The following is an 86,433-nucleotide window of genomic DNA, read 5'->3' as shown; positions in this document are numbered from 1 at the left end:
GAACGGACGCTTCCTTCGTACTCACCCGAGAGACTCTCTCGCGGCTTTCCTCCGGGCGCTTCCCTTCGGTCTTGCGTTTCCGACTCTATCAGACCCTTTCGGGCCGTGATTCCCAGTCGGTGGGATTTGCCTTTTGGCCTCGCGGCCTTTCGACATTCACTACGTTAGCCGATTCCCTCAGCAACTCATAATCGAGTTCCGCAAGCTTGAATTCAGGCATGCAGGCACGCCGAATTCGCCCTCGCTCAGAGGAAGTCGTAGGTAGTGGGTTGGCCGCTTCCGACTGCTGACTGAACGCCGTACCCGGTTCAGCGGCTCGGGCTACATTACGGACCCCCCAGGGGAGAGTCAAGTTCGGCGGCGGCGGGGGGTGTGGGCCCGATAAGGGCTCACCGTCGGGTCGTTGTCGGCCCAGAAGCGCCACGGGTGGACGCCTCCGTCGCCGGACACACCGGTGCGTGGACCGTTGCGTACCTGGTCGGAGGGCACCGGAGTGCCCGTGAGCAGGCTCAGGGGTGAACCCTCGGTGGCGCATGCGTCCGTACCGTCGAAAGCCCGGTCGATCCCGAGAGCCGTGGCCAGGCGGGCGGGGCCTTTGGCCAGTTCTCTGTCATATCGGGCCGAAAGTCGACGTTTGCGAGCCAGTTCAGCGCCTTCGGTGATCTCTCCGGCGCGGAGCAGGACCGCGCTCGCCCTGCCCTCCGGGCCGCACACCAGGTTCATGCAGTGCCACATGCCGTAGGTGAAGTAGACGTACACGTACCCGGGCGGACCGAACATCACGCCGTTGCGGGCCGTGCGGCCGCGATAGGCGTGGGAGCCCGGATCGTTCGGGCCGTCGTAGGCCTCGACCTCCGTGAGACGGAGTTCGATCGGGCCGTCCGGGGTGGTGCGCACGAGCACGCGCCCCAGGAGGTCCGGTGCGACCTCCAGTACGGGTCGGTCGAAGAACTCCCGGGTGAGGGGCGTACGGTCAGGGGCCGCGATCATGGCGTACGAGCGTAGTGCAGAGGTGTGACTGCGTGCGGGGTGGTCAGGGAGCGTGCGTCTTGCCAGGGTGAGTGCGCGGAACCGGACACGGCTGGATCGCGTTTGTATGGATCAAGGATCCGATCCGGACAGAACAACAACGGGGCGTTGCCCGAGGAGGAAAAGACATGGGGTTCAAGCGGCTGCTCGCGAGCCTGGGGGCCGGTGGGGCTTCGGTCGAGACGGTGCTGACCGAGGTCAACGTCGTTCCCGGCGGCGTCGTCCAGGGTGAGGTGCGGATCCAGGGCGGGTCCGTGAACCAGGCGATCGAGGGTCTGTCGGTCGGTCTCCAGGCCCGGGTCGAGGTCGAGGGCCATGACGACCAGGAGTACAAGCAGGACGTCGAGTTCACGAAGCTGCGGCTCGGCGGTGCCTTCGAGCTGCAGGCGGGCGGGGTGCACGCGGTGCCATTCGGGCTCGAGATCCCGTGGGAGACGCCGATCACCACCATCGCCGGGCAGCCGCTGCGCGGGATGAACGTCGGTGTGACCACGGAGCTGGAGATCGCGCGCGCGGTGGACTCCGGTGACCTGGACCCGATCAGCGTGCATCCGCTGCCGGCGCAGCAGGCGCTGCTGGACGCGTTCATCCAGCTGGGCTTCCGCTTCAAGAACGCGGACCTGGAGCGCGGCCACATCCGGGGTACGCGGCAGAAGCTGCCGTTCTACCAGGAGATCGAGTTCTTCCCGCCGCAGCAGTACCGCGGTCTCAACCAGGTCGAGCTCAGCTTCGTCGCGGACGACCGTGAGATGGACGTCGTACTGGAGATGGACAAGAAGCCGGGTCTCTTCAGTGAGGGCAGCGACACGTTCCGCTCCTTCAAGGTGGGGCTCAACGACTTCCAGGGGACCGACTGGACCGCGTATCTCAACCAGTGGCTGTCCGAGGTCGGTAGTAAGCGCAACTGGTTCTAGGCTCGGGGCGAGAGTTTCCAAGGATCAGGAACCGATCAGGAGGTGCCGAGGTGTCCGAGCCCAAGAGGCCGCCGCTTCCCCATGACTTCCATCCCGTCGTGCCGTCGTTCACGGTCACGAGTGAGGACGTCGAGCCGGGCGCGACGCTGAAGGACGCTCAGGTCTACGCGGCCGGGAACACCTCGCCGCAGCTGCGCTGGGAAGGCTTCCCGCCGGAGACCAAGAGTTTCGCCGTGACGTGCTTCGACCCGGACGCCCCTACGGGGAGCGGTTTCTGGCACTGGGTCGTGTTCGACATTCCGGCCTCGGTGGCGGAACTGCCGACGGGCGCCGGCACGGGGAAGTTCGAGGGCCTGCCCGAGGGCGCTGTGCAGGTGCGCAACGACTACGGGTCGAAGGACTTCGGCGGCGCCGCGCCGCCCGCCGGGGACCCGGCGCACCGGTACGTGTTCACGGTGTACGCGGTGGACCAGGAGAATCTCGGCCCCGACTCGGACGCCTCCCCGGCCGTCGTGGGCTTCAATCTCCGGTTCCACACGCTGGCAAGGGCGCAGATCGTCGCCGAGTACGCGGCTCCCGCGGACAGCTGAGCGTTCACTGAACGTTTGCCCGCCTCTGGTCTTGGAATTGATCAGGGGCGGGCAGTTTTTATTGCGTTGTCCATCTCGGCGTGCCCGGCCAGAGTTGATCCAAGCCCGCCAGGCGGTGGGCCGGTGCGCATGGGAGGTGGGCTTGATGCGGGACACGCTGGTGCTGAATGCGAGCTTTGAGCCGCTGTCGACGGTGACGTTGAATCGAGCCGTCGTTCTGGTGCTGCAGGACAAGGCCGTTGTCGAGCAGGCCCACCCCGAACTGCGTATGCGCGGAGCCGCGCTCGATATACCCGCGCCCCGCGTGATCAGGCTCTGCCGCTATGTACGGGTGCCGTTCCGAAGACAAGCGCCGTGGTCGAGGCGGGGTGTGCTGGTGCGCGACCGGCACAGGTGCGCGTACTGCGGTCGTCGGGCGACGACCGTGGACCACGTCGTGCCTCGGGCGCAGGGTGGTCAGGACTCCTGGCTGAACACGGTTGCCTCGTGCGCGGAGGACAACCACCGCAAGGCCGCGCGGACGCCGGAGCAGGCGGGGATGCCGCTGTTGCGGCAGCCGTTCGAGCCGACACCGGCCGATGCGATGTTGCTCGCGCTGGGGCGCGAGGATCTTGAGGCCTTGCCTGAGTGGCTTGCGCAGCCGGCGGCGTAGGCGCTTCGCTCTGGCCGAGGTGCGGGTGCGTTGTCGGGTGCGGGTGGGTCGTGGCTGGGCGCGCAGTTCCCCGCGCCCCTAAAAGCCAGAAGATTGCGCCGTTCCCCGCGCCCCCAAAAAGCAAGAAGCGGCTCCTCGTGTCCCTGATCAGGGACACGAGGAGCCGCTTTCCATAGTCGGGGTCAGTCGGTGACCGACGGCTTTTCTCGGCGTTCTGTGGGCGGGGTGGACTGGCCGCCTCCGCCGCCCATGCCGCCCATCGGGCCGAAGTTGCCCATGGCGCCGCTGAGGCCCTTGAGGGCGTCGCCGATCTCGCTGGGGACGATCCAGAGCTTGTTGGCGTCGCCTTCGGCGATCTTCGGGAGCATCTGGAGGTACTGGTAGGCGAGGAGCTTCTGGTCCGCGTCTCCGGCGTGGATGGACTCGAAGACCGTACGGATGGCCTGGGCCTCGCCCTCGGCGCGCAGTGCGGCGGCCCTGGCCTCACCCTCGGCGCGCAGGATCGCGGACTGCTTCTCGCCCTCGGCGGTGAGGATCTGCGACTGGCGGATACCTTCGGCGGTGAGGATCGCGGCGCGCTTGTCACGGTCGGCGCGCATCTGCTTCTCCATCGAGTCCTGGATGGAGGTGGGCGGCTCGATCGCCTTGAGCTCGACGCGGTTGACGCGGATGCCCCACTTGCCGGTGGCCTCGTCGAGGACTCCGCGCAGGGCCGCGTTGATCTCCTCGCGGGAGGTCAGGGTCCGCTCCAGGTCCATGCCACCGATGATGTTGCGGAGCGTGGTGACGGTGAGCTGCTCGATCGCCTGGATGTAGCTGGCGACCTCGTACGTGGCGGCCCGGGCGTCGGTCACCTGGTAGTAGATGACGGTGTCGATGTTCACGACCAGGTTGTCCTGGGTGATCACCGGCTGGGGCGGGAACGGAACGACCTGTTCACGGAGGTCGATGCGGTTGCGGATCGAGTCGATGAACGGGACGACGATGTTGAGGCCGGCGTTGAGCGTGCGCGTGTAGCGGCCGAACCGCTCGACGATGGCCGCGCTGGCCTGTGGGATCACCTGGATGGTCTTGATCAATGCGATGAAGACCAACACCACCAGAATGATCAGGACGATGATGATCGGTTCCATCGTGGTCCCCGTACCCTTCTCCGCCTAGGTGCTTCCGGAAGATCTTGTGATTGTCGAAGATCTTGCTCGACGAGTGTGTCAGACCACAACTCGCCACGTGCGACGTTCCGTTCACTGGACGTCGCGGGAGTCACATGACGATCGCTGTGGCCCCTTCGATCTCCACGACGTCCACTTCTTGGCCTACTTCGTAGGCGCGTCCGGTGTCGAGGGCGCGTGCGGACCAGACCTCTCCGGCGAGTTTGATCCGGCCACCCGAACCGTCGACTCTCTCCAGGACGACGGCCTGTTTGCCCTTCAAGGCGTCGATGCCTGTGGCGAGTTGGGGCCGTTGGGAACGATGTCGGGCGGCGACGGGGCGGACGACCGCGATGAGCGCCACCGAGACGGCGGCGAAGACCACCACCTGGAGGACCACACCGCCTCCGAGCCCTGCGGTCACGGCGCCCGCGACGGCGCCGACGGCGAGCATTCCGAACTCCGGCATCGCGGTCACGACGAGCGGGATTCCTAGCCCGACCGCGCCGATCAGCCACCACACCCATGCGTCGATGTCGTCCACGTGGTCATGGTAGGTCCGCGGGTCCTGTCCCCGACAGGGCGCCGATCAAGTTGGGGCAGGTGTTCCTGGTTGTCAGGACAGGGGCAGGCCCTGCGCGGTCCAGCGCTCACCGACCTGTTCGACGACGAGGGGGAGGCCGAAGCACAACGACAGGTTGCGCGAGGTGAGTTCGAGCTCCAGGGGGCCGGCGGCGAGCACCTTGCCCTGACGGATCATCAGGACGTGGGTGAAGCCCGGCGCGATCTCCTCGACGTGGTGCGTGACCATGAGCATGGAGGGGGCGATCGGGTCGCGGGCAAGGCGGCCGAGGCGGCGTACGAGGTCCTCGCGGCCACCGAGGTCGAGACCGGCGGCGGGCTCGTCGAGGAGGAGGAGCTCGGGGTCGGTCATCAGCGCGCGGGCGATGAGGGTGCGCTTGCGCTCGCCCTCGGAGAGCGTGCCGAACTTGCGGTCCACGAACTCGGTCATGCCGAGGCGGTCGAGGAAGGCACGGGCGCGCTGCTCGTCGACGTCCTCGTAGTCCTCGTGCCAGCCGGCCGTCATGCCGTAGGCGGCGGTGAGGACCGTCTGCAGGACGGTCTGGCGCTTGGGGAGCTTCTCCGCCATGGCGATGCCGGCCATGCCGATGCGCGGGCGCAGCTCGAAGACGTCGACCTTGCCGAGGGTCTCGCCGAGGATGGTGGCGGTGCCCTGGCTGGGGTAGAGGTAGCTGGAGGCGAGGTTCAGAAGGGTCGTTTTTCCGGCGCCGTTGGGACCGAGGATGACCCAGCGCTCGCCTTCCTTGACCGACCAGGAGACCTGGTCCACCAGAGCCCGGCCCTCTCGGACCACGGATACGTCCTCAAGCTCCAGAACATCGCTCATGAGCGCGCTGTCTCCCATTGCAGTCTCGGCCGTCGCTGACGTCTGTGGACGCAGCCCCCAGGGAAAACCTACGCCACCGGTCCACCCGTCCAATCCATCGGCCGGTCCTTAGGGTGGGAGCCATGCATTCGGAACCACGCTCAGGACGGCTGGCATCATGGGGAAATGCCCTGTTGGCCGGATTTGCCTCTCCGGACGACGCGGTCGTCGCCATCGTCGGCGAGGACGCGGTGCACCGGGTCGAGGGGCTGCCCGGTGAGACCGCGCCCGTCGGACTCACTCTCGCCCTGGGGCGGCTGCGCGCGCTCGGGGTGACCGGTCTGCGGGTCGCGCTGCCCGCGCCGGGGCATCCGCTCGGGCTGAGCGGGCCGCCCGACTTCAACGCCCGTGCCTTGGATGCCGAGGAGGCGGTGGTCTGTCACGGGGCCGCGCTGGGGCTCGTGCCGGAGGTGTACGAGGCCGGTCCCGACGGCGATGTCCACGTGGAGGTCGTCTGGCACTGCTTGCCCGTGCGGGAGGCGCCGCCGGCCGATGTGCCGTCCCTCGGCGAGGCGGAGCGGGAGCTCGCCGAGGCGCTGCGCGACGCCACGGAGATGCTGTCGCGGCTCGATGTCGCCGGGTCGGGTCCGGTCGCCGAGGCGGCGATCGACGCGTACCGGGCTCGGGCCGAGCGGGGTCGTGAGGTACTCGCCCCCGGTTATCCGCCGCGTGCGGTACGGGTGTTGGAGCTGGCCCAGCGTGTCGGGCTGCTCATCTCCGTCGCCTACGAGAACGGGCACGGCGGGGCCGTGAGCGCGTCCGAGATGGCCGCGCGCTCCGAAGCGCTGCGGCCGGTCGAGCGGACGGCTCGCCGGGCTCAGGTGGCGGCGTACAACGCGTTTGTGGAGGAGCGGGAGCGGGGGGCGCGCTGAGCTGCGCCCGCTGACTCGGCGGGAGTGTTGTCGAGCGGCTGCGGGTGGGTCGTGGCTGGTCGCGCCGTTCCCCGCGCCCCTTAAAAGATTGCGCAGTTCCCCGCGCCCCTGAAAAGAGCCGGCCCGGCTTTCTTGGGGGCGCGGGGAACTGCGCGATCGGCCCCCGCGTACCCGCAGTCGTGAGTCGGTCGGACGGCTCGATGCCGTTCGGGGCGATGTTCGGACGGGCCGAAAACCAGACCGGCCCCCCAGGCGTACCTGGAAGGCCGGTGGTCACTGGTGACCCGAGGCGCGAACGTCAGCCGTTGAAGCCGTCGTTGCCGAACGCCGGGTTCAGGATGCCGACAACGTTCACCGTGTTGCCGACCGCGTTCACCGGGATGGCGACGGGGACCTGGACGAGGTTGCCCGAGGCGACGCCCGGCGAGCCAACGGCCTTGCCGCCCGCGTGCGCACCATCGGTGGCGGAGGCGAAACCGGCACCGGCGGCAACCAGGCCACCGGCCACCATCGTGACGGCTGCGGCCTTCTTCAGGTTCTTCACTTCTTGAGCCCTCTCCTTGTGAACCACTGCGGCAAAGCGCCGCAGCACGCACTGGAGAACGGCGGAGATCCAGGAAGGATGCGCCATCCGGGGGACATTCCCACGACGGTATGAATCTCAGTCCGGAACGGAACCCTCCGTGTTGCCGTCCGTAGTGCTGTCCGGAAAGGCCGCCGCCGGGTGGATCAGCAGGTCATCAGCCGGTCACACCATGGCGTACGGCCCACAGCGCGGCCTGTGTTCGGTCGGCGAGGTCGAGTTTCATCAGGATGTTCGAGACGTGCGTCTTGACGGTCTTCTCGGAGAGGACGAGGGCGCGGGCGATCTCGCGGTTGGAGCGGCCGTCGGCGATCAGGCTGAGTACCTCACGCTCCCGCTCGGTGAGTGAGCTGCCCCTCCCCTGCCCGTAGTTGGTCTCCTCCTGGGACAGCAGCGCGCCCGCCACCTCGGGCTGGAGCAGGATGTGTCCGGCGTGGACCGAGCGGATGGCTCCGGCGAGGGCGTCGGGGTCCACGTCCTTGTAGACGTACCCGGCGGCGCCCGCGCGCAGGGCCGGGATCACCGTGCGCTGCTCGGTGAAGCTGGTGACGATGAGCACGCGCGCGGGGTTGTCGAGTTCGCGGAGCTTGCGCAGGGCCTCCACGCCGTCCATGCCCGGCATCTTGACGTCCATGAGGACGACGTCGGGTTTCAACTCCTCGGCGCGGGCGACTCCTTCGGCGCCGTCGGGCGCCTCTCCCACGACCTCGATGTCGTCCTGTACTTCGAGGAAGGTGCGCAGGCCCCGGCGGACCACTTGGTGGTCGTCGACGAGCAGCACCTTGATTGCGTCAGCCACCAGGGACCTCCATCTCGATGGTGGTGCCCTTTCCGGGCGCCGATTCCACGGTGAGCGTGCCCCCGACGCCGTTGGTCCGGTCGCGCATGGACACGAGGCCCAGGTGGCGGCCCGCGCGGCGCGTCGCCCTGGGTTCGAATCCGCCGCCGTCGTCGACGACGCGCAGGACGGCGCCCGGCCCGTGCCTCTCCAGGGTGACGTCGACGCGGGCGGCGCCGGAGTGCCGCAGCGCGTTGTGCAGCGCCTCCTGGGCGACGCGCAGCATGGCCTCCTCCTGGGACGCGGGCAGCGCGCGGACACCGCAGCTGTCGAAGGTCACGCGCGCGGAGTGGGCACGGTCGAGGACCTGTATCTGGGTGCGCAACGTGGCGACCAGTCCGTCCTCGTCGAGTGCGGCGGGGCGCAACTCGACGACGGCCGCGCGCAGTTCGTCGGCGGCCTCGGCGGCGAGGGCGGCCACCTGCTGGAGTTCACCCTTGGCGCGGGCCGGGTCGCGGTCGACCAGGGCAGCGGCGGCCTGGGCGGTGAGGCGCAGGGAGAACAGCTTCTGGCTGACGGCGTCGTGCAGTTCGTGGGCGAGGCGGGAGCGCTCCTCGGCGATGGTGAGTTCGCGGCTGCGCTCATACAGCCGGGCGTTCGTGAGGGCGATCGCGGCGTGCTGGGCGAGGATCGTCAGGAGTTCCTCGTCGTCTTCGGTGAAGCCGCAACCGCCTTCCGGTTTCGGGCAGTTCTTGTTCGCGAGGAACAGGGCGCCCATGACCTCGTCGCCGTCGCGGATGGGCAGGCCCAGGAAGTCGGACATGTCGGGGTGGGCGGAGGGCCAGCCCTCGAAGCGGGGGTCCTCGCGCACGTCGGCGAGGCGCTCGGGGCGGGCCTCGTGCAGCATCGCGGCGAGGATGCCGTGCTGGCGCGGGAGCGGGCCGATGGCCTTCCACTGGGCGTCGCTGACGCCGTCGACGACGAACTGGGCGAAGCCTCCGTGGTCGTCGGGGACCCCCAGTGCCGCGTACTGCGCGTCGAGCAGTTCGCGGGCCGAGGCGACGATCGTCTTGAGGACGTCGCGCACCTCGAGGTGTCGGCTCATGGCCAGCAGCGCGGTACTCACCGCGGACAGGCCCGACCGGGGTCCTTTGCTCATGACCCTCACGGTACCGGCGGGGTGTGACAGCGCGTATCCGACCAGTGGCTTGCCCTCCCTGGGCCGCTGGGCCTAGGCCGAAGGACCCCTCCGCTCTGCGGCCCGCGCACGAGGCGGCGAGGGCGGTCCAGTTCCTACGTTGGAGGCACTCGCCGGGAGCGGCGGCCATGGGACGAGGGGACGGAAGTCATGCCGGTAGCGATCATCACGGGGGCTTCGAAGGGGTTGGGGCGCGCACTCGCCGAGGCCCTGGCGGAGCGCGGCTGGGATCTGGTGCTCGACGCCAGAACGGCGGGAGTCCTCCAGGAGACGGCTGCCGCCCTCGCCAAGTACGGGACACGGGTGGAGGCACTGCCGGGGGATGTCACGGACGGTGCTCATCGCGCCGGCCTGGTGGCGGCGGCGCGGGGGCTCGGCGGCGTCGATCTCCTGGTGAACAACGCGAGCGCGCTGGGCGCCGAACCGCTCGTACGTCTCGACGCGCTGGCCCTGGACGGGCTGCGGCGGGCCCTGGAGGTGAACGTGGTCGCGGCGCTCGGGCTGATCCAGGAGGCGCTGCCGCTGCTGCGGGAGTCCCCCACGGGCGCGGTGATCGATGTCAGCTCGGACGCCGCTGCCGAGGCGTACGAGACCTGGGGCGGCTACGGGGCCTCGAAGGCTGCGCTGGACCATCTGTCGGCGGTGCTCGGGGAGGAGGAGCCCGGGCTGCGGGTCTGGGCGGTCGATCCCGGCGACATGGGCACCGATCTGTACGCGGCGGCCGTGCCGGACGACGAGGATCCGCGGCCCGAGCCGGCCCGTGTCGTGCCCTCCTTTCTGCGGCTGATCGACCAGCGTCCGGCGAGCGGGCGCTTCGGGGCGCCGGCGCTGCTGGAGCAGCGATGACGACGGCCCTTCGGGTGCCGGAGGAGTTGTCGGCCCGGGTGCCCGCCGAGCAGCGGGGCCGGGGGCTCGACCGCGACGCGGTGCGGCTGCTCGTCTCGCGCGGTACGGAAGTGTCGCATCACGGGTTCGCGGAGCTGCCGTGTCTGCTGAGAGCCGGGGACCTGCTCATCGTGAACACGTCGCCGACGCTGGCGGCCGCGGTGGACGGGAGGATCGGGCACGCGCGCGTGGTGGTGCATTTCTCCACGCGCGGGGACGACGGGCGCTGGGCCGTGGAGGTGCGGGATCCCGACGGAAGGGGCACCACGCGCGCGCGTGCGGGTGGGCCCGCGGGGACAGAGGTGCGTCTCCCCGGGGGCGTACGGCTCGTCCTTGAGGAGCCCCTCACGGGGCGGAGTCCGCGGTTGTGGTGGGGGCGGGCGTCGGAACCGGGCGGACAGGTGCCGGAGCCGGAGGGCCCGAGGCCGGAAGGCCCGATGCCGGAGGCCGACGTCCTGGGGTTGCTGGGCCGGCACGGGAGGCCCATTCGTTACTCCTATACGGAGCGGGACCAGCCGCTGTCCGCGTACCAGACGGTGTTCGCGCTGCCGGCCGCCGACGGATCAGGCAGTGCGGAGATGCCGAGCGCGGCTCGGCCCTTCACCGCGCGGCTGGTGGCGGCGCTGGTGAGCCGGGGTGTGCAGTTCGCGCCCGTCACGCTGCACACCGGGGTCGCCTCGGCCGAGGCGCACGAACCGCCGTACCCGGAGCGTTTCGCGGTGCCGGAGACCTCGGCGCGGCTGATCAACGCGGCCCGGGCGGGAGACGGCAGGGTCGTCGCCGTCGGTACGACGGCCGTACGGGCGGTGGAGTCGGCGACCGGTGCCGACGGGGTGGTGCGGGCCGCGGAGGGCTGGACCGACCTCGTGGTGACCCCGGAGCGCGGGGTGGGGGTCGTCGACGGGCTGCTGACCGGGCTGCACGAGCCCGAGGCCTCGCATCTGCTGATGCTGGAGGCGGTCGCGGGGCGGGCCGCGATCGACCGTGGGTACGAGGCGGCGCTGCGGGGGCGCTACCTGTGGCACGAGTTCGGCGACGTGCACCTCATCCTCTCGGAGGAGGCTCCTCACACAGAGCATTGCTCCAGCAACTACCGGTGAGACAGGACCGGGGCGGGTGTGAGCCCGCACATAGGACGCACATCACGTACGAAGGGACCTAGGAGACAAAGGGACTCCTGGTGAGCGGGGCAGACGTGTCAGTCTGCCCCGATTTGCCCTTCCCGGCTCCACTACCCGGGGTCGTACGTCACACCTTTGCCACAGAAAATTGCGACCGCTAAGAATGGCCACCGGTCGCTCGGCGCCGCGGGCCACTACCCACGGCGCTTGTCCCGGAAACACTTTGTCCCCATCGGGCCGAGAGCGACCTCCGCGCTATTCGAAGAGGTCCATCAGCCATGCCCAAGCAGAACATCACTCCTGGTCATAGCCCCGCGCTGACCAAGACCCACAAGCTCTCCATCGCCGGTGTCGCCACGCTCGGCGCCGCGGCCCTCGCGTTCTCGCTCGTGCCGGGGAACACCCAGCAGGCCAGCGCCGACTCGGTCTCCGCCGCTCCGGTCGCCTTCTCCGCCGAGCAGCTCAAGCCCGCCACGGCCGGTCTCAGCGGACAGCTGGCCGACGCCCAGGCCGCCGCCGCGAAGAAGAAGGCCGCCGACGCCGCGGCCGCCAAGAAGGCCGCGGAGGCCGCCGCGAAGAAGAAGGCCGAGGACGCCCGCAAGGCGAAGGAGGCCGCGAGCCGGTCCGCCAAGCGTGCCGCCGTCAAGCCGGCCGCCGCGAAGACCTACCCGAACAACCTGGACGGCTGGATCCGCGAGTCGCTGGACATCATGAAGAAGCGCGGCATCCCGGGTACGTACGACGGCCTGCACCGCAACATCATCCGGGAGTCCGCGGGCGACCCGAACGCCATCAACAACTGGGACATCAACGCGATCAACGGTGTCCCGTCCATCGGTCTGCTGCAGGTCATCAAGCCGACCTTCGACGCGTACCACGTCGCCGGCACGCCCAAGAGCCAGTACGACCCGGTCGCCAACATCACCGCCGCCGCCAACTACGCGGCCGACCGGTACGGCTCGATCGACAACGTCAACAGCGCGTACTGAGGTTTGCGCGGACCTCTGACGAGTACGCCGAAAAGGGCGGCACCCCCAACGGGGCGCCGCCCTTCGCGTGTGTCCACCTGAGCGGTCCGGCTTGAACGGTCCGGCTCCGGACGGTCCGGCTACTTGCGCATGACCTCGGGCTCGTGGCGGCGCAGGAAGCGCGCCACGAGGAAGGCACAGACGGCGGCGAGCGCGAACAGCGCGGCCATGTCCAGTGCCCAGGTCAGCGCCTCATGGTCCCAGAGCGGGTCCGAGTCGGTCGTGTTGTGCGGGTTGATCTTGTTGAAGTCGAGCGTGGTGCCGGCGGCGCCGACCGCCCAGCGCGACGGCATCAGATACGAGAACTCGTTGACGCCCAGGGCCCCTGCCAGGGGGAACAGACAGCCGGTGAAGACGACCTGGATGATCGCGAACATGACCAGCAGCGGCATGGTCTTCTCGGCGGTCTTCACCAGCGAGGAGATGACCAGGCCGAACATCATCGAGGTGAAGCCCAGCGCCATGATCGGCAGGGAGAGCTCGATCGCGACCGCGCCACCGAGGATCAGGCCCTCGTCGGGGATCGTCCGGCTCATGAAGCCGATCGCGCCGACCAGCGCACCCTGGAGCATGGTGATCACGCCCAGGACGATCACCTTGGACATCAGATACGCGGAGCGCGACAGGCCGGTCGCGCGCTCCCGCTCGTAGATGACCCGTTCCTTGATCAGCTCACGGACCGAGTTGGCGGCGCCCGCGAAGCAGGCGCCGACCGCGAGGATCAGCAGCACCGTGGCGGCCGTGCTGTTCGGGATGGGCAGGCCGTTCGGCCCCAGCTGCTTGTTCACCAGCAGCGTCTTGTCGGGCTCGATGAGCAGGCTCACCGCGCCGAGCACCGCCGGCAGGATCACCGTCAGCGCCAGGAAGCCCTTGTCGGACGCGATCACCGACGTGTAGCGGCGGATCAGGGTCATCAGCTGCGAGCCCCAGCCCTGTGGCTTGGGCGGGCGCATCGACTGGGCCGACGGCATGTCTACGGACTGCGGAGCCACCGCGTCGATGTCCGCGGCGTACATCTGGTAGTGCTGCGAGCCCTTCCAGCGGCCCGCCCAGTCGTAGTCGCGGTAGTTCTCGAAGGCGGAGAAGACATCGGCCCAGGTGTCGTAGCCGAAGAAGTTCAGGGCCTCCTCGGGCGGACCGAAATAGGCCACCGAGCCGCCGGGAGCCATGACCAGAAGCTTGTCGCAGATGGCCAGCTCGGCCACCGAGTGCGTGACGACGAGGACCGTACGGCCGTCGTCGGCGAGGCCGCGCAGCAGCTGCATGACGTCGCGGTCCATGCCCGGGTCGAGGCCGGAGGTCGGCTCGTCCAGGAAGATCAGCGACGGCTTGGTCAGCAGCTCCAGGGCCACCGAGACGCGCTTGCGCTGACCACCGGAGAGGGAGGTGACCTTCTTCTCCTTGTGGATGTCGAGCTTGAGCTCGCGCAGCACCTCGTCGATACGGGCGTCGCGCTCCTGCGTCGTGGTGTCCGCGGGGAAGCGCAGTTTGGCCGCGTACTTGAGGGCCTTCTTGACGGTCAGCTCCTTGTGCAGGATGTCGTCCTGCGGGACCAGACCGATGCGCTGACGCAGCTCGGCGAACTGCTTGTAGAGGTTCCGGTTGTCGTAGAGGACGTCACCCTGGTTGGCGGGGCGGTAGCCCGTGAGCGCCTTCAGGAGCGTCGACTTGCCGGACCCGGACGGGCCGATGACCGCGATGAGCGACTTCTCCGGTACGCCGAAGGAGACGTCCTTGAGGATCTGCTTGCCGCCGTCGACCGTGACCGTCAGATGGCGGGCCGAGAACGAGACCTCACCGGTGTCGACGAACTCCTCGAGCCGGTCGCCGACCAGGCGGAACGTCGAGTGGCCGACGCCGACGATGTCGTTCGGGCCGAGCAGCGCGGAGCCGCCCTTGGCGATCGGCATACCGTTGACGTACGTGCCGTTGTGCGAGCCGAGGTCGCGGATCTCCTGGCGGCCGTCCGGCGTCGCGTGGAACTCCGCGTGGTGACGCGAGACCTGCAGGTCGGAGACGACCAGCTCGTTCTCCAGGGCACGGCCGATGCGCATCACACGGCCGAGCGAGAACTGGTGGAACGTGGTGGGGCTGCGGTCGCCGTAGACCGGCGGCGCCCCCGCGCCCCCACCGGGTCCTTGCTGCGGCGGAATGTGCGCGCCCTGCTGCGGCTGCTGCCAGCCCTGCTCCGGCGCGTGCTGCTGCGGCTGCGGCGCCTGCTGTGCCCAGCCGGCCGCGGGCGCGCCCTGCGCGGCGTACGGCTGCTGCTGGGGCTGTGCCTGCGGTGCGGCGGCGGCCGCGTTGCCCCCCAGGCTCAGCCGCGGGCCGTCGGTAGCGTTGCCGAGGTGCACGGCCGAGCCGGGGCCGATCTCCATCTGATGGATCCGCTGCCCCTGCACGAATGTGCCGTTGGTGCTGCCGTGGTCCTCGATGACCCAACTGCGGCCGCTCCAGCTGATCGTGGCGTGACGCCAGGAAACCCTGGCGTCGTCGAGCACGATGTCCCCCTGCGGATCACGTCCGAGGGTGTATGGCCTGGACGCATCGAGCGTCCAGGTCCGTCCGTTCAATTCCAGTACGAGTTCCGGCACTCCATGCCCCACTGAGTTGTCCCCCGAAGTTCCCCCATCACAGGGAGTCTAGGGATGTCGAACATCGTGGGGAACTATTTCAGTAGGACCCCTCTGACCGAAAGTCGGGCCTTGTGAAGACCGCGTACGGGCGGCTTGTCCGTTTCCGTTGACTGGGTTGAAACCGGCCCGGAGAGTGGTAATCCCACGCGAGAGGGACACCGCGGTGGAACCATCGCGGCGCGGAGTCGGGGGGCTGACGATGAGCGACGGAACCGTGGGACGCGGCAGGCGTGTGCCGTGGGGTGATGTGCTGCTGACCTCGATCGCAGCCGTGAGCTGGGCCTTGATCGGCATGGCCGGCGTGGCGGCGCTGGGCTTGCATCTGCTCGGCGCGGACGCGGCGGGCTCGCTCGGGACGATGACCGCGGCGGTTGTGGCGCTCGGGGCGGGTGGGTCGGTGACACCGTCCGGCGACGTGTCCGCCTTCGGTCTTGAGGGCGCGCAGGCCGACACCGCCCTCCAGATCACGCCACTGGGCGTGAGCCTGGTGGGCGCGCTGCTGCTGTCCTGGTTCTTCTTACGGTCACTGCGCGGGGCCGGAGCGGTGATCGAACCGGCCGAACTGTTCGCGCGCGCGGGCGCCGTGGCGGCGCTCTTCGTGGCGATGCTCGGCGGTCTGGCCTGGGCGGGGCACGACGTCATCACCATCGACGGCGGCTCGCTCGGGCTCGATTCGCTGCCGGGCGGTGGGCTGCCCGACGAGGTGGACGTGCCCGGGCTCGGTGACATCGGCGGACTGCTGCCCGACCGGCTCGGGGATCTCGCGGACGCGAACGCCAAGGTGGGCTTCACCGTCGAGACCGTGCCGACGCTGCTGGGCGGCCTGGGCTGGGTGCTCGGCGTCCTGGCGATCGCACTGCTGGCTTCACGCCGGACACCGCTGCCGCGGGGCCTGACCGCGATGCACCGCCTGGTGCGTCCTGCCGCGTCCGCGCTGGTCACGGTGTTGCTGGTGGCGGTCCTCGCCGGGCTCGCGGCGGCTGCGTACGCGGCCATCGGCGACGACAATCCGAAGCGCATCGCGGGTGCCGCGCTGGTCGGGGCGCCCAACGGGGTGTGGCTGGGCATCCCGATCGGGCTCTTCGTGCCGTGGGACGGCAGCGCGTCGGGACCGCTCGTCCAGTTCCTGCCCGACCCCCTGGACAAGTTGCTGAGCGCTTCCGACGACCAGTCCGTCTCGCTGGGGCGGCTGGCCGAACTGGACAGCCGGGTCTGGCTGTTGGGGGTCGCGGCGGCGCTGATGATGCTCTACGCGGGCGTGCTGACCGCGGTGCGCACTCCGTTCGTACGGGAGCGGGGCGTCCCGGGTGACCGGGGTGTCGGTGTCCTCGGTTTCGCCGGGCGCTGCGCGCTGCGGCTGGGGATCGTGACCGCGCTCGCGATGCCCCTGCTCGTCTGGCTGACGGACGTGTCCGTGGACGCCTCGATGGCCGTGCTGGGCATCGACGCGTTCGACGCGGGGATAGAGCTGCACGGGCACCTCGGCATGGCGCTGCTGCTCGGGGCGCTGTGGGGTGCGGGCGCCGGGACGGTGGGGGCGCTGCTCGCGTGCGCCACCGGGGCCGCCGGGCGGCGCGCGGCACCGCCGGCACTGGGTGACGTGGGCGCCGACGAGGGGGCCCCCGCCTCCGCTCCGCCGTTCGCCGAGGTCGCCGGGGAGAGCGGGCCCTACAACCCCGGTATGCCGTACCGGCCGGCGAACCCCGACACGAACCCGTACCTGCGGCTGCCCGACGAGTTGCGGGAGCCCGGGTCCGGGCGACGGCCCGGTGTGCCGCCGCCCGGACCACAGTCCCCCGGCAACCGGAACCGGTCCTCGGGGCCGCCGCCTTCCGGGCCCCGGCCCCCTGGCTCGCAGCCCCCCGGCCGACGGTCGCCCGGGGCCCAACCCTCCGGCGGGCAACCTCCCGGGGGGCGGAATCCGGACGGACGGGATCAGGGCGGGCAGGATCCGGGCGGGTGGCCACCGGGTGCCCGACCGCCTGGCGCGCGGCCGCCGAACGACGTGTACGGCGCTCCCACGGTGGCCGGGCCGTTCACACCGCCGCCCGCACCGGGGCCGCGACGCCGGCCCCGGTCGTCGCAGGACGGGCCGCCGCCTCCCCCGCCGGACGAGCCGCCGCCTCCGTCCGGGAGGCCGCCAGGACGGCGCTGACCGGCGGCCCTGACGATGCAGACCCGGGCCGTGGCGTGTGGGCGCCACGGCTCGTGAAGACCGCGGACACCTCGGCGACACCCACTGTTCCCTGTCCGTCAGGCGGACCTCAGCAGCGTGCGGCACGGGGTGCCGGATACGGTGGAAACACCATGAGCGCATCACAAACCGCTGAAGTCCCCACTCTCCTTGTCAAGATCTTCGGCAAGGACCGGCCCGGAATCACGGCCGGGCTCTTCGACACCCTCGCCGCCTACTCGGTCGACGTGGTCGACATCGAGCAGGTCGTCACCCGTGGCCGGATTGTGCTGTGCGCGCTCGTGACGCATCCGCCGGCCGGCCTGGAGGGCGACCTGCGGGCCACGGTGCACAGCTGGGCGGACTCGATGAGGCTGCAGGCCGAGATCATCTCCGGCCTCGGCGACAACCGGCCGCGCGGGCACGGCCGGTCGTTGGTGACCGTGCTCGGACACCCGCTCACCGCTGAGTCGGCGGCCGCGATCGCCGCCCGGATCACCGGGACCGGCGGCAACATCGACCGAATCTTCCGGCTGGCCAAGTACCCGGTGACGGCCGTCGAGTTCGCCGTGTCCGGTACGGAGCCGGAGGAGCTGCGGACCGCCCTGGTGACCGAGGCGGCTGCCCTGGGCGTCGACATCGCGGTGGTCGCGGCGGGGCTGCACCGGCGGGCCCAGCGTCTGGTGGTCATGGACGTGGACTCCACGCTCATCCAGGACGAGGTCATCGAGCTCTTCGCCGCGCACGCCGGCTGTGAGGACGAGGTCGCCGAGGTGACGGCGGCCGCGATGCGCGGGGAACTGGACTTCGAGCAGTCACTGCACGCGCGCGTGGCCCTGCTCAAGGGACTCGACGCCTCCGTGGTGGACAAGGTGCGCAGCGAGGTACGGCTCACCCCGGGGGCGCGCACGCTGATCCGTACGCTGAAGCGGCTCGGCTTCCAGGTCGGTGTCGTCTCGGGCGGGTTCACGCAGGTCACGGACGACCTCAAGGAGCGTCTTGGGCTGGACTTCGCCCAGGCCAACACCCTGGAGATCGTCGACGGGAAGCTGACGGGCAGGGTCACCGGCGAGATCGTGGACCGGGCGGGCAAGGCGCGGCTGCTGCGCCGGTTCGCCGCGGAGGCGGGGGTGCCGCTCGCCCAGACCGTGGCGATCGGCGACGGCGCCAACGACCTGGACATGCTCAACGCGGCCGGCCTCGGGGTCGCCTTCAACGCCAAGCCGGTGGTGCGCCAGGCCGCGCACACCGCGGTGAACTTCCCCTTCCTGGACACGGTCCTGTACCTGCTGGGCGTGACACGGGAAGAGGTCGAGGCGGCGGACATGCACGTGGACTGAGTTCTCCCGCGCCCACGACGTGAACGGGGCCCGGCACCGTGATGGTGCCGGGCCCCGTCCGCGTGAGAAGTGAGGCGTGAGGTGTGAGGGGCGGGAACGACCGGGTCTACTCGGACGGCGCCCAGTAGTCGAGCAGCGTGGCCACACCCGGCTCCAGGGCCTTCCAGGAACCGGTGAAGGAGAGCACGGCGAAGGCGGCCGCGGGGAAGCCCAGGCGGCTCATCCGCTCCTGCGCGTCGCCCTCGGACCGGCCGGCCAGGATGTCGGCGAGGCCCTGCACGCCGGGGTTGTGGCCGATCAGGAGTGCGTTCTGCACATCGTCGGGGGTTTCGTTGAGGACGGCGATCAGCTCGCCGGGGGAGACCTCGTAGAGCCGCTCCTCATAGACCGTTTTCGGCCGGTGGGGGAGCTCGTGGACGGCGAGTTTCCATGTCTCGCGGGTCCGGGTCGCTGTGGAGCAGAGGGCCAGATCGAAGGGGATGCCGGTGTCGGCCAGCCTGCGTCCGGCGACGGCGGCGTCCTTGCGGCCCCGCTCAGCGAGCGGCCGCTCATGATCGGAGACCTCGGGCCAGTCGGCTTTCGCATGCCGGAAAAGGACAATCCTGCGGGGTTCTGCGACGCTCATGGTTCCCAGCTTCGCACGAAACACGCCATGGGGCGCAGGGAGTTGACTCGCTGCCCCGGCGTGGTGTGCGGGGAGCTCAGGAGCCCTGGTGCAGCACGATCTGCTGGACCTGCTCGAAGAGCCGGCCGACCGCCGGGTCGCCGCCTGCCGCCTGGGCGTCGGCGGGGTTCAGTATCACCAGGAGCAGCGCGACGAAGGCGAGCGCGGGGAGGACGAGGGCCCACCAGGGGAGCCGGGTCTCGACGCCACGCCTGGTCGCCGGGTGGGGCGGGATGTGCGTTGGGGCCGACATGCCGCCTCCGTGGGGCTTCGAGTGGTCCGTGGTCCGCGTCCTCGCGGTCACATCTCGAAGTTACGGACTCCGGAGCCCTCAACCCATCCGGAGATCCACCCACTTGACCCTGACACTCACCCCCTAGGGGATGGTGGGGCTACCCCCACCATCGCCTCGCGGAGGTGTCACGCCGGAGGGCCCGGGCGGGCTTCCGACGGGTCAGGGCGAGGCGATCGACGCGATGACGCCGATGATCACGAAGATGAGGAGAAACGCGCCGAAGACGAGCAGCATCTTCTTCTGGCCGTTCTGGGGGTTCGGATCGAGCACGGGCATGCGACCAGTTTCGCACCCCTCGGCCGACCGCTCACGGGTGGGGTCCGGTCAGGGGTGGGGTCCGGTCAGGGGTGGGGTCCGGTCACGGGCGTCCGCGCGCGGGTGGGGTGCGCACGCCGGTGGTGGCGCGCAGGTCGGATCCGTACGCGGATGGTGGCGCGGCGAGGTCACGGCCGACGCGCGGCCTCGTCCTCCACCGTGCGGTCGCGGCCGGCCAGGATGCCCACCACGATCTGCGGGATCATCAGGCCCGCCATGAGCGCGATCGGCAGCCCCCAGCCGCCGCTGTGCTGGTAGAGCACGCCCACCAGGAGCGGACCGGGGATCGAGATGAGGTACCCGGTGCTCTGTGCGAAGGCGGAGAGCTGCGCGACCCCCGCCCCGGTCCTGGCCCGCATGCCGACCATGGTGAGGGCCAGCGGGAACGCGCAGTTGGCGATGCCGAGCAGCAGCGCCCACGCCCAGGCACCGCCCGCAGGGGCGAGGTACAGGCCCGCGTAGCCGACGAGGCCGCAGACCCCGAGGGCGACCACGATCGGCCCCTGGTGGGGCAGGCGCGTGGCAAGCCGCGGGATGACGAAGGCCAGCGGCACGCCCATCACCATCGTGACGGCGAGCAGCAGTCCGGCCGTGCCCGCCGGGACACCCGCGTCCCGGAAGATCTGCGCCATCCAGCCCATCGTGATGTACGCGGCGGTGGCCTGGAGCCCGAAGAAGACGGCCAGCGCCCAGGCGGTACGGCTCCGGGTGATCCGCAGCGGGGAGGGTTCCTGACCGGCCGCGGAGGCTGAGGAAGCGTCACGAGCCGGAGCCGGAGCCAGAGCCGAAGCCGAAGCCGAGGCCGGGCCGGCGTCCGCGGACAGGGCCGTGCCCCGGGCCCGTACGAGTGGAATCCACGGCAGTACGGCGACGGCCGCGAGCCCCGCCCAGACGGCGAGCCCCGCATGCCAACTGCCGCCCAGGGCGCGGGTCATGGGCACGGTGACGGCGGCCGCGGCGGCGGTGCCGAGGGCGAGGGCCATGGAGTAGAGGCCTGTCATGGAGCCGACCCGGTCAGGGAACCAGCGCTTGACGATCACCGGCATCAGGACGTTGCTGACCGCGATGCCCATGAGCGCGAGGGCGCTGGCGACCAGGAAGCCGGCCGTGTTCCCGGCGAAGGGCCGGATCGCCAGTCCCGCGGCGATCGCGACCATGCCGGCGCAGACCACGGCGGCGGGTCCGAAGCGGCGGGCGAGACGCGGTGCCATGACGCCGAAGACGGCGAAGCACAGCGGCGGTACGGAGGTGAGGAGCCCGGCGAAGCTGCCGCTCATGCCGAGCCCGTCGCGCACCTCTTCGAGGAGGGCGCCGAGGCTGGTGATGGCGGGGCGCAGGTTGAGGGCGGTGAGGACGATGCCGATGATCACCACACGCGTCATCCACGCGCGCGTGGCGGGCGGTCGGAGTTCCGCGTCCTGTGCGGAGCTGCGTATCGGTGGGGACATCGCCGTCCGGGTTTCCTCGCCAGTCATGCCAGCCATCATAGAATCATGGGATGATTGGTTGTCCAATCCCTGGTGCACACCTGGGGCACAATCCCCTGACACGCATCCCGGTGCGTCCTCCCGGTGCACCCCTGGCGCGAAGGACCGTCATGCCGTTGAGCCACCCCCGCCGATCGGCACTGTCCGAACAGGTCATCGCCGAGCTGCGGAACCAGATCACATCGGGCGAGTGGCCGGTGGGCTCCCGCATCCCCACCGAGCCGGAGCTGGTCGAGCAGCTGGGGGTCGCCCGGAACACGGTCCGCGAGGCCGTCCGCGCGCTCGCGCACAACGGCCTGCTCGACATCCGCCAGGGCTCGGGCACGTACGTCGTGGCGACCAGTGAGCTGGCGGGCGTGATGCACCGCCGCTTCGCGGACGCCGATCCCCGGCACATCGCCGAGCTGCGCTCCACGCTGGAGTCGAGCGCCGCGAAGCTGGCCGCCGAGCGCCGCACGGAGCGCGATCTGAAGCAGCTGGACGCCCTCCTTGTACGCCGGGAGGAGGCCTGGGAGTCGGGCGACGCGGAGGCCTTCGTGACCGCCGACACGACCTTCCACCTGGCCGTGGTCGCCGCGTCCCACAACGACGTCATGACAGCGATGTACGCGGACCTGGGCGAGGTCGTGCGCGACTGGCTGCGCGAGGACGTGGGCGAGGAGCTGACGCCCGAGACGTACATGGACCACACGCGTCTGGTCGACGCCATCCGCGCCGGCGACGCGGAGACGGCTGCCGCCGAGGCGGCGGGCTATCCCTTCCTGTGCCGCCCGGGCCGCCCCGCCGTGGAACAACCGGACGCCGCCTCGGCCTGAGCAAATCTGCCGTCAGCGCCGCATGACGAGGCCCGTCGTCATCGCTGGTGGCTGACCCACGCCGAGCGGACTTCCTTCCAGCAGCGGCCGGTCAGCCGTACGGTCTGCGCGGGTCCGGCCTCGACCGAGGCGCCGTCGGAGTCGATGTCCCACCACGGGTCGCACTCGATGTGCAGACGGACGTGATCGGGCTCCGGGTACGGGTTGTGGCAGTACGCCGTCACATACGAACCGTCGACGGCGGTCCGGCACGCCGCCCCGAAGGGCCTCTCTTCCACGGGCACGCGCGCGTGGGGCGCTGTTTTCGTGGTGTGCGAGGCGGCGCCGCAGGGCAGCGCGAGCAGGAGGGTCAGGGCAGCGAGCAGCGGGGCGAAGCGCTGGGACAGGCGCACAAAGGGACCTCCTCGGCGGGGCTCGGGAGGGCATCTCGGGAGGGGGGAACTCCTACTCCAGGGTGCGCAGTTACCGGTCCGCACGCCCGGCCGGTAGGGCCGAACGGGTGACGCCCCGCTCCCCGCGCGATGCGGGAAACGGGGCGTCGAAGCCGTGCGAAGAGCCGTGCGAAGAGCCGTGCGAAGGCAGGTACGCAAACGCTCGCGTAAACGCTTACGCGCCGATCGCGTGCAGACCGCCGTCGACGTGGATGATCTCGCCGGTGGTCTTCGGGAACCAGTCGCTGAGCAGGGCGACGATGCCGCGGCCGGCCGGGTCGGGGTCCTTGAGGTCCCACTCCAGGGGCGAACGGCTGTCCCACACGGCGGCCAGGTCGCTGAAGCCCGGGATGGACTTGGCGGCCATGGAACCGATGGGGCCCGCGGAGATGAGGTTGCAGCGGATGTTCTGCTTGCCCAGGTCACGCGCCATGTAGCGGCTGGTGGCCTCCAGGGCGGCCTTGGCCGGGCCCATCCAGTCGTACTGCGGCCAGGCGTACTGCGCGTCGAAGGTGAGGCCGACGACCGAGCCGCCGTTCTGCATCAGCGGCAGACAGGCCATGGTCAGCGACTTCAGGGAGAACGCCGAGACGTGCATGGCGGTGGCCACGGACTCGAACGGCGTGTTGAGGAAGTTGCCGCCGAGGGCGTCCTGCGGGGCGAAGCCGATGGAGTGCACGACGCCGTCCAGGCCGCCCAGCTCCTCGGCGACCAGGTCGGCCAGCCGCGCCAGGTGCTCGTCGTTGCTGACGTCGAGCTCAATGACCTTGGTGGGCTTGGGAAGCTTCCTGGCGATGCGCTCGGTCAGCGTGGGCCGCGGGAACGCGGTCAGGATGATCTCGGCGCCCTGCTCCTGGGCCAGCTTCGCGGCGTGGAAGGCGATGGAGGACTCCATCAGCACACCGGTGATCAGGACGCGCTTGCCCTCGAGAATTCCACTCATGGTGATCAGTGACCCATTCCCAGTCCGCCGTCTACGGGGATGACGGCTCCAGTGATGTACGAGGCGTCGTCCGAGGCGAGGAACCGCACCGTTGCGGCGATCTCCTCGGGCTTCGCGTACCGGCCGAGCGGCACCTGCTTCACGATGCCCTCGCGCTGCTCGTCGGTGAGCACCTTGGTCATGTCGGTGTCGACGAAGCCGGGCGCGACGACGTTGAAGGTGATGTTGCGCGAGCCCAGCTCACGGGCGAGCGAGCGCGCGAAGCCGACGAGGCCGGCCTTGGAGGCGGCGTAGTTGGCCTGGCCCGGACCGCCGTACAGCCCGACGACCGACGAGATCAGGACGACACGGCCCTTCCTGGCGCGCAGCATGGCGCGGTTGGCGCGCTTCACGACCCGGAAGGCGCCCGTCAGGTTGGTGTCCAGGACGGAGGTGAAGTCGTCCTCGGACATCCGCATCAGCAGCTGGTCCTTGGTGACGCCGGCGTTGGCCACGAGCACCTCGACCGGGCCGTGCTCGGCCTCGATCTCCTTGTAGGCCTGATCCACCTGCTCGCTGTCGGTGATGTCGCACTTGACGGCGAGGAAACCCTCCGGGGGCTCGCCCGAGCGGTACGTGATCGCGACCTTGTCGCCCGCGTCGGCGAAAGCGCGGGCGATGGCGAGGCCGATGCCCCGGTTTCCTCCGGTGACGAGAACCGAGCGGCTCAACGGATCACCCTTTCGATAGCCGGTCTGGTACCTCGAAAACCTATCGGCACCGTCCCCCGTACGGAGAATCGGGCGCCGACAGTGACGTACCGGACTCGCTGTCGGATCCCTACAGAAAGTTGTGGCCCCCGGCGCGCCCGCGCGACATGATCGGACCGACAGGCGACGACAGCAGGGAGACCTCCGTGCCTCATTCCATCGACGAAGCCTTCACGGCACTGCCGCTGAGGGCCCTGGCCGACGCGGCGCTGGCGCGGGCCAGGGCGCTGGGCGCCGACCACGCGGACTTCCGGTTCGAGCGGGTGCGCAGCGCGGCCTGGCGGCTGCGGGACGCGAAGCCCGCCGGGTCCTCGGACACCACGGATCTGGGCTACGCGGTGCGTGTGGTGCACGGCGGGACCTGGGGGTTCGCGTCCGGTGTGGACCTGACGATGGACAGCGCCGCGAAGGTGGCGTCGCAGGCCGTGGCGATGGCGAAGCTGTCGGCCCAGGTGATCAAGGCGGCGGGTTCGGACGAGCGCGTGGAGCTCGCGGACGAGCCGGTGCACGCGGAGAAGACCTGGATCTCCTCGTACGAGATCGATCCCTTCTCCGTGCCGGACGAGGAGAAGTCCGGGCTGCTCGCCGAGTGGAGCGCGCGGCTGCTCGCGGCGGACGGCGTCAGTCATGTGGACGCCTCGCTGCTGACGGTGCACGAGAACAAGTTCTACGCGGACACGGCGGGGACGGTGACGACGCAGCAGCGGGTCCGGCTGCACCCCCAGCTGACCGCCGTCGCCGTCGACGAGTCGAGCGGCGAGTTCGACTCGATGCGCACGATCGCGCCGCCCGTCGGGCGCGGCTGGGAGTACCTCACGGGCACCGGCTGGGACTGGGAGTCGGAGCTCGCGCGGATCCCGGAGCTGCTCGCCGAGAAGATGCGGGCGCCGAGCGTCGAGGCGGGGGTGTACGACCTGGTCGTCGACCCGTCCAACCTGTGGCTGACCATCCACGAGTCCATCGGCCACGCCACCGAGCTGGACCGCGCGCTCGGTTACGAGGCGGCGTACGCCGGGACCTCCTTCGCCACCTTCGACCAGCTGGGCAAGCTGCGGTACGGCTCCGAGCTGATGAACGTCACCGGGGACCGCACCGCCGAGCACGGGCTCGCGACGATCGGGTACGACGACGAGGGCGTGGCCGGGCAGTCCTGGGACCTGGTGAAGGACGGGACGCTCGTCGGCTACCAACTGGACCGCAGGATCGCGAAGCTGACCGGCTTCGAGCGGTCCAACGGGTGCGCGTACGCCGACTCCCCGGGCCATGTGCCCGTACAGCGCATGGCGAACGTGTCGCTGCAGCCCGATCCCGCCGGGATGTCCACGGAGGATCTGATCGGGAGCGTCGACCGCGGGATCTACGTCGTCGGCGACCGGTCGTGGTCGATCGACATGCAGCGCTACAACTTCCAGTTCACCGGCCAGCGGTTCTTCAGGATCGAGAACGGGCGGATCACCGGTCAGCTGCGGGACGTGGCCTACCAGGCGACGACCACGGACTTCTGGGGCTCGATGGCGTCGGTCGGCGGCCCGCAAACCTACGTCCTGGGCGGTGCCTTCAACTGCGGCAAGGCCCAGCCGGGCCAGGTCGCGGCGGTCTCGCACGGCTGCCCGTCGGCCCTCTTCAAGGGCGTCAACATCCTCAACACGACCCAGGAGGCCGGTCGATGAGCGTCAGCACTGGAATCGGCTGGGGGTCCGGGGGTTACTCCCCGGGAAAGCACAGTCTCAACACCACGCAGGAGGCCGGTCGATGAGCCCTCGGACGAACAAGCCGCACGAGATCGTCGAGCGTGCACTCGAACTGTCCCGGGCCGACGGCTGTGTCGTCATCGCCGACGAGCACTCGACGGCGAACCTGCGCTGGGCGGGCAACGCGCTGACCACGAACGGCGTGACGCGCGGGCGCACGCTGACCGTCGTCGCGACCGTCGACGGCCGTGAGGGCACGGCATCCGGGGTCGTCTCGCGTGCGGCCGTGACCGCGGACGAGCTGGAGCCGCTGGTGCGGGCCGCCGAGGCGGCGGCGCGCGGTGCGGGTCCGGCGGAGGACGCGCAGCCGCTCGTCGAGGGCGTGCCCACGTCCCCCGACTTCACGGACGCGCCCGCCGAGACCTCGTCGGCGGTCTTCGCGGACTTCGCCCCGGCCCTCGGCGAATCGTTCGCACGCGCGCGTGCGGGCGGCCGCGAGCTGTACGGCTTCGCCAACCACGAGCTCGTCTCCAGCTATCTCGGTACGTCCACGGGTCTGCGCCTGCGGCACGACCAGCCCAACGGGACGCTGGAGTTGAACGCCAAGTCGCCGGACCGTACGCGCTCGGCGTGGGCCGGCCGCTCCACGCGGGACTTCAAGGACGTGGACCCGGCGGCGCTCGACGCGGAGCTGGCCACGCGGCTGGGCTGGGCCGAGCGGCGCGTCGAGCTGCCCGCCGGCCGGTACGAGACGCTGCTGCCGCCGACCGCGGTCGCGGACCTGCTGATCTACCAGATGTGGTCGGCGGCGGCCCGGGACGCGGCCGAGGGCCGGACGGTGTTCAGCAAGCCCGGCGGCGGAACGCGCGTCGGTGAGAAGCTCACCGACCTGCCGCTGACCCTGCGCAGCGACCCGAACGAGCCGGGCCTGGAGTCCGCGCCCTTCGTGCTCACGCACTCCTCCGGCGACGACGCCTCCGTCTTCGACAACGGGCTGCCGCTGCGGCCCACGGAGTGGGTCCACGAGGGCGAGCTGAGGCATCTGACGAGCACCCGGCACAGCGCCGGCCTGACCGGTCTCCCGGTGGCCCCCGGCATCGGCAACATCATCCTCGACGGCGGCGAGGACAAGTCCCTGGAGGACATGGTCGCCGCGACCGAGAGGGGCCTGCTGCTGACCTGCCTCTGGTACATCCGGGAGGTCGATCCGGCGACGCTGCTGCTGACCGGGCTGACCCGGGACGGCGTGTACCTCGTCGAGAACGGCCAGGTCGTCGGCGAGGTGAACAACTTCCGGTTCAACGAGTCGCCGGTGGACCTGCTGGGGCGGGCGACCGAGGCCGGGCGCACGGAGAAGACGCTGCCGCGCGAGTGGAGCGACTGGTTCACCAGGGCCGCGATGCCTGCCCTGCGGGTGCCCGACTTCAATATGAGCTCTGTCAGTCAGGGCGTATAACCTCGATAGCCTCGCAGTCGGCTGCCATCCCGGCTGCCCGAAGACCATCCCCGACTGCCTGAAGATCATCCAAGGAGACACGAGAACCGTGACGGACATCGTCGACGAGCTGAAGTGGCGCGGGCTGCTCGCCCTCTCCACTGACGAGGACGCATTGCGCAAGGCGTTCGCGGACGGTCCCGTCACGTTCTATTGCGGCTTCGACCCGACCGCGCCCAGCCTGCACCTCGGCAACCTCGTGCAGATCCTCACGATGCGCCGGATCCAGCAGGCGGGCAACCGCCCGCTGGGCCTGGTCGGGGGCGCCACGGGCCTGATCGGCGACCCGAAGCCGAACTCGGAGCGCACGCTGAACGCGCCGGACGTGGTGGCCCAGTGGGTCGAGCGGCTGCGCGCCCAGATCCAGCCGCTGCTGGACTTCGAGGGTCCGAACGCCGCGGTGATGGTCAACAACCTGGACTGGACCCAGGGCCTGTCGGCCATCGAGTTCCTGCGTGATGTGGGCAAGCACTTCCGGGTCAACAAGATGATCGCGAAGGAGGCCGTCTCCCGGCGGCTCAACTCCGACGCGGGCATCAGCTACACGGAGTTCAGCTACCAGATCCTGCAGGGCATGGACTTCCTGGAGCTCTACCGGAGGTACGGCTGCACGCTGCAGACCGGCGGCAGCGACCAGTGGGGCAACCTCACCTCGGGCACCGACCTGATCCACCGGGTGGATCCGCAGGCCGTGGTGCACGCGCTGGGCACGCCGCTGATCACCAAGGCGGACGGCACGAAGTTCGGCAAGACGGAGTCCGGCACCATCTGGCTGGACCCGGAGATGACGACGCCGTACGCGTTCTACCAGTTCTGGCTGAACGCGGACGACCGGGACGTCTCCAAGTTCCTGCGCATCTTCAGCTTCAGGTCCCACGAGGAGATCGAGGAGCTGGAGAAGCTCACCGAGGAGCGTCCTCAGGCCCGGGCCGCGCAGCGCGCCCTCGCCGAGGAGCTGACGACGCTGGTACACGGCGGCGAGCAGACGGCCGCCGTTGTCGCCGCGTCGCGGGCGCTGTTCGGCCAGGGTGAGCTGGGTGACCTCGACGCGGCGACGCTGAGTGCGGCGCTCTCCGAGGTGCCGCACATCCAGGTCGCCGAGCTCGGTCCGGTGGTGGACCTCTTCGCCGAGGTGGGCCTGGTGGCCAGCAAGTCCGCCGCGCGGCGGACGGTGAAGGAGGGGGGTGCCTACGTGAACAACGTGAAGGTGGCCTCCGAGGACGCCGTTCCCGGCAAGGAGGATCTGTTGCACGGGCGGTGGCTGGTACTGCGGCGGGGCAAGAAGAACCTCGCCGCCGTTGAGCTCCGCTAGGGACAAATGGAGGGGCGGGGACCCTGGTGGATCCCCGCCCTCCTCCCCGTACGTTCAGGCTCTCTGTTTGTTGCCTCGCATTGCTGTGTAGAGCATGTCGCCGAGGAAGACGATGACGATCGCGGCGCCGAGTTGGAGAGCGTGGCGGCCCCAGTCGATGCCGCGGGTCTCGTCGATGCCGAAGCCGCGGGCGATCGCGTTGCCGACGATCGCGCCGATGATCCCGAAGATCGTGGTGAGCCAGAGCGGGCTGTGCTGCTTGCCCGGAATGATCGCCTTGGCCAGCAGGCCAAGCACGAATCCCACGATGATCGCCCACAACCAGCCCATGGCTGCCTCCTATACGGCTCTACGTGAGCATTACGCCCAGTCTCGGCCTGTCCGCCATACGGCGCATGTCGGGCACCGCCATACGCGGTACGGCGCAGCGCTCCCCCGCCGAAACCGGACCTGCCCCGGTCTCGTGGGCGACGCAGCCGCGGCGTAACGTGGAGGCTGTACGGGCCAGGGGAGCGTCCGACACAGGCGGGTGGTGGAACGTGATGCGGAAGCAGAGCGAGGTCGAGGTCTTCCGGATCACCGGAGCCAGGCAGGGCCTCGCCGACGATGTGCGTGGCAGGCAGCGCCGCTACATCATCTCGATGTCCGTCCGCACGCTCTCGGTGATCCTCGCGGCCACCCTCTGGAACGTCGAACGGCACGTCGCCGTCGTTGCCCTGGCGCTCGGCATCCTGCTCCCCTACGTCGCCGTGGTGATCGCCAACGCGGGCCGGGAGAACGCGCCCTCGCTGCCGTCCACGTTCGTGACCGCGCCGACCCGTCCGATGCTCGCGGCGCCCCGTGCGGGCGACGCCGCGGAATCCGTCCCGGAAGACCTCGTGACCGATGCGGGCGCCCGCCTGCGGGACGAGCCGCACGAGCGGACCTGACCACGAGCGATCCTTCGGGGCCGTAGTTCAGGACCGTACCAAGCTCAAGAAAAGCTCAGATCAATCATGTTGTTCCGGTGCCGGGCAGCGGGTTACCCGTGACATACTTCGTACGCGCTCCGCATCCCCCGTCGGAGCGACAGACCGACGCCGGGCAGCTCCCCCCGTGGCTGCTCGGCGTCGCCTTTTGTGGAGCCGGGTTCGCGGCCCCCTCGACAGCACCCGGAGCGGTCGGCCGACACCTCTCACGTAGGGTCGAGGCGTGATTCTGAACGTTCCCGGCTCCGACCCGTCCTCGCCCTCCTCCCCCATCTGTTCGGCGAAGGGCTGCCGGGCCGACGCGGTCTGGGTCCTCGCCTGGAACAACCCCAAACTGCACACGCCGGAGCGCCGCAAGACCTGGCTCGCGTGCGAGGAACACCGGGAGCACCTGTCCCAGTTCCTGGGCGTACGGGGCTTCCTGAAGGACGTCGTGCTCCTGGAGGACTGGGAGTCCCCGGAGTCCCCTTAGAGGGCTGAGCGGTCAGCCCCCGATCGCCGACATCGGCCGGTCCGGCTGGACGAACGTCGGGTCGTCCAGGCCCGCCCCCGCCTTCTTGCCCCACATGGCGAGCCGCCAGATACGGGCTATCTCCTCGTCCGGCGCGTCCGAGCGCAGCGCGGCCCGCAGGTCGGTCTCCTCGCGCGCGAACAGGCAGGTGCGGACCTGGCCGTCGGCCGTCAGCCGCGTACGGTCGCAGGCCGAGCAGAACGGGCGCGTCACGGAGGCGATCACTCCGACGCGGTGCGGCCCCCCGTCCACGACCCACCGCTCGGCGGGTGCCGAACCCCGCTCCTCGGACCCCTCCTCGGTGAGCTCGAAGCGCGTACGCAGTGAGGCGAGGATGTCACCGGCGGTGACCATGCCGTCGCGCTTCCAGCCGTGCTGGGCGTCGAGGGGCATCTGCTCGATGAACCGCAGTTCGTAGTCGTGCTCCACGGCCCAGGCGAGCAGGTCGGGCGCCTCATTCTCGTTCAGTCCCGGCATCAGGACGGAATTGACCTTGACCGGGGTCAGCTCCGCGGCGCGGGCGGCTTCGAGGCCCTCGATGACGTCCTTGTGGCGGTCACGGCGGGTGAGGGTCTTGAAGACATCGGGGCGGAGGGTGTCCAGCGAGACGTTGACCCGATCCAGGCCGGCCGCCTTCAGCGCGGTCGCGGTGCGCTTGAGACCGATGCCGTTCGTCGTCAGGGACATCTGGGGGCGGGGATCGAGCGCCGCCACGCGCTCCACTATGCCGACGAGGCCGGGGCGCAGCAGGGGCTCGCCACCGGTGAAGCGGACCTCGGTGATGCCCAGCCGGGTGACGGCTATGTCGATGAGGCGGACTATCTCGTCGTCCGAGAGCAGGTCGGGCTTGGCCAGCCACTGCAGGCCCTCCTCGGGCATGCAGTACGTGCACCGGAGGTTGCACCGGTCGGTCAGCGAGACACGCAGATCGGTGGCCACTCGGCCGTAGGTGTCGATGAGCACGTGGGCCCCCTCCCTCTAGCTCTTTCCGTACGGACCTCGGCAGAGACATCCGGTCGATCAGTCGATCCGATACCAGCGAGCCTACGTGACGGGACCGACAACGAGTCGGGCCCTGATCCCACGAGACGCACCGCGGCCGCGTCGTAGGGATCTACGACGCGGCCGCCGGGCGGGACGGTCAGTGCGCTCCGGTACCGGTGAGGGAGCGGACCTCCAGTTCGGCGTACTTGCCGGTGTCCGGCTCCTCCTTGGACAGGACCGTGCCGAGCCAGCCGAGCAGGAAGCCGGCCGGGATGGAGATGATGCCCGGGTTCTCCAGCGGGAACCAGTGGAAGTCGACGTCCGGGAACATCGAGGTGGCCTTGCCCGAGACGACCGGCGAGAACAGCACCAGGCCGACCGCCGTGGTGAGGCCTCCGTAGATCGACCACAGCGCGCCCTGGGTGGTGAACCGCTTCCAGAAGAGGCTGTAGAGGATCGTCGGCAGGTTGGCGGAGGCCGCGACCGCGAAGGCGAGGGCGACCAGACCGGCGACGTTGAGGTCACGGGCCAGGGCGCCGAGGCCGATGGAGACGACACCGATACCGATGGTCGCGTACCGGGCGGCGTTGATCTCCTCCTTCTCGGTGGCCTTGCCCTTCCTGATGACGTTCGCGTAGATGTCGTGGGCGAACGACGAGGACGAGGCCAGGGTCAGACCGGCGACCACCGCGAGGATCGTGGCGAAGGCCACCGCGGAGATCGTGGCGAGCAGGATCGCGCCCCAGGCCGAGTCGACGCCGCCCAGATGCAGGGCCAGCAGCGGCGCGGCCGTGTTGCCCGCGGGGTTGGACGCGACGATCTCTTCCTTGGAGATGAGGGCCGCCGCGCCGAAGCCGAGCGCGATGGTCATCAGGTAGAAGCCGCCGATGATGCCGATCGCCCAGTTCACGGACTTACGCGCGGCCTTGGCGTTGGGCACCGTGTAGAAGCGGATCAGGATGTGCGGCAGGCCCGCGGTGCCCAGCACCAGGGCGATGCCCAGCGAGATGAAGTCGATGCTGGACGTGGTGGTGAGGCCGTACTTCAGGCCCGGCTCCAGGAAGGCCGCGCCGCCGCCGCTGTTCTCGGCCGCCTTGCCGAGCAGGTCGGAGATGTTGAAGTCGAACTTGAGCAGCACCAGGAAGGTGATGAGCAGGGTGCCGCTGATGAGCAGCACGGCCTTGACCATCTGGACCCAGGTGGTGCCCTTCATGCCGCCGATGGTGACGTACACGATCATCAGGACGCCGACCAGGGCGACGATGCCGACCTTCCCGGCGTCGCTGGTGATGCCGAGCAGCAGCGAGACCAGGACGCCCGCGCCCGCCATCTGGGCCAGCAGGTAGAAGATCGAGACGACGATCGTGGAGGTGCCGGCCGCCGTACGCACCGGGCGCTGGCGCATGCGGTACGCGAGGACGTCGCCCATCGTGTACCGGCCGGAGTTGCGCAGTGGCTCGGCGACCAGGAGCAGCGCCACCAGCCAGGCGACCAGGAAGCCGATGGAGTACAGGAAGCCGTCGTACCCGAAGAGGGCGATGGCGCCGGCGATGCCGAGGAACGAGGCGGCGGACATGTAGTCGCCGGAGACCGCGAGGCCGTTCTGGAAGGCGCTGAACTGACGGCCGCCCGCGTAGAAGTCGGCGGCGTCCTTGGTCTGCCGGCCCGCCCAGACGGTGATGACGAGGGTGGCGACGACGAAGACCGCGAACAGGGAGATGATCAGCGGCCGGTGCTCGCTGGCCTCCCCCGCCGCGAGCTGCGCCTGCGCGAGCTGGACCTGAGTGATCGCGGGGCTCATGCGCCGCCCTCCATCCGGGACTTGATCGCTTCGGCCTTGGGGTCGAGCTGGCGGGAGGAGTGCCGCTCGTACCACCAGGCGATGAGGAACGTGGTGAGGAACTGGGCGAGGCCCAGGACGAAGGCGACGTTGATGTTGCCGAAGAGCTTGGTGCCCATGAAGTCGTCCGCGTAGATCGACAGCAGGACGTACAGCAGGTACCAGCTGATGAAGCCGATGGTCAGCGGGAAGGCGAAGGAGCGGTGGGCGCGGCGCAGTTCACCGAACTCGGCGCTCTCCTGTACCTCTACGAACTCCTCGGTGGTGGGGAGATGAGGTTCGGCCTTCGAGGGGGGCGGTGCGTCGGTGGCCACGGAGTCTCCTCGCGTTGCGGGTGCGGTTGCGACGTTGGACGGGGGTCTTTGGGGATCGGGGGACGGGCTGGGTACGGACATGGCTGATTTCTGACCTCACGGTGATGTGGATCACGTGGGCCGGGTGGCGATGTTAGGTGCCCTGGGCGTGATCCGACAGGGGGCTCGATCGTGCTCGTGCTCCCTGCTCAACGTCACGGAGCCGCGTGAGGAGCGGTTCAACTCCGGTCACTTCTTTCGGAAGTCGTGGCCGACGTTTCGGAAGACATCCCCGTAAGTCATTGCTGGCCAGGGACGACGGGAGATAGCTTCGGGCCTGCACCACCCCGTCATGTACCTGCCCGGGCACCACCTGTGTTCGGGCCGGTTCCGTTTCCGGATGATGTGGAGATCCCATGGCTCATCTGCGTTCCAGACGCCGTCTCGCCCTCGCCGTGCCCGTTGTGCTGTCCCTCACCGCCTCGCTCGGCTTCATTCCGGGCGTTGCCACGGCGGCTGCCCCGCAGTCGGCTCCCGCCGCCACGGCGGCGGACGGCCCGAACCTCGCGTACGTGGTCAACACGAAGACCGACCGCCGCACGATCGAGTCGGTGAAGAAGGCAATAGCCAAGGCCGGCGGCACGGTCGTCACCACGTACGACAGGATCGGCGTCATAGTCGTCCACTCCGCCAACCCGGAGTTCGGCCCGCAGATACGCACCGCGCGCGGGGTGCAGTCCGCCGGTGCCACGCGCACGACGCCGCTGACCGCGGCGGGGACGACGGACGAGGGCGCCGCCGACTATCTGTCGGCCGCCGAGGCCACCAAGGTGAAGGCCGCGGCCACCCCGGAGAGCGAGCCCCTTGAGGCCGACCAGTGGGACCTGCGCGCGATAGGCGCCGACAAGGCCGCCAAGATCAACCCGGGCAGCAAGAAGGTCACCGTCGCCGTGATCGACACGGGTGTCGACGACACACACCCGGACCTGGCCCCGAACTTCTCCGCCAAGCAGTCCGCCAACTGCGTGGGCGGCGTGGCCGACACGAGTGAGGGCGCCTGGCGTCCGTACACCGCCGAGGACTACCACGGCACGCATGTCGCCGGTGAGATCGCGGCCGCCCGCAACGGCATCGGTGTGGCCGGTGTCGCGCCCGGCGTGAAGGTCTCCGGCATCAAGGTCAGCGACCCGGACAACGGACTCTTCTACCCGGAGAGCGTCGTCTGCGCCTTCGTGTTCGCCGCCGACCACGGCGTGGAGATCACGAACAACAGCTACTACGTGGACCCGTGGCTCTACAACTGCATGGACGACCCCGACCAGAAGGCGATCGTCGACGCGGTCAACCGGGCCCAGCAGTACGCCACGAAGAAGGGCACCCTGCACCTCGCGTCGGCCGGCAACTCCAACCACGACCTGGACTCGGACGCGATCGTCGACGACACGAGCCCCGACGACTCGACCCCGGTCACGCGCACGATCGACCCGCACGAGTGCTTCGACGTACCGACCCAGCTGCCGGGCATCGTGACGGTGAGCGCGACGGGCGTGCAGAACCTCAAGTCGTACTACTCGACGTACGGCAAGGGTGTCATCGACATCGCCGCGCCCGGTGGTGACCGGCTCTACCAGATCCCGGACACCCCGTCGAAGAACGGCCGCATCCTCTCCACGATGCCGAACAACCAGTACGGCTTCCTGCAGGGCACCTCGATGGCCTCGCCGCACGCCGCGGGTGTCGCCGCGCTGCTGAAGTCCGAGCACCCGTGGGCGAGCCCCGCCCAACTGCAGGCGCTGCTGAAGGCCCAGGCGGACAACCCGGGCTGCCCGGACTCGTACGACCAGGACGGCAACGGCACGCAGGACGCCAACTGTGAGGGCGGCAAGCGTGTCAACGGCTTCTACGGCTTCGGCATCGTGAACGCGCTGAAGGCGGTCAAGTAGCCCGCGTTTCCCGGGACTTCCCGCACGGCCCGCACGTACTCGCGAAACGAACTGGAGACAGCATGACAGCGCCTCAGACGCGCTCCCGCCGCGTCATAGCCATCCCGCTGGGAATGGCCCTGGCGACGGCTCTCGCCTTCCTGCCGAACGTCAGTGCCTCGGCTGCCCCGGCGCCCGACACGGCCGGTGTCGCCGACGCGGCGGCGAAGATCTCGGCGGAGGCCACCCCGCTGAGCTACGTCGTCAACGTCCGCGCCGGGCACGGTCCTTCCTCCCAGGTGAAGAAGGCCATCGCCCGGGCCGGCGGCACGATCGTGACGTCGTACGACAGGATCGGCGTGATCGTCGTCCACTCGTCGAACGCCGACTTCGCCAAGACCATCCGCAAGGTGCGCGGAGTGGAATCGGCGGGCTCGACGCGCACGGCGCCGCTGCCCGCGCAGTCCACGACCGACGTCGGCACCCCCAAGGTGCTCACCTCGGAGCAGGTCGCGGACGTCGAGGCGGCGGCCGGGCAGGACCCGCTGGAGCCGCTGCAGTGGGATCTGCCCGCCATCAAGGCGGACAAGGCGCACGAGAAGACGCTCGGCAGCAAGAAGGTCACCGTCGCCGTGATCGACACCGGCGTCGACGACACGCACCCCGACATCGCGCCGAACTTCGACCGCGACGCGTCGGTCAACTGCGTGTCGGGCAAGCCGGACACGACCGACGGGGCCTGGCGGCCGAGCGCCGCCGAGAGCCCGCACGGCACGCATGTCGCGGGCGAGATCGCGGCCGCCAAGAACGGCGTCGGTGTCACGGGTGTCGCGCCGGGCGTGAAGGTCTCCGGCATCAAGGTCTCCACGACCGCCGGCTTCTTCTACACGGAGGCCGTCGTCTGCGGCTTCATGTGGGCGGCCACGCACGGCGTGGACGTCACGAACAACAGCTATTACACCGACCCGTGGTACTTCAACTGCAAGAACGACCCGGACCAGAAGGCGCTCGTCGAGGCCATCAGCCGGGCGACGAAGTACGCGGAGAAGAAGGGCACGGTCAACGTCGCGGCGGCGGGTAACGAGAACTACGACCTCTCCGCGGACGAGATCACCGACCCGGTCTCGCCGAACGACTCGACTCCTTCGGAGCGCGTCATCGACCCGTCGGAATGCCTTGACATCCCGACCCAGTTGCCGGGTGTCGTCACGGTCGCGGCGACCGGTGCGAAGGGCATCAAGTCGTCCTTCTCCAACCACGGCCTGGGCGTCATCGACATCGCGGCCCCGGGCGGCGACTCGACACGCTTCCAGACCCCGGCCCCGCCTGCCACCAGCGGCCTGATCCTCGGCCCGCTCCCGGGCGGCTCGTGGGGTTACATGGCCGGTACGTCGATGGCGTCCCCGCACGTCGCGGGCGTCGCCGCACTCATCAAGTCGACGCACCCGCACGCCTCGGCGGCCAAGGTGAAGGCCCTGCTGTACGCGGAGGCCGACGCCACGCCGTGCACCAAGCCGTACGACATCGACGGCGACGGCAAGGTCGACGCGGTCTGCGAGGGGCCGAAGAACTACAACGGCTTCTACGGCTGGGGCACCGCCGACGCGCTGGACGCGGTGACGAAGTAGCACATCCCTGAGGGAAGTACCGCCTCCCTGAGGGGAGTTGAGCTTCCCTCAGGAAGTCGAGCCGGGTGGCCTGCGGGCCGCCCGGCTCTCGCGCGTCCGGGGGCACCGCGTCCCGTGCCGGACACCGCGTCCCATGTTGATCGCGTACACCCTGCATAGTGCCTGTATGACGCATTCCGATGCACCGGCCACGGAATTCGCGTGGACCGCGCTGGGCGGGGATCCCGCGCTGGTCCCACGGTTGTCGACCGTCGTACGGTCCGGCGCCCTGGAAGCACGGCTGCCCGTACGGGAGTTGGCGCGGGCCTGCGTGGGGGCGTGCGCGCTGGCCGCCGCCGAGCTGGGCGCGCGGCGGGCGGGGCTTGCCGACGTGCCGGAGGTGCGCGTCGACGACGGGGCCGTCGCCACGGCGTTCGTGAGCGAGCGGCATCTCCTCGTCGACGGGCGGGCGCCGGTCACCTTCGCGCCCCTGTCGCGGTTCTGGCGTACGGCGGACGGGTGGGTGCGCACGCATGCGAACTATCCGCACCACCGGGCGCGACTGCTGGGCGCCCTGGGGCTGCCGGACGACGCCTCGGTGGAGGCCGTGGCCGGGTGCCTGGCGGAGCGGTCGGCCGTGGAGGTGGAGAGCACGGTGTACGCGGCCGGTGGCCTCGCCGTCGCGCTGCGCACACCGGAGGAATGGGCACGGCACGAGCAGGGAGCGGCGGTCGCGGGGCAGCCGCTCGTCGAGCGCGGACGACTGGGCTCCGCCGGCTCGCGGAGCCTTCCGCCGCTCGCGGGCGACCCGTTGTTGCCCGCCGCGGGGCTGCGCGTGCTCGACCTCACCCGTGTCATCGCCGGGCCCGTCGCGACCCGGACCCTCGCGCTGCTCGGCGCGGACGTCCTGCGCGTCGACCCGCCGGGGCTTCCCGAACTCGCCGACCAGCACACGGACACCGGCTTCGGGAAGCGGTCCGCCACGCTGGACCTGACGGCGGGCCGCCACGACCGGCAGGCCTTCGAGGAACTGCTCGCCTCGGCGGACGTGGTCGTGACCGGTTACCGCCCGGGCGCCCTGGACCGGCTCGGGCTCTCCGCGGAGGCGCTGGCCGAGCGGCGGCCCGGGGTCGTGGTGGGGCAGTTGTCGGCGTGGGGAGCGTACGGGCCGTGGGGCGGGCGGCGGGGCTTCGACAGCCTGGTGCAGGTTGCCACCGGCATCGCGGCCCTTGAGGGATCCGGGGAGAAGCCCGGCGCGCTGCCCGCGCAGGCCCTCGACCACGGCACGGGGTATCTGCTGGCGGCCGGGGTGCTGCGCGCGGTCACGGAGGGGCTTGACGGGGGCGGGACACGGTTCATACGGCCGGCGTTGGCGCGGACGGCGGCCTGGCTGACGGCCGGGGCCGAGCGGGGTGGGGCGACGGCGGACGCCTCCGGCTCGCGTAAGGACTCGTACGGCGATTCCGGCTCGTCCGAGGGTTCGTCCGGCGATTCCGGCTCACCTGCATCCAGCGATTCCCGCTCGGCCGAGGCCTCGTACGGCGATCCGGCGCCCTGGCTCGCGGAGGCGGACAGCACTCTCGGGCGGCTGCGGTACGCCCTGCCGCCGGTCTCCTTCGTGGGCGGGCCGAGCGACTGGTCGCGGCCGCCGGGGCCCTGGGGTGCGGATTCGCCACGCTGGGTCTGAGTCGGGAGGGCGGTCGGGCACGTATGGATGGGCGGAATGTCGTGTGCGTGAGCGGAATCCCGTTCCGCCAGTTGTTTGCCAGGACTTGCCCGGACCTGGACGACTGGTGAAGATCTTGAGGTGAGTTCGATAAGACCGACTGCCGACGCGGGTGGCGAGGCGGGCGCGCCCCGGGTGAGCGCGGCCGTCGTGCGGCGTTCCGTCGCCGTCCTCGTCCTGGTGGCCCTGGCCGCGCTGATCCCGTTCCTCGGGCCGCCCGCCGCGCTGCGCGGCACAGGAGAGGCCTCCGCTCCCGGCATACGCGGGATAGCACTCCTGCGGACGGTCCTGTTCGCCGCGGTGTGCGTCTCGGCGGGTGAGCTGTTCGTCGCCCGGCTGGCCCGCAGAGTGCCGGGCGCGCCGCTGCAGGACGCGCCCCGCAGCTGGGCCCCGGCCGCGGCCGGGGCCGGTTTCGTCGCCGCGCTCGGTCTCGCCTCGGTGGTGGCCACCGGCAACCTGGTGCCGCGCAGTCTCTCCGACATGGACATCGGCGGTCTGTACCAGACCCGGGACGGCGCGCTCGCGCTGCTGGAGGTCAACGCGTTCGTCGTGATGGGCCTGTGCGCCCTGTCGCGCCGCCCGGGCAACCAGGTGTGGCCGCTGGCGGCGGTGGCCGTCGCGGAGGCGCTGCGCGCCCACCCCACCACGGAGCAGAGCCCGATGATCGGCTCGGGCCTGACACTCGTTCATGTGACGTGCGCGGCCCTGTGGGCGGGCGGGCTGCTGTACGTCCTGCGCACGCTCCACCGCTGGCGGAACACGGCCCCCGGGGAGGGCGTCGCGTTGTTGGGCCTCTACGCGCGCGTGGCGGCCGTTCTGCTCGCCGCGATCACCGCGACGGGCGTGTGCAGCACGCTGCGCCGGATGCCGCCCGGCACGGTCCTGGAGCAGCTGACGACGACGGCGTACGGGCGCACCCTGCTCGCCAAGGTGCTCCTCGTGGTCGCCGTCGCCGTCCTCGCCCTGTGGGCCCGCCACCGGCTGCACCGGGCGGCCGACCCGCTCACCGCCTACTCCCCCGCGCGCGCGGAGGTCGTGGTCCTGGGCGTGGTGGTCGCGGTCTCGGCGGTGCTCACGGCGGTGCCGGTGCCGATCCGCTGGTGACCTCCGCGGTCGGCCGGGTGGGTCGGTCGGCGGTCAGTTGGCGACCATGACCTTGAGCGCGGTGCGCTCGTCCATCGCCTTGTAGCCGTCCGGCACGCCTTCCAGACCGACGGTCAGGTCGAAGACGGGCGACGGGTCGATGGTCCCGTCGAGGACGTCGGGCAGCAGCTCCGGGATGTACGTGCGGACGGGCGCGACCCCGCCGCGCAGGGCGATGTTCCGGTCGAACATGACGCTCAGGTCGAGGCCGGTACCACTGCCGTGCGGAACGCCGACGAAACCGATCGCACCGCCGTCACGGGTGATGTTCACGGCCGTCCGCATGGACTGCTCCGTCCCGACGGCCTCGACGACGGCGTGCGCGCCGTGGCCGCGGGTGAGTTCGCGTACCGCCTCGACGGCCGCGTCCCCGCGCTCGGCGACGACGTCGGTGGCTCCGAAACGCCGTGCGATGTCCGTACGGGCCTCGTGGCGGCCCAGCGCGATGATCCGGTCGGCACCGAGCCGCTTGGCCGCCAGCACGGCGCACAGGCCGACGGCGCCGTCACCGACGACGGCGACCGTGGCTCCCGCGCGGGCGCCCGCGCCGAGGGCCGCGTGGTGGCCGGTCCCCATGACGTCGGAGAGCGTCAGGAGGGCGGCCAGCAGATGGTCGTCGGAGGCGGCCTCGGCGGGCAGTGCGACGAGCGTGCCGTCGGCGAACGGGACGCGCACGGCCTCGCCCTGCCCGCCGTCGGACCCGACGGATCCCCAGAACCCGCCGTGCTCGCAGGACGTGGTGAGCCCTTCGCGGCAGTGGTCGCACACCCCGTCGGACCACATGAAGGGCGCGACCACGAGGTCACCGCGCCTGACCCCGCTCACCTCCGCACCGGTCTCCTCGACGATCCCGAGGAACTCGTGCCCGATCCGCTGACCCGACTGCCGCGCCGACTCGCCCCGGTACGCCCACAGGTCGCTGCCGCAGATGCAGGAGCGCAGCACCCGCACCACGGCGTCGCCCGGATTCCGCACCACCGGGTCGGGCACGTCCTCCACACGCATGTCGAACGGGGCGTGGATGGTGGTGGCGCGCATGGCTGGATCCTGCTTCCTGCTCAGGTGGTGAGGGTGCGCCTCTCACGGTACGTCGCCGGGGGTGCCGGCTGCGCGCCGACAGCCCTCAGTACCCCTCTGGCCAGCAGATACTGTGCCGCGATGTACGTGATCATGATCCAGAGGTCGGGCCGCGGAAGCTGTGGCCAGTCGGCGACGCCGGTCGCGATGAGGGTGTCCGAAAGCATGAACAACGCACCGCCGACGCCCGCGAGAAGCCCGAGCCGTGCGGCCCCGTACGCCATCGCGGTCAGCAGCAGGCTGTAGCCGGCGACGGGGACGCGGAGGTCGGCGGGGAGACCGGGCCACAGGAGGGCGACGGTGGTGACGAGGGCGAGGGCGTACGCGGCTGCCGTCGGCCAGGTGCCACGCGCGCGTGCAGGCCGTTTCCCGGCGAGTGCGGTGGCCTGCCGGAAGAGCAGCAGGTAGCAGACATGGCCCGCCGCGAAGGACGCCATCCCGGCGAGGAAGGCCGACTCGGCGTCGAAGAGGAGCAGGACGTCTCCACCCCATCCGAAGAGCAGCGCGGCGACGAGGAGCCGGGGTCCGCCGCACACGCGCGCGTAGAGGGCGAGCAGGGGCATCAGGAGGGGCTTGGCCGCCGTGTGGCCGGTCTCGTACCCGGCGGCCAGGGAGACGAGATCCACGACCGTCACCAGGCCGAGGACGACGAGCAGCACGCGCGCGTGGCGCGCGTTCACGCGGCGGGCTCCGGCTCCGTGACGGGCTTCTCCTGGGACGTGAGGGGCTCCTCGTGAGACGTGAGGGGCTGCTGCTGGGACGTGACGGCCCTGTCCGAAGAGGTGGCCCGCTCCGAAGCGGCCGCGGGCGACGGCGCCGGCTGCCACCCCGGCCCACCGAACATCCGCCCGGCCCGCTCCCGCCAACTCGCCGCGGCCCGCAGGTCCCTGGCTATGGCGGCGTACTCGTGGGTGGCGACCCGGATCGGGTTGTACGTGTCGATGTTCTTGGTCAGCCCGTACACCGGCCGCTCGGTCTCCGGGACGAACGACCCGAAGAGCCGGTCCCAGACGATCAGGATCCCGCCGAAGTTACGGTCCAGGTAGCCGCCCTGGGAGGCGTGGTGGACGCGGTGGTGCGAGGGCGTGTTGAACACGAACTCGAAGGCCCGGGGCAGCTTGTCGATGCGCTCGGTGTGGATCCAGAACTGGTACACGAGGTTCACCGACGAGCAGAACGCGAGCGCGGCCGGATGGACGCCGAGCACGATGAGCGGCACGTAGAACGGCCACACGGTCCACGTCGTCCAGGGCTGGCGCAGCGCGGTGGTGAGGTTGAACTTCCGGCTGGAGTGGTGCACGACATGACAGGCCCAGAGGATCCGGATCACGTGGTGCCCGCGGTGCGACCAGTAGTAGAAGAAGTCCTGCGCCAGCAACATCAGTGGCACGGTCCACCACAGGACCGGCACCCGCAGTGGTGTCAGCTCATATATCGCCGTGTAGACGGCGACGATCGGGATCTTCCACAGAAGGTCGAAGGCCAGACTCCCCAGACCCATGCCGACACTCGTGGCGGCGTCCTTCGTCTCGTACCCCGCGGCATCGTCGTCCGGATGGATCCGGACACTCACCACCTCGATCACGGTGAGCAGCACAAACGCAGGTATCGACCACAGCACGACATCGGGCAGGTTCGGCATGCAAGCACCGTAGAACCGCTGGTGGACCGCGGCTAGACGTTGTTACCCACAAGTATTACCGGCGGTATGCGCTTGCTTCTTGGTGATCTCCGCCAAGGGGCCGAGTGGCTCGGCCCACCGCGCGAGCGCCTCGACGCCAGGTCGTGACCGTCACACCCCGGCCGCCCCCAGCAGCGCGCCCGCCCCATACGTGACCGCCATGGCCAACGCCCCGCCCGCCACGTTCCGCAGCACCGCCCGGCCCGGGTCCGCGGCGCCCAGGCGGGCGCTGGTCCAGCCGGTCAGGACGAGGGCGGCGAGCACCGAGACCACGGTGACCGCCAGGCGCCAGCCGGCGGGAGGCAGCACCATCGCCAGCAGCGGAAGCAGTGCCCCGGCGGTGAACGCCAGGAAGCTCGCCCAGGCCGCGTGCCACGGGTTCGCCAGTTCGTCCGGGTCGATGCCGAGCTCCACGCGCGCGTGGGCCCTCAGCGCGTCCCGTTCGGTGAGCTGCTGTGCCGCCTCCAGGGCCACGTCCCGCGAAAGACCCCGGTCCTCCAGCAGCTCGGTGAGTTCCTCCAGTTCCGCCTCCGGCTGGTCCCGCAGCTCCCGCCTCTCCTCGGCGATGGCGGCCTTCTCCGAGTCCCGCTGGGTGGAGACGGACACGTACTCCCCCGCGGCCATCGACATGGAGCCGGCGAGGAGACCCGCGAGTCCGGCCGTCAGCAGGGCCGAGCGGGCGTCCGTCGCGCCGGCCACGCCGACGACGAGGCCCGCGGTGGACACGATGCCGTCGTTGGCACCGAGAACGGCCGCCCGCAGCCAGTTCAGCCGCTCGCCCAGCGCCCCGCCGTGGGCCTCGTCATGCGTCTGTTCCGTCACATGCGGGAGCATCGCACCCGGGACGTCACCAGACCCGTACCGACCCTCCCCGCGCGAAGACCGGACTCGTCGCGTCGGCCGGAGGCTCCCCCAGTGGTTCGGCGATCTCCTGTGCCGTCGGGCCGGCCTTCGCCGCGATGGGGTCGAGGAGGTCGAGGTCAAAGCCGTACACACGGGCCGCGTTGCCTCCGACCATCGCCGCGATCTCCTCGCGCGAGAGGCCCGCGTACGCGATCCGCAGTCCCTCGCGGGAGTACGGGTACGTGCCCTCGTCGTGCGGGTAGTCGCTGCCCCACATGATCTTGTCGAGGCCGATGCGGTCGCGGAGCGGCACCTCGTGCGGGCGCATGAAGCTGGCGCCGACGAAGCAGTTGTCCCGCCAGACCTCCGAGGGGCCCTTGCCCATCGAGGCGGCGAGCCCGGCGCCGAACTTGGACTCGGCCGTGGACGCCTTCGTCGCCGCCGCGACCAGCCGCCCGTGGTAGTAGTCCAGCATGTCGAGCACCCCGGGTATCCAGCCAGAACCCTGCTCGGTCAGCACGAGTTTCAGGCCGGGATGGCGGCGGAAGGCGCCTCCGAAGATCAGGTGCCAGAGCGCGCGGTGCGAGAACCACGTCGTCTCCACCATGAAGACGGCCCGGGCGGCGGGCTCGTCGCCGAGCGGCGGGGAGGCCGAGCCCGCGTGGTGGTTCACGGGCACGCCCAGTTCCTCGCAGACCGTCCAGATCGGGTCGTACGCCGACGAGTAGAGCTCGGGCAGCCCGCTGCCCGGTGGCGTACCGGGCAGCAGCAGGCCGCCCCGCAGTCCCGCGCCGACCGCCCACCTGATCTCCTTCACCGCCTCCTCGACGTCGTTCAGGAGGATCTGGAAGACACCCGCCCGCCGGCCCGGGGCGGCCGCGCAGAAGTCAGCCAGCCAGCGGTTGTGGGCCCGCAGCCCCGCCCAGCGCCGCTCGAACTCCTCGGCCGTCGGCGCGGGCGCCATCAGCGAACCCGAGGGGAAGAACGGCGGGATGGTGTTCGGGAAGACGACCTCGGCGACGATCCCGTCCTGCTCCAGCTCCGCGAGCCGCCGCTCCGAGTTCCAGTTCTTGTCGGCGGTGTCGGCCATCAGGTCCTCGTACGGATTGACGTACGTGGCCGCCCAGGCGTCGAACTCCTCGTGGAACCGAGCCGCCAAGTACGGCCTGTAGTCGAGGAGATCGGCTCCCGCGTGACAGTCGGCCGAGATGACGGTGTAGCGGTCGTCACTTACGAGGTTCCCGCCCACGGCGTTCGCGTTCACGGGGCTCGCGTTCACGGAGCCACCCCCAGGACCGGGAAGTCGTGGTCCGTCAGCCAGTGCCGGCCCACCTCGCGGGAGCGCGCCCAGGACGCCTCGACGGCCGACTGGTCCTCGGACTGGCCGAGTTCGGCCGGGGTCGGGCCGATGCGCCGCGCGAGCGGGGCCAGTTTCCCGGTGTCGAAGCCGAAGACCTCGGCCGCCGCCAGGCCCAGCATGCGGCGCGTCTCCGCCACCGGGATGTCGTGGAACGTGCGCGACAGCCACGCGCGCGTGTCGGGCCAAGTGCCCTCGGGGTGCGGGAAGTCGCTGCCCCAGAGGATGTTGTCGACGCCGATCTCGTAGCGCTGGGCGAGTTCGCGCCGCTTGGTGTTGGTCGCGCAGATGAAGACCTGGCGGTCCAGGTACTCGTGCGGCGGACGCGTCAGCTCCGCGAAGGGGGACAGCTTCTTGCCGCCGTGCGCGCCCAGGTACAGGCGGTCCATGAACCACAGGAGGTTCGGCAGCCACCAGCAACCGGACTCCGCCACACCGAACCTGAGCCCCGGGTGGCGCTCGAAGACACCGGACCAGAGCAGGAACCACAGCGGCCTGGCCGGCCACCAGGTCACCTCGCTCACGTAGATCCCGAGGTGGTCGCCGTACTCGTGGCGGGGTGCCGCCCCCGAGTGCGTCAGCACCGGCATGGCGCACTCCGCCGCCGCGGCCCACACGGGGTCGTAACGGCGGTCGTGGTACGGCTCCTTGTCGACCCACATGGAGGGGATCATCAGGGCGCCGAGGCCCGACTCCTTGGCCCGGTACACCTCGGCGACGACCCGCTCGGTGGGGGCCGTGACGGGCAACAGGGCGACTCCGCAGTGCCGTTCGGGGTTCTCGCCCACGAAGTCGGCCAGCCAGCGGTTGTGCGCCTGCGCGCCCGCCATGCCCAGCTCCGGGTCCTGGTCGCCGGAGAGGCCGAGGCCCACCCCGAAGGGCGCGGCCGTCTGGCTGTCGACCGCGTCGGCGTCGGGGAAGACGACCTCCGCCGCCACGCCGTCGCCGTCCAGCTCCTTGAGCCGCTGCGCGGAGTCCCAACCGCCGCGCAGACCCTCCTCGTTGTCCTGGAACCACTTACTCGCGAACGCCTCGTTGCGGATGCCGAGCCGCGTCATCTCCTCGCGGCGGCGGTCGCGGCCCGCGAGGAACTCGTCGAAGTCCCGGTGGAAACGGGCGTCCAGATAGGGCCGGTACTCCTCGGTGGGCAGCCCGGCGTGGCAGTCGGAGGAGATGATCAGGTAGGGCTCTGTCGTAGAGGCCATGTTGCGGCTCCTCGGTCCGGTCCTCAGTGGTCCGTCCAGTCCTCAGTCGAGAATGAAGTTCTCCAGGTACGCCGGATCGGCGCGGTCGAGCATCGACCGCGAGCGCGCCCGGATCTGCGCGTCGCTGTGCTCGCTGTCGGGCAGCAGCCAGAAGCGGCCCGCCCGGATGCCGTCCGCCACGAAGTCGGCGACCACCTCGACCGGCGTGAACCGCACGTCCTTCCCCGCCTCCTTCATCGCGGCCTCCCACTGGCCGAGGCTGCGGTACGGGGTCCTGCGGGGCTTCTGCTTCGCATACCGGACCGGCCTGTTGCGGTGCGACTCCCACAGGCCCGTACGGAGCATGTGGGGCCCCGGGAAGAGCACGGAGGCCCCCACGCGCGCGTGCTCGGCCCTCAGGTGCGCGTACAGGGACTCGGTCATCGTCACGACGGCCGCCTTGGTGACGGCGTACACGGAGGCGGTGGGCAGGGGCGCGATGCCGCCGTCGCCGGACGAGGTGTTGACGACATGGCCCGGCTCGCCGCCGGCCAGCATCCGCGGCACGAAGGCCTGGACACCGTGGAAGACGCCCCAGACGTTGACCGCGAACGCCCACTTCCAGTCGTTCGGGTCGTGCTCCCACATGCGGCCCTCGGCGCCCGAGCCGACTCCGGCGTTGTTGCACAGGACGTGCACGGCACCGAACCTCTCGTACGTCTCCTCCGCGAGCGCGAAGACCTCCTCTCGCTCCCCGACGTCGACCACGCGCGCGTGCACCACGGCCCCGTCCTCGCGCAGCCCCGCGGCGGCCTTCTCCAGAGCGCCCTCCTCGACGTCGGCGAGGACGACCTTCAGCCCCTCGGCCGCGAACCGCCGTGCCATGGCCAGCCCGATGCCGCTCGCGGCTCCGGTGACGACGGCGACCTGTCCCGCCCCGAGCTCCATTCAGGTGCTCCCCTCGGGCGGCCCGTCGAGAATCTGCTGCGGGTCGTCGTAGCGCTGGTGGATGTACGGCAACAGGGCCTGCCCGCTGACCCGTTCGACGACCCTGCCCTTCTGGTCAGTCGTCTTCTCGCCGAGGGTGATCTCGACGAGTTCCCGCACGGGGAGGTCGGCGACCGGGTCGTACATGGACTCCCGGAGGACGACGTCACCGGTGATCCGCTCCAGCTTGCGCACCTTCTCGTTGCGCACGCAGTGCACGAGCACGGGGTCGGCGTCGAAGCCCGAACCGTCCACCGCCGGAAGGAACTTGAAGTAGAAGTCGGTCTTCCGCGCCGGCTCCGGCAGGGGCAGTGCCCCGCTGACCGCGCCGCGCACCTCCACGAACTCGATGCCGTGCCGGGCTAGGGCGGCACGTACGACGAGACCGTCGCGCTCGACCGTCACCTCGCCGAGCTTCTTGGGCTCCCCGAAGACCTCGCGGCCACCGATGAGGGCCCGCTCGTGGGTCATCGGCATGACGAGCGGATACCAGCCCTCGACCCCCTCGTGCGCCGCGGCGACCGCGAACGAGCCCGCGCCCAGGGGGTATCCGGGCAGGTCGACCTTGCTGATGTTCACCCGGACCAGGGGCCGCCCGGTGGGTTTGAGCGGCGGCGGCAGGACCGCCGCGACCGCGTCCGGATCGCTCTCCCAGACTGCCACCACACCGGTGGACCAGATGTCGGGGAGCCGGGAGCTCGCGGTGCGCGCGGCGCCGATCTCCGCCTCGGTCCGCGCGCCGTACCGTACGCGTGCCATGTCGTACCGCCCTTCTCTGATGGGCCGTCACCTGTAACACAGTTACAGCAGACCTCGCGAAGGGTAAATACTCGTGCGCCACAGGGACTTGGGGGCGTCATGGCAAGACCGGCACTGACCCGCGAGGAGGTCCTGGCCGCCGCCGCGGACCTGGTGAGGCAGCACGGTCCGGAGACACTGACGATGCGGAAGCTCGCCGCCGAGCTGGGCACGGCGGTGACCTCGATCTACTGGCACGTCGGCAACCGCGAGTCGCTGCTCGACGCGCTCGTCGAGCGCACCGTCGCCGAGCTCGGCGAGATCCGGCCCGTCGGGCGCACCCCGGCGGGGCGCATCGTGTCCGTGGCGCGCGCCCTGCGCCGACGGCTGCGCGACCATCCGCACCTCGTCGCGATGGTGCACGAACGCGGCCTGACGGAACGGATGTTCCTGCCCGCGCAGCAGGCCCTGGTGCACGAGGTGCACGCGGCGGGACTGCGCGGGGCCCGTGCCGCCGATGTAGTCCGGGCCGTGCAGTTCCAGGTCGTCGGGCACGTGCTGGTCGAGCGCAACCGTGAGCGCGCCCCGGCGCAGCACCCCGGCGAGGAGGAGCTGTGGGGGGCGCGTACGGCGGAGGAGGACCCGGCGCTCGCCCGCACCCTCGCGCGGACCATCGACACGGAGAAGTTGTTCGTCCTCTCCGTGAAGGCGCTGGTGGCCGGGCTGTTGGCAGAGGCTCGTGACGGGGCGTCGGACTCCGGATCCGGCCCGGGCCCGGAGTCCGGGGACAGGACTGTCAGTCGCGCCCCTTATCCTCAGTGACCATGCTCGAAGACCATCAGACCGCACCGTCCACCACCCCGTGGCCGGCCGCGTATCCGCAGGGGTACGCGGTCGTCGACGTGGAGACCACAGGACTGGCCCGCGACGACCGCATAGTGTCGGCCGCGGTCTACCGGCTGGACGCGCGCGGCGAGGTCGAGGACCACTGGTACACGATGGTCAACCCGGAGCGGGACCCGGGTCCTGTGTGGATCCACGGTCTGACGAGTGACGTCCTCGAAGGGGCGCCCCTGTTCCCGGAGATCGCCGAGGAGTTCGCGTCCCGGCTCGACGGCCGCGTCCTCGTCGCGCACAACGCGGTGTTCGACTGGTCGATGATCGCGCGGGAGTACGCGCGCGCGGAGCGCGAGGCGCCGGTCCGTCAGCGGCTGTGCACCATCGCGCTGTCCAAGGAGCTGGGCCTGCCGCTGGCCAACCACAAGCTGGAGTCGCTCGCGGCGCACTTCGGCGTCGTACAGCAGCGCGCGCACCACGCGCTGGACGACGCGCGCGTGCTGGCCGAGGCGTTCCGGCCGAGCCTGCGGGCCGCCGCGCGCGGAGGCGTACGGCTGCCGCTGCTCGAATGCCGGCCGCTGACGGAGTGGACGGACCGGGCGGCCCCGCGGATCGGCAGGCAGTCCGGGGGCTACTCGTCCGGCGGCTACTCGTCGGGGGGCTACCCGTCCGGGAGTTGGCGCCCCTCGCGCAAGCGGCCCGCCTGCCCGTATCCCAACCCGGGGCGGTACGAACCGGGCAAGCAGCTCAAGCAGGGCATGCGCATCGCGTTCTCCGGGGACACCTCGGTCGAACGCGACCTGCTGGAGGACCGTGCCGTCGAGGCCGGACTGCATGTCGCGACGAGCCTGTCCCGGCTCACCAGCCTCCTCGTGACGAACGACCCGGACTCCGGTACGTCCAAGGTGGTCAAGGCCCGCCAGTTCGGCACCCCGGTCGTCGACGAGGCGGCGTTCGGCCAGCTGCTGCGGGACGTGGAGCCGGCGTCGAAGGCGTGACCGAGCGTCTGCCGTGTATCTGCCGTGCGGGGCGCACGCCGGGGGCGCGGGCATCCGGTCGTACGGGTGATTGGGGAGCGACTCGCCCGGCGACCGCTCGCCCGTACCGCCTCGGCGGCCCACCCTGTGGCGCATGGCACGTTGTGAGGTCTGCGGAAACGACTACGGCATGACGTTCGAGGTGCACGCGCAGGGCGCGGTGCACGTCTTCGACTGCTTCTCCTGCGCCATCCACCGCATGGCGCCCATCTGCGAGCACTGTCGCGTCCAGATCATCGGCCAAGGTGTCGAGGTCGAGGGCCACTGGTACTGCGGGGCCCACTGCGCCCGCGCGGAGGGGAGGGTGGGGATCATCGACAAGGTCTGAACCGCCCTCCCCGAACCACACGCCTCCAAGCCACCCCCTCCCGCTCGACACCCCATGACCGAGTTGTACGGTCGTGGGGTGTACCGCTTCCTGTTGTCCCGGCAGTGGGTGATCCTCACCCTCATCATGCTCGCGCTCATCCCGACGATGATCGAGCTGGGCTTCTGGCAGCTGCACCGCCACGAGCACAAGGTCGCGCTGAACAAGGTGATCTCCGACTCGCTGTCCGCGAAGCCGGTCCCCGCCGAGTCGCTCACCGCGCCGGGCAGGGCGATCGAGCGCGACGACCTGTACCGGCGGGTGACCGCGAAGGGCACCTTCGACACCGCGGACGAGGTCGTCGTCCGCCGCCGTACCAACTCCGACGAGGAGGTCGGCTTCCACGTACTGACCCCGTTCGTCCTGGACGACGGCAAGGTCCTCATGGTCAACCGCGGCTGGATCCCCGCGGACGGCGCGCAGACCGAGTTCCCGAAGGTGCCCGCGCCCGCGAAGGGCGAGACCACCGTCACGGGCCGGCTGATGGCCGACGAGACGACCGCCGACAGCGGAATCAAGGACGTCCGCGGCCTCCCCGACCGCATGGTCATGCTGATCAACAGCGAGCAGCAGGCGAAGTCGCTCGGCAAGCAGGTCCTCGGCGGCTACGTCGAGCTGACCGCGCCGGAGCCGAAGGGCGACACCCCCGAACTGATCCCGGAGCCCGACCACAGCGGCATCGGCCCCCACATGGCGTACGCGATCCAGTGGTGGCTCTTCGCCGCGGGCGTCCCCGTCGGCTGGGTGGTCCTGGTCCGCCGAGAACGCCGCGACCTGGCAGAGGCGGCCGCTACGCGGACCGAGCCGGAAGCAGAACCGGCCACCGTCTGATCGCCGCGGGCCGCGGGGAACTGCGCGCCCGGCCACAACGGACCCGCACTCCTCAAACGGCCCACCCGCGGAGCGAACCGCCGGGATTGATCGTCGTACCCGCCGGGAACCCGGCAAAGGTGCACCCATCCATCGAGGACTACGCCCTCATCGGCGACCACCAGACCGCCGCCCTGGTCGGACGGGACGGGTCGATCGACTGGCTCTGCCTGCCGCGGTTCGACTCGGCGGCCTGTTTCGCGAAACTGCTCGGGGACGAGGAGAACGGCCACTGGCGGATCGCACCGAAGGGTGCGGACGTCTGCACCCGGCGCGCGTACCGCACCGACTCCCTCGTACTCGACACCGAGTGGGAGACGGAGGACGGCACGGTACGCGTCACCGACCTGATGCCACAGCGCGACCGCGCCCCCGACGTCGTACGGATCGTCGAAGGCATCAAGGGCCGGGTCACCGTGCGCAGCACGCTGCGGCTGCGCTTCGACTACGGCTCGATCGTGCCGTGGATGCGCAGGTCCGACGGCCACCGGGTGGCGGTCGCGGGCCCGGACTCGGTGTGGCTGCGCAGCGAGCCCGAGGTGCGGACCTGGGGCAGGGACTTCGGTACGCACTCGGAGTTCGAGGTCGCCGAGGGCGAGCAGGTCGCCTTCGTACTGACCTGGCACCCCTCGCACGAACCGCGCCCCGCACGCGTCGACCCGTACGAGGCGCTGGCCGAGAGCGTCTCGGACTGGCAGGCGTGGGTGGCCCGCTGCCGCTACGACGGACCGCACCGGGACGCCGTCGTCCGCTCCCTGATCACCCTCAAGGCCCTCACCTACGCGCCGAGCGGCGGCATCGTCGCCGCGCCCACGACGTCGCTGCCCGAGGAGATCGGCGGCGTACGCAACTGGGACTACCGGTACTGCTGGCTGCGCGACTCCACGCTCACCCTGGGCGCGCTGCTCGCGTGCGGCTACCAGGACGAGGCGGCGGCGTGGCACGACTGGCTGCTGCGCGCGGTCGCGGGCGACCCCGCGGAGCTGCAGATCATGTACGGCCTGGCGGGTGAGCGGCGGATCCCCGAGTTCGAGCTGGCGTGGCTGCCCGGTTTCCGCGGCTCGGCGCCGGTCCGGCTCGGCAACCACGCCGTACGGCAGTCGCAGCTCGACGTGTACGGCGAAGTGATCGACTCGCTCACCCTCGCGCAGCACGCGGGGCTGCCCGCCAAGCCGCACGTGTGGCGGCTGCGCCAGGCGCTGATGGACTTCCTGTGGTCGGCGTGGCGCGAGCCGGACGAGGGGCTGTGGGAGGTCCGGGGTCCGCGCCGCCACTTCGTGCACTCGAAGGTGATGGCGTGGGTGGCCGCCGACCGCACGGTCCGCACCCTGGAGGAGAACCCGGGCCTGAGCGGCGACGTGGACCGCTGGCGCGCGATGCGCGACGAGGTGCACCGCGAGGTGTGCGAGCGCGGCTACGACCCGGAGCGCAACACGTTCACGCAGTCGTACGGCTCCCGCGAACTGGACGCCGCCCTGCTGCTGATCCCCCGCCTCGGCTTCCTGCCGCCGGACGATCCGCGGGTGGTCGGCACGGTGGACGCGGTCCGGGCGGAGCTCACGCGCGACGGCCTGGTGCGCCGGTACGACTCCGACCCGACTGCCATCGACGGGCTGCCGGGCAACGAGGGCTCCTTCGTCGTCTGCTCGTTCTGGCTCGCGGACGCGCTGTACCTGACGGGCCGTACGAAGGAGGCCCTCGACCTGTTCGAGCGGCTCGTCGCGCTCCGCAACGACGTGGGGCTGCTGGCCGAGGAGTACGACCCCGTGGCCGGCCACCAGCTCGGCAACTTCCCGCAGGCGTTCAGCCACATCGGCCTGGTGGGCACCGCCCTCGCGCTGTTCGACGGGGAAGGGCACCAGGGCGGCTATGGAGGGGCGGACGAGGAGGGGGCAGGATAGGGCCATGGATCTTGGACTGAAGGACCGCGTCTACGTCGTCACCGGAGCAACGCGCGGCCTGGGCCACGCCTCCGCGCGTGAGCTCGTGGGCGACGGCGCGAAGGTGATCATCACGGGGCGCGACGAGAAGACGGTGGCCGAGGCCGCGACGGCCCTCGGCCCGAACGCGCACGGCGTGGCCGTGGACAACTCCGACCCGAGTGCCCCGCAGAGCCTGATCGCGGCCGCGCGCGAGCGCTTCGGCGGTTTCGACGGCATCCTGATCAGCGTCGGGGGCCCGCCGCCCGGGTTCGTCGCCGACAACACCGACGAGCAGTGGCAGTCGGCGTTCGAATCCGTCTTCCTGGGCGCGGTCCGGCTGGCGCGTGCGGCGGCCGCGGAGCTCGGCGAGGGCGGGGTCATCGGCTTCGTGCTCTCCGGTTCGGTGCACGAGCCGTTCCCGGGTCTGACCATCTCCAACGGCCTGCGTCCCGGTCTCGCGGGCTTCGCCAAGTCGCTCTCCGACGAACTCGGGCCGCGTGGGATCCGGGTGGTCGGGGTGTTGCCGGCCCGGATCGACACGGATCGCGTGCGCGAGCTGGACGGGTACGCGCCGGATCCGGAGGCCGCGCGGGCCGCCAATGAGGCGCGGATTCCGTTGCGGCGGTACGGGACGCCGGAGGAGTTCGGCCGGACGGCCGCGTTCCTGTTGTCTCCGGCCGCGTCCTATCTGACGGGGATCATGGTTCCTGTCGATGGTGGGGCTCGGCACGGGTTCTGACGATGCGGGTCCGTTTGGGGGTGCGGGTCGGCAGGGGCTTGTCGCGCAGTTCCCCGCGGCCCGGAAAGACAAGGGGCACGCCCCTCTGAAAAGGTGTGCCCCAGCGCCCTAGTTGACCCTCTCCGCGGCGTGCTTGACCCCCCGCAGGCGTACCTCCGCCGGGAGTGAGGCCAGGCCTGCCGAGTCCCTCGCGTGGGCCAGGGCCTCTGTGGTCAGGCGGTGGAGGGCGTCGCCGGGGTCGGCGTGGGGTTCCAGGAGGAGCTGGACGCGTGCCTCGGGGACTGTGCGGCGCCCGGTGAGTGACACCTGGGCTCGCTCGACCCCGTCCAACGCGCCCGCCTCACCGGCCAGTACGCCCTCCAGGGCCCGGCCCCTCAGCAGTGCGCCCTCGCCGTCGCCGGTGTCGACGAGCACCTCGGCGAGCCGGCGCCGCCGCAGTACGGCCGTGAGCCACCACAGGGCGAGCAGCACGGTCACGGCGAGTACGGCGATGACGGTGGGCCACCACCAGCCGTCGTCCCGCCACCGCGCCCGGTCCGCGTCGCTCAGCAGCACGTCGTGACGTCCGTCGTGGATCCACCACGAGGGCGGGTCGGCGCCGAGGCCGACGGCCAGCGCGGAGCCGCCGAACACGACGAGGAGCAGGCCCGCGAGGCCCAGCAGCACTCGGTTCACGATCCTCAGCATCGAGCTCATCCCTTCCGGCCCGGCCGCGCGACATGCACCGACAGCGCGGGACGCCGGGCGAGCCCGAGTCCCCTGATGCCGTCGGCGAGCGTGGCGTCCAGATCGGCGCGTACGTCGTCGAGTTCACGGAAGTGCGACACCGCGCGGACGTCGACCTTCCTGCGCCGCACCCGGACACGCACCGACCGTACGCCGGACACCTCCATGGCCCGGTCGCGCAGCACCATGGCGGCGGCGCCCCGGTGGAGGCCGGCCCGAACCTCGGTGTGGGCGCGACGCATCGGCAGGACGTCCCGCAGGCCCGGTGTCGCGGCGAGCACGAGCAGCCAGACGCCGAGGGCCGTCGCGACCCCCGCGCCGACGAGGACCCAGACGTCGTCGAGAGGCCGCTCGGCGAGCTCGTGGGCCAGGGACCTGCGCCAGTGCATGGCGGGCCGGTCGGCGCGGACCGCGGCGACGTCGTACAGCAGGAGGCCCGCGCCGGCCACGATCAGCAGCGCCAGGATGCCCGCGGGGACACGGCGGGCCGACCAGAAGCGGCCTTCCGCGTCGTCGGCCTCTTCGAGGACGGGCAGGGGTTTGTAGTCCGCCGCGGAGGCGGACTGGCCGAGTTCGCTCTCGGCCGCCTTCTCGATGACGGGCAGGTGCTGGGTGCTCTCGGAGCCGTGGGACTCGCTCATTGCGTCCTCCCCTGTGCCGCGCCGCGCGTCTGCGCCGAGTGCAGCCGCTCCACCTGGACGGCGACCTCGGGCACTTCCATCCCCGCCAACGCCTCTACCCGCTGAACGACTCGGTGACGCACGGCAGCGCACTGGCCACCGATGTCGGAGGGGTAGTCGAGTTCGAGGCTGACCCGGACACGGGCGACCTCGTGGTGGACGATCACGGTTGCGTGCGGGGGCGCGGCGTCGGGCGGCGGCCCGCCGACGCCGAGGGCCTCGCGCGCCGCGTGTGCGGCGATCTTCGCGACGACCCGGTCGGCGATCCGGAGCGCGCCTCGGTCGGCCGCCACGACGGTCCGGCCGGGGCCGCCGGGCCGGACGACCGCACGGGACCCGGCGGGCTCACCGGCCTCCCCGGCCACGGTGGACTCACCGGACACGCGCGTCACCGCCGCCGGTCGTCGCGGGTACCGCGGGTGCGGAAGAAGTCACCGGGGTCCAGGTCCCCTTCGAGGAACCGGCCCACGACGAAGCCGATGGCGCCCAGCGCCGCCACCAGGAGGAAGGCACCGAACCCGCCGAAGTACCCGGCGAAGCCCAGCGCCATTCCGGCGATCATGCCGATCACGGCCAAGCTCATGGTGCACTCCTCAGCAGGTCGCTGGCGGACAGGGGCGGGTCACCGGCGAGCACCGGCGGATCACCGGTAGCGCGTCACTGGAGCCCGGTCTCCGGTACCGCATCACTGGAGCCGGGTCTCCGGTTCCTCGTCCTCTTCCTCCGGCAGTTTGACGTCGCTGACCGCGATGTTGACCTCGACGACCTCAAGGCCCGTCATGCGCTCGACGGCCGCGATGACGTTCTCCCGTACGTCACGGGCGACGTCGGCGATGGACACGCCGTAGTCGACGACGATCTCCAGGTCGAGCGCGGTCTGCACCTCGCCGACCTCGGCCTTCACACCGCGTGTGGCGGACTTCGAACTGCCGCCGGGGACCCGGTCGCGCACCGCGCCGAAGGTCCGCGAGATGCCGCTGCCCATCGCGTGCACGCCGAGGACGTCGCGGGCGGCGAGCCCGGCGATCTTCTCGACCACGCCGTCGGCGATGGTGGTACGCCCGCGGGTGGCAGGGTCCCCACCGCCACGCTTGGTCACACTGGTCTTCCGGAGCTGCGGGTCCGGCTGCTCGACCTCGGGGGTCTCGGGCCGGCTCCGCTGAGTCGTGTCGCTCATTGCCGTACGTCCCTTTCGGTTGCCCTCTTCCCACACTAAGTGGGGTTGCCCGGTCGCGCGCCGGGGATGCGGCAGGCTGGAGCAATGACGGCGGACCGATGGACCCAGGCGGTCAGAAATCAGCTCGGCCTCGGCAGACTGCTGCCCCTCGGGGGCCCGCACGACGGCGCATGGATCACCGAGGCGGCGGCCACCGCGGTACTGCGCCGCGCGGCCCGTAGCGTGCCGGGCGTACGCCTCGCCGCCGTACGCCTCTCCCTCACCGACCCGGACGGCGCACCCGAGCCGGCCGTCCCTCCACCGCCGAGCGCGCTGCCTCCGGGCCCCCTGCGCATCACGGCGGATTTCGCGGCCACACCGGCAGAGCCTCTCCCGGCGACCGCGTCCCGCCTGCGGACGGCTCTCGCCACGACGGCGACGGGCGTACTCGGCCTGAAGGTCACTGAGGTGGACCTGCAGGTGACGGGGTTGCTGGGGCCGGAGGAGGACACGGGCGCGCCTGATCAGGACGACGAGCCCGCTGTACGCCCCGCCGAACCGACGCCCGCGCCGGACACGGACGAGTCCCGTGTGGTCTCCGCCGTACTCTCCGTCCTGGGCGTCATCGCGCTGGCGGGCACGGGACACATCGAAGAGCGTCATGGCGACGCCACGCTTCCGCGCCGCCACGTCCGCGTGGAAATCAAGGTCCAATCGCCGAAGCGCACACTGGACGTGGCAAGAGAGGTCCGCAGGGCGATCACCGAGGCACTCCCGGACCACCCATCGGCGGCGGTACTGGTAACAGCGGTGGCCCCAGGCTCCTAGGGGCGCGGGGCTGTGACATTGTGCGGCTCCGCCGCGGGGCGCACCCAGCCCCCGCTCACCCGCACGCTCGGAACGACCTCAGTCACCCACCCCGGCGAGGTCCCTCAGCCGCCGCCCCTGAGCCGCCCGCTCGGCAACCCGCTGGTCCTCGTACGTACGCCCCACCGCCCCCTGCAACAGCGCCTTGGTCTCGATCAGCGCGTCCCGGGGCGCGGCAAGCAGCGCCCCGGCGAGATCACGCGCGGCGTCGTCGAGTTGATCGGCAGGCACGGCGATACTCGCGAGCCCGGTCCGCTGTGCCTCCTCGGCCGTCACGAACCGCCCGGTCGCACAGATCTCCAGCGCCCGCGCGTATCCGACGAGCCCCACCAGCGGATGCGTACCCGTCAGGTCGGGCACGAGCCCGAGGCTGGTCTCGCGCATGGCGAACTGCACGTCGTCCGCGACGACGCGCAGGTCACAGGCGAGTGCGAGCTGGAAGCCCGCCCCGATGGCATGCCCCTGTACGGCGGCGATGGACACGATGTCGCTCCGTCGCCACCAGGTGAAACCCTCCTGGTATTCGGCGATGGCAGCGTCGAGCTCGGCGTCGGAGCGACGCGCGAGATCGATGAAGGACGGCTCGCCGTCGAACCCCTCGGGCGTGAACGCCTGCCGGTCGAGCCCAGCGGAGAAGGACTTGCCTTCGGCGCGCAGCAGGACGACACGGACGGTGCCCGGCAGCAACTGCCCCGCCTCGGCCAGTGCCCGCCACAGAGCGGGGCTCTGCGCGTTGCGCTTGGCCGGGTTGGTCAGCGTCACCGTGGCGATCGCGTCGTCGACGGTGAGCCGTACGCCGTCCTTGTCGAGCAGCGGGTCGAACGAAGCCATGGGGGGGCCTCCGATGTGTGCGGTCAGAGCGGGTGCCGTAGGAGCACACCCTTAAGTGACTGCACAGTAACCACCCGGGCGGTCAATCGACCGACCGGGTGGCCACCATCGGAGAACGAGGAGCCGCCCGGCGTCAGGCCGACGCGGCCTTCTTGCCCCGCGTCGCTCCGCCACGCCCACGGAGCGTGACGCCCGACTCACTGAGCATCCGGTGTACGAAGCCATACGAGCGGCCGGTCTCCTCGGCCAGCGCCCGGATGCTCGCACCGGAGTCGTACTTCTTCTTCAGGTCTGCCGCGAGCTTGTCGCGCGCGGCGCCGGTTACCCGGCTGCCCTTCTTCAGAGTCTCGGCCACCCGTGCCTCCTCATGGGAAGTGCGCTCTGGACTTCTCATGATCACCCCTCAAGAGCTTCCTGGCCACCCATTCGGCAAGGTCCGTGCGACAAGCTTTGGGTCATGGAAGCCCGTCACCACGAGCGGAACAAGGAATTCCGCGCACGCTTGTCCGTACGGCCGAACGGGTTCATCCGCGAAGTGCCAGGTCAGAGACGTGCGACGGCCGGACCCTTGGGAATGCAGGGCCCGGCCGGAAAATCGATGTAGGACACACCTCGGTACGAGGAGATCTCACACAGATGATGGATCACGGATAAGCCGAATGATCCATACGCAGTGGATCAGTGGTTCGATCAAGCACCGATGACCGCTTCCGCGGGCCGTGCCGGGCTCCGTGCCGGGCTCAGGCGAGGGCCACCAGATCCGCGTAGTCGGAGCCCCACAGGTCCTCGACGCCGTCGGGCAGCAGGATGATCCGCTCCGGCTGGAGCGCCTCAACGGCGCCCTCGTCGTGGGTGACGAGGACGACCGCACCCTTGTAGGTGCGCAGGGCGCCGAGAATCTCCTCGCGGCTGGCCGGGTCGAGGTTGTTCGTCGGCTCGTCGAGGAGGAGGACGTTCGCCGACGACACCACGAGGGTGGCGAGCGCGAGGCGCGTCTTCTCACCGCCGGACAGGACCCCGGCCGGCTTGTCCACGTCGTCCCCGGAGAACAGGAACGAGCCGAGCGTCTTGCGGACCTCGACGAGATCCAGGTCGGGGGCCGCGGAGCGCATGTTCTCCAGGACCGTGCGCTCGGGGTCGAGGGTCTCGTGCTCCTGCGCGTAGTAGCCGAGCTTGAGGCCGTGACCCTCTATGACCTGCCCGGTGTCGGGCTTCTCGGCGCCGCCGAGGAGCCGGAGCAGGGTCGTCTTGCCGGCGCCGTTCAGACCGAGGATGACGACGCGGGAGCCCTTGTCGATGGCCAGGTCGACGTCGGTGAAGATCTCCAGCGAGCCGTACGACTTCGACAGGCCCTCGGCCATCAGCGGGGTCTTGCCGCAGGGGGACGGCTCGGGGAAGCGCAGCTTGGCGACCTTGTCGGACTTCCGCTCGGCCTCAAGGCCCGCGAGGAGCTTGTCCGCGCGCTTGGCCATGTTCTGGGCGGCGACGGTCTTGGTGGCCTTGGCGCGCATCTTGTCGGCCTGCGAGTGGAGCGCGGAGGCCTTCTTCTCGGCGTTCTGCCGCTCGCGCTTGCGGCGCTTCTCGTCGGCCTCGCGCTGCTGCTGGTAGAGCTTCCAGCCCATGTTGTAGACGTCGATCTGGGCGCGGTTGGCGTCCAGATAGAACACCTTGTTGACGACCGTCTCGACCAGGTCGACATCGTGGGAGATCACGATGAAGCCGCCGCGGTAGGTCTTCAGGTAGTCGCGAAGCCAGACGATCGAGTCGGCGTCGAGGTGGTTCGTGGGCTCGTCGAGGAGCAGGGTGTCCGCGTCCGAGAAGAGGATGCGGGCCAGCTCGATACGGCGGCGCTGACCACCGGAGAGCGTATGGAGGGGCTGGCCGAGCACCCGGTCGGGCAGGTTGAGCGCGGCGGCGATGGTGGCGGCCTCGGCCTCGGCGGAGTATCCACCCTTGGTGAGGAACTCCGTCTCCTGGCGCTCGTACTGGCGCATCGCCTTCTCGCGGGTGGCGCCCGAGCCGTTCGCGATGCGCTGTTCGTTCTCGCGCATCTTGCGGATCAGCGTGTCCAGGCCACGTGCGGACAGGACGCGGTCGCTGGCCAGCATGTCGAGATCGCCGGTGCGCGGGTCCTGCGGCAGATAGCCGACCTCGCCTGAGCGGGTGACGGTGCCGCCGGCGGGGACGCCCTCGCCTGCGAGGACCTTGGTGAGGGTCGTCTTGCCGGCGCCGTTGCGGCCGACCAGACCGATGCGGTCGCCCTTGGTGATGCGGAAGGTCGCGGACTCGATGAGAACGCGGGCGCCGGCACGGAGCTCGACACCGGAGGCGGAAATCACGGACAGACTCCTGGGCAGGGTTGATGACGGGGTGGGCGGCTGGGATCGTTCACGCCGTCTAGTGCGCGAGGAGAATGGCCATGGGCCAAGTCTAACGGGGCGGTGCAACCACTTTTTCTGCGTGCGGGTGTTCGGAAGTGTGACGCTCATTGCCCCGGCCATTGCCCCGGCGGGGTGCGCTGCGGGGTTCTCCGGCCGAGACTGTCCACCGCGATCAGCTGGGCGGTCCAGGCCCTTCCCGGGCAGGGCTGCGCGACCAGCAGCACCGCTTCGCGTCTTACCGCCCGCGCGGGCGGTAAGACGCAGCCCCTGCGCGCGGGCAGCACCCAGCGCAGGTCACCGTCCCCGACGCGGTACGCGGTACGCGGTGACGCGCCGCGGCGTGACGACGGCGAGCATCCCCCGGTCGAGGTTCCCCAGCACTCCGGCACCCCCGTGCGCCGCGAGCCAGCCGGCTGGCACCGGGCAGGGCCCTGGGCCGGCGGACGGCTCCGTGGGAGGTGGCGGTGACCAGTCCGTCGTCCCAGAGCGTGATCGCGTCCCCGCGCGCGGGGAGCACGGCCAGCGGCCTGCGGCCCTCGCGCCCGAAGGTCCAGCGCAGCTCACCGGTCCGTTCGTCGTACGCCTCGACCGTGGTCCCGGGTGTAGCCAGCCGGGGTGGTGTCGGGTGCTGCTACGAGGGCTACCGCACGGGCGACATGGCGCGCTGCAACACCTTCCGCTGAGCGGGCGAAGCCTGTCGGGGCCGCCCGGATCCGGCTCGGCAGGGCGTTGTCAGTGCCGGGTGCAAGACTGTGGAGCAGGTCACATTCAGGCGATGTTCCGGCACCGGGACCAGAGGGAGTGATCGGCATGGCAGGCACGGACGGCGGGCGCCCGAGCATCTACCCGACACTGCTGTACACGGATGCGAAGGCGGCGATCAAACAGCTCACGGAGGCCTTCGGCTTCAGCGAGGCCTCGGTGTACGAGGGCGAGGACGGCAAGGTCCTGCACGCCGAGTTGGTGCAGGGCAACGGCGCGGTGATGCTCGGTTCCCGAGGCACCGGCGGCCGTTTCGACGAGGCGATGAAGGGCTCGACGCACACCGGGGTGTACGTCGTCGTGGACGACATCGACGCACACCACCAGCAGGCCGTCGCCCACGGCGCGGAGATCCTGATGCCCCCGACGGACCAGGACTACGGCTCCCGGGACTACATGGCCCGCGACATCGAGGGCAACATCTGGAGCTTCGGCACGTACGCCCCGGAGATAACGGCCTGAGACCACTGGTCCCGCCCGCGCCCCGACTGCCCAGGGGCGCGGGGAACCGCGCAACCGGTCATGGCGGACCCGCAGCCAGATCACGCACCTCCGCGGAGCGGCTAGCTGCCCCCGGTGTGCACCTGGAACGCGGCCCGCCGCACGGCCTTGGCGAGGGCCGGATCGGGATGGGCGGCGGCAAGCGCGACCAGCACCTGCACGGTCCGCGGATGCCCGACCGCCCGCACCTCGTCGAGCAGCGCCGGCACGGTCGGCTGCACGGCGGACTCCAAGTGCCGTACGAGAAGCGGAGCTTCGCCGTGGTCGGCGACGGCCGCGGCGGTGTCGACCCACAGCCAGGTCGCCTCCTCGCGGGTCAGTACCTCGTGGGCGTCCTCGGGGTCGTGCCCGTCGTGCTCGGCGAGCCACAGCAGGGCGTAGGGCCGCAGATGGGTCTCGTCGGACACGGAGCGGACATCGGGCTCGGCGGGGGCTCCGACGACGCGCAGGGCCTCGAAGGCGAGTCCGCGCAGGAGGGCGTCCTCGCCGCGGGCGGCGTCGAGGAGTTCGGTGACGGCGCTGCCGACGGTTCGGGCGGCGAGCCAGGCTCGGTACTCGGCGCGGGCCGCGTTCGGCCGCAGCTGGGCGCAGCCGCGGAGCATGTCCTCGGCGCCCTGCTCGATGTTCCCGGCGGGGCTCTGCGCGGCGACGCAGATCTGCTCCAGCTTGACCCAGACCGCCCAGCTGCCGAGCGGGGTGAGCGTGGCCTGGCCGTCGGCGCAGGTGAGGGCGCCCACGTCGGCGATCGCGTGCAGCGCCCAGTCGAGGAGAGGGGCCAGCGGGGTGTCCTCGGCGGGGCTCTCCACGGGCTCGGGCTGCGGGCCGTAGGGGATCTCGCAGCGCTCGGTGCGCAGTTCCGTGACGCGCTGTTCGAGCAGGTCGAGAAGTTGCGGTACGGGGACGGGACCCGCGGAAAGCTGGAGGAAGGAGAGGACCTGAGGCATCGCGGAGACGACCTCGGCGACGGCGGCGGGCTCGCGTCCGTCGGGGCCGGGGTGGGCGATCGACCAGGCGTCGAAGAGGGCGACCCAGCCGCGCAGCACGGCGCTGTCGTCGCGGTTCCAGGCGCGCAGCCGCCAGCCGGGGCGCGCGATGCCGCCGTGCACCTCGACGAGCCCCGCGAGACGTGCGGTGTCCCAGTCCGCGCGGACCTGAGCCGGGGTCAGGGCCAGATCGTCGGCGGCACGTTGGGCGGTCGCCTCGGAGAGTGTGCCGGTGCCCTCGGGGGTGCCGCGGGAAGCGGTGCCCTCGCGGTCCTTGGCCGGGCTCAGGACGGCGTCGGCCCAGCGAGCGACACGGGCCGCGCCGGCGAGTACGGAGCGCGCCATGCGGGCGAGTTCCGCGGGTGCCGGTGTGCCCTCCGGCGGGCGGGGTGCGGGTCGGCGCGCGGGCCTCTGGGTCATCGCTCGGGGGGCGGCGGCCAGGGTTCGCGGGCGGACGAGTCGGAGCCTGGAGTCGCGCGGGATACGGGACGTCACGGGGGCAGTCTTCCGGTTGACGGTCCGAAAACCCAAACGGAATGCCACAAGGGGCCACAGGGATGGCCTGCGCACCGGTCCCCGCGGGCGCTCCCGGGGCGTGAACGGGTAGGTGGTACGGAGTTAAACGGAACGTCCGGGACCGGGTGGAACGGGCACCCCGGCAGCGGACGGGAGAGGTCCGAGTCAGGAGATGAGGTCGCTGGACGAAGGCTCTGAGTGAAGGCTCCGGGTGAAGGCTCTGGGTGAAGTCGCTACATCAGGGGGGTGAGGAAGCGGCGGAGCGCCTCTTCGTAGCCGGCCGGGTCGGCGTTCCACATGGCGCCGTGCGGGGCGCCCTGGACCGTGTGCAGGGTGACGAGGTCGGGGCGGCGCTCGGCGAGGCGGCGTGAAGGGCCCCAGGGGGCGACCGTGTCGTCCGGGCCGTGCAGGACGAGGATCGGCACCTTGAGCCGCTGGGGGTCGGCTGCGCCCTCAATGCGGTCGCCGTGCAGCCCTGTGCGGCCCTGGGCCGCGCGGACGGCCAGCGGCAGCAGGGCGCCGGGGGTGCGGCGGGCCCTGGCGAGGGCGCGCAGCGTGGTCTCCCAGCTGAGGACGGGCGAGTCCAGAACGAGGCCGGAGATCCTCTCGCGCATGGCCGAGTGGGCCGCGGCGCGCAGGGCCATGGTGGCGCCGGTCGACCAGCCGTGCAGGACGACCCGTTCGGCGCCGTAGCGCACGGCGTAGCGGATGGCCGCGTCCAGGTCGCGCCACTCGGTCTCGCCCAGGTGGTTCAGGCCGTCGGGAGGGCGGGGCGCGCCGAGGTCCCCGCGGTAGGCGAGAGCGAGGACGGGGAACTGGTGGCGGTGCAGGAACTCCATGACGTTCATGGGGTGTTCGCGGGTGGCGCCGAGGCCGTGCACGGTGATCACCCAGGTGTCGCGGGCGGCGGGCACGAACCAGGCGGGCAGGGCTCCCAGTTCGCCTGGGACGTCCACGTCGGCGTGGTCGAGGCCGAGGGCGGAGCTCGGGTTGCCGATGTGCACGCCCGGGGTGAACCACACCTTGTCCCCGGCTTCCAGGGTGCCGTGCGTGACCCGTTCCAGACGGCGTACGACCGTGTCGGCGGAGTGCGGGGCGGCGTTCAGGAGCGGGCCGACGACCGCGTGGCTGCCGTCGCCGCCGAGGCCGTACAGGCCCGGGCGCTGCGAGGCCAGGGCGCGGGTCAGGGTGATCTGTCCCGCTGCCGTGGAGTGCACGGTGAGGCGGGGTTCGGTGGGCAGCGGTTTGCCCGGCGGCGCCTTGAGCGCGGCGTCGCTGGCGAAGCGGCCTGCCGCCACCGTGGCGGCGACGGTGGCTGCGCCGGCTATGGCGACGGTGACGGCTGCTGCCGTCGGATTCACGGTGCGCACGGGTCCAGTCTCCTGACGGAACCCGTTGTCGGCCAGTCAAATGGGGCGAATGCGGGTTCGGCACCGCCGGAACGGTGCGTATCGGCTGAGCGCCGTGGCTGTGGGGATCAGGCACGGCGGCGGTACCGGTCGGGTCGGCGGCCGCACCCGACCCCCACCGCCGGCCAGGCCCAGTCACCGTTGCGGACCCCCGCCAGTACGGCTGCAGGCCTCCGATCACGGTTGCCGCCCTCCCCCGACAATCCCGGTCGCCGGCCTCTCCCCGTCACGGCCGCTGGCCATACCCCCTCAGCCGTTCCCCCACCTCGTCCACCTGTTCCCGGGTGAGCAGCGTGGGCGTGTGCCCTGGGAGGGACGAGGCGGTCAGCCAGAGGTGGCACATCCACTCCAGTTGGGCCGTGCGGTCGTAGGCCTGGGGGAGAGAGGCTCCGTATGTGAGGGTGCCGTGGTTCTGAAGGAGACAGGCGGTGCGGTCCCGGAGTGCCTGGAGCATGTTCTCGGCCAACTTTTCCGTGCCGTAGGTGGCGTAGGGGGCCACACGGACGGGACCGCCGAGCGCGGCGGCCATGTAGTGGATGAGCGGCAGCTCCTCGACGAGGGTCGAGACGGCCGTGGCGTGCACCGCGTGGGTGTGGACGACGGCGCGCGCGTCGGTGGCACGGTAGACCGCCAGATGCATGGGCAGTTCGCTTGTCGGAACGAGCGAACCGAGCACCTGCCGGCCGTCGAGGGAGACCCCGCAGAGGTCCTCGGGGGCCAGCCGGTCGTACGGGACTCCGCTCGGCGTGACCAGGACGGTGTCGCCCACGCGCACCGAGACGTTGCCCGATGTGCCGACGACCAGACCCTCGTCCGCCGTCCGGCGGGCCGTCGCCACGAGGTCGTCCCACGCCCGCTCCAGCGCCTCCCGCGCCGGGGGCGCGTCCCGCTCCCCCGAGTCCCGTCCGTCTCCTGTGTCCCGCCGCTGCTCAGCCATGCCGCGATCCTGCCAGCCGCGCGGCTCAACCCCGGCGCGGGCAGGGCACTTTAGGGCGCGACCGACGCATCCGAAAGGTCGCACAAGGGCATGAATCGCCTGCCGGGAGCGAATGACCGGCATGCGACGGGCTTTCAAGGATCTTCCAGTAACCTCTGGGAGATTTTTCGTGCACGTCGCCATTCCGGGGGGGAAACATGGCTCGTGATCGCAAACTGTCCCTTCAGCGCGCCCGATTCGTCGCCGCCTCCGTCGCGACGCTGGCGCTCGGCGGCACCGCTCTCGCCGAGGTGCCGGCCTCGGCGGCCGCCAAGCCCAAGGGCCACGACGTGTCCTCGCACCAGAAGAACGTCAACTGGTCGAGCGCGAAGAGCAAAGGCGCCAAGTTCGTCTATGTGAAGGCCACCGAGTCGCACACGTACCGCAATCCGTACTACAACCAGCAGTACAACGGGGCACGCGGCGCGGGCATCATCCGCGGGGCGTACCACTTCGCACTGCCGCACAAGTCCTCGGGGACGACACAGGCCGCGTACTTCGTACGCAACGGCGGCGGCTGGCGCGCGGACGGCTGGACGCTGCCGCCCGCGCTGGACATCGAGTACAACCCGTACGGCAAGAAGAAGTGCTACGGCCTGAGCAAGAGCAAGATGGTCAGCTGGATCAAGGCCTTCAGCAACGAGGTGAAGCGGCAGACCGGCCGTCGGCCGGTGATCTACACCAACTACAACTGGTGGAAGATGTGCACGGGCAACAGCGCCGCGTTCGCCGCGAACCATCCGCTCTGGCTGGCCCGCTACAGCTCGACTGCGGGGTCGCTGCCGTCAGGCTGGAACTTCTGGACCTTCTGGCAGTACGACAACGGCGGCAGCCTGCCGGGTGACCAGAATCTCTTCAACGGATCCCTGAACCAGCTCAGGGCGTTCGCGAGGGAACGATAGGGGTAGCGGACCCCTGAATTCCGCCTCTGTTCGAGACCTCTTGCCGCCACTCCGACACAAGCGGAGTGGCGGCACCTCTATTGGGCCACCCTGTCGCCCACCTCAGTTCATCTTCCGTTCATCCAGGTTGCCTACGGTCCCTGTGCCACTGACGTCCAAGAGAAGCCTGGGTAAATGGAACACATCACGCTCCTCCTCGGAATCGTGATCGTTACCGCTCTCGTGTTCGATTTCACGAACGGTTTCCACGACACAGCCAACGCGATGGCGACGACCATCTCGACCGGTGCCCTGAAGCCCAAGACGGCGGTGGCCATGTCCGCCGTGCTGAACCTCGTCGGTGCGTTCCTCTCCGTGGAGGTCGCCAAGACGATCTCCGGCGGCATCATCAACGAAGAGGGCATCCGCACCGAAGTGATCTTCGCGGCGCTCGTCGGCGCCATTCTGTGGAATCTGCTGACCTGGCTCCTGGGTCTGCCCTCCAGCTCCTCGCACGCACTGTTCGGCGGCCTGATCGGCGCCGCGGTCATGTCGGCCGGCTGGTCGTCGGTGAACGGTTCGACCGTCGTCACCAAGGTCCTGCTCCCCGCGATCGCCGCGCCGCTGGTGGCCGGCCTCGCCGCGATGCTCGCCACCCGGCTGACGTACCGCATCAGCAACAAGGCCGGTGAACAGGCGACCTCCAAGGGCTACCGCGCGGGCCAGATCACCTCCGCGGGCCTGGTCTCGCTGGCCCACGGCACGAACGACGCGCAGAAGACCATGGGCATCATCACGCTCGCCCTGGTCACCGGCGGTGTGCTCGCGCCCGGGTCGAACCCTCCCCTGTGGGTCATCGTCTCGGCCGGTATCGCCATCGCGCTCGGCACCTACCTGGGCGGCTGGCGCATCATCCGCACCATGGGCAAGGGCCTCACCGACCTCGCGCCGCCGCAGGGTTTCGCCGCCCAGACCAGTGCCGCGACGGTCATCCTGGCCTCCTCGCACCTCGGCTTCTCGCTCTCCACCACCCAGTCCTGCTCCGGCGCCGTGATGGGCTCGGGCCTCGGCCGCAAGGGGGGCGTCGTCCGCTGGTCGACCGCGACCCGGATGTTCGTCGCCTGGGGCCTCACGCTTCCCGCCGCCGGTCTGGTCGGCGCGGGCGCCGAGTTCCTCACCAAGCAGGGCACCTGGGGCATCGTCCTCACCGGCGCGCTGCTGATCGCGGGCTCGGCGGTCATCTGGACGCTCTCCCGCCGCCAGCCCGTCACCGTCGACAACGTGAACGACGTCAACGGCGAGCCCGCCGGCGTCGTGACCACCGCCATCGCCGCCGTCACCCCGCCGCCGGCGGGCACGGTCGCCGCGGCCGACGACCTCAAAACCACCATCCCGGGCCCGGACGCCACCGAGCCCGCCCGTACGGCCACGGTGTAAGGAACCCACAGCATGAAGATCGACTGGGCAGCCCTCGGCTCCGTCTTCGGAGTCAGCCTCATCGTCACCGTCGCCCTCGTGGGCCTCTTCACCCTCGGCATCGTCGGCCTCTCCAAGCGCGAGTCGGCCTCCGCCCAGGGCGACACCGCGACCCTCGCGGTCACGGGCGCGTACGCCTGCTTCGCCGCCTGCGCGGCGGCGGTGGCGTACGGGATCTATCTGATCGTCGCCTGACGCGTCCGGCACCTCCGTCCCGCGCGGCTCCGCCCCGCCGACCCCCCGGTCGGCGGGGCGGAGTCGTGTCCGTGTGTGGGCCTCAGCACACTCTCCCGTCGCAGGTCAACAGCAAGTTGACGGGTGTTCGTGGGCGTGGTGGACTGCCGGAGCCATGTACGGCGGCAGGAGAGGAAGCCGGTGCGAATCCGGCGCGGTCCCGCCACTGTTACCGGGGAATCGACACCCCGGGAGCCAGGAACTCTCGCCGTCGGTCTCGTCGAACCAGGGCGCGGACACCCTGAGTGAGGACAAATCGCCATGCGCGGCTGCCCAATTGCCTTTCCAGCGACGGTTGTGCCCGACCTGACGGTCGGCTGAACCGATGCGTGCCGACCGCGTCTTCGCGTACGGCGCCGCCGCCGGCCTCCTCGGTGACCTGCTGCTCGGCGATCCCCGCCGGGGGCATCCGGTCGCCGCGTTCGGACGGGCCGCGGGTGCCGTGGAGCGGGTGCTGTGGCGGGACCACCGGGGGTGGGGCGCTCTGCACACCGCCGTGTGTGTCGGCGGGGCCGCCTCGATCGCCGCGCTCGCCGGGCGTTCCGTGCGTCCCTCTCCTGCCGCCTCCGTCGCCCTGACCGCCGCCGCCACCTGGTCCGTCGTCGGCGGGACTTCGCTCGGGCGGGAGGCCCGGGCCATCGGCGGGGCGCTCGCCGCCGGGGACATCGAGGTGGCCCGGGAGCGGCTGCCCCACCTCTGCGGGCGCGATCCGCAGTCGCTGGACGCCGACGGGATCGCCCGGGCCGTCGTCGAGTCCGTCGCCGAGAACACCTCGGACGCCGTCGTGGGCGCCCTCGTGTGGGGTGCCGCGGCCGGTGTGCCGGGACTCGTCGGCTTCCGTGCCGTGAACACGCTCGACGCCATGGTCGGGCACAGGTCCGCCAAGTACCGGCGGTACGGCTGGGCTTCCGCGCGGCTCGACGATGTCGCGGGGTGGCCCGGGGCGCGGCTCACCGCCGTCCTCGCGGCCGTCACGGGAAGCGATCCGCGCGGAGCCGTACGCGCCTGGCGTGCCGACGCCGTCAAGCACCCGAGTCCCAACGCCGGGCCCGTCGAGGCCTCGTTCGCCGGGGCGCTCGGCGTGCGGCTGGGCGGGACGCTCTCGTACGCGGGAAGGGTCGAGCACCGGCCCGTACTCAACGGTGAAGGGCGGGCCGTGGAGGTCGGGGACATCGAGCGGGCCGTGCGGCTCTCGCGGCGCGTGGGCCTGCTCGCGCTCGGCGTGAGTGTCGCCGGACGGCTCCTCGTCAACAGCCTTCGCACGAAGGGGCGTACGTCATGAGTCGGGGAACGAGCGGGGGAACGGGTGGCGGGCTGCTCGTCGCCGGTACCACCTCCGACGCGGGCAAGAGCGTCGTGACGGCCGGGATCTGCCGGTGGCTGGTGCGGCAGGGTGTCAAGGTGGCGCCCTTCAAGGCGCAGAACATGTCGCTCAATTCGTTCGTCACGCGGGAGGGCGCCGAGATCGGGCGGGCGCAGGCCATGCAGGCACAGGCCGCGCGCGTGGAGCCCACCGCGCTCATGAATCCCGTACTGCTCAAGCCGGGCAGCGACCGGAGCAGTCAGGTCGTCCTCATGGGCAGGCCCGTCGGGGAGATGAGCGCCCGCGGCTATCACGGCGGGCGTCAGGAACAGCTCCTCGGGACCGTGCTGGAGTGCCTCGCCGAGTTGCGGGGCACGTATGACGCGGTGATCTGTGAGGGGGCGGGCAGTCCCGCCGAGATCAATCTGCGGCGGACGGACATCGTGAACATGGGGATCGCGCGGGGCGCGCGGCTGCCCGTGCTCGTCGTCGGCGACATCGACCGCGGGGGTGTCTTCGCCTCCTTCTTCGGAACCGTGGCGCTGCTCTCGCCCGAGGACCAGGAGTTCGTCGCCGGGTTCCTCGTCAACAAGTTCCGCGGGGACGTGTCCCTGCTGGAGCCCGGCCTCGACATGCTCGAGAACCTCACCGGACGTCGTACGTACGGGGTCCTGCCCTTCCAGCACGGTCTCGGCATCGACGAGGAGGACGGGATGGCGGTCTCGCTGAGGGGCTCGGTCCGGGAGTCGGCGGTCTCCTCCCCCGTCGGCGAGGACATCCTGCGGGTGGCCGTCTGCGCGATCCCGCTGATGTCCAACTTCACGGACGTGGACGCGCTGGCCGCCGAACCGGGCGTCGTCGTGCGGTTCGTGGACCGGGCCGAAGAACTCGTCGACGCCGACCTGGTCGTCGTGCCCGGCACCCGTGGCACGGTCAGGGCCCTGGAGTGGCTGCGGGAGCGCGGCCTCGCGGACGCCCTCGCCAGAAGGGCCGCGGAGGGGCGTCCCGTCCTCGGTATCTGCGGTGGCTTCCAGATCCTCGGCGAGCACATCGAGGACGAGGTCGAGTCGCGCGCAGGCCAGGTGGACGGGCTCGGACTCCTCCCCGTGCGCGTGCGGTTCGCGCGGGAGAAGACCCTGACCCGGCCCGTCGGCGCGGCGCTCGGCGAGCCCGTCGAGGGGTACGAGATCCACCACGGGGTCGCCCATGTCACGGGCGGGGAACCCTTCTTGGACGGCTGCCGGGTCGGCGAGGTCTGGGGCACGCACTGGCACGGCTCGCTGGAGTCGGACGGCTTCCGCCGGGCCTTCCTTCGCGAGGTGGCGGCCGCCGCGGGGCGCCGCTTCGTACCGGCCGCCGGCACGTCGTTCGGGTCGCTGCGCGAGGAGCAGCTGGACCGGCTCGGCGATCTGATCGAGGAACACGCGGACACGGACGCGCTGTGGCGGCTCATCGAGTCCGGCGCGCCGACAGGACTGCCCTTCATTCCACCGGGAGCACCCGCATGAGCACAGTGTTGTTGTTGTCGACCGCCGACACGGATCTGCTGGCGGCGCGTGCCGCCGGCGCCGCGTACCGGATCGGCAATCCCACCCGCGTGGATGTCGCGGAGGAGCTTCCCGCGCTGGTCCGCGGCGCGGACGTCGCCGTCGTACGGCTGCTCGGCGGCAAGCGTGCCTGGGAGGACGGGCTCGCCGCGCTCAAGGCGTCCGGGATCCCGACCGTGCTGCTGGGCGGGGAGTCCGTCCCCGACGCGGAGCTGATGGCCGAGTCGTCCGTGCCCGCCGGTGTCGTCGCGGAGGCGCTGCGCTATCTGGTCGAGGGCGGCCCGGAGAACCTGACCGAGCTGGCCCGCTTCCTGTCCGACACCGTGCTGCTGACGGGCGAGGGCTTCGAAGAGCCCCGGAAGATGCCCGAGTTCGGGGTCCACGGCGAGCGCGCGTACGTCGAGGGCCGTCCGACCGTGGGCGTGCTCTTCTACCGGGCGCACCAGCTGAGCGGCAACACCGCCTTCGTGGACACCCTGTGCGACGCGATCGAGGCCCGGGGCGCGAACGCCCTTGCCGTGTACTGCGGTTCGCTGCGCGACGCCGACGCGGGCCTGTACGAGATCCTCGGCAAGGCCGACGCGCTGGTCGCGACGGTTCTCGCCGCCGGCGGCACGCACGCCTCGCAGGCGTCCGCGGGCGGTGACGAGGAGGCCTGGGACATCGGCGCGCTCGCCGACCTCAACATCCCTGTCCTGCAAGGGCTCTGCCTCACCTCGTCACGGTCCGCCTGGGCCGGGTCCGACGCCGCCCTCTCCCCCATGGACGCGGCGATGCAGGTCGCGATCCCCGAGTTCGACGGACGCCTCATCACGGTCCCGTTCTCCTTCAAGGAACAGGGTCCCGACGACGTTCCGGTGTACGTCGCCGACCCCGAGCGCGCCGCCCGGGTCGCCGGAATCGCCGTGCGCCACGCCCGGTTGAAGCACAAGCCCAACGCGGAGAAGAAGCTCGCGCTCGTCTTCACCGCCTATCCAACCAAGCACTCCCGGGTAGGCAACGCGGTCGGCCTCGACACCCCCGCCTCGGCGGTACGGGTTCTCGACGCGCTGCGGGACGCCGGGTACTCCCTGACCGAATACCCGGACAACGGCGACGAGTTGATCCACCGGCTCATCGCGGCCGGCGGCCACGACGTCGAGTGGCTGACCGAGGAGCAGCTCGCCTCGGCCCCGGCACGTGTGCCGCTCGCGGACTACCGGGCCTGGTTCGACAAGCTCGACCCGGATCTGCGCAGCGGGATGCTGGAGGCGTGGGGCGAGCCGCCGGGCAACCTGTACGTGGACGGCGACGACATCGTGCTGGCCTCCCTCCAGTTCGGGAACGTCGTCGTGATGATCCAGCCGCCGCGCGGTTTCGGCGAGAACCCGATCGCGATCTACCACGACCCGGACATGCCGCCGTCGCACCACTACATGGCGTCGTACCGCTGGCTGGACAACAGCTTCGGCGCCGACGCCGTCGTGCACATGGGCAAGCACGGCACGATGGAATGGCTGCCGGGCAAGGGACTCGGGCTCAGCGGCGGCTGCGCGCCCGACGCGGTCCTCGGTGAACTCCCCCTCGTCTACCCCTTCATCGTCAACGACCCCGGCGAGGGCACCCAGGCCAAGCGCCGCGGTCACGCCACCGTCGTCGACCACCTCGTACCGCCGATGGCGCGCGCGGACACGTACGGCGATCTGGCGAAGCTGGAGCAGCTCCTCGACGAGTACGCGCTCGTGTCCGACCTGGACCCGACGAAGGCCCCGGCCGTGCGGGCCCAGATCTGGACGCTGGTCAAGGCGGCCGAGCTGCACCACGACCTGCATGTGGACGACCAGCCGGACGACGACGCCTTCGACTCGTTCGTCATGCACATCGACGGCTATCTGTGCGAGATCAAGGACGTGCAGATCCGCGACGGCCTGCACATTCTCGGCGGCGGCCCGGAGGCCGAGCCGCGCGTGAACCTCGTACTGGCCGTGCTGCGGGCCTCTCAGGTGTGGGGCGGGACAGCGAACGCGCTGCCGGGCCTTCGGGCCTGTCTCGCCGAGCACTTCGGCCTGGTCGAGAAGGAGTTGCTGGGCGAGCCCGGTGCGCCGCTGAAGGTGCCGGTCGAGCTGAGCGACCTGGTCCCGGGACCCTCGCGGTCGGCGGCCGACGCGATCGATCTCCTTGAGCAGCTGTGCCGCCGGTTCGCGGAGGGCATGGAGGAGCGCGCCTGGGAAGTCGCTGCCGTGCCCGCTCTCGTGCGCGAGGTGCTGGGCGGCACCGAACTCCCCGACGCCGTCGCGGTGTTGGAGTTCGCGTGCCGTGAGGTGGTGCCGCGTCTCGCCCGTACGACGGACGAGATCGACCACATCCTCCTTGCCCTGAACGGCGGTTACGTCCCGGCGGGCCCCTCGGGTTCACCGACCCGCGGACTCGTGAACGTCCTGCCGACCGGCCGGAACTTCTACTCCGTCGACCCCAAGGCGATCCCGTCCAGGCTGAGTTGGGAGGTCGGGCAGTCGCTCGCCGACTCGCTCGTGCAGCGGTACCTCCAGGACACGGGCGACTACCCGAAGTCCGTCGGCCTGACGGTCTGGGGCACCTCCGCGATGCGCACCCAGGGCGACGACATCGCGGAGATCCTGGCGCTGCTGGGCTGCCGGCCGGTGTGGGACGACGCCTCGCGGCGCGTCACCGGCTTCGAGGTCGTGGGCCTGGAGGAACTCGGCCGGCCGCGCATCGACGTCACGGTCCGTATCTCCGGTTTCTTCCGGGACGCGTTCCCGCATGTGGTCGGGCTGATCGACGACGCGGTACGGGCGGTGGCCGACCTGGACGAGCCCGCCGACCGCAACTACGTGCGCGCGCACGCCGACGAGGACACCGCCGAGCACGGCGACCGACGGCGCGCGACGTCCCGTATCTTCGGCTCGAAGCCCGGCGCGTACGGGGCCGGTCTGCTCCCCCTCATCGACGCGCGCAACTGGCGCTCCGACGCCGACCTCGCCGAGGTGTACGCGGTGTGGGGCGGCTACGCGTACGGGCGCGGGCTCGACGGGCGGGCGGCGCGCGGGGACATGGAGACGGCGTTCAAGCGCATCGCCGTGGCCGCCAAGAACGTCGACACCCGAGAGCACGACCTCGTCGACGCGGACGACTACTTCCAGTACCACGGCGGCATGGTCGCCATGGTCAGGCATCTGACGGGCGCGAGCCCCGAGGCGTACGTCGGTGACTCCGCCACTCCCGACCAGGTGAAGACCCGCACCCTCGGTGAGGAGACCCACCGGGTCTTCCGCGCCCGCGTGGTCAACCCGCGCTGGATGGCGGCGATGCGGCGCCACGGCTACAAGGGTGCCTTCGAGATGGCGGCGACCGTCGACTACCTCTTCGGGTACGACGCCACGGCCGGGGTCGTGGACGACTGGATGTACGAGAAGCTCAGCGCGGAGTACGTCTTCGACGCGGAGAACCGGGACTTCATGAAGAAGTCCAACCCCTGGGCCCTGCGCGGCATCACGGAACGGCTCCTCGAAGCGGCGGACCGCGGACTGTGGGCCGAGCCGGACGCCGAGACGCTGGAACGGCTGCGCGCCACGTACCTGGAGCTCGAAGGCGACTTGGAGGGCGACGACCAGTGAGTACCCCCTTTCCGTTCACGGCTGTCGTCGGACAGGACGACCTGCGGCTCGCGCTGCTCCTGAACGCCGTGTCGCCCGCGGTCGGCGGTGTGCTCGTACGCGGCGAGAAGGGCACCGCCAAGTCGACCGCCGTGCGCGCCCTTTCGGCGCTCATGCCCGAGGTGGACGTCGTCGCCGGCTGCCGCTTCTCGTGCGCGCCAGCCGCTCCCGACCCGGCGTGCCCGGACGGGCCGCACGAGGTGGGAGCAGGGGTCCAACGGCCCGCACGCATGGTCGAGTTGCCCGTCGGCGCCTCCGAGGACCGGCTCGTGGGCGCTCTGGACATCGAGCGTGCGCTGGCCGAGGGCGTGAAGGCCTTCGAACCGGGCCTGCTGGCCGACGCGCATCGCGGGATCCTGTACGTGGACGAGGTCAACCTCCTCCACGACCACCTGGTCGACCTGCTGTTGGACGCGGCCGCGATGGGTGCCTCGTACGTGGAGCGCGAAGGTGTCTCCGTACGGCATGCCGCGCGGTTCCTGCTGGTGGGGACCATGAACCCCGAAGAGGGCGAACTGCGGCCGCAGTTGCTCGACCGGTTCGGGCTGACGGTCGAGGTGGCCGCCTCGCGCGAGCCGGATCAGCGGGTCGAGGTCGTGCGGCGGCGGCTCGCCTACGACGACGATCCGGACGGCTTCGCGGCGCGCTGGGCCGACGAGGAGACGGCGGTGCGGGCGCGGATCGTGGCCGCGCGGAAGCTGCTGCCGTCGGTCGTGCTCGGCGACGGGGCGCTGCGGCAGATCGCGGCGACCTGCGCGGCCTTCGAGGTGGACGGGATGCGGGCCGACATCGTGATGGCCCGGACCGCCACCACGCTGGCCGCGTGGGCCGGGCGCACGGAGGTACTGGCCGAGGACGTACGGCAGGCGGCGCAGCTCGCACTGCCGCACCGGCGACGGCGAAACCCCTTTGATGCGCCGGGACTTGACGAGGACAAGCTCGACGAGACGCTGGAGGAGTTCGGGAGCGGGGAGAACTCCGGGGGTTCCGACAGTTCCGATGGTTCGGACGACTCCGGCGACTCCGGCGACGAGGATCCGGATCCCGACGGCCCGGACGGGGGCGGCGGGCAGCCGCCTCAGGAAGGGCCCGACGACGGCAACGACGATGGCAGCGGCGAGAGCTCCGGTGAGGTGCCCGCGCAGGGCGAGCCCTCCGAGACCGGACAGGCACCGTCGCCGGGCGCGGGCGAGCAGGCTCCCGTACGGGCCGCCGAGCCGTTCCGTACGAAGGTGCTGAGCGTGCCGGGTCTCGGCGAGGGCGCCGCCGGGCGGCGGTCGCGGGCACGGACCGAGCACGGGCGGACCACCGGTGCACGTCGGCCCCAAGGAGCCCTCACCAAGCTGCACTTGGCGGCCACCGTGCAGGCCGCGGCCCCGCATCAGCGGGCGCGTGGCCGGTCGGGTCCGGGTCTCGTGGTCCGGCGCGACGATCTGCGGCAGGCCACGCGGGAGGGGCGCGAGGGGAACCTCGTGCTGTTCGTCGTGGACGCCTCCGGTTCGATGGCGGCGCGGCAGCGGATGAGCGCGGTCAAGGGGGCCGTGCTGTCGCTGCTCCTCGACGCCTACCAGCGGCGGGACAAGGTGGGGCTCGTGACCTTCCGCGGTTCGACGGGCGAGGTCGCGCTGCCGCCCACCTCCTCGGTGGACGCGGCCGCGGTACGGCTGGAGTCGCTGCCCACCGGCGGGCGTACGCCGCTCGCCGCCGGGTTGCTGCGGGCGCATGACGTGCTGCGGGTGGAGCGGTTGCGGGATCCGGCTCGGCGGGCGCTGATGGTCGTGGTGACGGATGGCAGGGCGACGGGCGGGCCCGAGCCGGTGGCGCTGGCGGGACGGGCGGCTCGGCTGTTCGCCGCCGACGGGGTCGCGTCCGTGGTCGTCGACTGCGAGTCCGGGCCCGTACGGCTCGGGCTCGCGGGGCAGCTCGCTGGTGAACTCGGCGGTACGGCCGTGACGTTGGACGAGCTGCGGGCCGACTCGATCGCCGGGCTCGTCAGGGATGTTCAGGGCAACAGCAGGAGGGCCGCGTAATGCCGCAGGGACAGCCGAGTGTGGTGCCCGACGACGGGCTGACGACTCGTCAGCGGCGGAACCGGCCGCTCGTGGTCGTGCACACCGGGATCGGGAAGGGCAAGTCCACCGCCGCCTTCGGGCTCGCGCTGCGGGCCTGGAATCAGGGCTGGCCCATCGGGGTCTTCCAGTTCGTCAAGTCCGCGAAGTGGAAGGTCGGCGAGGAGAACGCGCTTCGGGTGCTGGGGGCTTCCGACGAGGGCGGGGCCGTCGACTGGCACAAGATGGGCGAGGGGTGGTCGTGGGTGCAGCGCGACTCCCAGATGGACAACGAGGAGAAGGCCCGCGAGGGCTGGGAGCAGGTCAAGCGCGACCTCGCCGCCGAGACGTACAAGCTGTACGTGCTCGACGAGTTCGCCTATCCCATGCACTGGGGGTGGGTCGACGTCGACGAGGTCGTCTCCGTGCTGCGGGACCGGCCCGGGACCCAGCATGTCGTGATCACCGGGCGCAACGCTCCCGAGAAGCTCCTCGAACTCGCCGACCTCGTGACCGACATGTCCAAGGTCAAGCACCCCATGGACGCCGGTCAGAAGGGGCAGAGGGGTATCGAGTGGTGAGTTCGTCCGTCCCTCGGCTGGTCATTGCCGCGCCCTCCTCGGGCAGCGGCAAGACCACCGTCGCCACGGGGTTGATGGCCGCGTTCGCCTCGCGGGGGCTTGCCGTGTCCCCGCACAAGGTGGGGCCCGACTACATCGATCCCGGGTATCACGCGCTGGCCACCGGGCGGGTGGGGCGGAATCTCGACGCCTATCTGTGCGGGGCGGAGTTGGTCGCGCCGCTGTTCGCCCATGGGGCGCGGGGGTGTGATCTCGCCGTCGTCGAAGGCGTGATGGGGCTGTTCGACGGGGCCGTGGGGGAAGGGGAGCTGGCCTCCACCGCTCATGTGGCGAAGTTGCTTCGGGCGCCTGTGGTGTTGGTGGTGGATGCCTCTTCGCAGTCGCGGTCCGTGGCCGCGCTGGTGCATGGGTTCGCCTCCTGGGATCCGGAGGTGCGGATCGGTGGGGTGATCCTCAACAAGGTGGGGTCCGAGCGGCATGAGGGGATGCTGCGGGAGGCGTTGGACGCGTCGGGGGTGCCTGTGCTGGGTGTTCTGCGGCGGGTTGAGCAGGTGGGGACTCCCTCTCGGCACCTTGGGCTGGTGCCTGTTGCCGAGCGGCGGGCGGAGGCGGTTGCTGCTGTCGCGGCCATGGCCTCGCAGGTGCGGGAGGGGTGCGATCTGGACGCACTGTTCGCGCTGGCGCGTGGAGCTGGGTCGTTGCCTGGTGGCGCGTGGGATGCGGCTGAGGTCTTGGCTTCCTCGCCCCCGCCACCCCTTCCCGTTCCCGTCCCTGGGGGTTCTGCCCCCAGACCCCCGTATCGGCCTGAACGGCCTCGTCCTCAAACGCCGGACGGGCTGAAAGAGCCCGGGACGGCCTCGAAGGAGCCCCGAGCAAGGCCTCCAGGCGCACCACGCATCGCCATCGCCGGTGGGGCCGCCTTCAGCTTCTCCTACGCCGAGCATGCCGAGTTGCTTGCCGCCGCCGGCGCGGAGGTTGTCACCTTTGATCCGCTTCGGGACGAGGAACTGCCCGAAGGGACGCGGGGGTTGGTCATCGGGGGCGGGTTTCCCGAGGTGTACGGCCCTGAGCTGTCCGCCAACGAACCCCTCCGTGAGGCCGTTGCCTCGCTCGCCGAGAGTGGGGCGCCGGTCGCGGCCGAGTGTGCGGGGCTGCTGTATCTCTCGCGTGAGCTCGACGGCCTGCCGATGTGCGGGGTGATCGACGCGAAGGCGCGGATGGATGAGCGGCTGACGCTGGGGTATCGGGATGCGGTCGCCGTGTCCGACAGTGTGCTGGCCGAGGCCGGCAGCCGGATGCGCGGGCATGAGTTTCACCGGACCGTCGTGGAGCCCGGGGCGGGGGTCGCTCCGGCCTGGGGCGTGCGCGTTCCGGTGCGGCGGGTCGAAGGTTTCGTACAGCAGGGCGTGCATGCGAGTTATCTGCATACGCACTGGGCGTCGGCGCCCGGTGTCGCCCGTCGGTTTGTGGAGAGGTGTGTCGGGTCATGGGCAACAGCAGGCTGATCGGGGTCGGGGTCGGGCCCGGGGATCCCGAGCTCGTGACCGTCAAGGGGGTCAACTGCCTTCGGGCGGCCGACGTTGTCGTCGTGCCCGTCATGGCTGCGTCTGACGGAAGAGACGGCGGCGAGCCGGGGCGCGCCGAAGCGACCGTGCTGCACTACGTGCCCGAGGACAAGGTCGTACGCGTGGTCTTCGCGCTCAACGAGCGGTCCGACCGGGGTCGCCGCGAGGCCGCCTGGGATGCCGCCGGGGAGCGGGTGGCCGGGCTGCTGCGTACGCACGGGACCGTGGCGTTCGCGACCATCGGCGACCCGAACGTGTACTCCACGTTCACCTATCTCGCGCAGACCATCGCGCACGCCGTACCGGGGACCGTCGTCGAGACCGTGCCCGGTATCACCGCCATGCAGGATCTCGCCGCCCGGTCCGGGGCCGTGCTGACGGAGGGCACCGAGCCGCTGACGCTCGTGCCCGTCACCGCGGGGGCCGGTGCGCTCAAGGACGCGCTCAACGGGCCCGGGACCGTCGTCGCGTACAAGTTCGGGCGGCTGGCGCAGGAGGTCGCCGCGGCACTGCGGGAGACCGGGCGGCTCGACGATGCCGTGTGGGGGTCGGCGTTGGGGCTGCCGGACGAGTCCATTCGGCCTGCGGGCGAGCTGGACGGCACCACGCTGCCCTATCTCTCGACGCTCATCGCGCCCGCGCGGCGCGACGGTGGACGCGGCGGCAAGCTGTGACTCCCGTCGGAGCAGTGGCTTTCGTCCGAGGGCTGCATCCGCGCGCCTCACTCCGCGATGCCCACCACCAGCCAGATGAAGGACGCCCCCGCGATCGTGCACAGCAGCGTGGAGCGGGCCGGGTGTTCGTGGTGGGCCTCGGGGAGGATCTCGGCGGCGGCGAGATAGAGCAGCGCGCCGCCGAAGAAGCCGAGATAGCCGCCGAGCAGATGCTCGGGGATGGAGAAGAAGAGCGTCGAGGCAGCTCCCACGACCGGGGCCGCCGCGTCCGCGAACAGCATCGCGACCGCCTTGCGGCGGGCGTTCCCGTACAGGGTCGTGATCGTGTACGTGTTGAAGCCGTCCGCGAAGTCGTGGGCGATCACGGCCACAGCCACGGCCGCTCCCATACCGCCGCCGACCTGGAAGGCCGCGCCGATCGCCACGCCGTCCATCGCGCTGTGGCCGACCATCGCGGCGGCGGCCGTCAGGCCCACCTGGGGGGCGCGGCCGTTGTGTTCCTCCCCGCCGTGCGCCGCCTGACGTACGGCCAGCAGGCGTTCCACCAGGTGCGCCAGCAGGAAGCCCGCCACGAACAGCAGCAGCGCGGCCGGTACGCCGAAGATCTCGTCGCCCGCCGCGTCGAGCGCCTCCGGCAGCAGGTCCAGACCGACGACGCCCAGCATCAGACCGCCTGCCAGACCGAGTACGAGGTGGCGGCGGTCGGTGACGCGTTGCGCCGTCCAGCCGCCGGCCAGCGTCATGAGGAACGCGCCGAGCGCGACGAACACCGCCATACGCCCTTGCTATCCGATCGACCCGTGTTCACGCACGTCCGCCGCACGTTCGCGACCGGACTGCTCCCGGAACCCGCGTGCGCCGATGCCCGATAGCGCCCGGCACGCCCGTACGACCGGCACCAGCCGCACGACCCGCACGACCACCCGAAGTACTCGCAGTACCCGCACTGCTCGTAGGAGAGGACCCCATCCCATGGCCGATGCCCCCACCGGCAAGGTGACCTTCGTCGGGGCCGGGCCCGGTGCCGCCGACCTGTTGACGTTCCGTGCCGCGCGCGCCATCGCCGAGGCCGACGTCGTGATCTGGGCGGCCAGCCTGGTGCAGGCCGAGGTCCTCGAACACGCGCGTGAGGGAGCCGAGATCCTGGACTCGGCGACGATGTCGTTGGAGGACGTCGTCGCCGTGTACGAGCGCGCCGCCGAGGCCGGGCTGAAGGTCGCCCGGATCCACTCCGGCGACCCCGCGCTCTGGGGCGGCACCCAGGAGCAGGTCGACCGGTGCGCGGAGATCGGCATCGAGACCGAGATCGTGCCCGGTGTCTCGTCCTTCTCCGCCGTCGCCGCGCTCGCCCAGCGGGAGCTGACCATCCCCGAGGTCGCCCAGTCCGTGATCCTCACCCGGCTCGGCGGCGGCAAGACGCCGATGCCGCCCGGGGAGGAAGTACGCGAGTTCGCGCGGCACGGGACGACGATGGCGCTGTTCCTGTCGGCCGCCCGCAGCGGACAGCTCGTACGGGAGCTGCTGGAGGGCGGTTATCCGACGTCGACGCCGGTCGTGGTCGCGTACCAGGCGACCTGGCCGGAGGAGCTGATCGTGAAGTGCACGATCGGCACGCTGGAGGAGACCGTCAAGGAGCACAAGCTCTGGAAGCACACGCTGTTCCTGGTCGGGCCGGCCCTCGACGCGCACGGCACCCGCTCGCACCTCTACCACCCCGGCCACTTCCACGGCTTCCGCAAGGCCGACCCCGAGGCCCGCAGGGCGCTGCGGACGCAGGGTGCACAGGGCGGCGCGCGGGGTGCGCAGGGCGCGCAGGGTGTCACTCCGTGATCACCGTCGTCGGTACGGGTACGGGGGCGCCCCTTTCGCCGGACGCCCAGGCCGCGTTGGCCGGGGCGGGGCTCGTCGTGGGCGGACGGCGGCATCTGGCGGCCGCGACGGAGATGCCGGACACGGCCGAGCGCGTCGTCCTCGGTCCGCTCGCGCCCGCCCTCGACGCGATCGAGCAGTTTCTGGAGAAGCCGGAGGACCAGGGGCGGGTCGTCGTGCTGGCCTCCGGGGACCCGGGGTTCTTCGGGATCGTCCGGGCCCTCGCCGAGCGTTTCGGGGCCGAGCGGCTGGAGGTCCACCCGGGGGTGTCGTCCGTCGCGACCGCCTTCGCGCGGGTTGGGCTGACCTGGGACGACGCGGTGGTCGTGAGCGCGCACGGGCGTGACCTGCGGACCGCCGTGAACGTCTGCCGGGCCCATCCCAAGGTGGCGGTACTGACCGGTCCGGGGTCCGGACCCGCGGAACTCGGGGCCGCGCTGCGGTCCAGCGGGCGGGTGTTGGTGGTGGCGTCGGCGCTGGGGGCGAGCGCTGTTTCGGGCTCGGGCTCGGGTTCGGGTTCTGCCTCGGCTTCGGTTTCGGCTACTGCCTCGGGTTCGGCTTCTGTCCCGGGCTCGGGGGCTGCCTCGGGCTCGCGCGCTGACGCGGACTCGGCCTCTGCCGCGGGCTCGGGCTCGGGCCCTGGCTCGGGCTCGGACTCGGGCTCGGACTTGGGCCACGCTCCGGACCCAGGTTCGGACTCCGCCCCGTACACCGGTGAGCGTGTCGAGCGGGTCACGCCCGCCGAGGCCGCTGCCCGTGACTGGGGGCCGGCCGTGAGTGTCGTGCTGTGTCTCGACGAGTCTCGTGTCCTCTCCCCCGTGCGCACGATCGCGGGGCCGCCGCCGGGGCCCGCCCAATGGGCCCTGGAAGAGGGCGAGTTCACCCACCGGGACTCGATGATCACCAAGTTCGAGGTACGGGCGCTGGCGCTGGCCCGGCTCGGACCGCGGCTCGGTGACCACGTGTGGGACATCGGCGCGGGCTCGGGCTCGGTCGCCGTGGAGTGCGCACGGCTCGGAGCCGCCGTGACCGCCGTGGAGAAGACCCTGGACGGTGTGGAGCGGGTCCGCGCCAACGCCGCCACGCACGGGGTCGACGTGACCGCCGTGCACGGCGCCGCGCCGACCGTGCTGTCCGACCTGCCCGACCCCGACGCCGTGTTCATCGGCGGGGGCGGGCGGGAACTGCCCGCCATCGTGACCGCCTGTGCCCGGCGGGCGCGGCGGTCCGTCGTCGTGGCGATGGCCGCCCTCGACCGGGTTCCGGCGGTCCGGGACGCGCTCGTCGCGGCCGGGCTCGACTGTGACGGCGTACTGCTGCAGTCGTCCCGGCTGGCGCCGCTGCCGGGGGACGTCACCCGGCTCGCGGCGACCAACCCCGTTTTCCTGCTGTGGGGCGTCCGGCCTCCGGTACGTAGTGAAGGAGCTGCTCAGTGATCGGCCTGATTTCCGCGACGGCCGCCGGTTCGGCGGGCTGTCGGCGGGTGGCCTCGGCCTGGCCGGGCCGTACCCGCGTGTACGAGGGCCCCGTGGGGGACGCCGTGCGGCGGGCCTTCGCGGAGTGTGAGCAGCTCGTGTGCTTCCTCGCCACCGGGGCCGTGGTGCGGCTCGTCGCGCCGCTGCTCATCGACAAGGCCTCCGATCCCGGCATCGTGTGTGTTGACGAGGGCGGGCGGTTCGCGGTGTCCCTGGTCGGGGGCCACGGCGGTGGTGCCAATGAACTCGCCCGCGAGGTGGGAGAGTTGCTCGGTGCCGAGCCTGTGGTGACGACGGCGACCGACTCCGTGGGGGTGCCGGGGCTCGACACGCTCGCCCTGCCGGTCGAAGGTGATGTGGCCGGGGTGTCCCGGGCCATGCTGGACGGCGAACCGGTCGCGCTGTACGCCGAGTTGGCCTGGCCGCTGCCGCCGCTGCGGGTCGCCGAGGCCGGGGCGTACTCGATTCGCGTCACTGACAGGGCTGTTGAGCCCGCCGAGCGTGAGGTCGTGCTCCGGCCGCTCTCCCTCGTCGTGGGCGTCGGCGCCTCCAAGGGTGCCCCCGTCGACGAGGTGCTCGGGCTCGTCCAGGACGCGCTCCGGGACGCGGGTCTTTCGGTGAAGTCCGTCGCCGAGCTCGCCACCGTCGACGCCAAGGCCGAGGAGCCCGGCATTGTCGGGGCGGCCGAGCGGCTCGGGGTGCCCGTGGTGACGTACGGCGCCGAGGAGTTGGCGGCGGTCGACGTGCCGAACCCCTCGGACGCACCCCTCGCCGCCGTCGGCACTCCGTCGGTGGCGGAGGCCGCCGCCCTCCTGCGCGGCGGTGAACTCCTCGTCCCCAAGCGCAAGTCGGCCGCGCGGCCCGCGATGGCGACCTGCGCGGTCGTACGCCTGCCGGGGCGCGGGCGGCTTGCGGTGGTCGGACTCGGGCCTGGCGCCCGGGACCTGCTGACGCCCCGCGCGAAGGACGAGCTGCGCCGCGCCTCGGTGCTCGTCGGGCTCGACCAGTACGTCGACCAGATCCGCGACCTGCTCCTGCCGGGCACCCGGATCCTGGAGTCGGGGCTCGGGGCCGAGGAGGAGCGGGCCAGGACGGCCGTGGCCGAGGCCCGGCTCGGGCAGGCGGTCGCGCTGATCGGCAGTGGTGACGCGGGCGTGTACGCGATGGCGTCGCCCGCGCTCGCGGAGGCGTCCGACGACATCGACGTCGTCGGGGTGCCCGGGGTGACCGCCGCACTCGCGGCCGGGGCGATCCTGGGCGCGCCGCTCGGCCACGACCATGTGTCGATCAGCCTCTCCGACCTGCACACACCGTGGGAGATCATCGAGCGCCGGGTGCGCGCGGCGGCCGAGGCCGACCTCGTCGTCACCTTCTACAACCCGCGCAGCCGGGGCCGTGACTGGCAGCTCCCCAAGGCGCTCACGATCCTTGCCGGGCACCGGAAGCCGACGACGCCCGTGGGAGTCGTACGCAACGCCTCACGGCCGGACGAATCCAGCCGTGTCACCACCCTCGCGGGACTCGACCCCGCGACGGTGGACATGATGACGGTGGTGACCGTGGGCAACACGGCGACCCGGCAGATCGCGGGGCGCATGGTGACGCCCCGCGGTTACCGCTGGCAGGAGGAGCCCAAGTGAGCGCAGTCGGCCGGGTGTTCCCGGCGAGCCGGATCACGGACCCCGGGACCCGGACCGTGAATCCCGGGACCCGGACCGTAGACCCTGGGACACGGATCGTGCACCCCATCGAGCAGGAGTCCTTCCGGCGGCTGCGGGCCCGCCTGGACACCTCGCACTTCCCGCCGCTGACCCGTGCCGTCGTGGAGCGGGTGATCCACTCCGCGGCCGATCTCGACTACGCGAGCGATCTGGTGACCGACGAGGTCGCCCTTGAGAAGGCCCACCGGGCGCTGCACGACGGGGCGCCCGTCGTCGTGGACGTGGAGATGGTCGCGGCCGGCATCACCCGGCGCGACACCGTCTGCCGTCTCAAGGACGCCGTGTCCGGCCCGGGGCTGACCCGCTCGGCCCATGCGGTCCGGCTCGCGTACGAGCAGGTCGGGCCCGGCGCGCTCTGGGTGATCGGCTGCGCCCCGACCGCGCTGGAGGAGCTGCTCACCCTGGACGTCTCCCCCGCGCTCGTCATCGGTCTGCCCGTCGGCTTCGTCGGCGCGGCGGAGTCCAAGGCCGCGCTGCGCGAGAGCGGGCTGCCCGCCGTGAGCAACGTGTCCGAGAAGGGCGGCTCTGCGGTCGCCGCGGCCGCGCTCAACGCCCTGCTGTACCACCCCGTTTCCCACCCGGTGCCCGACGCCGTGTCCCACCCTGTGCCCGAGGCCGAGTCCCGGGCCGGTTCCCCGTCCGAGTCCAAGGAGAAATCGTGACCACCCCCGCCCCCGCCCTGCTCATCGCCGGACACGGCACCCGGGACGACGCGGGTGCCGAGGCCTTCCGCGACTTCGTGCGGGAACTGGGCCGCCGCAACCCCGGACTGCCCGTCGCGGGCGGTTTCATCGAGCTCTCCCCGCCGCCGCTGGGCGACGCGGTGACCGAACTGGTCGAGCAGGGCATACGCCGGTTCGCGGCCGTCCCGCTGATGCTGGTGTCCGCCGGGCACGCCAAGGGCGACATCCCGGCCGCGCTGAGCCGCGAGAAGGAGCGGCACCCCGGGATCTCGTACACGTACGGGCGTCCGCTGGGCCCGCACCCGGCGCTGCTCGCGGTGCTGGAGCGGCGACTCGACGAGGCGCTCGGCGGTTCGGCGCGGACCCCCGCGGACCGTGCCGAGGTGACCGTCCTTCTTGTCGGGCGCGGCTCGACCGACCCGGACGCCAACGCCGAAGTGCACAAGGCGGCGCGGCTGTTGTGGGAGGGGCGGGGTTACGCGGGCGTGGAGACGGCGTTCGTGTCGCTGGCCGCGCCGGACGTGCCGTCGGGCCTGGACCGCTGTGTGAAGCTGGGCGCGCGCCGGATCGTGGTGCTCCCCTACTTCCTGTTCACGGGTATCCTCCCGGACCGGGTGCGGCAGCAGACCGAGGGGTGGGCGGCCGCGCATCCGGAGGTCGACGTGGTCTCCGCCGATGTCATCGGGCCGGAGCCGGAGCTGCTCGACCTGGTCATGGAGCGCTACCGGGAGGCGGTCGAGGGTGATCTGCGGATGAACTGCGACTCCTGCGTCTACCGCATCGCGCTGCCCGGGTTCGAGGACAAGGTGGGGCTCCCCCAGCAGCCGCACTTCCACCCGGACGACGACGGGCACCACCACGACGGGCACCACCATCACGGACATCACCACCACGACGGCCACACACCCTCCCATGCACACTGACGGGGACGGCAGAGACGGCCGGGACGGGCACCGCCGCCCCGGAGGCGGACAGGGCGTCGGGGCGCGGGCCACCGGCGGACTCGGTGACGCGCACGATCTCCGGCACCACGGCGACGCCGAGGTGCGCGACGACGGATCGGCGCTCGTCGACCTCGCGGTGAACGTCCGGGCGGACACCCCGCCCGCCTGGCTGTGTGCGCGCATCGCCGAGTCGCTGACGGGGCTCGCGGCCTACCCGGACGGACGGGCGGCGCGGGCCGCGGTGGCGGCGCGGCACGGGCTGCCCGTGGAGCGGGTGCTGCTCACGGCGGGCGCGGCCGAGGCCTTCGTGCTGCTGGCGCGCGCTCTGAAGGCCCGTCAACCCGTGGTCGTGCACCCGCAGTTCACGGAGCCGGAGGCGGCGCTGCGGGACGCGGGGCACACCGTGGACCGGGTGCTCCTGCGGGCCGGGGACGGTTTCCGGCTCGACCCGTCGGCCGTCCCCGAGGACGCGGACCTGGTCGTGATCGGCAACCCGACCAACCCGACGTCCGTCCTCCACCCGGCCGCGCTGATCGCCGAACTCGCCCGTCCCGGGCGGACGTTGGTGGTCGACGAGGCGTTCATGGACGCGGTTCCGGACGAGCGGGAGACCCTCGCGGGGCGTACGGACGTGCCGGGTCTCGTGGTGCTGCGCAGCCTCACCAAGACATGGGGCCTCGCGGGACTGCGCATCGGGTACGTCCTGGCCCCGCCCGAGACGATCACCGAGCTCGAACGGGCTCAGCCGCTCTGGCCGGTGTCCACGC

At 71.1% G+C, this 86,433-nt stretch carries 83 protein-coding genes and 1 riboswitch (1 of these 84 running past the window's edge); of the genes, 44 read left to right on the top strand and 39 right to left on the bottom strand.

Annotated features, from left to right (window positions below; genetic code table 11):
* Positions 1 to 348: 348 nt before the first annotated feature.
* On the bottom strand, positions 349 to 990 hold the full coding sequence (locus tag ACZ5VQ_RS15970; RefSeq protein ID WP_469105371.1) for a DNA-3-methyladenine glycosylase: 642 nt from the start codon (positions 988 to 990) through the stop codon (positions 349 to 351).
* Between the two features lie 167 nt (positions 991 to 1,157).
* Between ACZ5VQ_RS15970 and ACZ5VQ_RS15965 the strand changes: the two genes are divergently transcribed.
* From ACZ5VQ_RS15965 to ACZ5VQ_RS15955, 3 genes are all read left to right on the top strand, one after another.
* The gene (locus tag ACZ5VQ_RS15965; RefSeq protein ID WP_269651918.1) at positions 1,158 to 1,943 is read left to right on the top strand and encodes a sporulation protein; all 786 of its coding nucleotides are present in this window, start codon (positions 1,158 to 1,160) and stop codon (positions 1,941 to 1,943) included.
* 50 nt (positions 1,944 to 1,993) lie between these two features.
* Entirely contained in the window at positions 1,994 to 2,533 is a 540-nt protein-coding gene (locus ACZ5VQ_RS15960; protein ID WP_469105370.1) for a YbhB/YbcL family Raf kinase inhibitor-like protein, read from the top strand.
* A 145-nt stretch (positions 2,534 to 2,678) separates the two neighbouring features.
* Entirely contained in the window at positions 2,679 to 3,185 is a 507-nt protein-coding gene (locus ACZ5VQ_RS15955; protein ID WP_469105369.1) for an HNH endonuclease, read from the top strand.
* Between the two features lie 182 nt (positions 3,186 to 3,367).
* Here the strand turns inward: ACZ5VQ_RS15955 and ACZ5VQ_RS15950 are convergent, their stop codons facing one another.
* The 3 genes from ACZ5VQ_RS15950 to ACZ5VQ_RS15940 all read right to left on the bottom strand — a co-directional run bounded on the left by ACZ5VQ_RS15950 (position 3,368) and on the right by ACZ5VQ_RS15940 (position 5,744).
* Positions 3,368 to 4,318 carry an SPFH domain-containing protein gene (locus ACZ5VQ_RS15950; protein ID WP_469105368.1) on the bottom strand — a complete coding sequence of 317 codons (951 nt, stop codon included), beginning with the start codon at positions 4,316 to 4,318 and terminating at the stop codon, positions 3,368 to 3,370.
* 130 nt (positions 4,319 to 4,448) lie between these two features.
* On the bottom strand, positions 4,449 to 4,880 hold the full coding sequence (locus tag ACZ5VQ_RS15945) for an NfeD family protein (RefSeq protein WP_362082113.1): 432 nt from the start codon (positions 4,878 to 4,880) through the stop codon (positions 4,449 to 4,451).
* A 72-nt stretch (positions 4,881 to 4,952) separates the two neighbouring features.
* Positions 4,953 to 5,744 (bottom strand): ABC transporter ATP-binding protein, encoded by a 792-nt coding sequence (locus ACZ5VQ_RS15940; RefSeq protein ID WP_143636951.1) that lies wholly within the window; start codon positions 5,742 to 5,744, stop codon positions 4,953 to 4,955.
* A gap of 122 nt (positions 5,745 to 5,866) precedes the next feature.
* Here ACZ5VQ_RS15940 and ACZ5VQ_RS15935 point away from each other — a divergent pair, with 122 nt between their 5' ends.
* The gene (locus ACZ5VQ_RS15935; RefSeq protein WP_469105367.1) at positions 5,867 to 6,655 is read left to right on the top strand and encodes a hypothetical protein; all 789 of its coding nucleotides are present in this window, start codon (positions 5,867 to 5,869) and stop codon (positions 6,653 to 6,655) included.
* Between the two features lie 298 nt (positions 6,656 to 6,953).
* On the opposite strand, the gene chpE is transcribed toward ACZ5VQ_RS15935, so the two are convergent.
* The 3 genes from chpE to ACZ5VQ_RS15920 form a co-directional block, all read right to left on the bottom strand.
* Entirely contained in the window at positions 6,954 to 7,199 is a 246-nt protein-coding gene (gene chpE, locus ACZ5VQ_RS15930) for a chaplin ChpE (RefSeq protein ID WP_055615420.1), read from the bottom strand.
* Between the two features lie 196 nt (positions 7,200 to 7,395).
* Positions 7,396 to 8,037 carry a response regulator gene (locus tag ACZ5VQ_RS15925; RefSeq protein WP_469105366.1) on the bottom strand — a complete coding sequence of 214 codons (642 nt, stop codon included), beginning with the start codon at positions 8,035 to 8,037 and terminating at the stop codon, positions 7,396 to 7,398.
* Complete coding sequence (locus ACZ5VQ_RS15920; RefSeq protein ID WP_469105365.1) at positions 8,030 to 9,175, bottom strand: GAF domain-containing sensor histidine kinase; 1,146 nt, start codon at positions 9,173 to 9,175, stop codon at positions 8,030 to 8,032. The genes ACZ5VQ_RS15925 and ACZ5VQ_RS15920 overlap by 8 nt, the downstream gene beginning before the upstream one ends.
* Positions 9,176 to 9,364: 189 nt before the next feature.
* Between ACZ5VQ_RS15920 and ACZ5VQ_RS15915 the strand changes: the two genes are divergently transcribed.
* The 3 genes from ACZ5VQ_RS15915 to ACZ5VQ_RS15905 all read left to right on the top strand — a co-directional run bounded on the left by ACZ5VQ_RS15915 (position 9,365) and on the right by ACZ5VQ_RS15905 (position 12,209).
* Positions 9,365 to 10,060: an SDR family NAD(P)-dependent oxidoreductase gene (locus ACZ5VQ_RS15915; RefSeq protein ID WP_469105364.1), complete on the top strand. Its 696-nt coding sequence runs from the start codon at positions 9,365 to 9,367 to the stop codon at positions 10,058 to 10,060.
* Positions 10,057 to 11,199, top strand: a complete 1,143-nt coding sequence (locus ACZ5VQ_RS15910; RefSeq protein WP_469105363.1) for an S-adenosylmethionine:tRNA ribosyltransferase-isomerase — start codon at positions 10,057 to 10,059, stop codon at positions 11,197 to 11,199. Before ACZ5VQ_RS15915 ends, ACZ5VQ_RS15910 begins: the two co-directional genes overlap by 4 nt.
* A 299-nt stretch (positions 11,200 to 11,498) precedes the next feature.
* Positions 11,499 to 12,209 (top strand): transglycosylase SLT domain-containing protein, encoded by a 711-nt coding sequence (locus tag ACZ5VQ_RS15905; protein ID WP_469105362.1) that lies wholly within the window; start codon positions 11,499 to 11,501, stop codon positions 12,207 to 12,209.
* Between the two features lie 119 nt (positions 12,210 to 12,328).
* Here ACZ5VQ_RS15905 and ACZ5VQ_RS15900 read toward each other — a convergent pair whose 3' ends face one another.
* Positions 12,329 to 14,839, bottom strand: a complete 2,511-nt coding sequence (locus ACZ5VQ_RS15900; protein ID WP_469105385.1) for an ABC transporter ATP-binding protein/permease — start codon at positions 14,837 to 14,839, stop codon at positions 12,329 to 12,331.
* A gap of 241 nt (positions 14,840 to 15,080) precedes the next feature.
* Between ACZ5VQ_RS15900 and ACZ5VQ_RS15895 the strand changes: the two genes are divergently transcribed.
* Complete coding sequence (locus ACZ5VQ_RS15895; protein ID WP_469105361.1) at positions 15,081 to 17,036, top strand: streptophobe family protein; 1,956 nt, start codon at positions 15,081 to 15,083, stop codon at positions 17,034 to 17,036.
* A 152-nt stretch (positions 17,037 to 17,188) separates the two neighbouring features.
* Positions 17,189 to 18,394, top strand: a complete 1,206-nt coding sequence (gene serB, locus ACZ5VQ_RS15890; protein ID WP_362082134.1) for a phosphoserine phosphatase SerB — start codon at positions 17,189 to 17,191, stop codon at positions 18,392 to 18,394.
* A 106-nt stretch (positions 18,395 to 18,500) separates the two neighbouring features.
* Here the strand turns inward: serB and ACZ5VQ_RS15885 are convergent, their stop codons facing one another.
* The 4 genes from ACZ5VQ_RS15885 to ACZ5VQ_RS15870 all read right to left on the bottom strand — a co-directional run bounded on the left by ACZ5VQ_RS15885 (position 18,501) and on the right by ACZ5VQ_RS15870 (position 21,155).
* Positions 18,501 to 19,019 carry a SixA phosphatase family protein gene (locus ACZ5VQ_RS15885; protein ID WP_469105360.1) on the bottom strand — a complete coding sequence of 173 codons (519 nt, stop codon included), beginning with the start codon at positions 19,017 to 19,019 and terminating at the stop codon, positions 18,501 to 18,503.
* Positions 19,020 to 19,095: 76 nt separating this feature from the next.
* On the bottom strand, positions 19,096 to 19,311 hold the full coding sequence (locus ACZ5VQ_RS15880) for a hypothetical protein (protein WP_362082140.1): 216 nt from the start codon (positions 19,309 to 19,311) through the stop codon (positions 19,096 to 19,098).
* Between the two features lie 201 nt (positions 19,312 to 19,512).
* Positions 19,513 to 19,629: an SGM_5486 family transporter-associated protein gene (locus ACZ5VQ_RS15875; RefSeq protein WP_107102519.1), complete on the bottom strand. Its 117-nt coding sequence runs from the start codon at positions 19,627 to 19,629 to the stop codon at positions 19,513 to 19,515.
* Between the two features lie 167 nt (positions 19,630 to 19,796).
* Complete coding sequence (locus ACZ5VQ_RS15870) at positions 19,797 to 21,155, bottom strand: CynX/NimT family MFS transporter (protein WP_469105359.1); 1,359 nt, start codon at positions 21,153 to 21,155, stop codon at positions 19,797 to 19,799.
* A gap of 110 nt (positions 21,156 to 21,265) precedes the next feature.
* On the opposite strand from ACZ5VQ_RS15870, the gene ACZ5VQ_RS15865 reads away from it, so the two are divergent.
* The gene (locus tag ACZ5VQ_RS15865) at positions 21,266 to 21,970 is read left to right on the top strand and encodes a FadR/GntR family transcriptional regulator (RefSeq protein ID WP_362082146.1); all 705 of its coding nucleotides are present in this window, start codon (positions 21,266 to 21,268) and stop codon (positions 21,968 to 21,970) included.
* A gap of 38 nt (positions 21,971 to 22,008) precedes the next feature.
* On the opposite strand, the gene ACZ5VQ_RS15860 is transcribed toward ACZ5VQ_RS15865, so the two are convergent.
* The 3 genes from ACZ5VQ_RS15860 to fabG all read right to left on the bottom strand — a co-directional run bounded on the left by ACZ5VQ_RS15860 (position 22,009) and on the right by fabG (position 24,054).
* Entirely contained in the window at positions 22,009 to 22,362 is a 354-nt protein-coding gene (locus ACZ5VQ_RS15860; protein ID WP_362082148.1) for a hypothetical protein, read from the bottom strand.
* A 214-nt stretch (positions 22,363 to 22,576) separates the two neighbouring features.
* Entirely contained in the window at positions 22,577 to 23,344 is a 768-nt protein-coding gene (fabI, locus tag ACZ5VQ_RS15855; RefSeq protein WP_143636993.1) for an enoyl-ACP reductase FabI, read from the bottom strand.
* A gap of 5 nt (positions 23,345 to 23,349) precedes the next feature.
* The gene (gene fabG, locus ACZ5VQ_RS15850) at positions 23,350 to 24,054 is read right to left on the bottom strand and encodes a 3-oxoacyl-[acyl-carrier-protein] reductase (protein WP_469105358.1); all 705 of its coding nucleotides are present in this window, start codon (positions 24,052 to 24,054) and stop codon (positions 23,350 to 23,352) included.
* Positions 24,055 to 24,239: 185 nt separating this feature from the next.
* Between fabG and ACZ5VQ_RS15845 the strand changes: the two genes are divergently transcribed.
* From ACZ5VQ_RS15845 to tyrS, 3 genes are all read left to right on the top strand, one after another.
* The gene (locus ACZ5VQ_RS15845) at positions 24,240 to 25,763 is read left to right on the top strand and encodes a TldD/PmbA family protein (protein WP_469105357.1); all 1,524 of its coding nucleotides are present in this window, start codon (positions 24,240 to 24,242) and stop codon (positions 25,761 to 25,763) included.
* Positions 25,764 to 25,845: 82 nt separating this feature from the next.
* Complete coding sequence (locus ACZ5VQ_RS15840; RefSeq protein WP_469105356.1) at positions 25,846 to 27,240, top strand: metallopeptidase TldD-related protein; 1,395 nt, start codon at positions 25,846 to 25,848, stop codon at positions 27,238 to 27,240.
* A gap of 88 nt (positions 27,241 to 27,328) precedes the next feature.
* Positions 27,329 to 28,591, top strand: coding sequence for a tyrosine--tRNA ligase (gene tyrS / locus ACZ5VQ_RS15835; protein WP_362082158.1), 1,263 nt, complete (start codon positions 27,329 to 27,331; stop codon positions 28,589 to 28,591).
* 54 nt (positions 28,592 to 28,645) lie between these two features.
* On the opposite strand, the gene ACZ5VQ_RS15830 is transcribed toward tyrS, so the two are convergent.
* Positions 28,646 to 28,921 carry a GlsB/YeaQ/YmgE family stress response membrane protein gene (locus ACZ5VQ_RS15830; RefSeq protein WP_362082161.1) on the bottom strand — a complete coding sequence of 92 codons (276 nt, stop codon included), beginning with the start codon at positions 28,919 to 28,921 and terminating at the stop codon, positions 28,646 to 28,648.
* Between the two features lie 212 nt (positions 28,922 to 29,133).
* Between ACZ5VQ_RS15830 and ACZ5VQ_RS15825 the strand changes: the two genes are divergently transcribed.
* Together ACZ5VQ_RS15825 and ACZ5VQ_RS15820 are read left to right on the top strand one after the other, a co-directional pair.
* Positions 29,134 to 29,520: a DUF3099 domain-containing protein gene (locus tag ACZ5VQ_RS15825; RefSeq protein ID WP_469105355.1), complete on the top strand. Its 387-nt coding sequence runs from the start codon at positions 29,134 to 29,136 to the stop codon at positions 29,518 to 29,520.
* Positions 29,521 to 29,782: 262 nt separating this feature from the next.
* Positions 29,783 to 30,031, top strand: coding sequence for a hypothetical protein (locus ACZ5VQ_RS15820; protein ID WP_469105354.1), 249 nt, complete (start codon positions 29,783 to 29,785; stop codon positions 30,029 to 30,031).
* Between the two features lie 12 nt (positions 30,032 to 30,043).
* Here the strand turns inward: ACZ5VQ_RS15820 and moaA are convergent, their stop codons facing one another.
* The 3 genes from moaA to ACZ5VQ_RS15805 all read right to left on the bottom strand — a co-directional run bounded on the left by moaA (position 30,044) and on the right by ACZ5VQ_RS15805 (position 33,208).
* Positions 30,044 to 31,033 carry a GTP 3',8-cyclase MoaA gene (gene moaA, locus ACZ5VQ_RS15815; RefSeq protein WP_469105353.1) on the bottom strand — a complete coding sequence of 330 codons (990 nt, stop codon included), beginning with the start codon at positions 31,031 to 31,033 and terminating at the stop codon, positions 30,044 to 30,046.
* A gap of 178 nt (positions 31,034 to 31,211) precedes the next feature.
* Positions 31,212 to 32,855, bottom strand: a complete 1,644-nt coding sequence (locus ACZ5VQ_RS15810) for a solute symporter family protein (RefSeq protein ID WP_469105352.1) — start codon at positions 32,853 to 32,855, stop codon at positions 31,212 to 31,214.
* Positions 32,852 to 33,208, bottom strand: coding sequence for a DUF485 domain-containing protein (locus ACZ5VQ_RS15805; protein ID WP_189840609.1), 357 nt, complete (start codon positions 33,206 to 33,208; stop codon positions 32,852 to 32,854). Before ACZ5VQ_RS15805 ends, ACZ5VQ_RS15810 begins: the two co-directional genes overlap by 4 nt.
* A 395-nt stretch (positions 33,209 to 33,603) precedes the next feature.
* Between ACZ5VQ_RS15805 and ACZ5VQ_RS15800 the strand changes: the two genes are divergently transcribed.
* The 4 genes from ACZ5VQ_RS15800 to ACZ5VQ_RS15785 all read left to right on the top strand — a co-directional run bounded on the left by ACZ5VQ_RS15800 (position 33,604) and on the right by ACZ5VQ_RS15785 (position 39,546).
* The gene (locus ACZ5VQ_RS15800; protein WP_469105351.1) at positions 33,604 to 35,130 is read left to right on the top strand and encodes a S8 family peptidase; all 1,527 of its coding nucleotides are present in this window, start codon (positions 33,604 to 33,606) and stop codon (positions 35,128 to 35,130) included.
* Positions 35,131 to 35,192: 62 nt separating this feature from the next.
* On the top strand, positions 35,193 to 36,737 hold the full coding sequence (locus ACZ5VQ_RS15795; protein WP_469105350.1) for a S8 family peptidase: 1,545 nt from the start codon (positions 35,193 to 35,195) through the stop codon (positions 36,735 to 36,737).
* Positions 36,738 to 36,903: 166 nt separating this feature from the next.
* Positions 36,904 to 38,403, top strand: a complete 1,500-nt coding sequence (locus ACZ5VQ_RS15790) for a CoA transferase (protein ID WP_469105349.1) — start codon at positions 36,904 to 36,906, stop codon at positions 38,401 to 38,403.
* A gap of 120 nt (positions 38,404 to 38,523) precedes the next feature.
* Positions 38,524 to 39,546, top strand: coding sequence for a CopD family protein (locus ACZ5VQ_RS15785; RefSeq protein ID WP_469105348.1), 1,023 nt, complete (start codon positions 38,524 to 38,526; stop codon positions 39,544 to 39,546).
* A gap of 33 nt (positions 39,547 to 39,579) precedes the next feature.
* On the opposite strand, the gene ACZ5VQ_RS15780 is transcribed toward ACZ5VQ_RS15785, so the two are convergent.
* From ACZ5VQ_RS15780 to ACZ5VQ_RS15745, 8 genes are all read right to left on the bottom strand, one after another.
* The gene (locus ACZ5VQ_RS15780) at positions 39,580 to 40,623 is read right to left on the bottom strand and encodes a zinc-dependent alcohol dehydrogenase family protein (protein WP_469105347.1); all 1,044 of its coding nucleotides are present in this window, start codon (positions 40,621 to 40,623) and stop codon (positions 39,580 to 39,582) included.
* A 20-nt stretch (positions 40,624 to 40,643) separates the two neighbouring features.
* A complete protein-coding gene (locus ACZ5VQ_RS15775) occupies positions 40,644 to 41,342 on the bottom strand; it encodes a lysoplasmalogenase (protein WP_469105346.1) in 699 nt (232 codons plus the stop codon).
* Entirely contained in the window at positions 41,339 to 42,304 is a 966-nt protein-coding gene (locus tag ACZ5VQ_RS15770) for a sterol desaturase family protein (protein ID WP_469105345.1), read from the bottom strand. The genes ACZ5VQ_RS15775 and ACZ5VQ_RS15770 overlap by 4 nt, the downstream gene beginning before the upstream one ends.
* A 150-nt stretch (positions 42,305 to 42,454) precedes the next feature.
* Complete coding sequence (locus ACZ5VQ_RS15765) at positions 42,455 to 43,165, bottom strand: VIT1/CCC1 transporter family protein (RefSeq protein WP_469105344.1); 711 nt, start codon at positions 43,163 to 43,165, stop codon at positions 42,455 to 42,457.
* Between the two features lie 25 nt (positions 43,166 to 43,190).
* Positions 43,191 to 44,465: an amidohydrolase family protein gene (locus ACZ5VQ_RS15760; RefSeq protein ID WP_469105343.1), complete on the bottom strand. Its 1,275-nt coding sequence runs from the start codon at positions 44,463 to 44,465 to the stop codon at positions 43,191 to 43,193.
* On the bottom strand, positions 44,462 to 45,748 hold the full coding sequence (locus ACZ5VQ_RS15755; RefSeq protein ID WP_469105342.1) for an amidohydrolase family protein: 1,287 nt from the start codon (positions 45,746 to 45,748) through the stop codon (positions 44,462 to 44,464). Before ACZ5VQ_RS15755 ends, ACZ5VQ_RS15760 begins: the two co-directional genes overlap by 4 nt.
* Before the next feature lie 42 nt (positions 45,749 to 45,790).
* On the bottom strand, positions 45,791 to 46,675 hold the full coding sequence (locus ACZ5VQ_RS15750) for an SDR family NAD(P)-dependent oxidoreductase (RefSeq protein ID WP_469105341.1): 885 nt from the start codon (positions 46,673 to 46,675) through the stop codon (positions 45,791 to 45,793).
* Positions 46,676 to 47,473, bottom strand: coding sequence for an acetoacetate decarboxylase family protein (locus ACZ5VQ_RS15745; protein ID WP_469105340.1), 798 nt, complete (start codon positions 47,471 to 47,473; stop codon positions 46,676 to 46,678).
* Between the two features lie 99 nt (positions 47,474 to 47,572).
* On the opposite strand from ACZ5VQ_RS15745, the gene ACZ5VQ_RS15740 reads away from it, so the two are divergent.
* The 6 genes from ACZ5VQ_RS15740 to ACZ5VQ_RS15715 all read left to right on the top strand — a co-directional run bounded on the left by ACZ5VQ_RS15740 (position 47,573) and on the right by ACZ5VQ_RS15715 (position 53,224).
* Positions 47,573 to 48,274 (top strand): TetR/AcrR family transcriptional regulator, encoded by a 702-nt coding sequence (locus ACZ5VQ_RS15740; RefSeq protein WP_469105339.1) that lies wholly within the window; start codon positions 47,573 to 47,575, stop codon positions 48,272 to 48,274.
* Positions 48,275 to 48,276: 2 nt separating this feature from the next.
* Positions 48,277 to 49,287, top strand: coding sequence for a DEDDh family exonuclease (locus tag ACZ5VQ_RS15735; RefSeq protein WP_469105338.1), 1,011 nt, complete (start codon positions 48,277 to 48,279; stop codon positions 49,285 to 49,287).
* A 133-nt stretch (positions 49,288 to 49,420) separates the two neighbouring features.
* Positions 49,421 to 49,654: a hypothetical protein gene (locus ACZ5VQ_RS15730; RefSeq protein ID WP_143637050.1), complete on the top strand. Its 234-nt coding sequence runs from the start codon at positions 49,421 to 49,423 to the stop codon at positions 49,652 to 49,654.
* A 78-nt stretch (positions 49,655 to 49,732) separates the two neighbouring features.
* Positions 49,733 to 50,524, top strand: coding sequence for an SURF1 family cytochrome oxidase biogenesis protein (locus ACZ5VQ_RS15725; protein ID WP_469105337.1), 792 nt, complete (start codon positions 49,733 to 49,735; stop codon positions 50,522 to 50,524).
* A gap of 119 nt (positions 50,525 to 50,643) precedes the next feature.
* Positions 50,644 to 52,464: a glycoside hydrolase family 15 protein gene (locus ACZ5VQ_RS15720; protein ID WP_469105336.1), complete on the top strand. Its 1,821-nt coding sequence runs from the start codon at positions 50,644 to 50,646 to the stop codon at positions 52,462 to 52,464.
* Between the two features lie 4 nt (positions 52,465 to 52,468).
* Positions 52,469 to 53,224 (top strand): SDR family oxidoreductase, encoded by a 756-nt coding sequence (locus ACZ5VQ_RS15715; RefSeq protein WP_469105335.1) that lies wholly within the window; start codon positions 52,469 to 52,471, stop codon positions 53,222 to 53,224.
* Between the two features lie 108 nt (positions 53,225 to 53,332).
* Here ACZ5VQ_RS15715 and amaP read toward each other — a convergent pair whose 3' ends face one another.
* The 5 genes from amaP to ACZ5VQ_RS15690 form a co-directional block, all read right to left on the bottom strand.
* On the bottom strand, positions 53,333 to 53,920 hold the full coding sequence (gene amaP / locus ACZ5VQ_RS15710; protein ID WP_362082211.1) for an alkaline shock response membrane anchor protein AmaP: 588 nt from the start codon (positions 53,918 to 53,920) through the stop codon (positions 53,333 to 53,335).
* The gene (locus ACZ5VQ_RS15705; RefSeq protein WP_469105334.1) at positions 53,917 to 54,591 is read right to left on the bottom strand and encodes a DUF6286 domain-containing protein; all 675 of its coding nucleotides are present in this window, start codon (positions 54,589 to 54,591) and stop codon (positions 53,917 to 53,919) included. Before ACZ5VQ_RS15705 ends, amaP begins: the two co-directional genes overlap by 4 nt.
* On the bottom strand, positions 54,588 to 55,022 hold the full coding sequence (locus tag ACZ5VQ_RS15700) for an Asp23/Gls24 family envelope stress response protein (RefSeq protein WP_469105333.1): 435 nt from the start codon (positions 55,020 to 55,022) through the stop codon (positions 54,588 to 54,590). Before ACZ5VQ_RS15700 ends, ACZ5VQ_RS15705 begins: the two co-directional genes overlap by 4 nt.
* Positions 55,019 to 55,213: a hypothetical protein gene (locus tag ACZ5VQ_RS15695; RefSeq protein WP_055616254.1), complete on the bottom strand. Its 195-nt coding sequence runs from the start codon at positions 55,211 to 55,213 to the stop codon at positions 55,019 to 55,021. Before ACZ5VQ_RS15695 ends, ACZ5VQ_RS15700 begins: the two co-directional genes overlap by 4 nt.
* 102 nt (positions 55,214 to 55,315) lie before the next feature.
* On the bottom strand, positions 55,316 to 55,807 hold the full coding sequence (locus tag ACZ5VQ_RS15690; protein WP_469105332.1) for an Asp23/Gls24 family envelope stress response protein: 492 nt from the start codon (positions 55,805 to 55,807) through the stop codon (positions 55,316 to 55,318).
* 84 nt (positions 55,808 to 55,891) lie between these two features.
* Here ACZ5VQ_RS15690 and ACZ5VQ_RS15685 point away from each other — a divergent pair, with 84 nt between their 5' ends.
* Complete coding sequence (locus ACZ5VQ_RS15685) at positions 55,892 to 56,614, top strand: nucleopolyhedrovirus P10 family protein (RefSeq protein ID WP_469105331.1); 723 nt, start codon at positions 55,892 to 55,894, stop codon at positions 56,612 to 56,614.
* Positions 56,615 to 56,692: 78 nt separating this feature from the next.
* Here the strand turns inward: ACZ5VQ_RS15685 and ACZ5VQ_RS15680 are convergent, their stop codons facing one another.
* From ACZ5VQ_RS15680 to ACZ5VQ_RS15670, 3 genes are all read right to left on the bottom strand, one after another.
* Positions 56,693 to 57,484 carry an enoyl-CoA hydratase/isomerase family protein gene (locus ACZ5VQ_RS15680; RefSeq protein ID WP_469105330.1) on the bottom strand — a complete coding sequence of 264 codons (792 nt, stop codon included), beginning with the start codon at positions 57,482 to 57,484 and terminating at the stop codon, positions 56,693 to 56,695.
* Positions 57,485 to 57,617: 133 nt separating this feature from the next.
* Positions 57,618 to 57,839 carry a helix-turn-helix domain-containing protein gene (locus ACZ5VQ_RS15675; RefSeq protein WP_006123601.1) on the bottom strand — a complete coding sequence of 74 codons (222 nt, stop codon included), beginning with the start codon at positions 57,837 to 57,839 and terminating at the stop codon, positions 57,618 to 57,620.
* 385 nt (positions 57,840 to 58,224) lie between these two features.
* Entirely contained in the window at positions 58,225 to 59,823 is a 1,599-nt protein-coding gene (locus ACZ5VQ_RS15670; RefSeq protein ID WP_362082226.1) for an ABC-F family ATP-binding cassette domain-containing protein, read from the bottom strand.
* Between the two features lie 506 nt (positions 59,824 to 60,329).
* Here ACZ5VQ_RS15670 and ACZ5VQ_RS15665 point away from each other — a divergent pair.
* Together ACZ5VQ_RS15665 and ACZ5VQ_RS15660 are read left to right on the top strand one after the other, a co-directional pair.
* Entirely contained in the window at positions 60,330 to 60,548 is a 219-nt protein-coding gene (locus ACZ5VQ_RS15665; protein ID WP_469105329.1) for a hypothetical protein, read from the top strand.
* 127 nt (positions 60,549 to 60,675) lie between these two features.
* On the top strand, positions 60,676 to 61,089 hold the full coding sequence (locus tag ACZ5VQ_RS15660) for a VOC family protein (RefSeq protein ID WP_055616248.1): 414 nt from the start codon (positions 60,676 to 60,678) through the stop codon (positions 61,087 to 61,089).
* A gap of 101 nt (positions 61,090 to 61,190) precedes the next feature.
* On the opposite strand, the gene ACZ5VQ_RS15655 is transcribed toward ACZ5VQ_RS15660, so the two are convergent.
* The 3 genes from ACZ5VQ_RS15655 to ACZ5VQ_RS15645 form a co-directional block, all read right to left on the bottom strand.
* Positions 61,191 to 62,606, bottom strand: a complete 1,416-nt coding sequence (locus ACZ5VQ_RS15655; RefSeq protein ID WP_469105328.1) for a hypothetical protein — start codon at positions 62,604 to 62,606, stop codon at positions 61,191 to 61,193.
* A gap of 254 nt (positions 62,607 to 62,860) precedes the next feature.
* Positions 62,861 to 63,997, bottom strand: coding sequence for an alpha/beta hydrolase (locus ACZ5VQ_RS15650; protein ID WP_469105327.1), 1,137 nt, complete (start codon positions 63,995 to 63,997; stop codon positions 62,861 to 62,863).
* 265 nt (positions 63,998 to 64,262) lie between these two features.
* The gene (locus ACZ5VQ_RS15645) at positions 64,263 to 64,973 is read right to left on the bottom strand and encodes a class II aldolase/adducin family protein (RefSeq protein WP_469105326.1); all 711 of its coding nucleotides are present in this window, start codon (positions 64,971 to 64,973) and stop codon (positions 64,263 to 64,265) included.
* A 197-nt stretch (positions 64,974 to 65,170) separates the two neighbouring features.
* Between ACZ5VQ_RS15645 and ACZ5VQ_RS15640 the strand changes: the two genes are divergently transcribed.
* From ACZ5VQ_RS15640 to cobI, 10 genes are all read left to right on the top strand, one after another.
* The gene (locus tag ACZ5VQ_RS15640; protein WP_469105325.1) at positions 65,171 to 65,914 is read left to right on the top strand and encodes a lysozyme; all 744 of its coding nucleotides are present in this window, start codon (positions 65,171 to 65,173) and stop codon (positions 65,912 to 65,914) included.
* Between the two features lie 174 nt (positions 65,915 to 66,088).
* The gene (locus ACZ5VQ_RS15635) at positions 66,089 to 67,330 is read left to right on the top strand and encodes an inorganic phosphate transporter (protein WP_469105324.1); all 1,242 of its coding nucleotides are present in this window, start codon (positions 66,089 to 66,091) and stop codon (positions 67,328 to 67,330) included.
* A 12-nt stretch (positions 67,331 to 67,342) separates the two neighbouring features.
* Positions 67,343 to 67,564 carry a hypothetical protein gene (locus ACZ5VQ_RS15630; protein WP_055616206.1) on the top strand — a complete coding sequence of 74 codons (222 nt, stop codon included), beginning with the start codon at positions 67,343 to 67,345 and terminating at the stop codon, positions 67,562 to 67,564.
* A 122-nt stretch (positions 67,565 to 67,686) separates the two neighbouring features.
* Positions 67,687 to 67,830, top strand: a riboswitch (cobalamin riboswitch).
* Positions 67,831 to 67,928: 98 nt separating this feature from the next.
* Positions 67,929 to 68,885 (top strand): cobalamin biosynthesis protein, encoded by a 957-nt coding sequence (locus ACZ5VQ_RS15625; RefSeq protein ID WP_469105323.1) that lies wholly within the window; start codon positions 67,929 to 67,931, stop codon positions 68,883 to 68,885.
* Positions 68,882 to 70,414, top strand: a complete 1,533-nt coding sequence (locus ACZ5VQ_RS15620; protein ID WP_469105322.1) for a cobyric acid synthase — start codon at positions 68,882 to 68,884, stop codon at positions 70,412 to 70,414. The genes ACZ5VQ_RS15625 and ACZ5VQ_RS15620 overlap by 4 nt, the downstream gene beginning before the upstream one ends.
* Positions 70,411 to 74,067: a cobaltochelatase subunit CobN gene (cobN, locus tag ACZ5VQ_RS15615; RefSeq protein ID WP_469105321.1), complete on the top strand. Its 3,657-nt coding sequence runs from the start codon at positions 70,411 to 70,413 to the stop codon at positions 74,065 to 74,067. Before ACZ5VQ_RS15620 ends, cobN begins: the two co-directional genes overlap by 4 nt.
* Complete coding sequence (locus tag ACZ5VQ_RS15610) at positions 74,064 to 76,136, top strand: putative cobaltochelatase (protein ID WP_469105320.1); 2,073 nt, start codon at positions 74,064 to 74,066, stop codon at positions 76,134 to 76,136. The genes cobN and ACZ5VQ_RS15610 overlap by 4 nt, the downstream gene beginning before the upstream one ends.
* Positions 76,136 to 76,735 (top strand): cob(I)yrinic acid a,c-diamide adenosyltransferase, encoded by a 600-nt coding sequence (cobO, locus tag ACZ5VQ_RS15605; RefSeq protein WP_362082257.1) that lies wholly within the window; start codon positions 76,136 to 76,138, stop codon positions 76,733 to 76,735. Before ACZ5VQ_RS15610 ends, cobO begins: the two co-directional genes overlap by 1 nt.
* Entirely contained in the window at positions 76,732 to 78,240 is a 1,509-nt protein-coding gene (locus tag ACZ5VQ_RS15600; RefSeq protein WP_469105319.1) for a cobyrinate a,c-diamide synthase, read from the top strand. The genes cobO and ACZ5VQ_RS15600 overlap by 4 nt, the downstream gene beginning before the upstream one ends.
* Complete coding sequence (gene cobI, locus ACZ5VQ_RS15595) at positions 78,222 to 78,974, top strand: precorrin-2 C(20)-methyltransferase (RefSeq protein ID WP_469105318.1); 753 nt, start codon at positions 78,222 to 78,224, stop codon at positions 78,972 to 78,974. The genes ACZ5VQ_RS15600 and cobI overlap by 19 nt, the downstream gene beginning before the upstream one ends.
* A gap of 47 nt (positions 78,975 to 79,021) precedes the next feature.
* Here the strand turns inward: cobI and ACZ5VQ_RS15590 are convergent, their stop codons facing one another.
* Complete coding sequence (locus ACZ5VQ_RS15590; RefSeq protein ID WP_469105317.1) at positions 79,022 to 79,750, bottom strand: ZIP family metal transporter; 729 nt, start codon at positions 79,748 to 79,750, stop codon at positions 79,022 to 79,024.
* A gap of 196 nt (positions 79,751 to 79,946) precedes the next feature.
* On the opposite strand from ACZ5VQ_RS15590, the gene cobM reads away from it, so the two are divergent.
* The 6 genes in view from cobM to cobC are tightly spaced (at most 56 nt apart) and all read left to right on the top strand, a layout consistent with a single transcriptional unit that may run on beyond the window.
* Positions 79,947 to 80,804, top strand: a complete 858-nt coding sequence (gene cobM / locus ACZ5VQ_RS15585; protein WP_469105316.1) for a precorrin-4 C(11)-methyltransferase — start codon at positions 79,947 to 79,949, stop codon at positions 80,802 to 80,804.
* On the top strand, positions 80,801 to 82,279 hold the full coding sequence (gene cbiE, locus ACZ5VQ_RS15580) for a precorrin-6y C5,15-methyltransferase (decarboxylating) subunit CbiE (RefSeq protein ID WP_469105315.1): 1,479 nt from the start codon (positions 80,801 to 80,803) through the stop codon (positions 82,277 to 82,279). The genes cobM and cbiE overlap by 4 nt, the downstream gene beginning before the upstream one ends.
* Positions 82,276 to 83,958: a precorrin-3B C(17)-methyltransferase gene (gene cobJ / locus ACZ5VQ_RS15575; protein WP_469105314.1), complete on the top strand. Its 1,683-nt coding sequence runs from the start codon at positions 82,276 to 82,278 to the stop codon at positions 83,956 to 83,958. Before cbiE ends, cobJ begins: the two co-directional genes overlap by 4 nt.
* Positions 83,959 to 84,014: 56 nt before the next feature.
* Positions 84,015 to 84,701, top strand: coding sequence for a precorrin-8X methylmutase (locus ACZ5VQ_RS15570; RefSeq protein WP_469105384.1), 687 nt, complete (start codon positions 84,015 to 84,017; stop codon positions 84,699 to 84,701).
* Positions 84,698 to 85,645, top strand: a complete 948-nt coding sequence (locus ACZ5VQ_RS15565; RefSeq protein ID WP_469105313.1) for a sirohydrochlorin chelatase — start codon at positions 84,698 to 84,700, stop codon at positions 85,643 to 85,645. Before ACZ5VQ_RS15570 ends, ACZ5VQ_RS15565 begins: the two co-directional genes overlap by 4 nt.
* Positions 85,635 to 86,433 carry the 5' portion of an Rv2231c family pyridoxal phosphate-dependent protein CobC gene (gene cobC / locus ACZ5VQ_RS15560; protein WP_469105312.1) on the top strand. The gene runs 350 nt beyond the window's last position, so 799 of the gene's 1,149 nt are visible here — the first part of the coding sequence; it begins with the start codon at positions 85,635 to 85,637; the stop codon falls past the right edge of the window. Before ACZ5VQ_RS15565 ends, cobC begins: the two co-directional genes overlap by 11 nt.

This window comes from Streptomyces sp. NPDC033178, from assembly GCF_055577685.1.
Note: the sequence above shows the minus strand (reverse complement) of the source record. Positions and strands in the feature narration are given on the sequence as shown.

Excerpts from the sequence above, each read along its gene's own strand:
- ACZ5VQ_RS15735 (WP_469105338.1), top strand. The coding sequence starts at position 48,277 with ATGCTCGAAGACCATCAGACCGCACCGTCCACCACCCCGTGGCCGGCC.
- ACZ5VQ_RS15915 (WP_469105364.1), top strand. The coding sequence starts at position 9,365 with ATGCCGGTAGCGATCATCACGGGGGCTTCGAAGGGGTTGGGGCGCGCA.
- ACZ5VQ_RS15825 (WP_469105355.1), top strand. The coding sequence starts at position 29,134 with ATGCGGAAGCAGAGCGAGGTCGAGGTCTTCCGGATCACCGGAGCCAGG.
- ACZ5VQ_RS15840 (WP_469105356.1), top strand. The coding sequence starts at position 25,846 with ATGAGCCCTCGGACGAACAAGCCGCACGAGATCGTCGAGCGTGCACTC.
- ACZ5VQ_RS15690 (WP_469105332.1), bottom strand. The coding sequence starts at position 55,807 with ATGAGCGACACGACTCAGCGGAGCCGGCCCGAGACCCCCGAGGTCGAG.
- ACZ5VQ_RS15715 (WP_469105335.1), top strand. The coding sequence starts at position 52,469 with ATGGATCTTGGACTGAAGGACCGCGTCTACGTCGTCACCGGAGCAACG.
- ACZ5VQ_RS15625 (WP_469105323.1), top strand. The coding sequence starts at position 67,929 with ATGCGTGCCGACCGCGTCTTCGCGTACGGCGCCGCCGCCGGCCTCCTC.
- ACZ5VQ_RS15635 (WP_469105324.1), top strand. The coding sequence starts at position 66,089 with ATGGAACACATCACGCTCCTCCTCGGAATCGTGATCGTTACCGCTCTC.
- ACZ5VQ_RS15705 (WP_469105334.1), bottom strand. The coding sequence starts at position 54,591 with ATGAGCGAGTCCCACGGCTCCGAGAGCACCCAGCACCTGCCCGTCATC.
- ACZ5VQ_RS15640 (WP_469105325.1), top strand. The coding sequence starts at position 65,171 with ATGGCTCGTGATCGCAAACTGTCCCTTCAGCGCGCCCGATTCGTCGCC.
- ACZ5VQ_RS15880 (WP_362082140.1), bottom strand. The coding sequence starts at position 19,311 with ATGTCGGCCCCAACGCACATCCCGCCCCACCCGGCGACCAGGCGTGGC.
- ACZ5VQ_RS15745 (WP_469105340.1), bottom strand. The coding sequence starts at position 47,473 with ATGGCACGCGTACGGTACGGCGCGCGGACCGAGGCGGAGATCGGCGCC.
- serB (WP_362082134.1), top strand. The coding sequence starts at position 17,189 with ATGAGCGCATCACAAACCGCTGAAGTCCCCACTCTCCTTGTCAAGATC.
- ACZ5VQ_RS15920 (WP_469105365.1), bottom strand. The coding sequence starts at position 9,175 with ATGAGCAAAGGACCCCGGTCGGGCCTGTCCGCGGTGAGTACCGCGCTG.
- ACZ5VQ_RS15905 (WP_469105362.1), top strand. The coding sequence starts at position 11,499 with ATGCCCAAGCAGAACATCACTCCTGGTCATAGCCCCGCGCTGACCAAG.
- ACZ5VQ_RS15790 (WP_469105349.1), top strand. The coding sequence starts at position 36,904 with ATGACGCATTCCGATGCACCGGCCACGGAATTCGCGTGGACCGCGCTG.
- ACZ5VQ_RS15895 (WP_469105361.1), top strand. The coding sequence starts at position 15,081 with ATGAGCGACGGAACCGTGGGACGCGGCAGGCGTGTGCCGTGGGGTGAT.
- ACZ5VQ_RS15910 (WP_469105363.1), top strand. The coding sequence starts at position 10,057 with ATGACGACGGCCCTTCGGGTGCCGGAGGAGTTGTCGGCCCGGGTGCCC.
- ACZ5VQ_RS15620 (WP_469105322.1), top strand. The coding sequence starts at position 68,882 with ATGAGTCGGGGAACGAGCGGGGGAACGGGTGGCGGGCTGCTCGTCGCC.
- ACZ5VQ_RS15660 (WP_055616248.1), top strand. The coding sequence starts at position 60,676 with ATGGCAGGCACGGACGGCGGGCGCCCGAGCATCTACCCGACACTGCTG.
- cobM (WP_469105316.1), top strand. The coding sequence starts at position 79,947 with ATGGCCGATGCCCCCACCGGCAAGGTGACCTTCGTCGGGGCCGGGCCC.
- ACZ5VQ_RS15940 (WP_143636951.1), bottom strand. The coding sequence starts at position 5,744 with ATGAGCGATGTTCTGGAGCTTGAGGACGTATCCGTGGTCCGAGAGGGC.
- ACZ5VQ_RS15800 (WP_469105351.1), top strand. The coding sequence starts at position 33,604 with ATGGCTCATCTGCGTTCCAGACGCCGTCTCGCCCTCGCCGTGCCCGTT.
- ACZ5VQ_RS15950 (WP_469105368.1), bottom strand. The coding sequence starts at position 4,318 with ATGGAACCGATCATCATCGTCCTGATCATTCTGGTGGTGTTGGTCTTC.
- ACZ5VQ_RS15875 (WP_107102519.1), bottom strand. The coding sequence starts at position 19,629 with ATGCCCGTGCTCGATCCGAACCCCCAGAACGGCCAGAAGAAGATGCTG.
- ACZ5VQ_RS15645 (WP_469105326.1), bottom strand. The coding sequence starts at position 64,973 with ATGGCTGAGCAGCGGCGGGACACAGGAGACGGACGGGACTCGGGGGAG.
- ACZ5VQ_RS15870 (WP_469105359.1), bottom strand. The coding sequence starts at position 21,155 with ATGATGGCTGGCATGACTGGCGAGGAAACCCGGACGGCGATGTCCCCA.
- ACZ5VQ_RS15750 (WP_469105341.1), bottom strand. The coding sequence starts at position 46,675 with ATGGAGCTCGGGGCGGGACAGGTCGCCGTCGTCACCGGAGCCGCGAGC.
- ACZ5VQ_RS15755 (WP_469105342.1), bottom strand. The coding sequence starts at position 45,748 with ATGGCCTCTACGACAGAGCCCTACCTGATCATCTCCTCCGACTGCCAC.
- cobN (WP_469105321.1), top strand. The coding sequence starts at position 70,411 with ATGAGCACAGTGTTGTTGTTGTCGACCGCCGACACGGATCTGCTGGCG.
- ACZ5VQ_RS15830 (WP_362082161.1), bottom strand. The coding sequence starts at position 28,921 with ATGGGCTGGTTGTGGGCGATCATCGTGGGATTCGTGCTTGGCCTGCTG.
- amaP (WP_362082211.1), bottom strand. The coding sequence starts at position 53,920 with ATGAGCTCGATGCTGAGGATCGTGAACCGAGTGCTGCTGGGCCTCGCG.
- fabI (WP_143636993.1), bottom strand. The coding sequence starts at position 23,344 with ATGAGTGGAATTCTCGAGGGCAAGCGCGTCCTGATCACCGGTGTGCTG.
- ACZ5VQ_RS15630 (WP_055616206.1), top strand. The coding sequence starts at position 67,343 with ATGAAGATCGACTGGGCAGCCCTCGGCTCCGTCTTCGGAGTCAGCCTC.
- ACZ5VQ_RS15810 (WP_469105352.1), bottom strand. The coding sequence starts at position 32,855 with ATGAGCCCCGCGATCACTCAGGTCCAGCTCGCGCAGGCGCAGCTCGCG.
- cobI (WP_469105318.1), top strand. The coding sequence starts at position 78,222 with ATGGGCAACAGCAGGCTGATCGGGGTCGGGGTCGGGCCCGGGGATCCC.
- ACZ5VQ_RS15970 (WP_469105371.1), bottom strand. The coding sequence starts at position 990 with ATGATCGCGGCCCCTGACCGTACGCCCCTCACCCGGGAGTTCTTCGAC.
- cobO (WP_362082257.1), top strand. The coding sequence starts at position 76,136 with ATGCCGCAGGGACAGCCGAGTGTGGTGCCCGACGACGGGCTGACGACT.
- ACZ5VQ_RS15955 (WP_469105369.1), top strand. The coding sequence starts at position 2,679 with ATGCGGGACACGCTGGTGCTGAATGCGAGCTTTGAGCCGCTGTCGACG.
- ACZ5VQ_RS15965 (WP_269651918.1), top strand. The coding sequence starts at position 1,158 with ATGGGGTTCAAGCGGCTGCTCGCGAGCCTGGGGGCCGGTGGGGCTTCG.
- ACZ5VQ_RS15740 (WP_469105339.1), top strand. The coding sequence starts at position 47,573 with ATGGCAAGACCGGCACTGACCCGCGAGGAGGTCCTGGCCGCCGCCGCG.
- ACZ5VQ_RS15770 (WP_469105345.1), bottom strand. The coding sequence starts at position 42,304 with ATGCCGAACCTGCCCGATGTCGTGCTGTGGTCGATACCTGCGTTTGTG.
- ACZ5VQ_RS15865 (WP_362082146.1), top strand. The coding sequence starts at position 21,266 with ATGCCGTTGAGCCACCCCCGCCGATCGGCACTGTCCGAACAGGTCATC.
- ACZ5VQ_RS15590 (WP_469105317.1), bottom strand. The coding sequence starts at position 79,750 with ATGGCGGTGTTCGTCGCGCTCGGCGCGTTCCTCATGACGCTGGCCGGC.
- ACZ5VQ_RS15885 (WP_469105360.1), bottom strand. The coding sequence starts at position 19,019 with ATGAGCGTCGCAGAACCCCGCAGGATTGTCCTTTTCCGGCATGCGAAA.
- ACZ5VQ_RS15795 (WP_469105350.1), top strand. The coding sequence starts at position 35,193 with ATGACAGCGCCTCAGACGCGCTCCCGCCGCGTCATAGCCATCCCGCTG.
- ACZ5VQ_RS15695 (WP_055616254.1), bottom strand. The coding sequence starts at position 55,213 with ATGAGCTTGGCCGTGATCGGCATGATCGCCGGAATGGCGCTGGGCTTC.
- ACZ5VQ_RS15680 (WP_469105330.1), bottom strand. The coding sequence starts at position 57,484 with ATGGCTTCGTTCGACCCGCTGCTCGACAAGGACGGCGTACGGCTCACC.
- ACZ5VQ_RS15780 (WP_469105347.1), bottom strand. The coding sequence starts at position 40,623 with ATGCGCGCCACCACCATCCACGCCCCGTTCGACATGCGTGTGGAGGAC.
- ACZ5VQ_RS15935 (WP_469105367.1), top strand. The coding sequence starts at position 5,867 with ATGCATTCGGAACCACGCTCAGGACGGCTGGCATCATGGGGAAATGCC.
- ACZ5VQ_RS15685 (WP_469105331.1), top strand. The coding sequence starts at position 55,892 with ATGACGGCGGACCGATGGACCCAGGCGGTCAGAAATCAGCTCGGCCTC.
- ACZ5VQ_RS15730 (WP_143637050.1), top strand. The coding sequence starts at position 49,421 with ATGGCACGTTGTGAGGTCTGCGGAAACGACTACGGCATGACGTTCGAG.